Here is a 94,923-nt window from a genome sequence, read left to right as displayed (position 1 = left end):
CAAAGGGATCAGACTGTAAATCTGACGGCTCTGCCTTCGAAGGTTCGAATCCTTCTCCCTCCACCATCATTCAGAAAGCCCGGCCTTGCGCCGGGTTTTCGCTTTCTTGCCCACTAACACTTTCCGCCCTTGTCAGATTTGACAGTTGCAATTGCATCCCACCTTGCTCATCGTGGCATCATCAACATCAGAGTGTTCACATCATGTTTGAAGTCTGGGATGAGCATGGCCACGCAACAGGTCTGACACTGCAGGCACTCAAAATCAGAATCAGCAACGACTATCAGGGCGATCTGATGGTGCGCTACAGCAACAAGCTGGGACTCCCCACGACCCTCTTTCTGACCATTCATCAGGGCGTTGCCTATCAACGCTTCAAAGCGGGCTCGCCAAAACTGGATTGGGAATGGCTGGCCAGCGCAGGCAATGGCCACAGCCCCCGCAATTTTATGAGCGAACAGTTTCCCGATTTTCAACTCGCACTGGATAATTGAACATCGGCAAATATCGCTAACCCACCATCACAGATTACCCAAAAACTGATTTTCCATTCGCATGATATTCCTGCCAAATTGCATGATGACGTGGGGGCGAGTACAATCTCGCACCCCGAATATCCGGCGCATCTTCTTTCGATAACCCCGGATATGCCGTCATCGGGTCGCGCTGCATTGAGCATCCTCTCGGAGGGCATCTTGCACCGCAACTCAACCACTACGACGCCATCAGGTGGCGTTGTCCTGATTTGCAATCAGACATAAAGAGTCCGACATGTTTAAACCAGAATTGCTCTCCCCCGCAGGTTCCCTCAAGAACATGCGTTACGCCTACGCCTATGGCGCCGATGCAGTCTATGCCGGCCAGCCCCGTTACAGTCTGCGGGTACGCAACAACGAATTCGATCACGAGAACCTTCAGCTCGGCATCAACGAGGCTCATGCCCTCGGCAAGCAGTTCTATGTGGTGGCCAACATCCAGCCCCACAACTCCAAGCTCAAGACCTTTATCCGCGACATGCGTCCGGTGGTGGAGATGAAGCCGGATGCGCTGATCATGTCAGACCCCGGTCTCATCATGATGATGCGCGAAGCTTTCCCTGATATGCCCATTCACCTCTCGGTGCAGGCCAACGCGGTCAACTGGGCCACGGTGAAGTTCTGGCATCAGATGGGCTTGACTCGGGTCATCCTCTCCCGCGAACTGTCGCTGGACGAAATCGAGGAGATCCGCATGCAGGTGCCGGAGATGGAGTTGGAAGTCTTCGTTCACGGCGCTCTGTGCATGGCCTACTCCGGCCGCTGTCTGCTCTCCGGCTATATCAACAAGCGCGACCCCAACCAGGGCACCTGCACCAACTCCTGCCGCTGGGAGTACAAGGTTCACGAAGGTAAAGAAGATGACGTGGGCCAGATCGTCCACCGTCAGGAGCCCATCGCCGTGCAGAAAGTTGACCCGACGCTGGGCCTCGGCAAGCCGAGCGATGCACTGGTGCTGCTGGAGGAGTCCAACCGCCCGGGCGAGTACATGAGCGCGTTCGAGGACGAGCACGGCACCTACATCATGAACTCCAAGGATCTGCGCGCAGTCGAACATGTCGAGCGCCTGACCAAGATGGGCGTCCATTCGCTGAAAATCGAAGGGCGCACCAAGTCTTTCTATTACTGCGCCCGTACCGCCCAGGTCTATCGCAAGGCCATCGACGATGCGGTTGCAGGCCGTCCGTTCGACCGCAGCCTGATGGGCACCCTCGAAAATCTGGCCCACCGCGGCTATACCGAGGGCTTCCTGCGCCGTCACAACCACAGCGAATACCAGAACTACGACTACGGCTACTCCGTCTCCGACACCCAGCAGTTCGTCGGCGAGATCACCGGTCGCAACGGTGACATGGTCGAGGTCGAGGTAAAGAACAAGTTCCTGGTGGGCAACAGCCTGGAGCTGATGACCCCGCAGGGCAACCTCAGCTTCAATCTGGAGCAGATGCAGAACCGCAAGGGCGAGCTGATCGACACCGCACCGGGCAACGGCCACGTAGTCTATGTGCCGGTGCCGAAGGAAGTGGACGTGAACTACGGCATCCTGCTGCGCAACCTCGGTGAGCGTCAGGATACCCGTCAGCCCCACTCGGCCGCCTGAGATGGCACTGCTCATCACCGACAAGTGCATCAACTGTGACATGTGTGATCCCGAGTGTCCGAACCAGGCCATCAGCCTGGGTGAGGAGATTTACGAGATCGACCCCAGTCGCTGCACCGAGTGCGTCGGTCACTATGAGAAGCCGACCTGTATCAGTGTCTGCCCTATCGACTGCATCATCTGGGATCCCGCTCATGTGGAAACCGAAGATCAGCTGATGGAAAAGTTTGTGCGGATGCATCGGCAGTAACCTCGGTATCAGCATCAACAACTCACAGGCTGCATCCTCCGGGAGCCCGTCCATATGATGAAACCGCAGCGCTGCTGATGAAGAAGTTTGTACAGATGCACCGACAGTAAATGCAACAAGGCCGGGAAATCCCGGCCTTTTTTGATCCCGCCCTCATCTCCATGATGGCTATTTTTTGTTTACCAACCGGTGCAATTCATCCAGTTCCCGCTGCGCCGTCAGCAAGTCGGTCTGTGCCTGCTCCAATTTGCTCTGCTTGTCGGCAATCTTGTCCGGCTTGCCACTGACTCTCGCCTCCTGCAGCTCGAGCAGACGCTCGTCCACCTTGCCACGCAGCTTGTTAACCCGCTCTTTCTGCTCCTTGAGCAGACCTTCATCGGTACAATTGGCCTTGATATTGCGTGCGGCCTGTTCCAGCCCGGCAATCTGCCCGGCGTTGTTGTGTGCTTTGGCAAACACCAGCTGGTCGTTGACGGCCTGCAGACGGGCCTTGCAACCGACCGCCTCACTGCCAAAGGCCTGACCCGCCAACAGCAGCAAGCCGGCTCCCAATACTTTCCACATCTCGATTCATCCGGTCTTGTTTGCGAGCTGACCATAAAAACCTTGATCGGCAGCAGGGTCAAGCAAGCGGGAAAAAGGTGCGACAGAAGTTGTGCGACATCACGCAATTGCCACCCTGTTGGTTCTACAATAGCGCTCTTTTCAATCGGGAGTCTGTTATGAATCAACAAATTGTGGTCATTGCCAACGGTGCCCCCTATGGCAGCGAATCCCTGTTCAACGCCCTGCGTCTCGCTATCGCCCTCAACGAACAGGGGGGGGCCAACCTGAAGCTGTTCCTGATGTCCGATGCGGTGAGCGCGGCACTGGCCGGTCAGGCACCGGCCGAGGGATACAACCTGCGCCAGATGCTGGAGATCCTGCTGGCCCAGGGCGTCACCATTCGCCTGTGCAAGACCTGCACCGATGCCCGTGGCATCACAGCTCTGCCGCTGATCGAGGGCATTGAGGTCGGCACCCTGCCGATGCTGGCCCAATGGACCCTGGCTGCCGACAAGGTGCTGACCTTCTGAACCATAAGGGGCTGGCCAGCAGCGAGGTCAACCCGGTTAGCCTACCACCGACTCCTGTCGGGCACTTCGCCGACCATGATGTCGGGCGCCGGCTTCATAAAGCGCAAAAATCGCCACACAAAGCAGCGCCATCAGCACATAGAGCAACTGCCCGCTCCACTGCTCGAGGATCCAGCCTCCCAGCAGGGCGCCGGCGGCCCCTCCCAACCCGGCCAGTGCGCTGGCACCAAAGTAGCTCCCCTTGAGGTGGGTGGGGGCCATCTGGTCGATCAGCACGTTGAGCAGGGGGAAGAGGATGGTCTCGCCGATGCTGAGCAGCAGCACGGCGCCAAACCAGTGGCTGCGCACCATCGGGTCCCCCAGCGCGAAGAGCAGCTGGGCCGCCAGAAAGAGCGCCATGCCGATATGAAGCCGTACCCGCACCGGCCAGCGTGACAACAACCGCAGCAGCGGAAACTGCAGCAGCACCACGGTCAGGGCATTGGTCGCCACCAGCAGGGCAACCAGCTCGGCCACCTGCGGCATACCGGCCCGGGTCAGGTACTGCACCAGCGGCGAGTGAAACTGGGAGTAAACCAGCACCATCAGCAGATTGGCCATCACCAGCAGCAGGAAGGCGCGATCCGCCAGCAACACCTTGATGGCATCCCTCAGTCCGGGGCCAGCAGCACCCGGCTTGCCTGTGCTGCCAGCCCGGCGAAATCCCCAGCCAAAGGCCAGCGCCAACAGCAAATAGCTCACCACCAGAAACAGGAAGGTCTCCTGCTGGGCGTTGATCCCGAGGGTCACCCCGAGCAGCGGCCCCAGCGCCGCCCCCAGGTTGAGCAGAAAATAGCGCAGGTGCAGTGCCAGCTCCCGCGCCTTGGCCGAGGCCAGACTGTCGGCCATCAACGCCTTGCCGGGGGCATCGATGAGCCCCGACGAGAGGCCGCTGCCCATCACCCCGACTCCGAGCCAGAACACCTCGTGCGAAAAACCGAGCAGGCCGAAACAGATCATCGCCACCAGACAACCGGCCAGCAGTATGCTGCGCCGCCCGAAGCGATCAGAGAGCCAGCCGCCGTAAAAACTGACCAGGGTAGAGAGGGCCATCGAGCCACCCAGCAACAGGCCGATGAAGGTGGCCGAAAGGTCATACTCCCGATAGAGCAGAATGGAGAGGAAGGGCCACACCATGTAGTAGCTGGTGCGCACCATGAAGGTACCCAGAATGACGATCCAGACCAGCGGGGTAAATTGCCTGAAGGTGCTCCATGACATCGCTATGCTCCATGCCCCGCAGCTCTTACCACAAGATCCTGTCATAAACGGGGAAAGCATTCAGTTGTAACAGAGGGCCTCAATAGAAACAACCTTTGCTCACCAGCAAGGTGCAACCGGATGCAAAAAGGCCAGCCGATAGGCATCGACTGGCCTTTTTATCGCGGGATTTCCCTCTGGCTAACGCCAGGGGCCAGGCTTAGCGCCAGGGGCTCTGCTGCCACAGACGCCCCAGTCCGGCTTCCAGCGCCTGCGCGCCCTGCTGCCCCAGCTTCTGGGTCAGGCTTTTTGGCTTGCGATAGCTGATGCCGATCACCTTGTGGTGGCTGGCCTGCGCCAGCAGATAGTCATCGCTGGTGCAGAGGGTATCCACCAACCCCAGCCCCTTGGCCTGACTTGCCAGCCAGTGCTCGCCGGTCGTGACCTGATCGATATCGAGTTGCGGGCGGTGTTCGGCCACAAAAGCCTTGAAGCGCTCGTGGATCGCCGCCAGCTCCTCGCGAAACTTCTCGCGCCCCAGATCGTCGTTCTCGCCGAACATGGTGATGGTGCGCTTGTACTGACCGGCGGTGTGCATCTCGAATTCGATATCGTGCTTTTTCAACAACTTGTTGAAGTTCGGCAGCTGGGCGATCACCCCGATGGAGCCGACGATGGCAAAGGGGGCCGCCAGGATTTTGTCCGCCACGCAAGCCATCATGTAGCCGCCGCTTGCCGCCACCTTGTCGATAGCCACGGTGAGCTTGATGTCACGATCGCGCAGCCGCTGCAGCTGGGAAGCGGCCAAGCCGTAACCATGCACTACGCCGCCACCGGATTCGAGTCGCAGCAGCACCTCGTCGCCGGGCTGGGCGACGCCAATCACCGCGCTCACCTCTTCGCGCAGGGAGGCCACCTCTTTGGCATCCATGCTGCCGTTGAAATCGAGCACGAACAGGCGACTGCGCTCATCCCCCGCCTTGGCGCGTTTTTTCTGCTCCTCTTTCTGCTGCTTTTCCATCACCTTGCGCTCGGCCTTGCTGGCGAGCGCGCTCTTGAGGGCAAATTGCCCCTGCTCCAGCTCGCTCGAGAGATCGGTCACCACCAGCTCCCCCTTGCGCGCTTTCGGCTGGCGAGTGCTCACAATCATCAGGATGATGGCGCCGATGGCCAGCAGGAAGGTCACTGTCTTGGCCAAAAACAGGCCATATTCGGTCAGAAATGTCACGATGGACTCCAGAATGGATCGGTTTTCGTCACATTCTAGGGAGTTTGATGGAGGCGCGCAAAAAATCGCAGCCAGTGCCAGGAAAAACCAACCCGAGCATCACAACCTCTCTATTTTCTTCACATTTTTCTTGCCGCTGGCTGGTCAAACAGGCGCGCGGATCAGTACACTTGGCGCCGATTGCCATGCACTTATGGCCGGAATTTGTTAACAGGAGTTGTCATGCTCGATTATCAGGCGCCCCGCGATCTGCTCAAGGATAAAGTCATTCTGGTCACCGGTGCCGGCGACGGGATCGGCCGCGAAGCCGCCCTCACCTACGCCGCTCACGGTGCCACCGTGATCCTGCTCGGCCGCACCAGCGCCAAACTCGAAGCCGTGTATGACCAGATTGAAGCGGCCGGTTATCCGCTGCCCGCCATCGTGCCGGTGGATCTGAAAGGGGCCACCGCCGCCCACTACCGCGGCATGGCCGAAACCTTCGCCCAGCAGTTTGGCCGCCTCGACGGCGTGCTGTTCAACGCCGGTCTGCTTGGCACCCTCTCTCCGTTTGAACACATTCAGGAGAAGGAGTGGGACGAGGTGATGCAGGTCAACGTCAAATCGGAATTCCTGCTGACCCAGGCGCTGCTGCCGCTGCTGCGCCAGACTGCCAAGACGCAGGGCGATGCCTCCATCGTCTACACCTCCTCCAGCGTGGGGCGCAAAGGGCGCGCCTACTGGGGCACCTATGCCATCTCCAAATTCGCCATCGAGGGGATGATGGAAGTGCTGGCTGACGAGCTTGAGAACACCGGTGTGCGGGTCAATACCCTAAACCCGGGCGGTACCCGTACCAAGATGCGCGCCAGCGCCTTCCCGGCGGAAGATCCCATGAACCTCAAGACTCCGGCCGACCTGATGCCGCTCTACCTCTACCTGATGGGGTCGGACAGCCGCGGCAAAACCGGTCAGACCTTTGTGGCTCAGCCAAAATAAACAAGTTGCGTGGCCCAGCCCAAATAAATCAATAAAATACCCAGAGTGTTGTGCGGCAGGGGTTAAATTGAATAGGGGGCACAGGCTCCCTGTTCGAACCACTGACCATCCTATCTCCAATCAGGTTGAACTATGTTTCGTCCCAAGAGCACGTTTGAGCAATGGCGGATCTTTCAGGCGGTGGTCGACTGCGGCGGCTACGCCCAGGCGGCCGAGGCGCTGAACAAGAGCCAGTCCTCCCTCAATCATGCGGTTGCGAAGTTGCAGCAGAGTCTGGGGGTGCCCTTGCTGGAGGTGCGCGGCCGCAAGGCGGTGCTGACGCCGGCGGGCGAGATCTTCCTCAAGCGGGCCCGTCAGTTGAGCCAACAGGTGGAAGAGCTGGAAAATCTGGCCAACAACCTGGAGCGACAATGGGAGCCGCAGATCAACCTCTATGTCTCGGCGCTGCAGCCAAGGGATCGCCTCTATCGGGCCCTGGCCAGCTTCTATCCCCGCAGCCGGGGTTGCCGGGTCAACCTGCACGAACGCATTCACTGCCACTTCAACGCCCTGCAACCGGGGGATCTGATGCTCTCCGAGCACCTGCCCGGCGATCGCACCGGTCTGCTGCTGGACGAGGTGTGCCTGCTGCCCCTCTGCGCCGCCAGCCATCCGCTGGCGCAAGAGGAGAGGCCCATCCGCAGCGACGTATTGACCAGCCACAACCAGATCAGCCTTCATCCCCCCATTCACCGCTCGGTGGACTGGAACGATGCAGATGACACCGGCTGGAAGGCGACCCACTACCACGAAGTGCTCGCCATGCTGCGCCTCGGCCTCGGCTATGCCTGGCTGCCGCGTCATCTGGTGGAGCGGGAGCTGGCGGAAGGTTCACTCATACAGCTGGATCTGGAAAGCGGCAACGAGCGCCACCTCTACACCTACCTGCTGACCCTCTCCCCCGAATCTCTCGGCCCCGCGACCGAGCTGCTGCTGCGCTGCCTGCGCAACGAATATCAGGGCGAATCAGCGCCGCTTCCGCACGCCCAGCCCCAACACGACAAATAACAGCCAGATCCCCCGTCAGACGTTGGGCACCCGCCAGCTGGCGGCCAGTGCCACCAGTGCCAATCCCAGCGCCACCATAAAGACCCCGTGGAAACTCCACACCTCCGCCACCACACCGGCGATGGCCCCTGCCATGATGGAGCCGGTGCGGATACTGTTGGCAAACAGGGTGGTCGCCACCCCGGCCCGCCCCGGCATCAGATCCTGAAAGTAAGACATGCCGATCCCCGCCACGATACCGATGAAGATGGCGTTGAACAGCTGCAAGGCGATCAGGGCGTATTGGTCGGTGAGGGTCACCAGACCTGTGTAAAAGGCCGCACCAGCCAGCACCGCCAGCAGCATCATGGGGCGCTTGCCAAAACGGGCCGTGTAGTAACCCGCCAGCAGCATGAAGGGGATCTCCAGCGCCGCCGCCGTGCCCATCAGGATACCGGCAAGCTTCTCATCCATCCCGAGCTCGCGGGTGATGTAAAGCGGCATATTGATGAGGTACATGCTGTTGCAGGTCCACATCAGGGTGGAGGCGATAAAGAGCGCACGCACCGCCGGATCCCGCCAGCTGCTGACCCGCTCGCTCTCTTCAGCCATCTTGGGCAAAGGGAGAGAGGGCAGCCAGCGCCACACCACCAGGGCGCAGAGCAGGTAGGCCAGTGCCGAAGCCAGATACATCAGCTCGAAGCCGTAGCCGATGGCCAGCGCGAAGGCGATGGGCGGGCCTATGACCCAGGCCAGCGAAAATTGGGCTCGCATCACCGAGCTGAACATGTCAGCCCGCCGGTTGCGGCTGTCGGAGTATTCCCGCGCCAGCGCAAACAGCTGGGGACTGGCCGTGGCCGCCAGCGCCGCCAGCATGACCCCCAGACTCGCCAGCAGCCAGTAGTTGCGGTTCCAGGCAAACAGCAGGGAGAGCGCCACCCCGGCAAAACAGCAGCGCAGGATCAGTCGCTTGCGATCCCCCTTGTTGTCGGAGCGGTGGCCCAGCCACTGGCTGACCAGAATGCCCACCACCGCATTGATGGTATAGAAGAGCCCGACCAGAAAGGGGCGCACCTGCACCTCTTCGGCCAGAAACAGACTTAAGGTAGGCACCTGCAGTGCCACCGCGACGCCGGTCATAAAGGTCACGGCAAGAAATGAAAGAGAGACGGGGTCAGGGCGTTTGACCGCCGCTATCGACAAGCTCATAGGGTTACCACTGGTTGGAGGGACGATACGGGCTAACGGGCGGCAGCCGTATGAAAATTCGGCGCCTATCTTATGTCACTATCAAGAGCGGGCTCAAGGATGCATAAGCAGGCGTGCGCCTTGCGAGGGAGGCCGCGACCCCGTAGAGTGAAAGCCCATCCTGCCAGCACAAGGAATTCGCATGTTTGATTTTGATCAGGAAGTAGACCGCAGTGGCACCATGAGCCTGAAATGGGACAAGTACAAGGGTCAGGATGTGCTGCCCATGTGGGTTGCCGATACCGACTTTGTCTCCCCCCCGTCCGTGATCGAGGCGTTGACCAAACGGGTCGCCCACGGCATTTTCGGCTATTCACGCCCCTCGCCGCGCCTGATCGAACTCATTATCGAACGGATGGCGACCCGCTATGGCTGGGCCATCGAGCCCGAATGGCTGGTATTCCTGCCGGGCGTGGTGCCGGGGCTCAACCTCGCCTGCAAGGCGTGGAGCCAGCATGGCCGCGGCATCATCACCCCCAAGCCGGTCTACTACCCCTTCCTGCAGGCGCCGGGCTTCAATGATCGCCCCCTGCTCACCGTGCCGATGATTGAAGAGGCGGGTCGTTGGGTGCTGGATCTGGCAGAGCTTGAGCGTCAGGCCCCCGCCGCAGATCTACTGCTGCTCTGCAACCCCCACAACCCGGGCGGCACCATATTCACCCGTGACGAGCTGCTGGCCATCGATGTCATCGCCGCGCGCCACAATCTGGTGATCTGCTCCGATGAAATCCACTGCGATCTGCTGCTGGATAAAAACGCCCGCCACATTCCCTACGGCGCCATCAGTGCACAAGCAGCCGGGCGCTGCGCGGTGATGATGGCCCCGAGCAAGACCTTCAATATCGCCGGTCTCTGCTGCTCCTTCGCCATTATCCCCAACGCCCGTCTGCGCTTCAGGCTGCAACAGGCGATGCGCGGCATCAGCGCCGACGTCAACCTGCTGGGCTTTGTCGCCGCCGAAGCAGCCTATGAGGGTGGCGAACAGTGGCTGACCGCGCAACTCGACTATCTGGCGGCCAATCTGGCCCTGATCCAGCAGGCGGTTGCCCGCTGGCCCGGCGTCAAGCTGGCCAGTCATCAGGCGACGTATCTGGCCTGGATCGATGTGAGCGCCCTTGGCCTTGCCGATCCCATCGCCTTCTTCGAGCAGGCCGGCGTTGGTCTCTCCCCCGGCGCCCAGTTTGGCGATGGTCAGTTCGTGCGGCTCAACTTCGGCTGCACCAGGGCACGGCTGACCGACGCGCTGGCGCGGATGGAGCGGGCAATCCTCAACAACAAGCCCTGATCAGCCAGCAACGGGATGGGCAAGCCCCATCCCTTTTTCCCTGTGTCATCAGCCAGCGGTCAACTCAGTCAACGGTCAATTATGTCTCTACGGATCTTGCATCACCTTCTGCTTCCCCTCTGTGCACTCTCTGCGCTGCTCCCCTTTGGCAGCCAGGCGCTGACCATCGGAACGGGCCCGCTCAATGGGGTCTACTACCCGACCGGTGGCGCCATCTGCCGGGTGCTCAATGCCGGCCATGCCCTGCATGGGGACAGCTGCACCGTGCAGAGCACCCGTGGCTCAATGGCCAACCTCAAGGCACTCGACAAGGGGGACGTACAGCTGGCGCTGGTGCAGTCCGATGTGTTGCACCACGCCCTGCACGGCACCGGCCCCTTCAGCGGGCAGGGGGCCAACAATGAGCTACGCAGCCTGTTTCGCCTCTATCAGGAATCGTTGACCCTGCTGGCCGCCCCCAATAGCGGCATCACCACCCTGGCAGATATCGAAGGGAAGCGGGTTTATCCGGGCAACAACGGCGCCGGTGAGCAGATCACCAGCCAGGCCCTGATGGCGGCCATGGGATGGCAACCCGGGCAGTTTGCTGCCTATCAACTCAAGTCGGACAGCGAACCGCTGGAAGGGCTGTGCGATGGCTCGCTGGATGCCGCGTTTGTGGTTGCCGGTCACCCCAGTCTGGCGGTCGGCGATCTGATCAGCCGCTGCAAGGTGCGCCTCATCCCCATCGAAGGGGAGCAGATCGACAGGCTGCTCAAGCAACACCCCTACTACCAGCGCAGCCGCATCGCCGCCAACCTCTATCCGGGGCAGACCACCGCCATCAACAACATCGGGATGAGTGCCGAACTGGTGGCGCTGGCCAGCCTGCCGGGCCCCATCGTCCGAACTGTGCGCGATACCCTGCTGGCCCGGGTCAAACAGTTCAGTCGGCTGCATCCCGCCCTGAGCAAGGTGACGCCCGAGCAGTTGCAGGCGCAAACCGAGCTGCCCCTCCATGCGGGGATGTCGGATCAACCACCAGCCCCCTTGCCACTGACCCCCGAGCAGTTAACAGCGGAACAGTTGGCACCGGAGCAGTTAGCACCTGAACCATCAACCTCGGAGGCGGCACCAACAGCAGAGCAGGTGAGTGCCGCTGACGGGACGACTGCGCCCTCTGACGCGACCGCCACCAGCAGTGCCGCAGTGGCGACAGAAGCCACAGAGGTTAATCCCTTACCCGAAGAGGCGCTCGAGGTCACCCCCGAGCTCACTGCGCCAACCACCGAGGGTGGGAGCGTGGCCCCCTCTGCCGCAGCGTCAACGGCGCCAGCACCATCGGCTGCCGTTTCAACTCAGTTGCCACAGAGCGCCTCTGCGGCCACTGCGCCGCAAGAGCAGGCAACCCAGCCTGCCAGCAGCGCGGTTGCTGACGAAACCCCACCGCAGGATAAAACCGATATACTTCCCTCCCCTGCCACCAGTGCAGCCACACCGCCGCAGCACTGAGTGGTCAGCACCCACAAATACATCAGGGCAGCCTCGGCTGCCCTGATTGTTTACGCACGTTCGATAGTGACGCAATTGATGGCGGCACAGTCACCCCGATAGACCTACTCACCTTGCCGCCCCGCTACGGCTCCATCACCCGGGTCAGATAGGGGTTGGGCTTCTGGATCTCCTCCTCTACCCAGTGCAGCAACTGCTTGATGGCCCGCGACAACACCTGATTCTGGCGCACCACGTAGCCCAGACTGGTACCGGGAAAGTCGCCGAGGCTGGTGACCGGCGCGGTGAGGTTGAGGCGCGGATGCAGGGAAAAGTCCGGCACGATGGCGACACCAAAGCCCGCCTCGGCCCAATCCAGCTGGGCGTCCACGCTGCCCACCTCCATGATGCGGCAAGGGGGTAACGCCAACAGCGGCAGGGATGGGTCGATCAGCGCCCGGGTGCGGGTGTCGTGACCGAGCAAGATCAGGGTCGGCTCATCGAGGGGATCGCTCTCTCCCGCCACCGCCCGCGCCTGCCAGCGGGCAAGGCCGTGGCCCAGCGCGCACCAGGTTACCTGTTGCAGCTCGGTATAGAAGAGCGGCTCGCTGCGCTTTTGCGCCATCACGAAGCCCAGATCCGCCTTGCCCGCCTTGACCAGCTCGGCGGCCTGATCCGAAGTGGTGTTGAACAGGGTAAGGTCGATGCCGGGGAACTCCCGCTTGAAGCGCTGGAACGGCTGGATAAGCAGCAGGCGGGAGATGATGTCGCTGGCGGCGATGGCCAGCGTCCCCTGACTCAGCTGGTTGAGGGCATTGAGATCGGACTGGCAGAGCTGCAACTCGGCAATGGTGCGCTCGGCGCTTTGCAGCAGCCGCTCCCCCGCCTGCGTCAGGCGAAACGGACTGCGCTCGATCAGCCGCACCCGGGTCGCCTGCTCCAGCCGCTTGATATGCAGGCTGACATTGGGCTGGGTCATGTGCAGCTCGGTGGCGGTCTGGCCAAAATGTTGCAATCGGGCCAGGGTGACAAAGGTTTGCAGCCAGTGAATATCCAGCATAAGAGTCCCTCAACCCGCGATGTGCGGGGCTTGCCAGGCAAAATCGGACGGTTTGCCGCTTAATTGGCCATAATTATATGGTTCTCTTATCGGAATTATAAAGATAATTAATTTTTCTAATCCGCATCAGGCTCCTAGGATGAACGCCTAACGTCTTAGGAGAAAGAGTCATGTCGTCTATCGTAGTCGTAGGTGCTAACTGGGGTGATGAAGGCAAAGGCCGCATCGTGGATTATCTGGCAGGTCAAGCTGGCGCCAGCATTCGCTTCCAGGGCGGCAACAACGCTGGCCACACCGTGGTCAACGACCTTGGCACCTTCAAGCTGCACCAGGTTCCGAGTGGCGTATTCAACCCGGATTGCCTGGTTGTCCTCGGCCCGGGCATGGTGATCAGCCCCGAGAAACTGACCGTCGAGCTCGACGAAGTCAAAGCCTCCGGCGTGACTCCGAAGCTGGCCATCTCTGACCGCGCTACCCTCTGCCTGCCGCTGCACGCACTGGAAGATACCCTGGAAGAGCAACGTCTGGGTGACGGCGCCTATGGCTCCACCCGTCAGGGCATCGCTCCTGCCTACGGCGATCGCGTGATGAAGAAAGCGATCCTGGTCGGCTGGCTGAAACAGCCGGACGTGCTGGTCGAGCGCATCCAGTTCATGCTGGACTGGAAACTGCCGCAGATGAAGGCTATCTACCCCTCCTTCGAATTCACCCAGACTGCCCAGGAGATGGCTGACTGGCTGCTGGAAGTCTCTGCACCGTGGATCGACGCCGTGTGCAACGTCAGCATGCCGCTCAAAGCGCTGCAGGCCGAAGGCAAGACCCTGCTGTTCGAAGCGCAGCTGGGCGCTGGCCGTGACCTGATCTACGGCGAATACCCCTGGGTGACCTCCTCCCACGTATCTGGCGCCTACGCCGGTATCGGTGGCGGTCTGCCGGGTCTGCGTCCGGAGCGCGTCATCGCTGTGGCCAAGGCATTCAGCTCCTCTGTCGGTACCGGCACCCTGCTGACCGCCATGGAGAACCAGGACGAGTTCCGCAAGATCACCAACGAGTTCGGCGCTACCACTGGCCGTCCTCGTGATGTCGGCTACTTCGACGCTGTCGCCACCAAGAACGGTGTCGAGCTGCAAGCCGCCACCGAAGTGGCCCTGACCAAGCTGGACTGCCTGACCGGTCTGCCGGATCTGAAGATCTGCGTGGCCTACGAAGGTGCCCACACCGAGAACCCGATTTGGCCGCAAACTGCAGCCCTGAAGCCGGTTTACGAGCAGATGGAAAGCTGGAGCGAAGACATCACCGGTTGCCGCACCTTCGAAGAGCTGCCGCGCGCTGCCCAGCAGTACGTGCTGCGTATCGAAGAGCTGCTCGGCGTACCGGTTCCGATGGTTTCCGTCGGCCCGGGCCGTGACGAGATGATCCTGCGCTAAGCCGCATTTCTCATCGTCAAACAAAAAACCGGCATCCCTGATGCCGGTTTTTTTATGGCTGCCGTTTACCTTCTTGCCATAAAACCACCCAAAGGCTCAATTAACTCACCAATCGACCTCACCTTGAGTCGTTCTGCAACAAAATCCTGTCCCACCCTCGCTAAAGTGAACCCGTTACCACACGAGGAGTCACCCGATGAAATTGCTCAAACAGAGTGCCCTGTTGCCACTGCTCTGCCTGACGGCCATGCCAGCCTTTGCCATGACCCTGAAGAGCACGGACATTCACGAAGGCCAGTTGATGGACAAACAGTTCAGCTTCAACGGCTTTGGCTGCAGCGGCGACAACCACTCGCCCCAGCTGAGTTGGCAAGATCTGCCGGCAGGCACCAAGAGTGTTGCCATCACCGCCTATGACCCCGATGCCCCCACCGGCAGCGGTTGGTGGCACTGGCTGGTGGTGAACCTGCCTGCCACCCAGAGCGAGCTGGCCAGCAATGCCTCCGGCAAGCTCAAGCAGGGGTTGGAGATCCGCACCGACTTTGGCAGCCAGGGTTACGGCGGCCCCTGCCCGCCCGCTGGTCACGGCATGCACCGCTATCAGTTCACCGCCTGGGCCCTGCCCCATGATCTCGAGGTAAAGGCTGATACCCCGCCCGCTATGGTAGGCTACATGCTCAATAGCATGGCGCTCGGCAAGGCCACCCTGACCGCCACCTTCGTCACTCCCTAGGAGCCAACCGGATGAGCACACCCCTGCTGCAACAGAGCCACTATCTCGGGATCCGCCAGCAGCCCCTGCATCGGGTGCTCATCTATGCCCCAACCCTCATCTGGGTCACCCAGGGGAGCAAGCAACTATGGTGGCGCGAGCGGCGTCTGTCGTTTGACAGGGAGCGGTGGCTGCTGATCCCGGCAGGCCACCAGCTCACCTTCGTCAATCAGCCGGAGCAGGGCAAGTTTCGCTCCCACGCCATCACGCTGCTCACTCCGCCGCCACCAGAATGGCTGGCCGAGTCAGCCCCTTCCCACGCCGATCTGGAGGAACCCGCTGTCAAGGTCACCCCCGGGCTCGCCTTCTGCTTTGAGCTCATCAGCACCATGGCCGAACGGGGACTGAGCGAGGCGACCCAGGCCGAACTGCTGCGCGGCTTCTATGCCGAACTGCGGGCCGCCAACGCCCTCGGGTTACTCTTTCCCGCCAGCACCATGACCCTCGCAGAGCGGCTGGCACGCTACCTGGCGGTGGAACCCGGCATCGACCACACCCTGGAGGCGGTGGCCCCCCACTTCTCCATGAGCCGCGCCTCCATGGTGCGCAAGCTGGCCGCCGAAGGTCGCAGCTTTCGCCAGTTGCTGGCTCAGGTACGCATGAACCACGCCCTCAACCTGTTGCAGCAGGGCCTGACCCCGCTGGAGGTCGCCCTCGCCTGCGGTTATGACTCCCCAAGCCGCTTTGCCGCCCGCTTCAAACAGGAGTTCGGCCTGACGCCCCACCAATACCTGCACACCTGCCCTGCCAGATTGGCGAGCAACGAAAAGTAAAATATTACTTAAAGACCATTCTATGTAACCTGATGTAACCCGGTGATCCCGCTCACATTGCCGCCTCTTCAGAGTGTGATCTCGCGCCAGCGCTCCCTTTCCCCTTGCCATACAATGGCTACCGAACACCTTTTCACTAAAAATAAGCGTAAAAAATCTTCCTTTTAACCTACATAAACGGAATTGGAGCGAGAAATGTTTCGTAAAACTTTACTCTCGATAGCCCTAGGCACCGCCCTGTTCGGACTGACCGCCTGCAACGATAACCAGACAGAGAGCAGCACAGTCGCCAAACCGGAGCAGGCCATCCAGTACAAGGACGTGATCGACCGTCGGGGAACTCCGACCCAATTCCGCGACTTTGACAGCTACTCCAACCTCAAATACAACCCACTGCTCGATCTGGGGGCATGGCACGGTTTCCTGCTGCCTGCGAGCGACAAGGAGTGGGGGGGCTTTACCGGCCCCATGGTCATCTCCGAGGAGTACAGCCTCTTCTTTGCCAGCGAGCTGGACAAGCTCACCCTCAGCGATGCGAGCGGGCGCCCGTTCCCGCTCACCAGCGCCCGCAAGCAGGAGGTGTACGCTATTCCCGGAGCGCTGGTGCAACGCTTCGAGTTCGAGCCCTTTACGCTGGAGCTGGAGCTGCGTTATGGCGATGCCCGCACCGCCCTTATCCGCACCCGACTCATCAACCAGACCGATGCACCGCTCACCCTCAACCTCAACTGGCAGGGCGAGTTGCTCAATCAATGGGATGCCAAGGATACGATTGCCAGCAAATATCCAGGCTGGACACGCACCATCAGCGAGAGCGACAAAGGAATCGAATTCCAGTTCGGTAAACTGCGCAGCACCTGGAACATCATGCAGAGCGGCAGCGCCCGCTATCGAATCGACCGCACCCTGCCAAGTCGCACCACCCTCGACCAGAAGACACTGGGCTACCAAAGCGACGCCAGCATTACCCTGGCCGCCAAGGGGAGCGAGGATATCTACACCCTGCAGAGCTATCTCCACTCCGCAGATGACGCCAGCCGCTATCAGCAGAGCCGTCAAGCCCTGCTGGCCAACCCGGCCAGCTATTTTGCCGACTCCATCCGCCGCTGGGAGGGCTACCTTGCCAAGGGTCTCTCCAATCAGGGGATCCCCGAGTCGGAACGTCGCATCGCCGTCAAGGCGATGGAGACCCTCAATGGCAACTGGCGATCCCCGGCTGGCGCCATCCTCCACGATGGGGTAACCCCCTCCAATACCGCCCGCTGGTTCGACGGCGTCTGGGCTTGGGACAGCTGGAAGCACGCCTATGCCATGGCGCACTTCAACCCTGAGGTGGCCAAGAACAACGTGCGCGCCATGTATGACTATCAGGTGCAGCCGGATGATCCGGTACGACCGCAGGATGCGGGCATGGTGATCGACGCCGTCTTCTACAACAAGCTGGCGGATCGCGGTGGCGATGGCGGCAACTGGAACGAGCGCGACACCAAGCCGCCCCTCTCCGCCTGGGCCATCTGGGAAATCTACAGCGCCACCAAGGACAAGGCCTTTATCGCCGAGATGTATCCCAAGCTGCAGGCCTACCACGACTGGTGGTACCGCGCGCGGGACAACAACCGCAACGGCATCATCGAATATGGCGCCACCAAGCATGTGGAGCACAATGACGAGTACGGCAATATCACCTTCAAGGTGCAGTACTCCAACGGTATTCCCGCCGGGCTGGATCTCTCCAGCTGTACCAGTGAGGGGGATAGCTGGTATGCCTGCGCCGGTATGCCGCTCTATCAACAGGTGTTGAACGTGGGCGGTTACAGCGACATGGATATCGGTGCCCAGCACGGCGCCGGTTGGGAGTCCGGCATGGACAACGCCGCCCGCTTCGGCTTTATCGAACCGGGCCAGCTGCAACGTTATGCCGACAAGACCTATGGCGGAGATTTGGCCAAGGCACGTCAGGACTGGAACGTCGCCTTCTTTGAAAACCATCAGGACAATGGCGATTTGATCGGCTTCTCCATCGATCAGGAGTCGGTGGAGCTCAACGCCTTCCTCGCCAAAGAGAAACGCATTCTGGCAGACATGGCCGACCTGCTTGGCAAGCCGGACGACGCGAGCCGCTACCGCGATGGCGCGACCCAGCTGGCTGGTTACATCAACAGCTGCATGTTCGATGAGGCGTCAGGCTTCTATTACGATCGCCAGATTGGTCAGGGGGATGTTGCTGACGGCAACGGCTGCGTCGGAAAATTGCTGACCGCCCGCGGCCGTGGCCCGGAAGGGTGGAGCCCGCTCTGGGCAGAAGTCGCCGACAAGGAGAAAGCGGCACGGGTGCGCGAGGTGATGCTCAACGCCCAGGAGTTCAACACAAAGATCCCGCTGGGCACAGCCGCGCTGACCAACCCGGCCTACGACCCCAATATCTACTGGCGCGGCCGGGTATGGCTCGATCAGTTCTACTTCGGGGTGAAGGGGCTCGAAAACTACGGCTATCGCAGCGATGCCGAGGCACTGGTCAACAAGCTGTTCAACAATGCCGAAGGACTGGCGGGCAGCGGCCCCATCCGCGAAAACTACAATCCGGAGACCGGCGCCATGCAGGGGGCCAGCAACTTCAGCTGGAGCTCGGCCCACCTCTATATGCTCTATCGCAACTTCCTCAAGCCACAGGAATAAGCCTCGAGAGAGGATGCCCCCCTTCGGCTTGATGCATCAGGTGGCCTTGTAGAGTGTTGCCATACTGATTGAGCAAACTGAGCACTCGGGAAATATTGCTCAGGCGCTTGCTGCACCCCCGCAAAAAATGGTGATAGCGGGGGAATAAAAAACAACTCGGCACGAATACCGGGTTGTTTTTTTATCAGAGAGACGAACTCAGCTCTGGCCTTGCAGCGCCTGCTGCAACTCCTCTTCGCTCCAGATGGTAATGCCAAGCTCCTGTGCCTTGGCCAGCTTGGAACCGGCCGCTTCCCCCGCGACCAGCACATCGGTCTTGGCAGATACAGAGCCCGCCACCTTGGCCCCCAGCGCCTGCAATGCCGCCTTGGCGTCGTTGCGCGACAAGGTGGTCAGGGTGCCGGTCAGCACGAAGGTCTTGCCGGCAAAGGGTTGCTCCGCGGCCTCTTTCTTCTCGATGGCCGGCCAGTGGATGCCGGCAGCCAGCAAGGCTTCCAGCACCTCCACGTTGTGGGGCTGACGCAGGAAGTAGTAGACATGCTTGGCCACCACATCACCCACATCGGCCACGTCGAGCAGTTGCTCCACCGAGGCCGCGCGCAGGGCATCCAGGGTGAGGAAGTGGTTGGCAAGGTTGAGCGCAGTCGCCTCCCCCACTTCACGGATCCCCAGGGCAAACAGGAAGCGCGGCAGGGTGGTACTGCGCGCAGCATCGATAGCAGCCACCAGATTGAGGGCCGATTTTTGCCCCATCCGCTCAAGACCGGCCAGCTGGATGGCATTGAGGCTGAAGAGATCGGCGGGGGTCTTCACCAGCCCCTTGTCCACCAGCTGCTCGACAATCTTGTCGCCAAGGCCGTCCACATCCATGGCGCGACGGGCGGCGAAGTGCTTGATCGCCTCCTTGCGCTGCGCCTCGCAGAACAGGCCACCGGAGCAGCGGGCAACCGCTTCCCCTTCCAGCCGCTCCACTGCCGAACCACACACCGGGCACTCGGTCGGGAAGAGAATTTCACGCGCATCAACAGGGCGCTGTGCCTCCACCACTGCCACGATCTGCGGGATCACGTCCCCTGCCCGGCGCACGATCACGGTATCGCCGACCATCACGCCAAGGCGCTCGATCTCGTCGGCATTGTGCAAAGTGGCATTGGAGACGGTGACGCCGCCAACAAACACAGGTTTGAGCTTGGCCACCGGCGTCACGGCGCCGGTGCGACCAACCTGAAACTCGACGTTCTCAAGCTCTGTCATCTCCTCCTGCGCCGGGAACTTGTGGGCGGTCGCCCAGCGCGGGGCGCGGGCCACAAAGCCCAGCTCCTCTTGCAGAGCGATAGCATCCACCTTGTAGACCACGCCGTCGATCTCGTAAGGGAGCTCGCCACGGCGGGCCAGAATGTCGTCGTGGAACGCCTGACAACCGGCTGCCCCCTCTTTGAGCTTCACCTCGGGACTGAGCGGCAGCCCCCACTCCTTGAGCTGGGTGAGACGGCCAAAGTGGGAGTCGCCCAGTTGCTCGCCGCCAACACCGACACCGTAAGCGTAAAAGCTCAGGGGACGGCTAGCGGTGATGCGCGAGTCAAGCTGGCGCAGGCTGCCAGCGGCAGCATTGCGCGGGTTGACGAATACCTTCTCGCCCGCGGCCAGCGCCTTGGCGTTCATCGCCTCGAAACCGGCCTTGGGCATAAAGACTTCGCCACGCACCTCCAGCCGCTCGGGCCAGCCAGTGCCCCGCAGCGCGAGCGGAATGGCCTTGATGGTGCGCACGTTCTCGGTGATCTCCTCACCGGTGGCGCCATCGCCCCGGGTGGCCGCCTGCACCAGCTGGCCATCCACATAGAGCAGACTCACTGCCAGACCGTCGAGCTTGGGCTCGCAGCAGAAGGTGAAACGCACGTCACGCTTGAGGCGATCGCTCATGCGCTGTTCGAACGCCTGCAACTCTTCGCTGCTAAAGACGTTATCCAGACTGAGCATGGGGATCTCGTGACGCACCTGACTGAACGCCGTCAGCGGCTGACCGCCGACCCGCACGCTGGGTGACGCCGGTGTTTTCAGCTCGGGATTCTCGGCCTCCAGCGCAATCAGTTCGCGCATCAGGCGATCGTATTCGGCATCCGGCACTGTGGGGTTATCCAGCACATAGTACTGGTGACCATATTCGGTAAGCAGTTCACACAATTGACGGTGGCGGGAGAGGATATCGCTCATGAAAAAGTCTCGAAGTGTGATTGAACATCCGGCCGGGGTAGAAACAAAAATGCGGTACCAGGGTACCGCACTTTTTCTTCACTCGACCCGCATGGCGTATTAGTCGCGGCTGGCCTCGTAGGCAGCCAGCTCGTGACGGTAACGGGCAATGGTCTCGTCGCTCAGCGGGCTGCGATCCATATCGGTCAGCATGGCATCGAGATCGCTGGCCAGCTGATCGGCAGCCTGCAGCATATCCTCGAAGGCAAACGCGGCATTGCTGCGCAGCGGCAGTTGCATGAACAGGGAGACACCCGGCGTGGTGAACTGCTCCATCCGATAGGGATTGAAAGTACCCGGCTTGACCATGTTGATCATGGAGAAGAGCACTTCACCCTTGCCGTTGGGATCTTCGTGACGGTGGAAAATATCCATCTCGCCAAACTTGAAGCCCAGCGCCATCAGGGATGAGAGCAGGGTTGCACCTTGCAAGTCGTGACCCGGACGGCCCATCAGGTTGATGACATAGACATCCTGCCAGATCTTCTCGACCGACTGGGGGGCCATGCGCGGCTCTTCCACCACAGGAGCAGGTGCCACATAGGCCGGCTCTTCATAAACAGGCTCGGGAGCCACATGACGGGGCTGCGGCTGATATTCCGGCTCGGGAGCACGCACCGGTTCGGCACGCACTGTGTCGGCGGTACGGACTGTCTCTGCACGGGCACCAAAAGTCGGGGCGGTCGCGTAGGCGGGCTCGACCAGCGGCTCGTCGTCCAGCGACTGCATCATGGGCTCGCGCTGGGGACGGGAACGGTAGACCGGGGTACGACGATTGACCTGAGCAGGTTTGCGCACCGGCGCGGCGGGCGCCTCGTCGATCTCCTCGGGCAGCGGTTCGTCGAACGCTTCCTCCTCTTCATAGACAGGAGGCGGCGGAACCGGGCGGGCAGCAGGCTTGCGCACTACAGGCGGCGGCAGATCGTCCTCGTCATCTTCATCATCAAAGGCGGGGACGGCAGGGCGACGACCGAGTTCCGGCTGGCGGCTCTCTTCACTGCGCAGCTTGGGCTCGGCACGACGGCCACCACTGACCACACGTACCTGGCCGATGCCATCGCTGTCGAAGGCGTCGTTATCACGATCCCGCGACTTGGAGTCCATCCGTCCAATCGGTTTCTCTTTGATCGGTGCCTGACGATTCTTTTTGTTGCTCCACAACCCGTGAATGAGCAATGCCGCAATAGCAATACCGCCCAGGGCAACCAAGATGTAACGCAATTCCTGCATTAGCTGCTTCTCTTTCTAGTTTTGCTCAGCCAAAGCGACGGCTTCACCGATATCGACCGACACAATGCGAGAAACCCCGGGCTCTTGCATCGTGACGCCAACCAGCTGCTCAGCCATCTCCATGGAGACCTTATTATGACTGATGTAAACGAACTGTACTGTGCTCGACATCTCTTTGACAAGAGAACAGAAGCGACCGACGTTCACTTCATCGAGCGGTGCATCCACCTCATCCAGCAGACAAAAAGGTGCTGGGTTGAGTCTGAAGATGGCAAAAACCAACGCAAGCGCGGTTAACGCCTTCTCCCCCCCGGAAAGCAGGGCAATGGTAGCATTCTTCTTACCCGGAGGTCTCGCCATGATGCTCACTCCGGCCTCCAAAAGATCATCGGAGGTAAGCTCAAGCCAGGCACTGCCCCCACCGAACACTTTCGGAAACAGGGATTTTAAATCTTCGTTGACCTTATCGAAAGTGTCCCGGAACCGTATTTGTGTCTCTTTATCAATTCTTTTAATGGCTTGGCTCAAGGTTTCCAGCGCTTGCTCGAGATCCTGGCACTGATTTTCAAGATAGGTTGCCCGGGTTTTCGCCTCTTCGTACTCCTCCAGCGCCGCCAGGTTGATGGCGCCGAGCGCCTCCACTTGCGCCTCCAGAGTCTGGATCTCCTGCCGCAGCTTGCCACGATCAGCGGCGATCAACACCGCCTGATCGAGATCCACCAGTCGAACCCCCAGCTCTTCAAACTGCTCGTGCAGCCCCTGTCGACGGGTGAGGTTGCGTTCGCGCTCAAGACGCAGGGTTGCCAGCTTCTCTTGCAACGTCACCAACTGCTTGTGATCGGCACTTCTGGCCTGCTCCAGCTCACCGAGCTGGCGCTCCAGCTCCGCAAGCCGTTGATGGCAGGCGAGCTGCTGCGCCTCAAGATTGCGCTGCTCGGCCAGCAGGGGCGCCAGATCCGGCACTGCCTCGCTATCCGGCCCTTTCAGCCCGGCCAGCTCCAGCCCAAGCCTCGCCAACTCCTCTTCGCCCAGGGTTATGAGTTGGCGCAGATTGCCCAACTCCAGTTGCAAACGCTGGCAGGCCGCTTGTTGCTGCTCGCGGCGCGCACGGGCCTCGTCGACCGCCCGCTCGCAGCGGGTCAGCAGCTCCTGAGCGAGCTGCAACCCTTGCTTCAGCGGCTCCCCCTGCACCTGCAACTCGGCAAGGAGTGCCTCATCGAGTTCCAGTTGTTCACGGGCGCTGGCCAGTCGCTCTGCCTCTTCGGCCTGCTCCTGATCGAGCCGGATCAGCTCTTCGCCGAGCTGACCGAGCCGCTGCAACCGCTCCTGCCGCTGACCCTGTTGCAGACTCCAGGCTTCGCGCAGTTGTTGCCATTTCTGCTCTTGCTCGCGCAAGGTTCGCTGCGACAACTCCTGCGCACTGGCAAGCTGGGCACGCCGGGCATCGGCAGCCACAAGTTGCTCGCTCAGCTGTGCCAGCCCAGCGGCAACCTTCTCCTGCTCGGTATGCAACCGCTCACGCTCACCCAGCAGCGCCATGGTGCCGAGCGCCGCGCCCTGTCCCAAATCGGCCCAGTTTGGCCCCAGCCAGTCGCCAGCAGGAGTCAGTACCGACTCACCGGCCGCAAGGCTTGGCTGGCGGATCAATGCGGCCTCCCGGCTCTCCACCAGCCAGATGGCGTTGAGGAAGGCGGGAATGTGCTCGCCGCCCAGTTGCGCCGCCAGCGTACCGGCAACCGCCGGTTGCGCCGGGCCAATCCAGAGCCCCTCTTGCGCCAGATTGCACTCGTCCGCCGGCATTGCGGTGAGCCAGCGACCCAGCACCTTGTCGAGCGCCGGTGCCCACTCGGGGGCAACCTGCAACCGGTCGGCCAGGGTTGCACCCTCCATCTGCTCCCCGAGGATCTGATCCAGGGTCGCCAGCCGCGCCTCCAGCTCCCGTTGCAGGCTCAACTGCTGGCCATGCTGCTGCTTGAGTTGTTCATGGGCGTCGACCGCCTGTGCCAGCTGCTCGGTCAGCTCGCCATTGGCCGCCCGCGTCAGCTCCAGCTCACCACTCAGGGCATCGAGGGCCGGTTGCAGGTCATCGGCCTCAGCGCCGAGGGGGCCCGCGCGTTCATCTTCCAGTTTGAGGCGGGCCAGCCGGGTCTTGGCTTGCAGCTCCTGCAGGCCACCCAACCGGGTACGGGTCTGGTTCAGCTGGCCCTGCAACCCGGCCAACTGTTGTTGCCACTGCTGCTGGCGCAGGCGGGCCTGCTCCAGCTGCTCGCTGGCGTGCTGACGGGCCTCCTGCTGCTCAGCGAGCAACTGCTCACACTGCTCCAGCCGAGCGCTCTCCTGCTCGGCGCGCAATACCCCTTCGGTCAGTTGATCCTGCTGGCTGGCCAGCTGCGCCTTGCGAGTGGCGATCCGCTCGCCCAGCGCCTCTGCACGGGCCTGCCAGTCGCGCCCCAGTTCACTCTGGTGCAGTTGCTGTTGCTCGAGACGGGCGATGGCCTGCCCGCCGAGAAAAATCTGTTGCTGACGGCTCGCCTGCTCGGCTTGCGCCTCTTGTCTGGCGACCGACAGGGTGACGTGGTGCCCCTCATCGGCGGTGCGCTTTGCATCGAGCGCCGCCAGCGCCTGCTCGGCCTGCGCCAGTTCGGTTTTGGCATCGCCAAGGCGCGTCTCCAGCGCCCACAACTCGGAGCCAATCAGCTCGGCGCGAGCTGCGCGCGAACGACTCTTGAGCTGTTTGTAGCGCTCGGCCGTTTCGGCCTGGGCTTTGAGGTGGTCAAGGCGCGAACCCAGCTCGCCACGAATATCACCGAGGCGCTCCAGATTTTCCTGAGTGTGGCGAATGCGCTGCTCGGTCTCGCGGCGCCGCTCCTTGTAGCGGGAGACCCCGGCGGCCTCTTCCATAAAGAGCTTGAGATCGGCCGGACGCGACTCCACCAGTCGGCTGACGGTGCCCTGTTCGATGATGGCGTAGCTGCGGGGGCCAAGACCGGTGCCGAGGAAGAGGTCGGTCACATCCTTGCGGCGGCACTTCTGGCCGTTGATCTGATAGTGGTTGGAGCCGTCGCGCAGCACTTCGCGGCGCACCGAGATCTCGGTAAAGCGACCGAACTCGCCGGGCACCCGGTTGTGGGGATTGTCGAACACCAGCTCGACCGAGGCGCGCCCGTGCGCACTGCGATTGATAGAGCCGTTGAAGATGACATCGGTCATGTTCTCACCGCGCAGATGGCGAGCGGAACTCTCCCCCAGCACCCAGCGCACCGCGTCGATGACGTTGGATTTGCCACAGCCGTTAGGGCCCACCACGGCGGTCATGTCTGCCGACAGTTCGATGCGGGTCGGCTCGACGAACGACTTGAAGCCGGCGAGTTTGATCAGTTTCAGACGCATGGCGACCTGTATCAGTGGCTAAATAAAGAGGATGCGGGCAGGTGACTTTACCAAATCCAGACCCGGCTTTGTTTGTAATATGCAGGCATCATCCCCATTCATGCCCGATTTTTGGTCGCCACGGCACGAAATAAGGAATAGTCGGCGACTTTACCAAATCAAAGGCTTGTTTGTAATATGCTGGCAGTTCTCCCATGCATAGATGGAGCTCACATGAGCCAATCACCCCATATGGTCAAAGATTCAATCAGCGGTGCAGACTACTTTCTGCGCGGTTTTTCCCTTATTCGCCAACCGGGCATCCGCACCTTTGTGCTGATCCCCCTGCTGGTCAACTTCGTGCTGTTTGCCGGGGCCTTCTATGCCCTGTTGCTGCAACTGGACGGCCTGTTCGCATGGCTCCATCAGCAGATCCCCGCCTGGCTCGACTGGCTGGACTACCTGCTGTGGCCCATCGCCCTCATCACCATACTGGTGGTCTTCTCCTTTATCTTCAGCTCGGTTGCCAACTGGGTAGCCGCCCCCTTCAACGGCCTGCTGGCGGAGAAGGTGGAGCAGATCCTCACCGGTCAGCCCGCCAATGACAGCGGCATGCTGGATATCGTCAAGGATGTGCCACGCACCTTCGGCCGCGAATGGACCAAGCTGAAGTATTACCTGCCCAAGGCCATCGGCTGCCTGATCCTGTTCCTGATCCCTGTGGTGGGCCAGACCCTGGCGCCGGTGCTCTGGTTCCTGTTCAGCGCCTGGATGATGGCGATCCAGTATGTGGATTATCCCTTCGACAACCACAAGATCGACTTCATCACCATGCGCGATGCCTTGAAGCAGCGCCGCGGCAAGTGCCTCAGCTTCGGCGCTCTGGTGACCCTCTTCTCCGCCATTCCGGTGGTGAACCTCTTCGTGATGCCAGTCGCCATCTGTGGTGCCACCGCCATGTGGGTCGATCACTACCGGCAAGAGCAGTTGGGGCGCTAACCCTTGAACATTGATTAGAAAAAGGCACCCGAAACGGTGCCTTTTTCGCATTTAGCATGAATTAAATTAATGCATGCATTCGATAGCTTGTCCCGTATAACACGAGTTGGTAGGATTCTCGCCTTTCTCGTTCCCTGGGATATCTCATGTTACATGCACTCTTCTTGGTTGGCCTGGTGGCCGAAGGGATGACCGGCGCGCTGGCCGCGGGTCGGCGACGGATGGATCTGTTTGGTGTGGTGATCATCGCCTCGGCGACGGCCATCGGTGGTGGCACCATCCGCGATGTGCTGCTCGGCCACTATCCGCTGCTCTGGATTGAACATCCGGAATATGTGCTGCTGGTTGCGGCAGCTGCGATGGCGGGTGTGGTCTCCGCCCCCCTGATGCGCTACCTCGGCAAGCTGTTCATGGCCCTCGATGCCCTGGGACTGGTGGTCTTCTCCATCTTCGGTGCGGCCCGAGCGCTGGATATGGGCCACGGCGCCGGTATTGCCTGCATCATGGCGGTAGTGACCGGGGTCTTTGGCGGGGTGCTGCGGGATCTGCTCTGCCAGCGCATTCCACTGGTATTTCGTCGCGAGCTCTATGCAGCCATTTCGCTGATCACCGCAGCCCTCTACTGTCTGGCGCTGGATCAGGGCTTGCCGACCAACTGGGCCGCGTTCGGTTCCATCGGGATCGGCTTTGTACTGCGGCTGCTGGCGGTACGCTTCAAGTGGGGTCTGCCCACCTTCAACTACCAGTACGCGACCCACTGAGTACGCCAGCTTCTGGCGAGGCGGGTTGGATTGCGAGCAACAAAAAAGCGCCCGAGCGGCGCTTTTTTCATGGACGGTCTGCGACTCAGTTAATCCCTTCCGAGCTGAAGAAGGTCGCCTTGTCGGCGATAAAGCGGATCTTGATGTTCTTCCCTTCCCCGCCCCAGAGGCAGCTGGTAGTGCCCAAGGCATCATCACAACGCTCCGCCTTGCCCAGAATGGTGCTGGCCTCGGCGTAACTCATCCCCATCTTCAACTGGTCGTAATTTTCACGGTTGAGCTTGCTGCAACCGGTCAACAACAGGGCGATCAGGCCGCCAATCACTATCTTTTTCATCGCTATCTCCTCTCTGGTGGGAAGAGCTTGGCAGTTTGCCAACCCCTTTACCAGCTGCGCACCGGGCCGGTATCGAGGTGAACGAAGTTATCACGGGGATAGTAACCGACCCCCCCCACCTTGAGCTGGAGCGCCGCCTTGCGCAGATGGGCCAGCTGTACGCCGGGGATCCGCACATCCACCGCCTGCCCCAGGGTGTGGTAGCTGTGCTTGGCCACGCCGCGGCTCTTGTGGTGCTTTTGGCGATTTGTGGCCGGGGCGCGATAGCCGGAGATCAGCTGAATTTCGCTGCGCCGACCCAGCTTGTGCTGCAACAGAAACAGCTGATCAAACAGCTTCTTGTCGATGTTGAACACTTCGTTGCGCCGGTAATCGCGGAAGATGTGGTTGAGCTCGGCCAACCCGTCGCTCAGATAGTGACCGTTTTCCCAATAGCTGGCGCGCACCCGCTCGCCAGTATTGAGATTGAAGAAACTGAGTTCACGCCCGGTGGTACTGCGGCTGGCCAGAGCAGGGAAGGAGATCAGCGAGCTGCCCAGCAGGCAACCGGCTCCCAGCAACAGGCGACGTCGACTTATCTCTTGTTCCAGCATAAGGGGTTCGTCCATCGCAGATTCAAGCGAAAATAGTTGAATAAGATCACTGATTGAATGTGATACAGGCGCTTGAAACTACCCTCCGGCGGGGGGCCCTGTCAAACCTCAATCGCCCATAGAAAAGCCCGGCACAGGCCGGGCTTTTCACTCTGTGGCAGGGATCACAGCAGGCGGCTCTGGAAGCTGACCCGATCAAATCCGTAGATGTCGTTACGCAGTTGCTGGCGACCATTTTCGTCGATCCAGCTGCTCCAGTAGACGGTAAAGACCGGGATCGGCGTGGTGAGCGGCAACCATTTGGTCTGGCTCTCCTTGAGGATATTGGCCACCTTGTCCGGCTGATAGCGGGAATCTGCCAGCAACAGTTCGGCTAGATCGTCCGCATGTTCCACCCTGATGCAGCCCGAACTGAAGGCGCGCGCCCCCTGCTCGAACAGCGCCTTGCGCGGGGTGGAGTGCAGATAGATGGCGTCATTGTTGGGCAGGTAGAACTTGTAGCGCCCCAGGGCATTGTGATCACCCGGCTTTTGCCGCAGGCGATAGGGGAAACCGGCGGCCAGCGCCTGATGCCACCCCTCTTCGGTGAACTGGACCGGATTACCCTCGCTGTCGATCACCTCGAACTGCTCGCGACTCAGGTACGCGGGATCCCGACCCAGCTTGGGCAGGATGTCCTTGCTCAGGATCGAGCGCGGCACATGCCAGGAGGGGTTGAGCACGATGGAGCGAATTTCGCTGGCCAGAATGGGGGTGGCCCGCTGCTCCTTGCCGACGATGACCCGGCTGGTAAACACCTCGTTGCCGGACTCCACCACGCTCAGACGGTAGTCGGGAATATTGACCAGCACGTAGCGGCCACCGGCGAGCTGATCCACCAGATCGCGACGCCACAGGTTGCGCAGCAGCAGGCTGGCGCGCACTTGCGGGCCGGTATTGAGCCAGGAGCGGGTCTGACGACCGATAATGCCGTCCGCGGTGAGACCGTGACGACGCTGGAACTGTTTGATGGCCTGCTCGGTATCACCATCGTAAATCTGATCACCATGGCTCGGGGCGCTGTCGCCCAGCTCGTTGAGCATGGCGCGGATTTGGCCGAGCTCGGCGGAGCTCTCTCCGGCACGCAGGGTCGGCATATCGAGGGTCGGCCACTTGCTGGCCATCGGCATTGCCAGCAGTTTGTGCACTTTGGCCCGCACCGCCTCGTATTCCGCCACCTGAGGGCGCAGGGATTTCACCTGGGTGAGTAGGTCATCATCGCTGGGCTGGGTCACCACAGGGCGGTTCAAATCGAGCTTGAGGGTCTTCATCTGCTCGCGCGAGACCAGATCCATCCCCCGCCAGGCGTGCTGGAAACGACTCAGCTTGGTAAAAATGTCGTCATATATGGCACCACGCTTGTCTGCAGGGGCGGCCTGCAGACGCTTCCACAGCGTGAAAAAATCGGGGTGCAGCTGGGCTAGCACAGCCTCTTGCAACTGCTGCTCCAGCTCGACACGGGCCTGTTCGGCCTGACTGCCCTGATACCAGTCGTGTCCGGTTTCACTGGCCGCCACCACGACTTGTGCTTCGGTCGCATGTACCGCGCCAGCGGGCAAACATCCCAGCCACACCAGATTGGCAAGGGCCAGCCAATACTTCATCCCCATGGGTACCTCAAAACGGTTTGTTCACTCTGTCGGGCCTGACAAGCAGACCCGATGCTCAGGCCGCTCATGATGCGTGAACGGCCAATACTTTGCTAGCGCCCGGGGGCATAACGCTGCCAGATAATGTCATACGCATCTGTCTCCTTGAACCGCGCCAACGCCTGATTGAATTGTTGCAAGAACTGCGGCGAAAAGCTGCGCTTGCCCAACATAAAGAAGCTTGGCGATTCAGATACCACCATGGGGTGGCTGGTGAACAGACCGCTCATCCCCTCCTTGTTGAGGGCGCTGGGGGTAGCCAGCATGTCACCGAGAAAACCGTCGATCCGCCCGCGGGCCAGCTTCTCATAATTTTGCTGGTCGCTCACCGCACTCACCTGTTTGGCATAGCGAGCGAGCAGCGACATCACTTCATCACCATAGAAGTACTCTTTGGTAACGCCGAGGGAGTAACCACTGGCCAGCCAGCTCGTCAGATCCTGTTCGGGATAGTGGCTGCCCTTGCGGACCCACAGCAAGGTGCGACCCGGATTGTAGGAGTCGGAAAACCAGGCATAACGAGCGCGCTCATCATTGATATTCGCCTCCATCGCCATGTCTATCTCGCCATGCTCCATCTCGTGCAGTACCCGCTTCCAGGGCAGCTCCACATAGTTGACCTTGCAGTGCATGGAAGTGAGCACAGCCGTCAGCACCTCGGCGGCATAACCGCGCACCTCTTGCGGTGAGTCGGCTTCGTAATAATGGTAGGGGGGCCAGTTATCGTAACCGACCTGTATAGGCTCGGGACACAGGGCCCTGGCCAATGCCATTGGCGCCCATAATCCAAGCAGCAGACAGCAAGAGATCCACTTCATATGTCATCCTTGACGAATAAGTGAGTCATCATAAATCGCCCCCTGCAAAATGGCGATAGAGGCCAGATGACTATCGCATCCGCTAGAAAATGACGCAGCAAAGCGCTTCTATTTGCCAAATGCCCTGCCGGAGCGCCACTGGCAACCTGTGCCCCGCCAGGCCTGTTTAACCGGGAAACAGCAACGTTTGGAACAGGGGTAAAAAGGGGTTAATATGTGACCAAATATTTTTTTGTGATCCACTATGCTTTTTTTGCAATTGGATTAGCATATGCGCGACATCGGCCTACCCATTCTGTCAGGCATAGAGAGTGATATGACGTACAAAAAGTTCGGTTTTTTGACTGCCATTCTGGCGTTAAGCGGTTTTTATCTTTACACCCTCTATCTGGCTGCTCACCCCAACGTGAGCCTGGCCTACAAACTCTATTATCTGGAAGGCAAAACCCGCTTCTGGGAACACAACTCCAGCATGACCTATCAGCCGGGTAACGAGCTCAATCTGACCAAGCCGAGCCGCTTCCTCTCCAGCGAAGGCTGGGCCAAGAAGCCGAGCGATGAAGGTACCCTGCTCAGCGGTCAGGGCGGTCTCTACTTTGTGCTGCCCAAGCAGGCGGCCAATCCGGATCAGCTTACCGTACAGGCCCGCATCAACAGCCCGGAAGCCGGCGCCCTGTTGAAAGTAGCGCTGGGTCACGACTTCACTACCACTGTGAAACTGGCCAAAGCGGGCATCAACGAAATCCGCCTCAATCTGCCCGGTGACTCGCTCACGGCAGATCCCAAGCGCCCCAATTTTCTGGCGCTCTCGGCACCAACTCCCATCAATGTGCAGTCGGTACGTTTGACCGTAGCCCAGTGATCCTTGCCCCGAATACCATTTTATAAAAACAACTATCCCAAATAAGGACGTTCTTATGTCGCATCCAGATTTTCGACTCTCTCTGGTCGTTCCCGTTTACAACGAGGAAGAGAGCATCGATGCCTTCATCAACGCGATAGACAACGAACTGGCCCCGCTGAAAGACCAGCTTGAAATTGTATTCGTCAACGATGGCAGCCGTGACCGCACCCGTGAAGTGGTCGAGCAGGCCATCGCCCGTGACCCGCGCGTGACCCTGGTCAACCTGGCACGCAACTTCGGTAAAGAAGCGGCCCTGACCGCCGGTCTGCATCAGGCCAAAGGGGATGCCATCGTGCCGATGGACGTGGATCTGCAAGACCCGCCCGCCCTGATCCTGGAGTTCGTCAAACTGTGGCAGACCGGTGACTATGACACCGTCTACGGCATCCGCGTCGATCGCAGCGCCGATACCCCGATGAAGCGCCTGACTGCCGGTGGCTTCTACCGCTTCTTCAACGCCCTCTCCACCAGCACCAAGCTGCCGGAGAACGCCGGTGACTTCCGCCTGATCGACCGTCGCGTGGTCGAGGCGATCAAGCTGCTGCCGGAGCGCAACCGCTTCATGAAGGGGCTGTTTGCCTGGGCCGGTTTCCGTGCCGTTGGCGTCCCCTACGAGCGCCCGGCCCGTCACGCCGGTGAAACCAAGTTCAACTACTGGAAACTGTGGAACTTCGCCCTCGACGGTCTGCTCAGCTTCTCCAGCTGGCCGCTGCGGGTCTGGAGCTATGTGGGTGTCAGCGTCTCGCTGGTGGCCTTCCTCTATATCCTGAAAATCATCACCCAGGTGATCTTCTTCGGCATCGACGTGCCCGGTTACGCCTCCCTGATGTCCGTGGTGCTGTTCCTCGGCGGTATCCAGCTGTTGTCACTCGGCATCATCGGCGAGTACATCGGCCGCATGTTCGTGGAAGTGAAACAGCGCCCGGTCTACCTCATTGAAGGGGTCTATGGCCAGTATGCCAAGCAGGATGCGGGCAAACCGCAGAGCGCTGAGAGCAACCCGCAAGAGCAGCAGGAGCAGGCGCCTCAATGATCTCCCGCGAGGAATTCTGGCGGCTGGTACGTTTCGGTTTTGTCGGCGGGGGGGCTACTCTCGTCGACCTTGGCACCTCCATCGCACTGTTTCATACCTGGCCCACCATCTCGGAGCACCTGGTTACCACGCTGGCTTTTGCCATCGCGTTCTGGTTCTCCTTCTTTGGTCACCGCTACATTACCTTCCAGAAGCAGGGAGCCGCCAGCAAGTTTCTGCTGGTCGCCCTCTTCTCGCTGGCGGTGCGTAACCTGATCCTGAGCGGCCTGCTGTTTGCGGGGCTCTCCGGTCTGCTGCCGGTGGTCATCGCCACCCTGACCGTTACCGTCCTCACTTACGTTCTCTCTCGCGTCTGGGTTTTTGCCTGATGAATGATATGACCAATACTGCCCCGCTAACCGGGGCTGCACTCCCGTATCGCCCGTCACTGCGCATCAGCGGTCGTGACTGGCTGATGATCATCGCCGCCTTCATGCTGAGCCGGGTGGCGCTGTATGGCATGGGCTACTTCGGTGTCCAGCTCTATGGCTCCCCCGACATCGGCCCGCTGCAGGCCTATTGTCAGTTCGACTGCGTCTGGTTCCAGCGCATCATCGAAAATGGCTACGATCTCTACCCGCGCTGGCTGAGCAAGGGCAATGCGGCCAACTGGGCCTTTATGCCGCTCTATCCGATGGTCTCCGGTGCCATCTCCAACCTGTTCAATGTCGAGAGCCTGATCGGCCTCATCATTGTTACCAATATCTCCTTCTTCGCCAGCCTGCCGCTGATGCTGCTGGTGTTGCGTCAGCTCAAGCTGGGGGACGATACCGCCCGCTTCGGCGTCTGGCTGCTCGCCTTCTCCCCCTTCTCCGCCTACTTCGTCTCCGGCTATACCGAGTCGACCTTTATGGCGCTGATGCTGGGGATGTTCCTGTTCGCCTATCGGGAGCAGTGGCTGATGGTGGCCGTGCTGGGGGTCTGTATCTCCGCCACCCGCAACCTGGGGGTGATGATGGTCTTCCCGGTGCTGATCCTGGCGCTGCAAGCTTACGGCTGGCGGGAATTTTTCCGCTTTACCGAGCGCGCCTTCAAGGTGGTGTTCACCCTCTGGATGATCCCGTTTGGCCTGTTCGCCTACATGGTCTACCTCTATCATCTGACCGGCGATGCCTTTGCCTTCAAGCACATTCAGGTGGCGTGGGGTCGCTACATGGACAGCCCGCTGGACTGGTGGCTGAGCGGTTTCGAGCTGGGCGGCCGCAAGGCTTACCTCTCCATCATGGTGATCTTCGGCTGGTGCCTGAACGGTTACCTGTTCAGCCAGAAGCGCTGGGCGGAAGCGACCCTGATGTTCATCTGCTGCACCATCCCGCTGATGACCGGCCTCAACGCCATGCCACGCTACATGTTCGGGCTCTACCCGACCCTGCTGGCCATCATTCTGCTGACCCATCGCTGGCCAGCCATCCGCCCGGCGGTGCTCTGCATCAGCGGCATGGTGGCTTCCTTCATCGCGGTGGCCTTCGTCAACTTCAAGTTCTTCACCGTCTGATGTGACGACGATGCCTGACACACAAAATGCCGGTCACCTGACCGGCATTTTTTTATGGCCGCTATTTTTATCGACAGAGCGTCCCTCTCCTCTCCGTCACACTTTCCTCGGCTTGAAAACGTAACCATTTGAACTGATGTCACAAATCGGCATTTTGCCGATCCAAGGCGCGCTTTGCTGCTCCTAGAATGAGCCCTTGTCCGAACTGCCCTGCTCAAGGAATGGCTTATGCGTCGTGCTCATCACTTATCCCCTCTCTGGCTTGCCCTGCTGGCCGCCCCTCTGTTCATCCAACAGGCGATGGCCGCCCCCGAGGTTCGCCTCTATGTGGATGGTCAACCGGTCGCGACCCCGATCGCGCTGGACAAGGGCACGGTGGAGCTGACCCATCCCCTTGCCAAGGGGAGCCATCTGATCCGCATCAGCGACGCAGACAACAGTTGCGGTACCAGCTTTGGCCCGAGCGAGAACAAGCCGCTCCCCTTCGGCACCGCCCAGCCCATGGACAAATGCAGCAAGGATCAGAGCTTTACCCTGCGGGTGATGCTGGCCGGGGAGTATCAGTTCACCTTCAACCCGGATACCCCCAGCCTCAAGGTGCTGCGGGCGACCAAGAAGAGCGAGTTCAAGCGCCAGCCACCACAAGAGCCCTGCATCAGCTGGGATGGCGGCCCTATCACTGTATCCCTGAAAGGGGTCTGGCCCGACGGCACCCGACTGAGGGATGCCTACTCAAAACAGGAGGCAGTGGTCAAACAGGGCAAGCTGACCCTGACCCCGAGCAAAGAGAGCGGCGGCCTGCTGCTGCTCGAGCCGGTCAAGGCAGCCAAGCCAGCACTATTCAGCTGGGATCAGGCGAGCGTCTATTTTCTGCTGACCGATCGCTTCCACAATGGTGACCCCGCCAACGACCACAGCTTCGGCCGCCAGAAGGATGGTCAGGACGAGGTGGCCACCTGGCACGGCGGTGACTTCAAGGGGCTGACCGAGAAGCTCGACTACATCAAGAGCCTCGGCATGAACGCCATCTGGATCACCCCCATGGTGGAGCAGGTGCACGGCTTTATCGGCGGTGGCGAGCAGGGCAACTTCCCTTTCTACGCCTACCACGGCTACTGGGCGCTCGACTTCACCAAGATTGACCCCAACTACGGCGATGAAGAGAGTCTGAAAACCCTGGTGGATGAGGCCCACAAGCGCGGCATGCGGATCATCCTCGACGTGGTGATGAACCACGCCGGTTACGCCACCCTCGCCGATCTGCAGGATCTGGGTCTCACCGAGCTAACCCAAAACAGCGGCAAACTGCCGACCGTCTGGAACCAGTGGCGTCCGAACGGTGGCCTCAACTGGCATGGTTACAACCAGTTCATCGACTATCAATCACCCGCGTGGAACAAGTGGTGGAGTGGTGACTGGGTACGCGCCGGTCTGCCCGGCTACCCGCAGCCCGGCACCGACGATGTCACCGGCTCGGTGGCGGGGCTGCCGGACTTTCTGACCGAATCGGCCAAACCGGTAGGGCTGCCGCCATTGCTGGCCGCGAAAAAAGACACCCTCGCCAAGGAGCTACCCAACGCCACCGTAAGTGACTACCTGATCGCCTGGCACACCGACTGGGTGCGCCGCTTTGGCATCGACGGCTTCCGCGCCGACACCGTCAAACATCTGGAGCCCGAAGTGTGGGCCAAGCTCAAGCAGGCGGGCAGTGCAGCACTCAAGGAGTGGAAGGCTGCCAACCCGGGCAAGGCCCTCGACGATCTGCCCTTCTACATGGTGGGCGAGGTGTGGGATCACGGGGTAGCCAAGGATTTCTGGTATCAGAACGGCTTCGATTCCCTGATCAACTTCGACTATCAGCGCGAGTTCGCCCTGTCACAGGCCCAGTGCATGGCCAGTGCCGAGCCTACCTATGCCAGCTACGCCAGCCGCATCAATCAGGATCCCGAGTTCAACGTGTTGAGCTACATCAGCTCCCACGACACCAAGCTGTTCTTTGGCGACTATCAGGATGTGCCGCTACAGCGCCGGGTCGCCAACAGCTTTATGCTGCTGCCGGGCGGCATCCAGCTCTACTACGGCGACGAGTCCGGCCGCGGGCTGGCCAAGGATGGCGGGGTGTTCGATCAGGCGTTGCGCTCGGACATGAACTGGCAGGAGCTGGCCAGCGGAGACAAGGCTGAGCTGGTCAAGCACTGGCAGCAACTGGGCCAGTTCCGCGCCGCCCATCCGGCCATTGCGGCAGGCAGTCACCAGAAACTCTCGGATGCACCCTACGCCTTCGTACGGGAGAAGGGGGATGACAAGGTAGTGGTGGTCTTTGCCGGCCGGCAGAAGTAACTCTTGGGTCATATATACCAGCAGCAGAGAGGGGAGCCACTGGCTCCCCTCTCTCGTTTATCTATTTGCCACGGTTCACTGTGACTGGCGCGCTGCCACCGGCCACTGCAAGCGCGCCTTGACCAACATCTCTTGCCACAGGGGCCAGGCCAGCAGCGCCTGCTGATAGGCTCCGGCCTGACCGGGCAACAGGATGCCGTAGCTGGCCAGTCGATAGGCCATCACGGCATAGAAGGCATCGACAATGCCCGCCTCGCCAAAGTAGAAGGGGCCCTGCGCCTGCGACCAGATCTCCTGCAAACGGGCCAGCTCGCCGACCGCCTCCACCGGGGGATCGATACGGGTTGGCGCCCCAAGAAAGAATGGGAGCAGAGAACGGATCTGCCGAAATCCCGCGTGCAACTCGGCGCAGAGGCTGCGAGCCAGTGCCCGCTCGGCCAGCGAAACCGGATAGAGCTGACGGTCGGGACAGAGCTCGTGAACATATTCGGCGATGGCCAGCGAGTCGTGAACCCGCAAGCCATCGTGTTCGAGCCAGGGCACCAGACCGGCCGGTGCCAGCCGCTTGAGCCGCGCCAGCGACTTGGCATCCTCCAGATCGAACACCTGCTCCTGCCACGTCAGCCCGCTCATGGCGAGCACCAGTGCCGCTCGCATCGCCCAGGTGGAGCCGGTGCCCACCGCCAATACCAAGGATCCCATCTGTTGCCTCCTGCATGAGTTGCCTGCGACCGGCCGATCTGCCCTGATGGCAAAACATCCGATGTTCGCTTCACATTTGCGCACCGGCGGGTTTGACCCTCTTGGTGAGCGATGCTAGTTTGATTTTTCAAAACAATCAGTTAGCAACAATGTGAGCCATTAACCGAAATATGGACAGCCAATTTACCATCGTCATCGCAGATGACCACCCCCTGTTTCGGGGCGCCCTTTACCAAGCGGTGCACATGGCCATCAACGACGCTCAATTGCTGGAAGCGGACTCCATCGACAGCCTGACCAGCCTGCTCGGCGAGCACCCCGAAGTTGACCTGTTGCTGCTCGATCTCAAGATGCCGGGAGCCAATGGCTTCGAGGGGCTGGCCCACCTGCGCGGCCAGTATCCCGACCTGCCCATCGTGGTGGTCTCCGCCTCGGAAGATGCGGCCATCATCCAGCAGGTGCTGCGGCTCGGGGCGCTCGGCTTCATTCCCAAGTCGGTGCCGATGAAGGAGCTGGTCAATGCCCTCAATACGGTGATCGGGGGGGATAACTGGGTGCCGGAAGGCATCTCGCTCCATCCTGAATCGGAAGACGGCCCCGATTTCGCCAGCAAGCTGGCCAGCCTCACCCCCCAGCAGTACAAGGTGCTGATCATGCTGCGCGATGGCAGCCTGAACAAACAGATCGCCTGGGAGCTCAACGTCTCCGAGGCCACCATCAAGGCCCATATCACCGCCATCTTCAGAAAACTGGGCGTCAAGAACCGAACTCAGGCGGTTATCGCCCTGCAACAGCTCGATATCAAGGAGAGCTGAACCCCGCGCGCAGTGACACGCGCGAGACGAAATAGCCAGCCATGCTGGCTATTTGTTGCTCGACAATTAGCACGATCGTACTTTATGCTGCCAGCGCCAACGAGGAGAGTGTGATGAGCAAGGGGCGCCTGACCCGGGAAACCATTTTGCAGACTGCCTTTGAGCAGGCGAGCCAGCAAGGGCTGGAGAGCCTGACCATCGGCTCGCTGGCCAGTGCCTGCGAGATGTCCAAAAGCGGCCTGTTTGCCCACTTTCAATCCCGCGACAATCTGCAGATAGCCGTGCTGGAGTACGCCGCCGAGGTGTTCCGGCTGCGGGTGATCCAGCCGGTACGTCAGCAGGAGCACCAGTGCCAGCACGACAAGCTGATCGCCCTGCTGCGTGCCTGGCAGGCGTGGAACCACTGCTTCGCCGGACGCTGCATGTTCCTCGACGCCTGGACCTCGGTGCAGGATGGCCATGAGCAAGAGAGCCCTGTACAACAAGCCGCCCGGCAACTGGTGCGCTTCTGGCTCGACTATCTGGCCCGTCAGGTGGTGCAGGGTCAAGCCGCAGGCGAGTGGCGACGGGAGATGGATCCCTGGCGCGCCGTTTACCGCCTCTATGGCCTCTATCTGGCGGATCAGGTGTTCAACGATCTCGAACTGTGTCAGGATCCGGCCCGCCACTTCTGGCCCGAGGTGGACGCTCTGCTGAGCAGCTGGCGCTGATGTTTTGGCATCCGTTCAACACTAATTTTTAAAAATCAACAAAAAAGCACGACCGTTCGCACATAAAAACCACAGGATGACCATGAGCAGCAAGATCTACTTCAACACCAGCCGCTTCAGCCCGAGCAAATGGCTGCTGGGGATCGGCACCCGGTTACACCACAGACTCGCCCCCACCCATGCCAAGCGCACCGCCAGCAAGTTGCTGCTCACCCCCCAGCGCAATCAGCGGGATGGCCACGAACCTGCCGGTCTGGTGAAGCAGGCCGTCCATACCAGCGAAGGGGTATTGATGAGCTATCGGCTCGGTCAGGGGCCGCTGTGGCTGCTGATGCACGGCTGGTCCGGCAGCGCCAGCCAGTTCTATCCGCTGATGAGCCATATCGCCGCGCAAGGTTTCACCGCCATTGCCTACGATCATCCGGCCCACGGCCAGAGCGCAGGCAACACTGGCCACCTGCCCCGCTTCGTGCGCGCCTTCGACGAACTGGCGACCAAGCTGGCCAGCGAAGTATGCCCGCTGCACGGGGTCATCGCCCACAGCATGGGAGGCGCCGTCACCCTCTCCAGCCGTCAGGCGGGTATCGATACCCTGCCGCTGCTGTTGATTTCGCCGGTGCTCGACTATGTGCCCCAGCTCTACGGCATGGTGGCGCGCTCCGGCTACTCCATCCGGTTGTTCGATGCGGTGGTCAAGGAGATTGAGCAGGAGTACCAGCACCCCTTGAGCACGGTTGTTCCGCTGGGCCGACTCGCCAGTCGCAGCGGCGCGGCGATGATCGTGCACGACGAGGAGGACAGATTTGCCCCGCACGGCGATTCCTTGCGGGCCAGTCAGGATGGTCATACCCGGCTGGTGAGCACCCGGGGTCTGGGCCACGGTCGCATCCTCGCCAGCGCCCCGGTATTCGCCGCCTTCGATCAGCTGGCGCGGCCGGAAAATCCTCACCGCGCCCTTTGACACGGGGCCATGAAAAAAACGGGCGAGCGCCCGTTTTTATATTTGATACAGCGCCTTATAGTTAACTTGTCAGTGGGAACATTCTTGTCAGAACACGATAAGGCGCCAGCATATGGCCAGACCCAATACAGCGTTGTTGCTCACCGGTGGCGGTGCTCGCGCCGCCTATCAGGTCGGCGCCCTCAAGGCGATTGCGGAGCTCTACCCGCGCAATCTCGGCATCCCTTTTCCCATCCTTTGCGGCACCTCGGCGGGGGCTATCAATGTCACCGCGCTCGCCTGCTACGCCTCCTGCTTCCATCTGGGGGTGCGCAAGCTGGAGTGGGTCTGGCGCCGTTTCGAGACTCACCACATCTTCGATTTTCACCCGGGGCGCCTGCTGTGGCGGTTGATGTACGAAGGGTCGGCAGGGCTGATCAATCCCCACACCAACCACGCCTTTCACCTCTTTGACAACGCGCCGCTGCACCGCCTGCTGGATCAACTCATCGACTATCACCGCATCGATGACAACATCCTCTACGGCAGTCTGGAGGCGCTGGCCATCACGGCATCGGATTACGATGACGGTCTCTCCACCACCTTCTTTCAGGGGCGGGCCGACCACCATCCTTGGGAGCGGGCCAGACGGCGCGGGGTACGCACCGTGCTTACATCTGAGCATCTGCTCGCCTCCTCGGCGTTGCCCTTCGTCTTTCCGGCCACCCGGATCGGCGAGAAGTTCTACGGCGACGGTTCCATCCACCAGTTGAGCCCGCTCAGCCCCGCCATCCATCTGGGGGCGGAGCGGATCCTGCTGATCACCCTGGATCCGCCAGCCCACTCGGCACCGACCCATCATCACGGCCATCTCACCAGCTCCAATATTGCCAGCCATCTGCTCGATACGGTCTTTACCGACACCCTCAACTCCGATCTGGAGCGGCTGTGGCGCATCAACCAGACTCTGGATCTTATCCCTGAGCGGGAGCGCAATCGCCTCAAGCTGAAGCGGGTGGAGACCTGCGTGCTGAAACCGAGTCAGGATCTCGACACCATCGCACTGGCCTACCTGCGCAAACTGCCGCTAAAGTTGCGCCGCCTGTTGCGGGTGCTGGGTGTGAAGGGGGATGAGACCAGCAGTCTGGCCAGCTTTTTGATGTTCTATCCGGGTTATTGTCAGCAGCTGATCAAGCTGGGCTATCAGGACACCCTGAGGGAGCGGGAGCGGGTCGTCGCCTTCCTCGATATCGAAGGGCTACCAAAAGAGCGGGAGTAAAGGAGGCGGCCGATGAGTGCAAGGGGACTCAGCGCCCCTCCAGCAAACGCTGCTCCGCCTGCTCCATCGCCACCACGGTACCAAACAGGATCAGCCGGTCACCGGCCGCCAGCACCAGCTCGGGTCTGGGTTCCAGACTTTGATCGCCACGCTGCACCTCCTTGATCCGCACCTCATCGAGCGGCAACTCGCGCACTTCACGACCTACCGCCCACGCCTGATCGTGCAGCAACAGAGGATGGAGGCGTTCAAGCAGCTGATCTGCCTCCAGATTGCTGGCGCTCTGATCCCCCCAGTAGAAGCCGTGCAGAAAGCGATACTGGCTGCTGCGCTCCAGCTCCATCCGGCGGATCACCCGACCGATGGGGATATCGCAATTGAGCAGCAGGTGGGAGACCAGCATCAGGGCCCCCTCCTGGGATTCGGGGATCACCTCAAACGCCCCCGCCTGCTTGTACTGCTCCAGAAAACTGTCATCCCGGGTGCGCACCAGCACCTTGAGATCCCCCGCCAGTTCGCGGATCAGTGCCAGCATCGCCTCCACCCGTTTGCGATCATCGAAGGTGATGATCACCAGCCGCGCGCGCAACAACCCGGCGGCCAGCAGAATATCGCGGCGGCTGGCATCGCCGAAGGCTACCTGCTCCCCCGCCAGCTTGGCCTCGCTCACCCGCTCGGGGTCGAGGTCTAGGGCCAGAAAGGGGATCTCCTCGATCTTGAGAAAGCGGGCACAGGTCTGCCCCGCCCGGCCAAAGCCGGCGATGATGACATGCTGGTTTTTGCTCAGGCCCGACTGTGCCACCTCGGAGCGAGTCAGCAGCGCCGGATCGGTGAGGCTGCGGGCCAGCGAATGGGCCTGAGTCACCAGCCAGGGGGTCATGGCGATGGAGATGATGCCGATGCCGATCAGCAGGGAGACCAGTTGCTGATCCAGCAAGCCGTGGTGCAGCGCCAGTGCCAGCAACACGAAGCCAAACTCCCCCACCTGACTGAGCATGATGCCGGCGGCCATGCTGTCGCGCTTTCGCTCCCCCATCAGCCGCCCGGCCAGCAGCACCAGCAGGGATTTGCACAGCACCAGCAACACCACGCAGATCAGCACCTGCCACCAAGCCCGCGCCACCAGTTCCCACTCCATGGCCATGCCGATGGTGATAAAGAAGAGCCCCATCAGCACGTCGCGAAAGGGCTTGATGTCCACCTCCAGCTGATGACGGTAGTGGGACTCCCCCAGCATCATCCCCGCCAGAAACGCCCCCAGCGCCATCGACAGCCCCAGCGAATGGGTCATGTAGGCAGCCAGCAGCGCCACCAGCAGGGCACTCAGCACGAACAACTCGTCGGAGCGGGCTCGCGCCACCTCGTGAAACAACAACGGCAGCAACCACTTGCCCACCGCCAACAGGGTGAATAGAGCAAACAGCCCCTTGAGGGTGGCCCAGGCGATCTCGGCGGCCAGCGCACTCCCCTGCACTTCCGGCTGGGCGAGGATCGGGATCATCACCAGCAGGGGCACCACCGCCAGATCCTGAAACAGCAGCACGCTCACCCCCAGCTGGGCGCGGCGGGTATGGAGCTGCTTCTGCTCGCCGAGCTGCTTGATCACCACAGCCGTGGAGGAGAGCGCCAACGTCCCCGCCACCACCAGCGACTGGGCCAGACCCAGCCCCCACCACCAGCCGATGGCGAAAAAGAGCAGTGACGTGAGCAGCACCTGCAACATCCCTACCCCCAGTACCAACCGGCGCATCGCCAGTAATTTCGGCAGGGAAAACTCCAGCCCCAGCGAAAACATCAGAAAGACGATCCCGAGCTCGGCAATGGTCTGCATGATCGACTGACCGGTGATCACCGCCAGCCCGTGGGGGCCGAGCAAGACGCCGGCAATCAGGTAGGCAAGGATGACCGGCAAGCCGAGGCGCCGGAAAGTTGCCACCAGCAGGACGGCGGCGAACAGCAGGATCAACAGGTCGGTGTACAAATTTTCCTCTCCTTTTATCGACTTAAGCTTAGTCAGCCGATCTGGCGGGCAGGAAAGATATATTGGGCATGCCAATTGCAGGTAGGAGACAGTAGTCAGGTGTTACAGGTGGAAGACCATGGAAAATACGTCGTCACTTAATGGCTTTAGCCATGGCATCGAGCAGTGGGTTCGCCAGATGGAGCGGCTCACGCCGTTGCCCAGCGTTGAACGCAACCAGTTGCTCGAGCAGTTGTTGGGGCAGAGCGATCTCGGCGGTCTGCTGACAACTTTTGCCGATCGTGCGGCAAGAATTGTCAGGATCCACAGTCTCTACCTCGATTGTGGCCAGCCCCATGTGCTGATCCAGCACCCGCCGCTGGCCACCCTCAACCTGCACAACTATCCGTTCGAACTGCGCGGCCAGCACGGCCAGCTGCTCGGCCAGCTCTACTACGAGCTGGAACATCCGCTGAGCGGCAGCCAGCAACGGGTACTGATGCAATACCATCAGCTGCTCTGCCTGCTGCTGCCCCTCTATCTGCGGCTGGAAAAACTGGATCAGCTGGTCCGGCTCGATCACCTGACCGGCCTTGGCAACCGCTCCTACTTTGACGAGGCCATCGGTCGCGCCATCGAACAGCACAGCCGCGAGCCCCACGGTCTGGTGCTGGTGCTGCTGGATCTCGATCGCTTCAAGCAGATCAATGATACCTGGGGTCATCCGGTGGGGGATCTGGTGCTGAGTCGCTTCGCCCAGCTGCTCAAGGGGTGCATTCGCAGCACGGATCAAGCCTTCCGGCTCGGGGGAGATGAATTTGCCCTGCTGCTGCAACCGGCCGAACCCGAGGCGTGGCGCCCGGTCTGGCTGCGACTGCAGCACATGCTGATGACCAACAAGGAGCTCAGCACCTTCTCGGTCGGATGCAGCCTTGGCGCCGCCAGCTGGCAATCCGGGGTCGATGTGCCGAGCCTCTACGAGGCGGCCGACAGTCACCTCTACGCCCGCAAGAAAGCAGGCAAGGCCAGCCCTAACGAATAATCCCGAACTCTTCTTTGCTCCGGCACATGCGCGCCATGTGACCGGAGCTTCTTTTTTTGGGCTAAGCCTCCCTCACACCGAGATCACCTCAGGCAAGATCCTGCTCGGGCAGGATGGGGGCGGCACCGTTTCCCTGCCAGTGGCAAACCAGCCCGGCACTCTGTGCCATATAACCGTCGCAGACAAAGAGCCCCACCACCGCCGCCACCTGCTCGCCATAGTAGAGGATGGGAATGCGCCCTCGCTGCCACGAAGGCACGCCATACTCCTGCAGCAGCTTCTTCATCCGCCGACTGCCGCTTCGCCCCACCGGTTTGAGGGGGATCCCGGGCGCCACCTGAAAACGCACCGAGAGAGGCTCATCCGCTCGGGGGGAACGCAGCAGATCCTCGCCGTGCTCCGCCATGCGTACCACCAGCTCACCCAACCCGTCCGGCAGGGTCAGCGGCTCACCCACTGTGACCGGCAACACCTGATGGCAAGGTTGCAGATCAGGGCTCACCAGATAGAGTCGCTCCTGAAAACGGCGGCAGCTCTGGCGCCCCCAGTTGAGCTGGGGATTGGCATCGCCGCGCGCCAGCGCTACCTCCTGCCAGAGCCGGGCAAGCTGCTCACGGGATGGCATCTCCCCCCCCTGACGGCGGATCCAGTAGCGCAGCAGGTTGTTGCGCCGGGTGGGTGAAAGGGCGTGCAGCGGGCCGATATGGAGCGCCTCCTCCTCGCCCGCCAGCTGCCAGTCACTCTCTGCCAGTTCGTCCAGCAGCGCCTCCTGCTCGGCGCACAGGGCCATGCTGCGCGCCGCGGTCTGGGCCATGGCGGGCCAACGCGCCTTGAGCTGGGGGATAAGCGTCTGGCGTAAAAAGTTGCGGTCATAGCTCACATCCTGATTGCTCTCATCCTCCACCCAGCCAAAGGGGAGGCTCGCCGCCGCCTCGGCCAGCTCGGCGCGACTCATATCGAGCAGCGGACGCAGCAACAGGCCACCGGCAAAGGGCTGGCTTGGCAGGATCCCCGCCAGTCCACGCAGACCAGCGCCGCGCTTGAGGGCCAGCAGCAGGGTCTCCAGCTGATCGTCCTGATGGTGGGCGGTGAGCAGCCACTCCCCCTCCCGCATCCGGGCGGTCAACCGCTGGTAACGGGCGGTGCGGGCCTGCGCCTCCAGACTCTCGCCATTGCCACGGGCCAGAGTCACCCGCTCGACCAGCAGCTCCACCGCCAATTGCTGACACACAGCTTCACAATGAGCGACCCACTCATCGGCATGGGGACTGAGGCCGTGGTGCACGTGCAGGGCGCGAAGCGGCAGGCTGTGCTCGCGGGCATACTGCGCCGCCAGCACCAGCAGCAGGGTGGAGTCGAGGCCGCCACTGAAGGCCACCAGCAGACCGGTGGAACCTTCCGGCGCTGGCATAGTCAGACAAAAGCGAGAATAAAGATGAGAAATCATAGGCTTCCCCAAAACGGACCGGCCGATCTTAGCAGAGTCGGGCTTATCAAGCTGCAACCCTGCTGCTAGAGTGAGGCTCGCCCGCCCTCTCCACCAGGCAGGCCGCAAGGCGGTCGCACAACCGGTTGGAGCAAGGAAGATGGGCAGGGAAGCAAACAATCCGAATTGGAATCAAACAAGATGAACAATAAGAAAAGCTTACTGGCCGGCCTGATTGGACTGGCCCTGCTGGCTGGCTGCAGTCAGGCACCGCAAGACTCCCCCAAACACTCCGGGCTGGCGCTGGCCAATATGGACACCCAGGTCAAACCCGGCGATGACTTCTTCCGTTACGTCAATGGCAAGTGGCTCGCCACCGCCAAGATCCCCGACGATCGCCCCGCCGATGGCGCCTTCTACATGCTGCGGGACAAATCCCTCGCCGATGTGCGGGTGCTGGTCGAGGGGCTGGCCAAGCAGGAGGCCGCCACCGGCACGCCGACCCAGCAGATCCGCGATCTCTACGCCAGCTATCTGGATCAGGCAGGCCGTGACGCCAAGGGGCTCACCCCGCTGGCACCGGCGCTGGCCGACATCGATCGGATCGGTGATCAGGCCGCGCTGGCCCGTGCCTTTGCCCAGTCGGGCCGCATGGGCGGCGGCGCGCCGTTTGGCATCTGGATCGACGCCGATGCCAAGTCCCCCGACCGCTATGCGGTTTACCTCTATCAAGGTGGACTGGGGCTGCCGGATCGGGACTACTACCTCAAGCAGGATCCCGAGAGTCAGGCCCTGCGCCAGAAGTACCAACAGCATATCGCCGCCATGCTGAGCCGCCTCGGTGAGTCTGACCCGAGCGGCAAAGCCAAACGGATTCTGGCCCTCGAAACCCGGCTCGCCACCATCCAGTGGGACAACGTCGCCCTGCGGGATCGGGAGAAGAACTACAACAAGCGCCCCGCCAGCGAACTGGCACGGCTCGCCCCCCATCTCGACTGGCAGGCTTATCTCAATGCCGCGGGCATTGCTGGTCAGCCGGAACTCATCATCGGTCAGCCGACCTATCTGAGCGCGCTGGATCAGGTGATGGCCCAGACCCCCATCGCCGACTGGCAGGCCTACCTCAAGTGGCAACTGCTGACCGACTACGCCCCCTATCTCGACAGCGAGACCGACCGCGCCAACTTTGCCTTCTACGGCACCACGTTGAGCGGCACGCCCAAACAGCGCGCCAGCTGGGAGCGTGGACTGGGGGTGTTGAACGATCATCTGGGTGAAGCGGTCGGCCAGCTCTATGTGGCCCGCTACTTCCCGCCAGCAGCCAAGGAGCGGATGGAGCAGCTTGTGGAGAACCTGCGCACCGCCTACGGCCAGAGCATCAAGGAGCTCGACTGGATGTCGCCCGAGACCAAGGCGCAGGCACTCGAGAAGCTGGCCAAGTTCCGCCCCAAGATCGGCTACCCCGACAAGTGGAAGGATTACAGCGCCATCGCCATCAAACCGGATGATCTGGTGGGCAACCTGCAACGCTCGCAAACCTTTGAATACGCAGACAGTCTGGCGCGCCTCGGCAAGCCGGTCGACCGGGACGAGTGGCACATGTCGCCGCAAACGGTGAACGCCTACTACAACCCGAGCAACAACGAGATCGTCTTCCCGGCGGCCATTTTGCAGCCCCCCTTCTTCGACATGACGGCGGATGATGCGGTCAACTACGGCGCCATCGGCGGGGTCATTGGCCACGAGATGGGCCACGGTTTTGATGATCAGGGGGCCAAATCCGACGGTGACGGCATGATGCGCGACTGGTGGACGCCGCAGGATCTCAAGGAGTTCCGCTTCCGCACCAGCCGTCTGGTGGCCCAGTACAACCGCTTCGAGCCCATCAACGGCCAGTTCGTCAACGGCCAGTTCACCCTGGGGGAGAACATCGGCGATCTGGGCGGTCTCACCATCGCCCACAAAGCCTATGAGCTGTCACTGGATGGCAAGGAGGCGCCGGTGCTGGATGGCTTCACCGGCGAACAGCGCTTCTTCCTCGGCTGGGCGCAGGTGTGGAAGGGGATGTATCGCCCCGAGCTGATGCAGATGCTGCTGCGCTCCGACCCCCACTCGCCGCCCGAGTACCGGGTCAACGGCGTGGTGCCGAACATTCCCGCCTTCTACGAGGCATTCAACATCCAGCCGGGGGACAAGCTCTATCTGCCACCCCAGAAGCGGGTGAAGATCTGGTAACAGCATCAGGGCGGGCTCCCCGGGAGCCCGCACTCAAGAGACAGCAAGAGGTTGCAAGATGAACAGAGCATTGATGATGGCAGGGCTGCTGACCCTGCCGCTGGCGGCACAAGCACAAGCCGAAGAGGGATTTAGCAAGCAACTGACCCTCCCCTCCGGGCAGGTGATCCGGGTAGCGCAGGGGGTCGGTGAACCCGCCTCCATCGGCAGCTATGACGTGCGACTCTATTCGGGTCAGAACGCCCAATTTCCACTGGATGAGTTTCAGGATGGCAAGGTGATGGCCCGTAACGGCTTTATCCGGGAGCTGAAACTGGTCGATTTGAATGGCGACAAGCAGCCCGAGCTGGTGGTCATCATCGAGAGCGCCGGCAGCGGCAGCTATCAGGATGCCGATGCCTACACCGTCAGCCCGCAAGGGGAGCTGGAGATCTTCAATCAGGTCAAGGAGCTGGAGCCCAAAGAGGATGTGGTCAAGGCGCTCAAAAGCCCGCAGGACTAAGCCCTCTCCCCGAATCTGAAATATAAAAAGCCCTGATGATCAGGGCTTTGTTGTTTCTGCTGTTGACGCAAATAGCCTAGAGGCGGGTCGCCCGAATGGAGACCTGCGGCAGCGCCATCTCGTGCTGGGCCGCCACCAGTTGCAGCTCGTAGGCCCCCGCCAGCCAGGTACGAGCCAGCACCGCATCCACGCTGGCGTTGGTAAGTTCGAACGCCGCTACCGGGGTACAACCGGCCAGCAGATTGGCCAGCATGGTGGCGCTCAGCAGATCCCCCACCCCGATGGGGTGGCGAGCAAAAGGGTAGAGCGGGCGGGATAGATGAAAATCCCCCTCCTCGCACACCAGCAGCATTTCGAAGCGGTCCATGGCAAAGCCGGCCTTGCCCAGATGTTTGACCATCACCAGCTTGACCCCTTGCGCGCGCAACTGCTGGCACGCCTCGATGGCCTCCGGCACATTGCGGATATCGCGGCCGGTGAGCTGTTCCAGCTCCAGCAGATTGGGGGCCAGCATATCGGCACAGGCCAGTGCCCGGTTTTTCAGAAAATCGGCGACGCCGGGTGCCACTATGCACCCCTTGTCGGGATGACCCATCACGGGGTCACAAAAGTAGAGGGCGGCCGGATTGAGCGCCTTGAGCCGGGCCACAGCAGCCAGGATCTCCTCCCCCTGTTCGGCCGAGCCGAGGTAGCCGCTCAGCAGCGCATCGCACTCGGCCAGCACGCCGATCTCCGCCAGGCCGTTTACCAGCTGACGGATATGACCGCCGGGCATCACCATCCCCTGCCAGCCTTCGCGGTATTGGGTGTGGTTGGAGAACTGCACCGTGTTCATCGGCCACACCTCGATCCCGAGGCGACGCATGGGAAAAACGGCGGCGCTGTTGCCGGCACAGCCAAAGACTACGTGGGATTGAATGGAGAGCACTCGCTTCATGGTTGGCGACTCACGCAATAAGAACAGGAATTCCGGAGGGAAAAACGGGCCTTGCGGCCCGTTGTTGTCACTTTCGACTGTTGTCACTGTCGATTAACGCAGCACCTTGACGGTGTAGCTGCCATCGGCCTGACGATAGAGGCCGTGGATGTCGGTCTCGAAGCCCGGGTAGTGGGCACCGATCTCGCACAGCATCTCGAGGAACTCGAGCACCGGCAGAGAATCCTGGGTCACCATCTCGCCCGGTAGTACCAACGGAACTCCCGGCGGGTACGGCAGGATCATGTTGGCGCTGATGCGGTCAACCATGTCACGCAACGGCACCTCTTCCAGATTGCCCGCCAGCTCTTGCTGCCATGCAGCATGCGGGGTCATCTTCATCTCCGGCAGCACATCGAACGCCTTGAACATCAGCTCCGGCAGACGGTACTTGCAGGTCAGATCGTGGATGCTCTGGGCCAACTCCTGAATGCGCATCCCTTCGTAGAAGCTCGGGTCTTCACGATAGAGGCTCGGCAGGATGTTCTTGATGGTCAGGTTAAGGTCATAACCACGCTTGAACTCGGTCAGGGCGCGCAGCAGTTGCATCGCCTTGGACTGATCGATACCGATGGAGAAGAGGAACAGCATGTTGTAAGGGCCGGTCTTCTCGACCACGATGCCGCGCTCGTCCAGGAACTTGGAGACCAGAGAGGCAGGGATGCCCTTCTCCAGCAGCTGGCCATCACGACCCATACCCGGAGTCAGCAGGGTAACCTTGATCGGATCCAGGTACATGTGGTTGTCATCGATGTCCTTGAAGCCGTGCCAGTCATCTTTCGGATCCAGCTTCCAGCACTCGACGGTGTCGATGTTGTCCGGCTGCCATACGTCGAAGAACCAGCCTTCGCTCTGATCACGCAGACGCTTGATCTCTTTGCGGAAGGAGATGGCGCGATCGATGGAGTCCTTGATCAGACGCTTGCCGGTGTTGCCACGCATCATGGCAGCAGAGATCTCGGTAGAGGCCACGATGCCGTACTGCGGCGAGGTGGAGGTGTGCATCATGAAGGCTTCGTTGAAGGTCTCTTCCTCCACGTCACCCTTGATGTGGATCATCGAGGCCTGGGAGAAGGCCGCCAGCAGCTTGTGGGTGGACTGGGTTTCGTAGAACACCTTGCCCGGCATGGCTTCGCCGCTCATGCCGCACTTGCCTTCATAGATCGGGCTGAAGTTGGTGTAAGGCACCCAGGCACTGTCGAAATGGATGTACGGAGTATCCAGCGCTTCCTTGATGAAGCCGGTGTTGTAGAGCAGGCCATCATAGGTGGAGTTGGTGACCACGGCGTAACGGGGAGCCTGAGCACCCGGTGTCGCGGCAACCTTGGCAGCGATGGTATCACGGCTGAATTCGCTCTGCGGGATACCACCCAGAATGCCGTAGGCGTTGCGGGTCGGACGGAAGTAGATCGGCGTCACGTCGTTCATCATCATCAGGTGAGTGAGCGACTTGTGGCAGTTGCGGTCAACCAGCACAGTGCTGCCGGCCGGCGCTGAGTACATGCCGACGATCTTGTTGGCAGTGGAGGTGCCGTTGGTAACGATGTAGGAGCGATCGGCGTTGAAGGTACGGGCGATGTACTCTTCGGCTTCCTTGTGCGGACCTGAGTGATCCAGCAGGGAGCCCAGCTCCGGCATGGAGATGGATACGTCAGCCTTGAACGCGTTCGGGCCGTAGAAGTCATAGAAGATGCTGCCGGCCGGGCTCATCTGGAAGGCGGTACCGCCCATGTGACCCGGAGTACAGAAGGTGTATTTACCCTCTTCTACATACTTGAACAGTGCCTTGGTGAACGGCGGCAGGATGGCGTCCTGATACTCCTGAGTGGCCTGACCCATCTTGAGGGCGATGTCATCGGCCATGCCAAGACGGTACTCGAAGAAGTGCACGTTCAGACGCAGGTCGGTCAGGTGAATGTCCAGAGTGGACTGGTCGTTGGCAAAGGCGAAGATCGGCAGCTTCTCGTTGCGATCGTGGATCTCCTTGCACAGGCCCAGAGAGTATTTGTCCCAATCGAAGATGGCGCCGCAAACGCGGGGGTTCTTCTCGATCAGTTTCAGCAGGTCGGCCACATCGACCGGATAAACAACCTCGAAACCCTTGCGCTCGAGGGAGGCTTGCAGCTGGCGAATGGGTTCTTCTTTAAAGAAAACGCCCAGGTGGTTGAGGATGGCAATGATATTCATCGTAATGCTCCACACGTAAAGGGGCGCTCTCCATCAGGGATGGTGAGTGAAGAGCGCTCGGAAGATAAAAGGGGGAATTAGTTGCTGGGCTGTTCGCTCAGCAGGGCGTCGTGCTGACGCAGACCCTGTTTTTTGGCGTAGAACATCAGGATGATGAGCGACACCACGAAGGTAGCGGTAAGGTTGGAACCCTTGGCACCCATCAGGGCCACCAGACAGAAGACACAGGCCACACCGGAGAAGATCATGGCGCCGATGCTGCGGGAGGTCATGCCCTCAAAGCGGATCAGGTTAATGCTGGAGTAGAAGTAGGGCAGCATGGTCAGCAGCACCGCATCTGTGGTCAGCACGTTGAAGAGATCGGCAGCGTGGGCGGACTGGGATGTGAAGGCGGTCAGGCCAACCATCAGGGCAGTCATCTTGAGGGAGCCCAGGATCAGACCCTTCTTGGCCACGCCGTTCTTGTCCACTTCACCGTAGATTTTCGGGAAGTTGCCGTCGTTGGCGGCACGCTTGCCCGCCTCGCCCACCAGCATCATCCAGGAACCGAGCGAGGTGAAGCAGGCCAGGGCGGTGAAGGCAGAGACGAATGGTGCAGACCAGCTACCGAAGATGGCGGAAGAGGCCATGGCAAACGGGGCGCCGGAAGCAGCCACTTCACCGGCCGGGAACATGCCGCTGATCACCTGGGTAGAGAGGATGTAGATAACACCCGCGATACCGGTACCCAGCATGGTAGCGAGCGGTACGGTGCGCTTGGGGTTCTTCACCATGCCGGAAGAGACGGCGGCAGATTCAACACCGACGAAGGACCAGAGGCAGATCAGCACGGCGCTGATGACCGCATGCAGATCGCTGCCGCTGGTGGTATTCCAGTTCTGGCTGTAGACAGTGGCATCAAAATGACCCCAGCCCATCACCGCAGTACCGACAACCGGCAGCAGGATCAGCACCAGACCCAGGGTACAGAGTCGGCTCACCCAGCTACCGCCAAGCAGGTTGACGAAGGTGAAGATCCAGACGGCAGCGATGGTGGCTGCGGCGGCCGGAATTGGGCTATTGAGAATGGGGAAGAAGACCGAGAGGTAGGAGACGCCGGTAATGGCGATTGCCAGGTTACCGATCCAGTTGGCGTGGTAATAAAGCACACCGGTCTGGAAACCGAACACCGGAGAGATCTCGCCAGCGTAAGCAATGGGGCCACCCTCTTGCGGGTTCTTGGTAGCAAGGCGGGCGAAGACGAAGGCGAGGCCCATGGCGCCTACCAGACAGATTGCCCAGCTAAAGACAGAGATGGAGCCGATGGTGGCCAGTGCCGAAGGCAGCAGCGCGATGCCACTCCCCATCATGTTGCCGGCCACCACACCTGTACAGGCGATAAGGCCAATCTTCTTGCTCGTATCGAGGGACATAAGATCTCCGGTTCTATAAAAGGTCGGGTCGTCACATACACATTTGGCGGAACGCCCCGCCAAAGAATGGGCACAGACTAGGCCTCTCATCCCCGGAAAACATAAAGACCAGCTAACGGATAAAAATATGAGACAACTTTTTTCGCCGCCTCGTCACTTTTGATAAAAACCATTTAAAAACAGTACATTGACATCACATTACACAGCCGTCTTGATAAAACCTTGATATCCTTCTGCCCCATTCTTGCCCCTTGATAACCCCCTTATCTCGCCGTCTTGATATTTTTGGCCAGATAAACCCGGGATAAAGCAGCTCCCATTGCGCCCCCTCCCCTTGTAACCATCCGAACGCCCAGCTGACCATCACCCTGAGTGGCCGCTCACCTCCTGCTTTCCCCTTCGCTCGGCTCATCACAATCCAAACTCAGAGGTAAAGCACAACGGCGATAACCGGTCAGCAATGAGAAATGGGTCGTGACGGACAGCTTATCCCGCCGCCAACCATGAGCAGATGTCACAAGCTGTGTGCGCGGCGTGAAGCCGAACAAACGCGAGTGCCGCGAATGCCGCGGGCAAGACAAAGGCAAGTGGGGAGCTGCGGGGGATAAATCGGGCCGCACCAGAGCGACTATCCCCAGTGGCAAAGAAGCAGGATTGAGACAAGCAGAAACCGCACAGGCCGCCCGAAGGCAGCCTGTGGATGAGGTCGGCAACCGCGCCGACCGGGGGAAAACCAACACTGCGGTGTTAGAAGAGCTTCACCTTGCTCTGGCCCAGCGCATTGAACAGAGCCGGAGTGAGGCTCTCCATATTGCTGTAGAAACCGAGCTGCTGGCAGAGCAGATAGGTCTGCTCGGTCGCCTCCATCAGGAAGGCCTGACTGTAGGCATCCCCCGCCGCCTCGGGACGACCGTCCAGCTCCGCCAGCTTGCCCTGCAGTATGTAATAGAGCACCGAGCGGCCGCGACTCGCCGCCTTCTCCAGCAGATAGTTGGCCTGCTGTTGCTGGCCGTTGAGGATCGCCTGCAGGGTCAACGCCTCCCACACCCGGGCTGGCAGGGCGCCGCTGTTTTGCACCACGCTGGCGAGATGGGTGCCAATCCCCTGCAACCGCTCGCTCTCGGATTTGCCCGCCAGGGTGGCCAGCGCCTCGCCCGCCAGATAGCGCTCCGCCAACAGCAGCGGCTGATCCGGATGGGCAATCAGCGCCTGCTCCAGTAGATCGATGCCGCGCTTGAGGGCGACCGGATCCCGGCTGTTGATGTAGTACTGCGCCTCCATCATCGCCATCAGGGAGGCATCATCGGTCGGCCAGCCCATCCCCGGCTCGGCATCGGGTTGGTCGAGGGCGCGCAGCAGATCCTGGCTGCTCGCCTGCAACACGCCGTGCACACTGTGGCGACTGAGCTGGTACTGATGGCTGAACAGCACCCGGTTGGTGTTGATATTGCGATACTCCAGATCGAGATAGGTGCCGCGCGGCTGGCGGGTGACCCGCACACTCAGCTCCTTGCCAGGCATGATGCCCCCCATCAGAGTGGTGGCACCGTACTGCACCCGCAGCGGCGTAGCCACCGCCACCTCCCCCATCAGGGCTCGGGTAATGCCATCGGCGAGGCGCACGTTCTCGTTGTTGTCATCCATGCCGGAGTGGAAGCGGAACACCAGCAGATTGGGATCCAGCATGGCATGCACCTGGGGACTGGTGTGCTGGTAGCTGAGCATGCTGACAATAGCGATCAGCACGATGGCAACGAAGATATCGAAACTCACCATCTTCCAGCGGCTGCGAGCATCCTTGGCATGGGTGGAGATGGCGCGGGTCAGGGGCCCGGCGGGAAAAGGGGCGACATTGGGCTGTGCATCATCATCTTGATCAGCCGCGGGCGGGCTCAGATCGGAGAGCGTCGGGTTGTCGGAGAGAGCGGTATTGACCGCGGGCACGGGTTGCTCGTCCGCCATCACCACGGAAACCACCTGCAGCGGCCGCACCGGTGCCACCAGCTTGTAGCCGCGCTTGGGTACGGTGACGATATAGTCGGTCGCATCGGTGCGACCATCTTTGAGGATCTTGCGCAGTTCGAAGATGGACTGGGTCACAACCTGATCGGTCACCTCGGCGCCATCCCACACCTCGTTGATCAGGGCATCGCGGCCAAACACGGTGCCGGCATTATGGGCAAGAAACCGCAACAGATTGACCAGTCTGGGTTCGAGGTAGACCTCGCGGTCGGGGCGACACAACATGTTGTCGTCAACGCTCAGGGTCCAGTCGTGGATCTCAAAAACCGATTCGCTCATGATTCACTCGCTGCAGATGGTGACAATGCACGATGAGAGAGACGCAAAACCCGGGCTGACTGAACGGAACAAGGCGCTATCACCACAGGTGACAGATAAAAAGAGAACCGAAGCAATCACATCTCTGAGAGTCAGTCTGGCCAGGCCATCCTGTTTACGTCTGAAGGGCATCCTTGCGGGCATTCCGACCACCGGGATCGGAAGGGATCACTTTAAGCAAAACGGGAGCTGGATCCCACTTTTTTTGGCTATAAATCGCCGTTGAGTTGATCCGACACCGCACTTTTCAGCAAATAGCGTGCCAACTGGTATTCATATGAACATCCCATATGCCGCAATCAAAAAGCCCTGAACATCAGGGCTTTCTCATTTCTTCGACCATCGGGGAGACGTTACTTCGCCAGCGGGAGCGCATCCTGCTGACGACTGCGGCGCAGATGACGCCGCCACAACGAGAAGCCGCCGTAGCCAAGACTCAGCACCACCGCATAGAGCACCTGAGTGGCGAGCGCCACCAGCACCAGAGCACAGAGCAGCACGCTCACCCCCGCCAGCCCCTTGCCCACCCCGCCAAGCAGACGCCAGCCCGCCGCCATGCAGAGCAGGTAGACCAGCACGAAGTTGCCGTTGGCGTAGCGGATCAGCTCATCGAGCGGCAGTCGCAACCAGATGATGAGGGTGATGCAGAGCAGGCAGATGGCAAGCACCAGACCGAGCGCCCGCAGCGGCGCGCCGCGCGCGGTGAGCACGGCCAGCGAGGGGGGCAACTTGCCTTCCCGCGCCATGCTCCAGATCAGCCGGGCAAAACCCTGAATGTAGATGTTGATGCTGGCAAAACAGGAGAGGTAGCCGAGCACCGCCACCAGCCACTTGGCGGTGGGGCCGAACAGCAGCGCCAGCAGGGAGGGGATGGCGGTGGCGTTTTTCGCCTCATCGCCGTAGAGGCCATATTTGAGCACCACCAGCGAGTGCACCCAGTAGATAAGCCCCGCCAGCAGCACCCCGCCGAGCAGGGCGATGGGGTAGTCCCGCTCCGGCCGCTTGAACTCCTCACCCATATGGGCGAAGGCTTCCAGCCCGACGAAACACCAGAACATCACCGCCAGCGCAGTGGCCATAGGAGGCCACTCATCCGCGCTCGGCAGCGGCCGTGCCGCATCGCGCCAGCTCACCTCCCCCTTGAACCAGATCAGCAGGGTGAGCCCCAAAATGGCGAGCGCAATCAGCAGTTGCAGATTGCCGGAGGAGCGCGCCCCGCGCAGCCCCAGCAGGAATACCCCGAGCAGGGTCAGCAGCTGGATGGCCCAGAGGGTCCACTCCCCCATCTCGAACAGGGCGTGCCAGAAGCCGGCGGCAATCATCAGGGCGGCAGGCAGCCCCACCGGCAGCACCGCCAGAAACAGGAAGGCGGAGAAGCGCTCGGCGCCGTTGCCAAAGGCGAGGCCAATCAGGTGCGGCGCGCCGCCCGCATGGGGATAGCGACGGCCGAGGCGAGCGAAGGTAAAGGCGATGGGCAGCACCAGCGCAATCAGCAGCAACCAGGCCCAGAGCGAGGCCCCGCCCGCCAGCGAGGCGGCAGTCGCCGGTACCACGAAGATCCCGGTGCCGAGCAGCGAGGTGGCGAGCAGCCCCATCCCCTGCCAGAGCCCGAGATCCTTTTTCAACCCAGACATATCCTTTTGTCCCGACTAGAAAAACATCCCGCCATGTTAGGCCTGCTCCGCCCCTTTGTTAAGCACGATGGTTAAGCGTGGCGGCGAAAATATGCAGCCTTTTATTCAGGCTCGGACTCAGCTTGCAGAGATTCGGCCAGAAAATCCCCCAGCAGGGTGATCTTGAGCACCTGCCGCCGCGCCGCCGGATAGATGAAGTAGAGGGTCTTGGCCGGGCTCTGATAGCGACCAAGCAGCGGCAGCAGACGCCCCGCAGCGATATGCTCACGCACCTGTTCGGCGGGCTGCAAGGTGATGCCAGCCCCCGAGAGCGCAGCCGTCAACAAGGCTGGCCAGTGATTGATGCGCAGGCGCGAGGCTACCCGCACCTCCTCGCTCTGACCATCGCCCCCGACAAACTGCCAGCGCTCGTGCTCCCCCCAGTTGCCGTGCAGGCACTGGTGGCGAGCGAGATCGGCCGGATGACGGGGTACGCCGTGGCGATTGAGGTAGTCGGGGGCCGCGCAGAGACGGTAGTGCTGGGTCAGCAGCGGACGGGCAATGAATGCCTCATCCTGCGGGCGCAGGGTGCGAATGGCGGCATCGAATCCCTCCTCCACCAGATCGACCCAGCGGGGGGTGAGCTGCAGATCCAGATCCAGCTTGGGGTAGCGGTCGAGAAAAGCGGGCAGCAGCGGCACCAGCCGGTGGTGGCCAAAGCTGAGGGGAGCGGCGATGCGCAGCCGTCCGGCCGGCTCGGCCAGCAGGTTCTGGGTGAGCGACTCGGTCAGTGCCAGCTCCTCCAGTACCCGCTGGCAGCGAGCGAGAAAAAGCTGGCCCAGCTCTGTCAGGGTCTGCTGGCGGGTGGTCTTGTGAAACAGCTTGCCCCCCAGCCACTGCTCCAGTCCCAGCACATGCTTGCCCACCATCTGGGCGCTGATCCCCTCTTCGCTCGCCACCGCGCTGTAGGAGCCGAGATCCACCACCCGGATGAAGATACGCATGCTGGTCAATCGGTCCACAACCCCTCCTTTTTGCCCGTTTCAAGGCCGTTTGGCCCGCGACCAGGGCCCTGATTCACAACCAAAAGTTTAGTAAGAAATGGATTTTAGCCAATTTATTCAACTTTTAGTTACCAATACAGTGATGCCATCCCTCCCCCACAGGATAAATTCCCATGAAAAGCACCTATCTGGCCGCCCTGCTGGTCGGTCTACTGGCGAGCGGCGCCAGTCAGGCTGCCGAGAGCAGCTTTATCAGCAACCACGACCATGCCCCTGCCTCAGCAACTCAAGCCCGGCCCGATATCTTTCGGGTCAGCCTGCTCGGCACCGGCACTCCGGTGCCCCAGATCAGCCGGGGCGGCTACAGCACTCTGGTCGAGGCGGGCAACCAGAAGCTGGTGTTCGATTTTGGCCGCAACTCCGCCACTCGCCTGTGGCAGCTGCATATCCCCATCGGCCGGGTCAACGCCTTCTTCCTTACCCACTTTCACTCAGACCACACCAACGGGCTGGCGGATCTCTGGCTGACCGGCTGGCTACAACCGGCCTATGGCCAGCGCCACGCGCCGATGGAACTCTACGGCCCCAAAGGCACCACAGCTCTCGCCCGTGGCTTGCAGCAGGCCTACGCCACCGACATCGCGACCCGGGTCAAGGATGAGGGAACGCCTCTGGACGGGGTGGAGATCAACAGCCACGAGGTCACCGCCGGGGTGGTCTACAACCATGACGGGGTCAAGGTAACCGCCTTTGACAACGACCACGGGGTCAACATCAAGCCGTCATTCGGCTATCGCATCGACTATCACGGCCACAGCGTGGTGCTCTCCGGCGATACCCGCTACAGCCCCGAAGTGGTGAAGCAGGCCAAAGGGGCCGATCTGCTGGTGCACTGCGTCTCCATGACCTCTGCCGAGCAGATGAAGGCCAACCCCGGCTACAAGGCGATCGCCGGTCACCTCGCCTCCCCCGAGCAGGCGGCCCGGGTAATGAACGAAGCCAAACCGGCGCTGACCGTGTTCAGCCATATCGGCCTCAACGGCAAGATCAGGGTCAAAGATCTGGCGCAGGATCTGCGTGCCCGCTACTCGGGCCCCTTTGTCATCGGCAACGACCTGATGCAGATTGATCTGCCCACCACGGCCTCCGGCAAGGGCTACGCCCTCTGGCAGTCGGAGAATATCGACAATGCCCAATCCTGAATCCCGGCCATAAAAAAGCCGCCTCTTGCGAGGCGGCTTCTTCATTCAACTTGGTAACCGACGTTATCAGGCAATCAGCTTGTAGATGATACCGGACATGGCGATCAGGCCGATGATGGTCACGAAACCGTTGCTGATGTTGCCAGCGTATTTGCGCATGGCCGGAACCTTGGTGATGGCGTACATCGGCATCAGGAACAGCAGCATTGCGATGATCGGGCCGCCCAGGTCTTCAATCATGCCGAGGATGCTCGGGTTGATGGTGGCGATGGCCCAGGTAGTCAGGATCATGAACACGGCAGTGACTTTGTTCAGTTGCTTGGTGTCAACGTTCTTGCCCTTCTCGCGCAGCGCCTTGGCCATCAGGCCGTTCATGCCCTCTTGCGCACCCAGGTAGTGACCCAGGAAGGATTTGCTGATGGCAACCATGGCGATCAGCGGAGCCACAGTACCGATAACCGGGTTATCGAAGTGGTTGGCCAGGTAGGACAGGATGGAGATGTTCTGTTCTTTGGCAGCAGCCAGGTCAGCCGGGGAGAGGCTCAGTACGCAGCTGAATACGAAGAACATAACGGTCATCACCATCATGACGTGGGCGCCCAGCAGGATGTTGCTGCACTTCTTCTCGGCACCTTCACCGTAACGACCTTTGTTGTCCACCGCGAAGGAGGAGATGATCGGGGAGTGGTTGAAGGAGAACACCATTACCGGGATAGCCAGCCACAGGGTCTTGATGAAATCACCGTTGAAGGCGTCGGACAGGGCCGGAGCTTCAGTGATGATGGCACCGTTCCAGTGCGGGATCAGGTAGAACGCCAGACCCATCAGGGTGAGCACGAACGGGAATACCAGCACGCTCATCGCTTTGACGATAACCTGGCCGCCCAGACGAACAACCGCCATCAGACCGAGGATCAGGGCCAGTGACAGAACGGCACGGGGAGGTGCAGACATGCCCAGCTGGTGAACAATCACGCTCTCGACGGTGTTGGTAATGGCGACTGAATACATCAGCACGATCGGGTAGATGGCAAAGAAGTAGAGCAGGGTGATGAATTTGCCTGCGGTCTTGCCGAAGTGCTCTTCTACTACTTCAGTGATGTCGCCATCACGAGTAGAGCCGGACAGCACGAAGCGGGTCAGACCACGGTGAGCAAAGAAAGTCAGCGGCAGCGCCAGGATCAACATGGCAACCAGCGGCCACAGACCACCTACACCGGCGTTGATTGGCAGGAAGAGCACACCGGCACCGATCGCGGTACCGTACAGACCCAGCATCCAGACCACATCGGCCTTGTTGACGCCGCGGGAGGTGTTGCTGGCTAAACGACCATCAGCTGCAATATTCATGTCAGACATACGTTGTTCCTGTCATCTAGGAAAATGGGATTCTTGTTTGGTCGGGCCTTGGCCCGGTTCCATCTCCCTGGAACGCCTGCTGTCCGTCCTTGATATTAACCTCTCGCCCCCCGGCAACCTGGCCATCACTCCTTGTGACAACAGGATTGCAACAAACAACAGTGCGAGATTTTGACCCTGAGGGTCGGCGCCCGTCTCACTTAACAACCGATTAACGTGCGCCACTCTTGATGGGCTGACTTTAATTAAATGCCCTTATTAATCACAGCGTTTTTTTGAATTAATCAACCAAAGTTTGATTTTGGTCGCCTTTCGGACGACCAAGATCACACTCAAAGCGCCTTATTGTGAGTTTTTTTTAACAATTCAACTTAGTTTCACTGGAATCAATGGCCTGCGAGCAGCTACATATTTGCAACAAGCCACCCGTTTAGCGCGGATTGTGTGCAGCACGGCCTTGGCGTACCCTTGTGACTCACGCCTTTTTGTTGATTGATGATGACCATTACCCGTACCGATCTCGCCGAACTGGCGGTATTTGCCGCCGTCGCCCGTCACCGCAGTTTCAGCAAGGCCGCCCTCGAACTCGGGGTCTCCGCCTCCGCCCTCAGCCATAGCCTGAAGGGGCTGGAAGCCCGTCTGGGGGTGCGGCTGCTCAACCGCAGCACCCGCGCCGTGGTACCGACCGAAGCGGGCCAGCGGCTGCTCAAGCAGCTGCTCCCCACCCTCAATACTCTTGAAGAGGCGCTTTGCGAGCTAGCCCGCAACAGCGATGAACCGGTGGGTCGACTCAAACTCTGCGCCCCCCGCGGCGCCATCGACAGCCTGCTGGCACCTGTGCTGATCGACTATCTGGCCCGTTATCCGCGGATGCAGGTGGAGGTGGTGGAGCAGGAGCTGATGCCCCGGCTGATTGAAGATGGTTACGATGCCGCGCTCTTTTATGGCGATCTGCTGCCCAAGGAGATGATCGGCATCCCCCTCGGCCCGCCCCAGCGTTATCTGGTGGTGGGCTCCCCGGCCTATCTGGCGGAGCACGGTACGCCGGAGCACCCGAGCGAGCTGAGCCGCCACGCCTGCATCGGCTATCGCCTCACTCCGCACCATCACTATCGCTGGGCCTTTGCCGCCGACGGCACCATGCTGGAGATCGAAGTAACCGGGCCGCTCACCACCAGCACCCCGGCCCTCTATCTGGGCGCCGCCGAGGCTGGGTTGGGGCTCGCCTACTGTCTGGAAGAGGAGGTGAGCCAAAAAGTCGCGGAAGGGAAACTGCTCACCGTGCTGGAGCCCTGGTGCCCCACCTTTGCCGGCTTCTACCTCTTCTATCCCAGTCGGCATCAACTGGGCAGCGGCCTGCGCATCCTGATCGACATGCTCAAGGCCCACTACCAAAACCCCGGATTAATGAGTAATACTCAGCAATTCATCAAGTGAAACCCTGATTATCACCAAATAAGTATTAATCTAGACTAGCTGTTCGATAATCGAACTCCCCGAGAGAACAGATATGTCTGCCTATTTAACACTGCGGCAACGGGCCATGACCCGTCGCTTCTGGGCTTACGCCCTCCCCTCCATTCTTGCCATGCTGGTCTCGGGGGCCTACTACCTCATCGACGGCATCTTCGTCGGCCACTATGTCGGTGCCGCTGGCCTCGCCGGGATCAACCTGGTCTATCCGGTCATCATGGTGCTGATTGGTCTGGCCGCCATGATCAGCATGGGGGCCGCCACTGCCATCTCCTTCCAGCAAGGGGCGAAAAACGACAAGCTGGCCCGTCAGGCGCTGGTCAACGCCCTCTGGCTGCTGGCCGGACTCGGGGGCGTTGCGCCGGTGCTGCTCTATTACACCCACACCGATATCCTGCTGGGGCTGGGGATTGAACAGGGCACCGAGACCTGGAAACAGGCAAGCGACTACCTAACCTGGATTGGCGGCGGTACCCTGCTGCTGGCCAGCAATCTGGCGGTGCCCTATCTGCTGCGCAACGATGGCCGCCCGAAACTGGCCATGGTGCTGGTGAGCAGCGGCGCCGTGCTCAATATCATCCTCAACTACATCATGGTGGGTCGGCTGGGGCTGGGATTGATCGGGACTGCGCAAGCCACCCTGATGGCAGAGGGTGCGGTGAGCCTGATCGGCCTTGGCTACTTCTTTACCCCCTGGGCGCGGCTGCGCCTCAGCTGGCGGGATCTGGTGCCCAACCTCCCCGCCATGCCGCACCTGCTCTTTACCGGCCTGCCGAGCCTGATTGCCCAGTTCAACCTCGGCCTGCTGCTGATGCTGCACAACAGCCAGCTGATGGTGTATGGCAATGTGAAGGATCTGGCGGGTTTTACCGTTGCCGGTTACACCGAGGCGGTCTTTATCGTCATCCTGCAGGGGCTGGCGTTCGGCATTCAGCCGCTCATCAGCAAAGCGGCGGGGGCCAAGCGCCACCGCAACCTCAAGTACCTCATGGAGATGGGGCTCAAGTTCACCTTTATCTACGGCATGCTGGTGTGGCTCACCATCCAGCTGCTGCCGGGGCAGGTCGCCATGCTCTATACCGGCGACAAGGATCCCGAACTGCTGGCCGCTGCCATCAGCAGCCTGACCCTCAACCTCGGCGCCATTCCGCTGGAGGGGATCATCATGTTCGGCATAGTGCTGCTGCAATCCATGGCGCGTACCCGTCAGGCGCTGGTCATCTCCATCGCCAAAACCGTGTTGCTGCTGCCGCTCATCTTCCTGCTGCCACAACTGTGGGGTCGTGATGGGGTGCTGATGGCCCAGCCCGCGACCGTGCTGCTGCTCACCCTGCCGCTCTGCTGGCTGCTGTGGCGCGAGTGGCTGCGCCTGAAGATGGCCTGCGCGCCAAAAAACAAGCGTCGCCCGCAACCGGCCCGCGCACGCGCCGCCGTCCAGCTGGCCCGTTAAGACCACCCATCCCGCAAAACAATAAAAAACCGGCATCCCCTGATGCCGGTTTCTGCTATATGGGCGGGTCTGCCTGCCCTTACTCGAGGATTCAGGCCAGCACTGCTGCCCACACTATGCCAATACTTCTGGCCTGAGCTGGGCCATCAGCCCCGGGTTGTCGGAGTAATCCACCGGAATGGCCACCACAGCAGGCCCCTCCACCGCCAGCGCGGCCCGCAGGGTGGCGCGCAGCTCGTCGGCCGAGCGCACCGCAAACCCGGCCGCCCCGAACGATTCGGCATAGCGTTTGAAGTCGATGGGGCCAAAAGAGACGCCAGAGGTGCGACAATACTTCTGCTGCTCCTGCATCGCCACCATGTTGTAGCCGTTATCGACCCAGATGATGTGGACGATATTGCTCTTGAGCCGCACCGCCGTCTCCAGCTCCATGCTCGACTGCATAAAGCTGCCATCCCCCGATACCGAGATCACCCTCTCACCCGGCCTTACCAGCGCCGCGCCGATGGCCCACGGCAGTGCCACCCCCATGGTCTGCTGACCGTTGGAGATCAGCACCTGACGGGCGCGGAAGCTGTAGAGGTAGCGGGCAATCCAGATATGGAAGCTGCCCATGTCGACGCAGAGGGTCATGTCGTCGCGCACCAGATCCTGCAGCTCGCGCACGATACGCAAGGGGTGAACCGGATTGCCGTGCATATCATCGGCCCGCATCGCCAGTCGCAGCCGCTGCTGACGTACCCCTTGCAGCAGCCGATCCACCTCGGGGGGGCGGATTTTCGGATTGCCCATGATGCGGGTCAGCTGCAACAGGTTGGCGCGGATCGACCCCACCAGCTCGGCGGTCGGGCAGTAGCTGCTGTCGATATCGGCAGGCAGCACGTCGATATGGAGGATGCGCCGCTCCCGGTCGCCATTCCACAGCACGGGGTCGTACTCGATGGGGCTGTAGCCGATGCAGATCACCAGGTCGGCCCCTGCCAGCAGTTGATCCCCCGGCTGGTTGTTGAAGAGCCCCACCCGTCCGGCAAAGTCATCGAAGTGGCAGCTGTCCACCACCCCGGCAGCCTGATAGGTACCGGTCACCGGCAGCCGCACCTTGTCGAGGAAGGCGCGCACTGCCTCGGCATTCTCCGGCCGACTCGCCATCAGGCCGAGCAGCACCACTGGATTCTGGGCGTTGCGCAGCAGGGTCAATGCCTGCTCCATATTCTGTTCATCGGCACAGCCCGGCTCCGGCACTTCCCGAGGCACCAGCACATTGCCCTTCACCGGCTTGTTGATGATATCCATCGGCAGGCTGACAAACGCCGCCCCCGGCCGTCCCAGCTCGGCGGCGCGAAAAGCGTTGGCCATCACTTCCGAGATCGCCGCCCCGCTGTTGACCTGGGCGCTGAACTTGGTGACCGGACGGCAGAGGTTGACCGTATCCATGCTCTGATGAGTGAGCTTGAGGCCATCGGCACGGCGCACTGCACCGCCCAGCGCCACCATGGGGTCTCCCTCCGAGGTGGCAGTCGCCAACCCGGTAATGAGGTTGGAGCAGCCGGGGCCCGAGGTGACCAGCGCCACCCCCGCCTTGCCGGTCAGGCGCCCCACGGCGGCCGCCATAAAGGCGGCATTCGCCTCGTGGCGCACCACTATGGTCTCGATGGGGGAATCCTCCAGCGCATCGAACACCCGGTCAATCTTGGCACCAGGAATACCGAACACCTGCTTGACCCCTTGCGCCTCCAGATGACGAACCACCAGCTCGGCACCGCACTTCCACTGTCTGTTTTCCATGTTATTGCTCCTTGTCTATTAGCCTTCGGCGGCTTGAATGGCGCGATCGAGATCGGCGGGGGTGAGGTCGGCCTGCCGGAAAGCGGGATCCGATGGCAGGGCCAGATTGAGGTGACGCACCACCGAAAGTCGCAGGGTGCCGTGGGCCATGGTGTAGTCGAGCAGATGGCCGCCCCCCTTGCGATCGGCGGTGATCATGTGTTCGTGAAAGCCCGCCACATTGACCCCCTGCACGAACGGCGGGCAGCGAAAGCCCACCAGAGTCCCCGCTACCGCGGCAAAGCGGAACAGCGGCTGCTGCTCGATGGCCTCCAGCATGGGGCGATAGGGGGGCTCCTGACGCGGCACGGTACGAACCTTGGCCGTTTCAAACTGGCCGTCGAGGCGCAGGGCGACGAAGACGTTGTCGGAGCCCACCAGCCGATCCACCCACTGGTGGATCTCGTCACGGCTCAGGGGGTGATCGAAACGACGCTCCAGACAGGGGCGAAAATGGGTCATCACCGCAAAGGGGGTCTTCTGATCGGCGCGGGCGGGCCGAGCCGAGCCATCGGAGCGCAACTGGTGGATCTGGCGCTCGAAGGCGATCAGCTCGCCATCGAGGTGATTGAAGGTGCCGAGGCCAAAGTCGCCGTGGCGCAGCAGCTCGCTCATGGTGGTCTCCCCTTCGTAGACCCCCGCCAGCAGGGCGCTCATCAGGGAACTCTGGTAGATCTCGCCACCGTCATGCTGCCTGCGCCAGCGAGAAAACTGCTGGCTCACTTCGAGGGCACAGCTGCACCCGGCACTGTCAGATGTTGCAATATGTTCCATTCGGGTTTCACCTCCACCGTGAATCCTGTTAGCGTTCGGATCCAATGGTGACTTGGTTCACATTTCAACACCAATACGCTGATCCCATGACTTTGAGACTCAATCGATATGGAACTTCGTACGCTCCGCTACTTCATGGCCGTTGTTGAAAAGCAGAATTTCACCCGCGCAGCCGAATCACTCAACATGGCCCAGCCGCCCCTGAGCCAGCAGATCCGCAAGCTGGAGGAGACCTTGGGCACCCCGCTGCTGCGCCGTTTGACCCGCAGTGTCGAGCTGACCGAGGCGGGCGAGAGCCTCTATCGGGATGCGGCGCAGATCCTGGCGCTGGCCGATGCGGCAAAACTGAAGGTAAAGCGGATTGCCCGGGGCGAGCAGGGGGCACTGCGGATCGGCTTTGCCGGTTCCACCGTGCTCCATCCCGCGGTGCTGACCCTGCTGCACGACTATCGGGAGCGCTACCCCGAGGTGGCCCTCAGCCCGCAGGAGGGCACCATGCCGGCACTGGTGGAGGCGCTACGCAACGATCGGCTGGACGCCGCCATCTTGCGGCTGCCCTGCCGGGGTAGCGAGGGCTTTGCCCATCACCTTATCGAGCAGGAGCCGCTGCTGATCGCCCTGCCCACCAGCCACCCCAAAGCCAAGCCTGGCCCCTTGCCACTGGCCAGCCTGAAGGACGAGAGTTTTATTCTGTTTCCCCACGCCATCGGGCCCGGGCTCTATGACGGCATCGTAGGTCTCTGCCGGGAGGCGGGCTTCGAGCCGATACTGGGGCCCGAATGCCCGCAGGTGATCTCCACCGTCGGCATGGTGCAGGCGGGCTTTGGCGTAACTCTGGTGCCCAGCTCGGTGGCGGCGCTGCGCCCGCTCGGGGTCAGTTATCACCCCATTGAGGGCAACGGCATGATGACCAGCATCAGTCTGGCGACACGGCCTCACCCAGGTAGTGCCGTGCTGCGGCACTTTATCGCCCAGATCCGTGCTGCCCAGATACGACAAGGCCTCCCGAAGGAGGCCCTGTTGAACAAGCTTGAACCGGTTTGATGACCAGCTTGCCTGATGCGACGGCTTATTTGACGGTGCTGCTTATTTGACAGTCACCCGGGCAAACTTGCGCTTGCCGACCTGATAGACGGCGGTACCGGCACCGATGAGTGCCTTGCCATCTTCCAGCTTCTCGCCATCCACCTTGACCGCCCCCTGCTTGATCATCCGCAGCGCTTCGGAGGTGGTGGCCACCAGATCGGCCTCTTTCAGCAGGTTGGCAATGGCCAGACCTTCACCTTCCAGTGCCAGCTCGATTTCCGGCATCTCGTCCGGAATGGCGTTCTTGGAGAAACGCTGGGTGAAATCTTCGTGGGCAGCTTCGGCCGCCGCTTCATCGTGATAACGGGCGATGATCTCTTTGGCCAGCCAGATCTTCACGTCGCGCGGGTTGAGAGTACCGGCAGCGATGCCTGCCTTGAACTCTTCGATTTCAGCCAGCGGACGGAAGGAGAGCAGCTCGTAGTAGTTCCACATCAGATCGTCGGTGATGGACATGATCTTGCCGAACATCTCGCCCGGAGCGTCGTGAACGCCGATGTAGTTGCCTGCGGATTTGGACATCTTCTTGACGCCATCCAGACCCACCAGCAGCGGCATCATCAGCACGCACTGGGTCGCCATGCCGGCATCTTTTTGCAGCTCGCGGCCCATCAGCAGGTTGAACTTCTGGTCGGTACCGCCGAGCTCAACGTCCGCCTTCAGCGCGACCGAGTCATAGCCTTGCAGCAGCGGATAGAGGAATTCGTGAATCGCGATGGATTGGCCGCCGGTGTAGCGCTTTTTGAAGTCGTCGCGCTCCATCATGCGTGCCACGGTCTGCTTGGCCGCCAGCTTGATCATGCCGGTCGCACCCAGCTCGCTCAGCCAGGTCGAGTTGTACTCGATGCGAGTCTTGGCCGGGTCGAGGATCTTGAACGCCTGCTCGGCATAGGTGAGGGCGTTGTGCTTGATGGCCTCTTCGGAGAGCGGCGGACGGGTGGCGTTCTTGCCGGAGGGGTCACCCACCATGGCAGTGAAGTCACCGATCAGCAGGATCACTTCATGGCCCAGATCCTGGAAGGTCTTCAGCTTGTTGAGGATCACGGTATGACCCAGGTGAATGTCAGGGGCAGTCGGGTCCATACCCAACTTGATGCGCAGCGGGCGCCCTTCCTTCAACTTGGCGACAAGTTCTTCTTCAACCAGAATTTCTTCCGCTCCGCGCTTGATCTCGGCTAGCGCCACCTCGAGCTGGGACATTTTTTGACTCTCCATCACGATTCCACAGGGCCAAACATATTACTGGAATGGCGGGCCAATTGGAAAGGCTGTAAAATCCGTCCATTCTGCCCGACTTCATCTGCTTCTCATGGTTATTTGGCACGCCTTCAACGCACTCCCCCACTGGCACCGCAAGATGGTGCTGATCTTGAGCATCATGATCATGATGCTGGCGGCCTGGCCCAGCGAACAGGCAGTAGCAACACGGGTCGATGAAAACGGCAACGAAATTGCCCTGCGGGAACCGGCCAACGACAACGCGCTAAACAACGAGCTGCCAGCCGAGGCCGCCCAGCCCGTTACCCCGCCCAAGCCGCGCTATATCACCAAGCAGGTGAAGGTGCGCCGTGGCGACAACATGGGGGTGATCTTCCAGCGCATTGGCCTGAGCACCACGGATCTGCACCTGATCGACCAGCTCGAGGGCAGCGATCCCCTGCGGATGCTGCAACCGGGGCAGGAGCTCACCTTCACGCTCACCGAGAACGGCGAGCTGCACAGCCTCTATTACCCCCACAGTCTGGAGCAGGCGCTCAAGGTGAGCCGCAAGGAGGAGACCTTTGTCGCCCGCAACGTCAAGATCGCCCTCGACACCCGCGAACAGGTGAGCAAGGGGGAGATCCGCTCCAGCTTCTGGGGCGCGGCGGTGGATGCGGGGATGACCGAAGATCAGATCATGGACTTGGCCGCCATCTTCGGCTGGGACATCGACTTTGCCCAGGACTTGCAGCCGGGGGACAGCTTCCGGGTGGTCTATGAAGACAAGTTCCGCGACGACGAGCGGGTCGCCTCCGGCGATATTCTGGCCGCCGAGTTCGTCAACCAGGGCACTGCCTACCGCGCCGTGCTCAATGAAGATGGCAACTACTACACCCCGGAAGGCAAAGCCATGCGCAAGAGCTTCCTGCGTGCGCCGGTCAACTTCAAATACATCAGCTCCAACTTCAACCCGCGCCGCCTCCATCCGGTGACCGGCAAGATCCGCCCCCACAACGGCATCGACTATGTGGCGCCGGTGGGCACCCCCATCATGGCGGCGGGCTCCGGCAACGTGGTGGCGGCGGGCTACAACCAGTTCAACGGCAACTACGTCTTTATCAAGCATGCCGGCAACTATGTGACCAAGTACCTGCACCTCTCCAAACGCACCGTCAACAAGGGACAGCGGGTGAAGCAGGGGCAGACCATCGGCACTCTGGGTGGCACCGGCCGCGTCACCGGCCCGCACCTGCACTACGAATTCGTGGTGGGCGGCATTCACAAGAACCCGCGCACCCTCACCCTGCCGCAGGCAGAGACCCTGAGCGGACGCGAGCTGGCCAACTTCAAAAAGCTGGCGATGCCGCAACTGGCCAAGCTCGACAGCCCCGAGCTGCAGCTGGCCCAGAACAAGCGGGATAGCCGCGGCAACTAAGCCATCAGGGCTGGCGGGGTAGCAGCCCCGTCAGCCCTTTTTATTTTGCCTGCGCATGGCTCGGCGCCATGCTGCATCGGTGTCGGGAAGCGGACTATCCCGACCAGCGAGTGAGGAGAGCCAATGGCTGAACGCTATATCGGATTGATGTCAGGCACCAGCATGGACGGTATTGACGCCGTGCTGGTGGTGATCGACGGGGATCAACTGCGGGTCGAGGCGGCCCTCAGCCACCCCTGGCCCACCGCCCACGAGCTGCATGAGCTCTGTACCCCTAGCGACAACGAGATCGATCGCATGGGGGTGGCCGACAATCTGGTGGCGCGCGAATTTGCCGCCGCCACCCACGCCCTGCTGGCCAAGACGGGCCTCACGCCCGCCGATATTCGCGCCATCGGCAGCCACGGCCAGACCATCCGCCACCGCCCCCAGCTTGGCTTCACCCTGCAGATCGGCAACGCCGCCCTGCTAGCGGCGCTAACCGGCATCGACGTTATCGCCGATTTTCGCACCATGGATATGGCCCTCGGTGGTCAGGGGGCGCCGCTGGTGCCCGCCTTCCATCAGGCGCTGTTTGCCAAACCCGGCGCCCTGCGAGTGGTACTGAACCTCGGCGGCATCGCCAATATCTCGGTGCTGCCGGGCAATCCGGGCGGGGTATATGGTTTTGATACCGGCCCGGCCAACACCCTGCTCGATGGCTGGTATCGCCGCCATCAGCCCCACGGCGGCAACTATGACGCCGGTGGCAAATGGGCCGCCAGCGGCAAGCCCATCCCTGCCCTGCTGGAGAAACTGCTGGCTCACCCCTACTTTGCCGCCCCCTCCCCCAAGAGCACCGGACGGGAGATGTTTACCCTCGATTGGCTCGATGGGGAGCTGGCAGGCACTTCATACGCCCCCGTGGATGTGCAGCGCACCCTGCAGGCGCTCACCTGCCACAGCATCGCCCGCCAACTGCCCGCCCGGCCCGAATCAGTCGGTGCCAGCCAGCCGAAAGCCGAGCTGTTTGTCTGCGGCGGCGGTGCCCATAACGCCCCCTTGCTGAAGGAGTTGGCCAGCCTGCTGCCTGCATGGCGCATCGCCAGCACCGCCGAACTGGGCATTGCGCCCGACTGGATGGAAGGCGCAGCCTTTGCCTGGCTGGCGGAGCGCTTTATCAAGCACAAACCCGGCAACCTGCCCGCCGTCACCGGCGCCAGCCGTCCGGCTGTGTTGGGTGCTCTCTACCCCGCACCCTAGATATCCCCCAGATATGCAAATGACGACAGCCCCGATATGGGGCTGTCGTCATGTCACATCATGAACAGTGGCACTTTGGCCAACACCCGTTGTTACATGGCATTGGTGGACTCAAAAATTTTGTCGGCCGAGGCCTCGACGAAGCCCGGATAGAGCACGCCATCGGCCTGCGGATAGCGCAGGGCAAACTCGTAGAAGCAGCTCGGGATGGTACGTACCCCATCGCTGAACGGCACCTCGGCTTTGTCAGCCATGGTGGAGGATTGCTCCAGCATCACCTGCGGATCCCCTTTCACCTCGCCACCCACGCTGTTGAGCACAAAACCCGCCGCCTTGAGCGCAGCATTGACCTGATGGATGGTGTCGAAATCCTTCAACTTGTTGATATTGACCGTGAAGTGGTTGGCACGATAGCCCCATGCTGCCATCCATGCCGCGTACTCGCTCTCCGCCAGCAGAGTCTGATAATCGGCATAGGAGACCTGCCAGGGGGCGCCGGTGTAGAGAAATGCCGGGGTATCGGTCAGATGATCGGGCACCTGATCCGCCAGCTTGTGGATGATGGCCTGGGCAGCTGGAGAGAGCTCTTCGACCTTCAGCTCGCTGATAAACACCTTGGGAGCGTCCGGATCTGTATGCTCGAAGTGCTTGGCGTAGAGCTTCTTGGCCTTGAAGACATACTCGCCCTTCTGCTCGTAACCGAGCGCCAGAAAGTGGGCTGCCAGCTTCTCCAGCCCCAGCTTGGGCAGGTTGTAGGTACGAAACGCCACGTGATCGTTGACGATGGGCTCGCCGCCACCCAGCAGGGTGTGCACCTTGAGGGCGCTCGGGGTCACCTTGATGTAGTTGTCCCACAGATGGCTGAACAGGGTGTCGATATCCTTTTGCATCTCTCTTTCCTTTGATTGCGGGTACAGATGGGGGCACCGCTGGATGCCCCGTGTCGTTATCAGAAGTGCAGGCCGGGCGACAGTTGATCCGGCATGGCGGCTTTGCTGTCTTCGACGGAGGCAACCGGATACGCACAGTAATCAGCCGCGTAGTAGGCGCTTGCTCTGTGGTTGCCGGAAGCGCCGATGCCACCAAACGGCGCGGCACTGGAGGCGCCGGTGATGGGTTTGTTCCAGTTGACGATGCCGGCGCGGATCCGCTTGAAGAAGTGGTGCCAGTCCGCCTCCTTGTCCCCCAGCAGACCGGCCGAGAGACCGTAGCGGGTGGCGTTGCCCTGATCGATGGCAGCATCGAAATCATCGTAACGAATGAGTTGCAGCAGCGGGCCGAAGTACTCTTCGTCCGGTAGCGCCTTGACTGCCGTCACGTCGATAATGCCCGGGGAGACGAAGCCGGTACCCGCCTCCAGGTGCTTGAGGGTAAGCAGGCTCTCGCCACCGAGGCGCTGCAGGTTGGCTTGCGCCTCGACCATGCCAATCGCAGCCTTCTCGCTAATCATCGAACCCATGAAAGGCTGCTCGGCGGCGTCATAGAGGCCGACCTTGATCTGGCTGACCACCTCGATCAGTCGATTGACCAGCGCATCGCCCCGCTCGCCACGCTCGACAAACAGGCGGCGCGAGCAAGTACAGCGCTGACCGGAAGTGATGAACGCCGACTGGACGATGGCATGGACGGCGCCGTCGATGTCGCTCACGTCTTTCACGATTAGCGGGTTGTTGCCGCCCATCTCCAGCGCCAAAATTTTGCCCGGCTGACCGGCAAACTGCTGATGGAGGAAATGACCGGTGCGGGATGAACCAGTGAAGAAGAGGCCGTCAATGTCGGGATTGCCAGCCAGCGCCTTGCCAGTCTCTACCTCCCCTTGCACCAGATTGAGCACCCCCTTGGGCAATCCTGCCTCCTGCCATACCTTGACCATGGCCTCGGCCACCATGGGGGTCAGCTCGGAGGGTTTGAACACCACAGCATTACCCGCAATCAGCGCCGGGACTATATGGCCGTTGGGCAGATGGCCCGGGAAGTTGTAGGGGCCGAACACCGCCACCACACCGTGGGGCTTGTGACGGACAAACGCCTTGGCGCCCGGCATGGCATTTTCAACGGTGCCGGTACGCTCGTCGTGCGCACGGATGGAGATGGCAATCTTGCCCTGCATGGCGGCCACTTCGGTGCGGGTCTCCCACAGCGGTTTGCCGGTTTCGCGGGCGATTGTCAGGGCCAGCGCCTCTTTCTGCTCGCCGAGCAGGTCGGCATAACGGCGCACTATGGCCAGACGATCCTCAAGGCTCATATCCGCCCAGTGGTAGAAGGCGGCACGGGCGGCCTTGACGGCGGCATCGACCTGCGCCGCACTGGCGGCAGCCCCCTGCCAGATCACCTCGTTCTTGGCCGGATCCCGTGACTCGAACGGCTTGCCTTCACCGGCAAGCCACTGACCGTCGATAAATTGCACTAACTGGCTCATCCATTCACTCCCTGTCGCTGACAGGCAGCCTCGGCTGCCTGTCTGATAATCGGTTTGCTTGTCCTGTTTGCCTCAGTCGAGGTCAACCACCCGCACCATGTCGCCATCCTGCACCTTGAGTGCCGCCGCCATCTTGGGCGGGATAATGGCTTCGTGCTTGTCGAGATCGACCCGGATATTGCCGTAGCAGGCGCGGTAATGTTCGAAACGGCTGTTGCAGATAAGGTGGGTCTTGCCACCGATAGGCTCGCCCACCAGCACCCGCAGTTTCTTGCTGCGGCGCACGCTGCGGATATTCTTCACGTCGCACTCGACGGTGGGGCCCGCATCGAAAATATCGACGTAGCCACGGTTCACGAAGCCCTCGTCCTGCAGCATCTTGATGGCGGGACGGGTCTTCTCGTGGGTCTGGCCGATAACGGCCCGCGCCTCTTTGCTCAGCAAATTGACGTAGATGGGGTACTTGGGCATCAGTTCGGCGATAAAACGCTTCTTGCCGATGCCGGTCAGATAGTCGACGGTGGGAAAATCCATCGAGAAGAAGTGGGTTTGCAGCCACTCGTAGAAGGGGCTGTGACCGTTGGCATCGGAGACGCCGCGCATTTCGGCGAAGACGGTCTCGTCAAACAGCTCGGGGTGCTCGGCCATAAACAGAAAGCGGTGCTTGGAGAGCAGGCGGCCGTTGAGCCCTTCGCGGGCACATTCGCGCAAGAACAGGGTGCAGAGCTCGGAGTTGCCGGTGTAGTCGTTGGAGAGAGTCAGGGTTTCAACGACGTTGTAGATGCCGAGCTTGGGAGAAGAGTGCACCACTTTGCCGATGTGGTAGTTGTAAAACGGCTGGGAGAGGCCAACCGCGGCATCGATGGCACAGGTGCCGACCATCTCGCCGGTCTCCAGATCCTCAGCCACGAAGAAGTAGAGGCAGTCCCCCTTGCCGGCGGGCTTGTCGGAAAAAGTCTGGGTAGAAGCATCGATCTTGCGCTGCAGCAACTCATCGTTGACGGGCAACGAGGTCATGCCGGTGCCGGACTCGATGGCGCAGGTCTTGAGCCCGGCAAAATCTTTTTGCTCGATGGGACGGATAACCAACATAAATGACAACTCCCTTTCATTGACGACAGGTGGGGGCCCGGCTCCTGCCGGGAGAGCTCCCCACCTCAATTTGGAATCAGGCGTTGACCACCTGGGCAACCGCCTTCTCGAAGCGGGCCAACCCTTCCTTGATGTCCGCTTCCGGGATCACCAGTGAAGGGGCAAAACGAACCACGTTGGTACCGGCAACCAGTGCCATCAGCCCCTGATCGATGGAGGCCAGCAGGAAGTCGCGGGAACGCCCCTTGTAGGCATCGCTCAGGGCAGCGCCCAGCAGCAGCCCCTTGCCGCGGATCTCGCTGAAGCAGTGGTATTTGGCATTGATGGCTTCAAGGCCATCGCGGAACAGCTGTTCGCGCTGCTTGATGCCAGCCTGCACCTCCGGGGTATTGATCACATCGATCACTGCCTCGGCGACCGCACAGGCCAGCGGGTTACCGCCGTAGGTAGAGCCGTGAGTGCCCACTTTCAGATAAGAAGCGATTTCGTCGGTGGTCAGCATGGCGCCGATGGGGAAACCGCCCCCCAGCGCCTTGGCGCTGGTGAGGATGTCCGGCGTGACGCCGAGCCCCATATAGGCATAGAGATCACCGGTCCGGCCGACCCCTGACTGCACTTCGTCATACACCAGCAGGGCATTGTGTTTGTCGCACAGCTCGCGCACCCCTTTGGCAAACTCGTCGGTAGGACGAATGATGCCACCCTCCCCTTGCAGCGGCTCCATCACCACGGCGCAGGTGTTGTCGGAGATCACCTCGGCTAGTGCCGCCAGATCGTTGTAGGGAACATGGGTAATGTCACCGGGCTTGGGACCGAAGCCATCGGAGTAGGCAGCCTGGCCACCGACGCTGACGGTAAAGAAGGTACGACCGTGGAAGCCCTGATTGAAGGCGATGATCTGGGTCTTCTGCTCGCCAAACTTCTCGATGGCGTAGCGGCGAGCCAACTTGAGGGCAGCTTCATTCGCTTCGGCGCCGGAGTTGCAAAAGTAGACCTTGTCGGCAAAGGTGGCCGCGACCAGCTTCTTGGCCAGACGCAGGGCCGGTTCGTTGGTCATGACATTGGAGAGGTGCCACAGCTTCTCGCCCTGGGTTTTCAGAGCCTCGACCAGCTTGGGATGACAGTGACCCAGGCCGTTAACGGCGATACCACCGGCGAAGTCGACATACTCGCGCCCCTCCTGATCCCAGACACGTGACCCTTCACCACGCACCGGGATGATCTTGGCTGGCGCATAGTTGGGAACCATCACTTCATCAAACACTTCACGTGTCACTGCCAACAACTCTGACATATAGCTCTCCTTCAGATTCGGCGGCAGAATAATCCACCGCCTAAAAGTTAAATCCGTGTAAACGTGACGGGATTATCACAGAAATAAAGTAAAAAGTCTGTAACAAGACGACCTATGAGGAACAATGTTCGATTGACCTTGAGATTTTAGGCAACCGCATTGCATAACGACTCAGGGGGGCTTGGCAAGAGATAATTTGGGCTGGAAGGGGGCTGAATAAAGTGTCAGAGAAATATTTTTTACCTTCTTTCAAACTTGAGAAGGTGATCACAAATTTTTATGAACAGGACAGAAAATTGGCCAGCAGCAAATGGCCCTGTTCGCTCAAAATACTCTCCGGATGGAACTGAACACCCTCGACAGGAAGTGTCTTATGGCGTAATCCCATGATTTCGTCAAACGAGCCATCGGCATGCTCGCTCCAGGCGGTGACCTCGAAGCAGTCGGGCAGCGTGTCGCGCTCCACCACCAGTGAGTGATAACGGGTCACCCGCAAGGGATCCTTTAGACCGTAGAATACCCCTTCGCCGCGATGGCGAATCAGGGAGGTCTTGCCATGCATCACCTGACGCGCGCGAACCACGCGGGCACCAAACGCCTGCGCCAGCGACTGGTGGCCAAGGCAGACGCCAAGAATGGGTAGCTTGCCGGCGAAGTGGCTGATGGCATCGAGAGAGATCCCCGCCTCATTGGGTGTACAAGGACCGGGAGAGATCACCAGAAAACGGGGGGAGAGCTGCGCTATGGCATCAAGCGTCAGTTCATCATTGCGCTTGACCACAACCTCTTGTCCCAGGGCGCCGAAATATTGCACCAGATTCCAGGTAAAAGAGTCGTAGTTATCGATCAACAACAGCATGAGATAACCAACAGTGGAGAATTAACGATCGAGATAACGACCCTGTTCCATTTCCCGTTCACGCTGACACTCAGCCAGATAGATGGCTGCAGCGATGGCAGCAGTCTTGTGATGTTTATCGATGGCATTGGAGACCATCAATTGCAGGGTATTGAGGTTTTTCGCCTTGCGGAACTTGCGCAGCCAGTGACCTTTATCACTCAGCTCTTCAATCGAAATATTTGGTTGAACAGACATGCGTACTCTTGGGGATATAACCCGGGTTGAAATAAAGAATTAAACAAAATACAACGTGGGAAAATAAAGAAAGCCAGGCAAATACCCAGCTCTCTTCTACTACACCTTCCCAGTATGTCAGGCTCGAGGAACGAAGCCGACTACATCATATACGCTGGTCAGGGTTTTTTCAGCTCTTTCACGCGCCTTTTGTGCCCCTTCGGCAAGAATCGCAATCAGATGGGCCTCATCCTGACGCAACTCGTGGAAACGAGCCTGGATCGGTTCCAGCAGCGCAACCACGGCTTCGGCGGTCTCGGTCTTGAGGTGACCATACATCTTGCCTTCGAAGTGCTGCTCCAGCTCGGGGATGGAGCGGCCAGTCACGCCGGACATCAGGGTCAGCAGGTTGGAGACACCCGGTTTGTTTTCCGGGTCGAAACGCACCACCGCCGGCTCGTCGGAGTCAGTCACCGCACGCTTGATCTTCTTGACGATCTGCTTGGGATCTTCCAGCAGGCCGATGAAGTTGGCCTCGTTGTCATCCGACTTGGACATCTTCTTGGTCGGATCCTGCAGGCTCATCACCCGCGCCCCTTCGGTCGGAATGAAGGGCTCCGGCATGGTGAACACTTCACCATAGAGGTTGTTGAAACGGGTACAGATGTCGCGGGTCAGCTCCAGATGCTGCTTCTGGTCGTTGCCGACCGGCACCTGATTGGCCTGATAGAGCAGGATATCGGCTGCCATCAGCACCGGATAACCGAACAGGCCGACGTTGACGTTGTTCTCGAAACGGGCGGACTTGTCCTTGAACTGGGTCATGCGCGACAACTCACCCATCTGGGTATAGCAGTTGAGGATCCAGCCCAGCTCGGCGTGCTGCGGCACGTGAGACTGGATGAAGACAGTGCTCTTCTTGGGATCGATACCGACCGCTAGATAGAGGGCGGCTGCGTCCAGACAAGCCTTGCGCAGGGCAGCCGGGTCCTGACGAGTGGTGATGGCGTGCAGGTCGACGATGCAGTAGAGGCAGTCGAACTCATCCTGCATGTTGACCCACTGACGCAGGGCCCCCATGTAGTTGCCGATGGTCAGTTGACCGGAGGGTTGCGCCCCGCTCAATACGATTGGTTTAGTCATGAGAGTGTTAATCCTTGTTATTCAGCCAGCCCAGCTGCGCTATTAGACCAAAAGTGCATCGAGCTGGGCAAACTGCTCGAATACCCAGTCTGGATGGGAGTCGGCAATGGGGCGGCCATAGTTGTAACCGTAGGTCAGGCCCACCACCTTCATGCCGGCCGCCTTGGCCGCCAGCACGTCATTTTCGGAGTCGCCCACCATTAGAGTGCGAGCCGGGCTCACCCCCAACTCCTGGCAAGCGTGCAGCAATGGCTCCGGGCTCGGCTTCTTGACTGGCACGCAGTTGCCGCCAAGCCAAAGTTCGAAACAATCGCTGATGCCAAGGGCATCGAGGATGGGTGCCACGAAATCACTCGGCTTGTTGGTGACGATCGCCTGCTTGTAACCCAGGGTTTGCAGGCGACGCAGACTCTGGGCAACCCCGTCATACATAGCCAGCCCTTGCAGCAGGCAGGCGTTGTAGTGCTGGAAAAAGATCGGTCTGGCCTTGGCAAACAGCTCGGGGTCAGCCTCGCGATAGGCGAGCGCCCGCTGGATCAGCTTGTCGGCACCATTGCCGACCCAGGTACGGATCACAACTTCATCAGCCTGTGCCAGACCGAGGTCTGCCAGAGTCAGATTGACTGCCAGCGCCAGCTGGGCGGCACTGTCAATCAGGGTGCCGTCCAGATCGAACAGCACCAAATCAAATGCGCGCTCAGCGTGTGACATGAGCCAGCTCCGCACGCATCTTGTCGATCACCGCCTTGTAGTCTGGCTGGCTGAAAATGGCAGAGCCGGCGACAAACATGTCGGCGCCCGCTTCGGCGATTTCACGGATATTGTCGACCTTCACCCCGCCATCGATCTCGAGGCGGATATCGCGGCCGCTCTCGTCGATCAGACGACGCACCTGACGCAGCTTGTCGAGGGTGCCGGGGATAAAGCTCTGGCCACCGAAGCCCGGGTTGACCGACATCAGCAGGATCACATCCAGCTTGTCCATCACATACTCGAGGCAGGAGAGCGAGGTAGCAGGATTCAGCACCAGACCCGCCTGGCAGCCCATCTCCTTGATCAGGCCCAAAGAGCGATCAACGTGATCGGACGCTTCCGGATGGAAGGTGATGAGGGAAGCACCGGCCTTGGCAAAATCGGGAATGATGCGATCCACCGGCTTGACCATCAGGTGCACGTCGATGGGGGCCTCGATACCGTAGTCACGCAGCGCCTGACAGACCATGGGGCCAATGGTCAGGTTGGGGACATAGTGGTTGTCCATCACGTCGAAGTGAACCACGTCGGCACCTGCAGCCAGTACCTTGGCTACATCGTCACCCAGACGGGCAAAATCGGCAGAGAGGATCGAGGGGGCAATCAGAAAGTCTTTCATCAGCATCATCCATTGGCAGCCAGGGAGAAAAAGCGGCGCAATTTTAACGTAAAAGGCGGGCGAAAACGACTCGAATGCGGGGTAAATGGGGCAATCGCCTCCCCTCCCCCAGCCACCTAGGTTTTGGGGCATCGGCACGGGCCTAGGCGCGCCCATAAAAAAACGGCGCCCCTGGGCGCCGCATGGTCTGTTACGTCAGCGGCAGCAGTTCACTGTCGCTGGGATAGTAACCCTGCTCAGGTTCGATTCCGGGGGGATAGAGCGCCAGCAACTCGGCCACCTTGTTGCGGGTGCCGCCGTTGCGACTGATGGTGCGCTTGACCAGGATCTCGTCGAGGCGGGCACCGCGATAAAGCTCACGAGTCAGCTCGATATCATGGTTGCTGATCAGCACCGGCACCCCTTTGTGAGCGGCTGTGTGACGGGCCAGTCGCGCCAGGATCGCCTGATCATCCAGGGTAAACCCGCCGGAGGCATAGGTGGTGAAGCTCGCCGTAGTGGAGAGCGGCGCATAGGGTGGATCACAATAGATAACCCAATCCTCTTCGGCACGCTTGATGGCGTCGGCGTAGCTCTCGCAGATAAAGGTCGCCTTCTGCGCCTTTTCGGCAAAGGCCCACAGCTCTTTTTCCGGGAAATAGGGCTTCTTGTAGGAACCGAACGGCACGTTGAAGCCGCCCTTCTTGTTGTAGCGGCACAGTCCGTTGAAACCGTGACGGTTGAGAAACAGGAACAAGAGTGCCCGCTCGAAGGTGGTCTCGGTCTGATTGAACTGGGTACGCAGCCGATAATAGGCCGCCTTGTGGTTGTGCTCTGCCACAAACAGCTTGCGCGCCTCGGCAATGAAACTGTCCGGCGTCAGCTTGAGGTGGTTGTACAGGCAGATCAGATCCGGATTGATGTCGTTGAGCACATACGCGTCGTAGTCGGTGTTGAGAAACACAGACCCGGCCCCGACGAAGGGCTCCAGCAACACACGCCCGGCCGGCAGGCGCTCGGCAATCTCTTCAACCAGGGAGTATTTTCCCCCGGCCCATTTTAAAAAAGCGCGTGTTTTTTTCATGGAAATCCGGTGTGTAAGAAGGCAAGACCCAAAAAGGGGGACGATTCTACCCCCTTATCCGGTATCAAGGCTATTGCTTCAGCTCTTTTTGTACCTGTGCAAACGACTTGGGCCAGGGCTGGCCTTTCAGCAAGGCTGGCGGAAGCTTGCGAATGGCACTCTTGGCCTGGGTCAGACCGGCATAATCTCCTTGCAGCACCACATACCAGGGACTGCCACGGAATTTGGTCTGATAGACCCATACCTTGCCCGCCAGACTATGCTCGGCGACAAATTGATCCACCGCCTTGGTGTTGCTCGCCCCCATCAGCTGAACGCTGTAGTGGTTGCGCGGCTTCTTGTTCAAGGTGGCGACCGGTGTCAGGGCCACTTTGGGTGCTGGCGCGGCAACCGGCTCGTTGCTGGCTGTTTTGGTGGTAGCAGCAGGCGTTGCGGTTGTCGCCGGATTCAGTACTTTGGAGGTACTGGCTGGCACCGTGGTTGCGATTGCACCACTGGGGGCTGTGCCACTCGGGTTCTTGCCGGTCAGCTCGTCCACCACGTCAGTAGGCAGAGCGCCGCTCACCTTGGGTTCGGTCATCAGCTTTTGCACGACCTCGTCAGAGATCACCACCCGACGCCCTTCGTAATTGGTTGATTCGGTGGTCACGGTTTCGCTCTCCACCGATTTGGGAAGCACTTTCGCCTCCGGCTGCCAATCTTTCACTACCCCGTTGGGATTGTTGGCTGCATCGCGGTTTTGCGCGCCTTGTGCAGCGGCATCGGTATTCGAACCGCCTGCGGTGAGGGGATCGCCTCCCGCTACCGGGATCGGCAATGCCGTGTTCTGCGCCGGATCCTGCAGCGCCGGTTTGCTTTCATTGTCAAAAAGCGCAGGCAGCAGGTAGCTCAACGCCAGCAGGCCGCCAGCGACCAGCGCGATAGCGGTGGCAATCTTCTTGACGGGCAACTCCGCCTGACGCTTCTTGGGCCTTCTGTCGGTCATGATATCCTCCAGTAACTGCATGATGGTGGACGGATGTCCGTTCGCCGTTTTCAGGATCTCCTCCACTTGCGGCTTGGGCAAGAGGGTCGCCGGGATCTTGAGCTCTTTGGCTTTTTCATACAAGAAGATGCGCTGCTCCGGCGGGCTCAGTGGCGGCACTTCCAGCTCAAGGGCTGGCATGGCTCGCCCTTTGAGCTGCGGCCGTTGGGTACGACACCAGACGTCACTGCCCGAGACGATAATGGCCAGCTGATGGGGCGCCGCCAGGGTATCGTTATGACGGATGATCGCCCACAACTCTCCCAGCAGGTCGGCCGGCAACTGGTCGGCCCGCTCTATCAGTAGCAACAGGGTGGCAGGCTTGCTCCCCTCCAGCATGCGAAAGAAGCTCTCCGCCAGCGCATCCTGTGGATTGAACAGCGGGCGCGCCACCACCTGTGGCAGCAACAGCTGGCGCACATCCACCATCTTCATGGCAGGCGTACCAATCAGGCTTACCACCCGCACTTTTTCCGGCAACACGCCGAGCAGGGATTCGCACAGGGTACCGCGACCACAACCGGGTTTACCGGAGAGAAAAATGAAAGGGTGATTGAATTCAATCAGATGCAGCAGCCGGTCAACCAGCTGCCGCTGGGAAGGAAGTTTTAGCAGTTTATTCGTCACGACCAGACTCGATCACCGCCAGCAACTCGGCATCGGACACATCCCCCACCACCTGCGCATGGCCGATGCCAACCGGCAACACCAGACGCAGCTTGCCTTCCAGCACCTTCTTGTCACGGCGCATATGGCGAATAAAGGCGGCGAAATCCATCTCGGCAGGCGCATGAATGGGCAGATTGGCGGCCAGCAGCAGGGCGCGCACTCGCGCAACGTCCGCTTCGCTCATATCGCCACGTGCCTGCGCAGTCCAGGCAGCCAGCATGGTGCCGGCGGACACTGCTTCACCGTGCAGCCAGTTGCCATACCCCTGCTCGGCCTCGATGGCATGACCAAAGGTGTGGCCCAGATTGAGCAGCGCACGGACGCCGTGCTCGGTCTCATCCTGACCGACCACATCGGCTTTGATCTCGCAGCAGCGTTTGATGGCGTAGGCCAGCGCGGCAGGTTCCAGCTGTTGCAGACGCACCATGTTCTGCTCCAGCCAACTGAAGAAATCAGCATCCCAAATGATGCCGTACTTGATCACCTCGGCCATCCCTGCGGCAAATTCGCGGGCTGGCAAGGTACTCAGACATTCGGTATCGATAACAACTTGTTTGGGCTGATAAAAAGCCCCAATCATGTTCTTGCCGAGGAGGTGGTTGACCGCGGTTTTACCGCCAACAGAGGAGTCAACCTGGGAGAGCAGAGTGGTCGGGATCTGGATAAAAGGAATGCCACGTTGATAGCTTGCTGCCGCAAAGCCCACCACATCCCCGATCACGCCGCCCCCCAGAGCGATCAGTGTCGTATCGCGCCCATGGTTGGTTTCAAGCAGAGCAGACATGATCTGCTCAAAGGTCGCCAGGTTCTTGTACGCCTCGCCGTCGGGCAGAACAAGGTGTTCCACCTGAAAATCCGCCAGCAGGGAAGTCACTTTCTCAAGATAGAGCGGGGCGACGACCGTATTGGTCACTATCATCACCCGCCTGCCCTTGATGCTTGCTGCCAGCACCTCGGAGTGCTGTAGCAAACCGGCAGCTATCTCGATGGGATAGCTGCGCTCACCCAGTTCAACCTTCAACCGTTCCATGGACGTCCTCTTGATTACATACCGATCAGCTTCACAATCTGATTGGCAACGATCTTTGCGCTTTGATCATCTGTCTGGATAACAAAGTCAGCCACTTCTTCATACAGGGCGTTGCGCTCTTGTGCCAGACGCTCAAGCACCTCACGCGGCGGCTCTTCAGTCTGTAGCAGAGGACGGCGTTTGTCTCGCTGTGTACGCGCCAACTGCTTTTCAATGGTGGTTTCGAGGTAGACCACGATGCCACGAGCAGACAACTTGTTGCGGGTTTCCCGGCTCTTGATGGCTCCACCACCGGTTGCCAGCACGATACCCTGCTGCTCAGACAATTCGCTGATCACCTTCTCTTCGCGAATACGGAAACCCTCTTCGCCTTCAACATCAAACACCCAGCCGATATCAGCACCACTGCGGCGCTCAATCTCATGATCTGAGTCGAAAAACTCCATATGCAGTTGTTCTGCCAGATGTCTACCTATGGTGCTCTTGCCCGCACCCATGGGACCTATCAGGAAAATATTGCGTTTCTCAGCCATGTTTTTTCGTTAGTAATTACAAACTGTACGACCCCGATAAATACTGGATCGGGGTACCTATGAACCTTATCTTGCGATGGATCAGGAGGGGGATTATCTCAATAGATATCGGGACTGGCAACCGCAGCCCTTACGCCCCAGCCTCATTGGGGCGTAAGGTTATATGTGTTTTACCTTCACATGTAAAGCCTTCAGAAGGCGTCGGTGACTATCTTGGGGGTCACGAAAATAAGCAGTTCACGCTTTTTGTTCTCGCTGGTGGTCTTGCGGAACAGGGCGCCCAATCCGGGGATATCACCCAGCAAGGGCACCTTGGTCACATCGCTTTTGATAGTCTGCTGATAGATGCCGCCCAGCACCAGTGTCTCGCCATTGTTAACCAGTACCTGCGTCGTGATGGACTGGGCGTTGATGGAGACTGCATCACCGGTACCGGTCGGTACGGTTTCGCCCTTGGTATCCTGGGTCACGGTCAGGTCGAGGATCACCCGGTTGTCAGGGGTGATCTGCGGCGTGACTTTCAAGCTCAGTACCGCCTTCTTGAAGGTGACCGAGGTTGCACCACTGGAAGAGGACTCCACATAGGGGATCTCGGTACCCTGTTCGATCAACGCCGGTTTCTGGTTCGCAGTGGTCACCCGCGGACTGGCGATAATCTCGGCCTTGCTCTCTTTTTCCAGCGCAGACAATTCAAGGTCAAGCAGGGTTCCATCGGCCAGACGGGCAACCTGGAATGCCAAGGTACCGGCAGCATTGGTCACCGGCAGATTGACGTTCATCCGATTATCGACCGAGGGTCTGGTAATCGTTGAACTACCGTCGTTATTACCGGACGAATCATTCCCTTCAATAGAGCCTGAAGTGCTGTTGCCGTGACCATCGTTCTTGGTCACTCCCCAACGTACCCCGAGCGCTTCATCGAAACCGTCATCGATGGTCACCATACGCGCTTCGATCACCACCTGCTTGACCGGGATATCCAGAATATCCAGCATCCGCTTGATACTGCTGATAACCTCAGCCGTATCCTTCACAACCAGCACGTTGGTCCGTTCATCCACACTCACCGCGCCACGTGGCGATAGCAACTTGGTACTCTCGGATGAGAGCAGAGCAGCCACTTCGGATGCTTTTGCATAGTTGATCTGCATATATTCGGTATATAACTGGGCCAAATCAGCCACCTGATTCCGGCTCTCCAACTGCTGTTTCTCCCGTGCTGCAATCTCTTCAGCCGGAGCAACCAGCAGGATGTTGTTATCTAGCCGCTTATCCAGACCGCGCACTTTTAAAATGATGTCGAGCGCCTGCTCCCAGGGCACGCCATCCAGACGTAGTGTCAGATTGCCTGCCACAGAATCGGTAGTAACCAGATTGAGGTTGTTGAAGTCAGCGATAAGCTGCAACACGGTTCTAACCGGGATATCCTGGAAGTTCAATGAGATGGGCTTGCCCTGATACTGCTTTGAAGACGCAGATGCCGCCGTGCGTTTTTTCACTTCGATAATGAAAAGTTTATTAGCCTGATCGTAACGGTAATCAAACTGGCCATTAACCGACAGCTCAAACAGGGTATCGTTGCCCTGCCGGGACACCTCAACCTGAGAGACCGGTGTCGCAAAATCCTGTACATTGATCAGATTAAGCAAACCATCAGGCACGCGAGTACCATGAAACTTGGCCAGCACAGTTTGACCGCGGCTGCTCACATCGACGGCAGCGGAGCTGTTGTCAAGTGTGACCAGAAACTCCCCCTGACCATCCTTGCCACGACGAAAATCCACCCCGGTCACCGAGTTGAAATAGGCTCCACCGCCACTGTTCTGATAGCTGCCGAGCAGTGGTTTGCTGGCAGCAGGCGTCGCAACAGGAGGGGTTACCGGTGCAACAGGCATTGACTTGGCAACAACCTGAGAATTGAGCAGTGCCGAAGGAGCTGGAGTGGCCACCATGGCTGAGGAAGCCGTTGCGGCAGGTGCAATCAGGGCGCTTTCGCCATTAATCAGAGCTGATGAGGTCCCTTCACCAAGGGAAACCAGCAATTTATTACCCTGTTGCTGCACCTGATAGGGAGCCAGCTGATCGAGAGCGATCTTGATATCAAGGCCTGCCCCCTTCCCTTCCACCTTGATGTTGTCTACTCCCTGACGCTGAATAGGCAGCGGGTTCACCTTGAGTGCGCCCACAGCACCGGGGACATGCAACAGGAGCTGGTTAGGTTGATAGGAGAGACGATCGGTAAAGCCACTCACAGGCTCGCTGAAGCTGAGCTCCAGTTGCAACTGGTCTGCCAGCAATGGATTAACTTTTATCTCTTGCAAGGTTGCCACTGCCCACGCCTGACCAAAGGCACTGGCGCAAAACAGCAAAGCCACTTTTGTTACACTGTCTATGGTTGTTCTCATTGCTGTTCGTCCCTGATTATTGTTTTTCTTGCATATTGGCCATCGCCAACTGGGTTTCTCTTGTTACCCAGCACCCCTTCCCGTCCGGAATGGTTTCCAGTAAATCCACTGCCGTAGGAGTAATCTTGATGACTCTACCCTGATCGAGCCCCATATACTGGTTGAGCCCGACCCGTATTGATTTTCCATCAGGTGTGCTGATCAGGGCCCACAACTGCCCGGCCTTTCCCAAGGAGCCGTGCATTGACAAGCTGGCGAGAGAGTAGTTTTCCAATACCTCTTTTTCTCTGTCCATCATAACCTGTGCGCAATCAGGCTTCACCTGGGCACTATTCGCGCGCCCGACACTTGCTTCTGGTTGCGGCATCATGAAGGGACTACGCAGATCGCGTTGTTGATAGTGCATGGGGGAAAACGGCTTCAACTGGGGTAAGGGTTCAATAGGTACAGGGGGTCTTGCCTTTGTTTCGGCAATATAGGAATCCATCTCCTCCTGACCACCACAGGCCGTCAGCAAGAGGGCAGGTAACAACCAGCAGATGCGTCTCATTGTTTCTGCTCCACTGTTTTACCGTTGTACTTGTAGGTTTTGGCCAGCATCGACATAGCAATCAGGTCTCCCTCATCCTTGCTCTGACTCAAGGTAAAGGAGTCGAGTATGACGATACGAGGCAGGGCTGCCATATCTGCCGTAAACTTGCCGATCTGATGATAATTACCTACTACCTCGATCCGCATGGGCAATTCGGTAGAAAACTCGTGCTTGACCTCCGGTTCCCAGTTGATGCGATTGAGTTTCAAGCCATTATCGGTGGCAATAAAACTGATATCGTCCAGCAAACCGGCGACCTCATGGGTATTGGGCAACTGCTTGAGCTGGGTATCGACCAGTTGCTCGAGCTGGATCATTTGTGCCTTGTAGGCGCCCAAATTGGCTGCCAGCATCGCCTTGCTTTCAAACTGGCCTTTCAGCTCCGTCTCTCTGGCGCTCTCTTTGGTCAGATTGCCTAAGGAATTGGCAATCACGTAGTAATAAATAGCGCCACCAGTCAACACACAGCACAGCAGGATAAAGACAGCTTTCGCCCATTTTGGCCAGCTCGCGATGTCATTCAGATCAAGCTCGTTGAGTTGCTGAAGGTTCATTTGCTCTCCTTGGCCATATCCCCGGCAGCCGCGGTATTATTGGCAATCAGGAACATCATCGAGAATTGACTCAACGATACCGGCGCGACCTCCGCTGCAAAAATGGTGCTTATTTTCGACTGTCCCAGCCAGCCGGAACCATCGATTCGACGCATCATGCTGGCCACTCGACCATAAGCTTCTGTCTTGCCGTTGACATCGATAATATTGTTCTGCAACGAGAGGGTATTGAGGTAAACCCCATTGGGTACCAGAGAGGGCAACTGGTTGAAAAGACGAACGGGCACATTTCGACGCATTTGAAGATGTTCGATGAGTTGCATCCGATCGATCAGCTCCTTGCGACGTTCTTTAAGCAGGCGGATTTCTCCCAGTTGTGCATCCAGGATGGTCATCTCCTGAACCAGACGCTGATTACGCTGCTGCTGGGCGGCAATCTGACGCTCGACCAGCCAGTTGGCAAAGAGGCTCAGTGCGACAGTGACCAACACGAAAAGCCCGAGCAGGGCACCAAACTGTTTCTTTTGCCGCTGAGCACGAGCCTCGCGCCAGGGGAGAAGGTTTATATTTGACATGGTGTAAAACTCCTCAGAGCCAACCCGAATGCCGTCATATATTTAGCGCCATGTACCAGATCAACCTCTCCTTTCGGTTTGCCAAACAGGGCGAACAAATCCGGATGAAACACCTCGCAATTGGCTTCCTCTTTTACCTGTACCAACAAGCCAGGTAGCAAGCTGCCTCCCCCGGTCAACACCAGTTTGGCTATATCACGATAACCTGACGAGCTGCAAAACAGCTGGATATTGCGCCGCACCTGTTGCAACAGCGAGTTGATATGTGGCATCAACACGTCCAACTCATGGTCAACAGGCAAGGTGCCTTTGGTCTTGGCTTGCTCAGCTTCATCGAGGGTCATGCCATAAAAAGAGGAGAGCGCCTGGCTATATTGATCACCGCCGAAATTCTGCAAGCGCGAGTAGATCACCTCTCCCTTGACCAAGGCTGCGAAGGTCATGGCACTGGCGCCAATGTCGATCACCCCGATCGGTCGCTCACTCTCCTGCAACTCGGGCAAACAGGCCACAACGGCCCGCCCCAAGGCATGGGCTCCCACATCCACTACCTTGACGGCAATGCCAGCCTCAGCGAGAGCGCTGACCCGGCCATTGACGCTCTCAGTACGGGCTGCGCTCAACAGGACATCCTGACGATCTTCACTGGCGCTGGTGTCCAGCACCTCAAAATCGAGGCTGACTTCATCGAGGGGAAAGGGAATTATCTGTTCGGCCTCCAGCTGCACCTGACTCTCCAGCTCCTTGTCACCAAGGCGAGCATCAATCTGGATGACCTTGGTGATCACATTGGAACCAGTCACCGCTGTCGCGGCATAATCGCTGTGGCCAGAGATAAGGCGCTTGAGGGTTTTCAAAGATGGGCTGACCCGCTCGATATCCTGTAGCTGGTAATCAACCAGCGTACCTTTCGGGGTGGCGACCTCGGCAACAGATTCAATATGCAGCTTGCCGGGACGACCAGTGAGGGTAACGGCCTTGATGGTCTGGCTACCGAAATCAATGCCCACCAGGGGGAGGAGGGATCCCTTATTAAATAGCCCAAACATATACACATCCATGCGTTATTGGGTTTTATACCTGAATTGAGTGTAGGACACTCTAATCAGATGAGAGCTTGATCCATCCTAAATGCTCTAACTATCAATGTCATAAAGTTTATACCGAAAAGTGACCCACCTCGCTTTCTTGAGATAAAGGGAGGCACCTTGGTTATTGCTCACTGTAGTGCTAACCTCTCGCATCCTGTCGATGGGTGACTTGCCACAGGAAAACCTCGAATTCCAGATGGCAAAAGGGCTATACTCTGCGCCCGTTGGCTAAATTTAAGACGATTGGTAGTTCTTCCATGCTGAAATGGCTCGTTCGCCTGTTTATTGTCATGATGCTGGGTGCTGTGCTGGGTGTTGCCAGCCTCATCGGTATCTACTTCTATATCAAACCCCAACTGCCCGATGTCACCGCACTGCGTGATGTCAAACTGGCAACCCCGATGAGGGTCTACAGCCGAGATGGGGAATTGATCGCCCAATATGGCGAAATCCGTCGCATTCCGTTGCGCTTGGATGAAATCCCCCAACCAATGATCGATGCCGTACTGGCAACCGAAGATGCCCGCTTCTACGAGCACCCCGGCATTGACCCCATCGGCATCATTCGCGCCGCCTCCGTCTGGGCCGTATCAGGTCATGCCCGTCAGGGTGCCAGCACCATTACCCAGCAGGTTGCACGCAACTTCTTCCTGAGCAATGAGAAAACCATCATCCGCAAGATAAAGGAGGTCTTCCTGGCCTGGCGGATCGAGCAGAATCTCTCAAAAGACGAGATCCTCGAACTGTACCTCAACAAGATCCCTCTCGGTTATCGCTCCTTCGGGATCGGTGCTGCGGCTCAGGTTTATTTTGGTAAAGAGGTCAAGGATCTGGGGCTGGACGAGATCGCCATCATTGCCGGTCTGCCCAAAGCCCCCTCCATGCTCAACCCCATCCGATCCCCCGAGCGCGCCTTTGCGCGCCGCAACGTTGTGCTTGGTCGGATGCTGGAGACCGGCAAGATCACCCAGGCCCAGTTTGACGAAGCGTCCAAGATGCCGATCAAGGCCCGTTTTCACGGCGCCGAAGTGACCCTGCACGCTCCCTATCTGGGTGAAATGGTACGCCAGAAGATGGTAGAGCAGTTTGGTGAAGATGCCTACACCATGGGCCTGCACGTCTACACTACCGTCTCTGCCGAACGCCAAAGGGCCGCCAGACAGGCTCTGCTGGATGGCGTCTTTGCCTACGATATGCGTCACGGCTATCGTGGCCCGACGGCCCAGTTGTGGAAGGCAGGCGAAACAGCTTGGGATTACGAGCAGATCGTGGCCCACCTTGGCAAGCAACCCACTTATGATCCGCTGATGGCGGCAGTCGTGACCAAGCTCGGTGACCGTAGCGCCACACTGGTACTTAAAAATGGCAAGGAAGCAGAGCTGGGCTGGAACGGCATTAAATGGGCTCGCTCCTTTATTACCGACGACCGCCAAAGCTATGCCCCGAAATCGGCAAGCGATGTACTGAAAGTCGGCGCCCAGATCTGGGTGCGGGAAGAGGGCGAAGAATTGCTGCTGGCCCAAATCCCGGACGTCAACGCCGCGCTGGTTGCCATGAACCCGAAAAATGGCGCGCTGGAAGCAGTAGTTGGCGGCTTCAGCTTCGAACTATCCAAATTCAACCGGGTCGATCAGGCGCGTCGCCAGATCGGTTCAAATATCAAACCTTTCCTCTATGCGACCGCGCTGGAGCACGGCTATACCCTGGCGTCGCTCATCAACGATGCGCCAATCAACCAGTGGGATCCGTCAAAAGGGCCCATGTGGCAGCCCAAGAACTCCCCGGCCGTTTATGATGGCCCCACCCCGCTGCGTCTGGGTTTGGCCAAGTCCAAGAACGTGATGTCGGTTCGACTGATGCGCGCCATCGGTCTGGATACCTATATCGACGGTCTGACACGCTTTGGCTTCCCCCGCGACTTCATCTCGCCCCATGAGTCACTGGCGCTGGGCGCAGCCGAATTTACCCCCCTCGAGGTGGTGCGTGGTTACTCGGTACTGGCCAACGGTGGCTTCCTGGTGACCCCATACTTCATCGACAAAGTCACCGACAGCCTGGAGAACACCCTCTATCAGGCCAATCCTGCCATTGCCTGCAACAATTGCGAACAGCAGACGGCGTCCGAGCAGAGCACACTGCCGGAGCCAACTGTTGATGGCGCAGCACAAGATGGCACGCAGACCCCTCTCGCGCCAACCATCGCCCCGCATACCATCAGTGCCCAGAGCGCGTTCCTGATCACCGACACCTTGAGCACAGCCATCTGGGGTGGCAACGGCTGGCGTGGTACCGGCTGGCGTGCAGCCCGTGACCTGAAACGTCACGATATCTCCGGCAAAACCGGTACCACCAACGAATCGCGGGATGCCTGGTTCTCCGGCTATACCCCGGACATCGTAGCTACTTCCTGGATCGGTTTTGACAACCACCAGCGTGGCCTTGGCCGTGCCGAGTTTGGTGGTGGCGCTGCACAGCCTATCTGGATCGACTTCATGAAAGTCGCCCTCAAAAAGCTGCCGGAGCACAAGATGCCGGTTCCCGAAGGGATCATGACGGTGAAGATTGACAGCGAAACCGGACTGCTGGCGACCAGTGGCGGAACCGACGAATACTTCAAGGAAGGGACCGAGCCGACCCGTTACGCCGCGCCCAGTTCGGACGGCAATCAGGTCTATGGTGGTGACAACCCCGATGTGGAAGGGCCTGTCTCAACCGACGATATCTTCTAAGCTGCTCTCGCGGCAGAAGCAAAACCGGCAGCCTTGGCTGCCGGTTTTTTTATTGGGCCAACTGCTTGCTCATCAGCGTGGCAATCGAGGCGGCCAGCTCGTTGAAACAGGGGCGACGTACCGAGTAGTGGCGATAGAGCAGCGAGATGGTACGACCCGGCACAGGGTCAACCACAGGACGATAGCTCACACCTCCCTCATCATGATCGGCGGGTACGGCCAGCTTTGGCACCAGGGTCATGCCGCTACCGGCGGCCACCATGTTGCGCAGCGTCTCGAGACTGGTCCCCTTGAAGCGTTGATCCTCACCTATCCCGCCGGCGAAACAGAATCCCATCGCCTGCTCCCGCAAACAGTGGCCATCGGCCAGCATCAGCAATTTCTTGCCCTTGAGATTGCCGAGTGGCACCTGTCTGGCCTGTGCTTCGGGGTGATGGCAAGGCACAGCCAACCACATCGGCTCGTGGTAGAGCTGGATTGAACCAAACCCCTCCATCCCCGGCATCTCGGCCAGAATGACGCAATCCAGCTCCCCCTCTTCCAGCCGTTTGAGCAGGGTTTGGGTCTGCTCCTCATAGAGATAGAACTCCAGCTGGGGAAAATGCTCACGCAGGGTCTGGATAATGCGGGGCAACAGGTAGGGGCCCACGGTCGGAATAAAACCGATATGGATCTCCCCGGACATCGGCTCGGAGAAGTGCTGACCGATGCTCTTGAGCTCGCGCACCTCCTTGAGCACCCGACGAGCCTGATGGGCCATGGCATCGCCAGCCGGGGTAAACAGCACCTTGCGCGAGGTACGTTCGATCAAAATGACCCCGAGTTCATCCTCCAGCTTGCGCAGCTGGCCGCTCAGGGTGGGTTGACTGACAAAGCAGCGTTCAGCGGCTTTGCGAAAATGTTTTTCCTCATCCAGCGCCACCAGATATTCGAGATCGCGAAGATTCATACAGCAAGAGTCCTGCCTGGAAAATGGGCCATCAGCATGCACAATATCACCCGGCGGAACAAGTCATCGGCTCGCTCTGGCCCTCGGAAATAACACAGCCCGATCACCTCGCGGCAATCGGGCTGTTTGACTCGACAAGGGATTACACCCTGAAACGGCGCACCATATCCTGCAACTGGCTGGCCAGATGGTTCAACTCATTGCAAGCTTGAGCCATCTGGGTGGCACCGGCAGCCACCTCTTCGGAGGCGTGGCTGATATTGACCACGTTGCGGTTGAGCTCCTCACTCACCGCCCCCTGCTCTTCGGTGGCTGTCGCAATCTGGATGTTCATGTGGGAGATGCTGCTGACCGAGCCACTGATCTGGGAAATGGACTCGCCCGCTTCCCGAGCGGTAGCTACCGTGGTGTTCATCAGCTCCTGACTCTGTTGCATGGTACTGCCCGCCTGTTCGGCACGCTGCTGCAACTCGGCAATGATGGTATTGATCTGGGAGGTGGAGTCCTGGGTTCGTTTGGCCAGAGTACGCACCTCATCAGCCACCACCGCAAAACCCCGTCCCTGCTCACCGGCCCGGGCCGCTTCAATCGCCGCGTTCAATGCCAGCAGATTGGTCTGTTCGGCAATGCCGCGGATCACCTCCAGCACCATGCCGATATTGCGGCTATCATCGCCCAGTTGGCGGATCACCACTGCAGTGCTCTCGATGGCCCCCGCTACCCGCTCGATGCGCAAAATAGAGTCATTAACAGTCTTGGCCCCAATCTCTGCGGTTTCGCTGGCCGAGGTGGCGGCACTGGCGGCATCGCTAGTGTTGCGAGAAACCTCCTGAACCGTAGCCTGCATCTCGTTCATCGCGGTTGCCAGCTGATTAAGTTCATGCTGCTGGGCACTCATGTTGGCCGCTGACTGCCTTGCTACCGAGCTCATCTCTTCGGTGGCCGAACTCAGTTGCACCACTGAGCCCGAGACTTCACTGACCAGGGTACGCAAATTGGTCTGCATCTCGCCAAACCCTTTGGCAAGAGTCCCCAGTTCATCATTGTTGAACTGTTGCATATCGATGCGGGAGGTAAGATCACCGGAGGAGACACGGCGGGTCTGCTCCAGCAGGGCCATCACCGGATTGCGGATCTGGGCGGTCAACAGCCAGGCAATCACCACCACAAAAGCCAGCGTCACCAGGCTGACAATAATGCTCATGGTTCTGGCATTGCTATACATGGCCGCAATGTCTTTCACCATCTCATCGGCAATCTCGTTATTGATCTCCCGCAAACGATATGACTTGGCACCAACCTCTTCCAATGCGGCACGAGTCTCGTTTTTGCGCAGACTTCTGACTTTATCCAGATCGCCAGCAGCAAAGGCATTTAACAGCTGGTCATGTACCGAAAAATACTTGGCCCCCGCCGCAACCACCTGCTCATAAACCTGCTTCTCTTCACCAGTAGTGAAAGGTAAAGCACCATATTTTTGGGCTGCTTGCTCAAATTCCTGCTTGGCCTTATTGAAGGTCAGGGTGCGATCGCTTACCTCTTGCTCATCCTTGTTCAGGCCACCGATGACCTGGGCCAACTCTGAACGACGCGCATCCAGCACGGCAACATGCATCTGGCTCGCCAGACGAGTAGAAGGCAGTAAATTACCCGTGATGGTTTCGGTATCACCATAGAGCTTTGCCAGCTGGCTGATTGAAAACCAGGCCAAGCCCAGTACCAACAAGGCCAGGATGGCAAATCCGGCACTCAGTTTCTGGCCGATGGACATGTTTTTGAACATATAAGGGCTTCCTTGAAATGAGTCTTCACTCCCGCAACATCCACCGGGAATGGTCATATAGAGCATAGCCTGCACCCGGAAAACAGAAGGATTTCATACCGTTTCTGTGATTGTTTGCCTATCGGCCTTGGACACCTTTCCTGAATCGGTCTCGTGTTCAAATAACAGCCATCATGTCATTAGAGCCAGCAGATGCGTGCTCAGAGCATCCGGCTCCCCCAGAAAATCGGCAACCCGTACAGGTGTGACCCGCCCCTTGTGCATCAGCCCAAGGGTGGGATAACCCTGACCACCCAGCCGTTTCATCCAGCCCTGGCTATCTGCCAGATGTTGCAGCAATGGGGCCTGCAGATAGGCTTGCTGGAACGCGTCTTCACTGACCCCCTGCTCTGCCGCCAGCGTGGCGAGAAATGCCGGCTCACCAATCCAGATCCCGTCCCGATAGTGGGATTGCTGGATCCGGTGCAACATGGCCAACCCATCCCCCCCCAAGGCCGTGACGGCCAAAACCGCACGGATCGGCGGCTCGGAGTCCAGCAGACACCCTTCGCGCAGCAGCAGTTCGTTAAAGTAGCGCTCGCCAAAATGCTGGCCGGTCAGCGCCTCGATCCGCTGATCATGGGGGCGCACATAATCACGCAATGCCTCGCCCATAGGCTGACGGCGACTACCCAGCCAGAGACCGCCCGCATGCAGCTCGATCTTGAGCCCAGCAATGGTGGCTGCCGCCTGCAACAGGGGGGCGGCACCGTAGCACCAGCCACAGAGCGGGTCATAGACATAATGGAGGGTGGTTTGTTGTTCGCTCATCTTCATTCTCACTTCAATCTCGGATAAAAAACC

General features: G+C 60.0%; 79 protein-coding genes. 33 read left to right on the top strand and 46 right to left on the bottom strand.

Annotated elements, in window-relative coordinates; genetic code table 11:
- The first annotated feature begins 203 nt into the window (after positions 1 to 203).
- The 3 genes from G5332_RS07400 (at position 204) to G5332_RS07390 (ending at position 2,386) form a co-directional block, all read left to right on the top strand.
- Positions 204 to 494, top strand: coding sequence for a hypothetical protein (locus G5332_RS07400; protein WP_227342151.1), 291 nt, complete (start codon positions 204 to 206; stop codon positions 492 to 494).
- A gap of 277 nt (positions 495 to 771) precedes the next feature.
- Positions 772 to 2,136, top strand: a complete 1,365-nt coding sequence (yegQ, locus tag G5332_RS07395) for a tRNA 5-hydroxyuridine modification protein YegQ (RefSeq protein WP_216953099.1) — start codon at positions 772 to 774, stop codon at positions 2,134 to 2,136.
- A 1-nt stretch (position 2,137) separates the two neighbouring features.
- Positions 2,138 to 2,386: a YfhL family 4Fe-4S dicluster ferredoxin gene (locus G5332_RS07390; protein WP_005334896.1), complete on the top strand. Its 249-nt coding sequence runs from the start codon at positions 2,138 to 2,140 to the stop codon at positions 2,384 to 2,386.
- A 168-nt stretch (positions 2,387 to 2,554) separates the two neighbouring features.
- On the opposite strand, the gene G5332_RS07385 is transcribed toward G5332_RS07390, so the two are convergent.
- Positions 2,555 to 2,950: a DUF1090 domain-containing protein gene (locus G5332_RS07385; protein ID WP_421208760.1), complete on the bottom strand. Its 396-nt coding sequence runs from the start codon at positions 2,948 to 2,950 to the stop codon at positions 2,555 to 2,557.
- A 158-nt stretch (positions 2,951 to 3,108) separates the two neighbouring features.
- Here G5332_RS07385 and G5332_RS07380 point away from each other — a divergent pair, with 158 nt between their 5' ends.
- Complete coding sequence (locus G5332_RS07380; RefSeq protein WP_346201495.1) at positions 3,109 to 3,462, top strand: DsrE/DsrF/TusD sulfur relay family protein; 354 nt, start codon at positions 3,109 to 3,111, stop codon at positions 3,460 to 3,462.
- Positions 3,463 to 3,498: 36 nt separating this feature from the next.
- Here G5332_RS07380 and G5332_RS07375 read toward each other — a convergent pair whose 3' ends face one another.
- Positions 3,499 to 4,722 carry an MFS transporter gene (locus G5332_RS07375; RefSeq protein ID WP_058055676.1) on the bottom strand — a complete coding sequence of 408 codons (1,224 nt, stop codon included), beginning with the start codon at positions 4,720 to 4,722 and terminating at the stop codon, positions 3,499 to 3,501.
- Between the two features lie 199 nt (positions 4,723 to 4,921).
- Positions 4,922 to 5,929, bottom strand: coding sequence for a protease SohB (sohB, locus tag G5332_RS07370; protein WP_005353858.1), 1,008 nt, complete (start codon positions 5,927 to 5,929; stop codon positions 4,922 to 4,924).
- 222 nt (positions 5,930 to 6,151) lie between these two features.
- Here sohB and G5332_RS07365 point away from each other — a divergent pair, with 222 nt between their 5' ends.
- Positions 6,152 to 6,907 carry a YciK family oxidoreductase gene (locus G5332_RS07365; protein WP_040069067.1) on the top strand — a complete coding sequence of 252 codons (756 nt, stop codon included), beginning with the start codon at positions 6,152 to 6,154 and terminating at the stop codon, positions 6,905 to 6,907.
- Between the two features lie 132 nt (positions 6,908 to 7,039).
- Positions 7,040 to 7,954 carry a LysR family transcriptional regulator gene (locus G5332_RS07360; protein WP_421172063.1) on the top strand — a complete coding sequence of 305 codons (915 nt, stop codon included), beginning with the start codon at positions 7,040 to 7,042 and terminating at the stop codon, positions 7,952 to 7,954.
- 15 nt (positions 7,955 to 7,969) lie between these two features.
- On the opposite strand, the gene G5332_RS07355 is transcribed toward G5332_RS07360, so the two are convergent.
- A complete protein-coding gene (locus tag G5332_RS07355) occupies positions 7,970 to 9,142 on the bottom strand; it encodes an MFS transporter (RefSeq protein ID WP_005362183.1) in 1,173 nt (390 codons plus the stop codon).
- 181 nt (positions 9,143 to 9,323) lie between these two features.
- Here G5332_RS07355 and G5332_RS07350 point away from each other — a divergent pair, with 181 nt between their 5' ends.
- Together G5332_RS07350 and G5332_RS07345 are read left to right on the top strand one after the other, a co-directional pair.
- Positions 9,324 to 10,466 (top strand): MalY/PatB family protein, encoded by a 1,143-nt coding sequence (locus tag G5332_RS07350; RefSeq protein ID WP_421259228.1) that lies wholly within the window; start codon positions 9,324 to 9,326, stop codon positions 10,464 to 10,466.
- Positions 10,467 to 10,547: 81 nt separating this feature from the next.
- Positions 10,548 to 11,957 (top strand): TAXI family TRAP transporter solute-binding subunit, encoded by a 1,410-nt coding sequence (locus G5332_RS07345; protein ID WP_421259229.1) that lies wholly within the window; start codon positions 10,548 to 10,550, stop codon positions 11,955 to 11,957.
- A gap of 124 nt (positions 11,958 to 12,081) precedes the next feature.
- Here G5332_RS07345 and G5332_RS07340 read toward each other — a convergent pair whose 3' ends face one another.
- On the bottom strand, positions 12,082 to 12,996 hold the full coding sequence (locus G5332_RS07340; RefSeq protein ID WP_005353868.1) for a LysR family transcriptional regulator: 915 nt from the start codon (positions 12,994 to 12,996) through the stop codon (positions 12,082 to 12,084).
- A gap of 170 nt (positions 12,997 to 13,166) precedes the next feature.
- Here G5332_RS07340 and G5332_RS07335 point away from each other — a divergent pair, with 170 nt between their 5' ends.
- The 4 genes from G5332_RS07335 to ygjK all read left to right on the top strand — a co-directional run bounded on the left by G5332_RS07335 (position 13,167) and on the right by ygjK (position 18,644).
- On the top strand, positions 13,167 to 14,423 hold the full coding sequence (locus G5332_RS07335) for an adenylosuccinate synthetase (RefSeq protein ID WP_005353870.1): 1,257 nt from the start codon (positions 13,167 to 13,169) through the stop codon (positions 14,421 to 14,423).
- Between the two features lie 196 nt (positions 14,424 to 14,619).
- A complete protein-coding gene (locus tag G5332_RS07330) occupies positions 14,620 to 15,156 on the top strand; it encodes a YbhB/YbcL family Raf kinase inhibitor-like protein (RefSeq protein ID WP_005353872.1) in 537 nt (178 codons plus the stop codon).
- An 11-nt stretch (positions 15,157 to 15,167) separates the two neighbouring features.
- On the top strand, positions 15,168 to 15,968 hold the full coding sequence (locus G5332_RS07325) for a helix-turn-helix transcriptional regulator (protein ID WP_421205224.1): 801 nt from the start codon (positions 15,168 to 15,170) through the stop codon (positions 15,966 to 15,968).
- Between the two features lie 195 nt (positions 15,969 to 16,163).
- Entirely contained in the window at positions 16,164 to 18,644 is a 2,481-nt protein-coding gene (gene ygjK, locus G5332_RS07320) for an alpha-glucosidase (protein ID WP_421311200.1), read from the top strand.
- A 198-nt stretch (positions 18,645 to 18,842) separates the two neighbouring features.
- Here the strand turns inward: ygjK and ligA are convergent, their stop codons facing one another.
- The 3 genes from ligA to G5332_RS07305 all read right to left on the bottom strand — a co-directional run bounded on the left by ligA (position 18,843) and on the right by G5332_RS07305 (position 25,514).
- Positions 18,843 to 20,855: an NAD-dependent DNA ligase LigA gene (ligA, locus tag G5332_RS07315; RefSeq protein WP_421172069.1), complete on the bottom strand. Its 2,013-nt coding sequence runs from the start codon at positions 20,853 to 20,855 to the stop codon at positions 18,843 to 18,845.
- A gap of 99 nt (positions 20,856 to 20,954) precedes the next feature.
- Positions 20,955 to 22,124 carry a cell division protein ZipA gene (zipA, locus tag G5332_RS07310; protein WP_421251854.1) on the bottom strand — a complete coding sequence of 390 codons (1,170 nt, stop codon included), beginning with the start codon at positions 22,122 to 22,124 and terminating at the stop codon, positions 20,955 to 20,957.
- A 15-nt stretch (positions 22,125 to 22,139) separates the two neighbouring features.
- Entirely contained in the window at positions 22,140 to 25,514 is a 3,375-nt protein-coding gene (locus G5332_RS07305; RefSeq protein ID WP_227342136.1) for an AAA family ATPase, read from the bottom strand.
- A 213-nt stretch (positions 25,515 to 25,727) separates the two neighbouring features.
- On the opposite strand from G5332_RS07305, the gene cysZ reads away from it, so the two are divergent.
- Both cysZ and G5332_RS07295 read left to right on the top strand, forming a co-directional pair.
- The gene (gene cysZ / locus G5332_RS07300) at positions 25,728 to 26,492 is read left to right on the top strand and encodes a sulfate transporter CysZ (RefSeq protein ID WP_005338455.1); all 765 of its coding nucleotides are present in this window, start codon (positions 25,728 to 25,730) and stop codon (positions 26,490 to 26,492) included.
- A 146-nt stretch (positions 26,493 to 26,638) separates the two neighbouring features.
- Positions 26,639 to 27,253, top strand: coding sequence for a trimeric intracellular cation channel family protein (locus G5332_RS07295; RefSeq protein WP_005338456.1), 615 nt, complete (start codon positions 26,639 to 26,641; stop codon positions 27,251 to 27,253).
- 85 nt (positions 27,254 to 27,338) lie between these two features.
- Here G5332_RS07295 and G5332_RS07290 read toward each other — a convergent pair whose 3' ends face one another.
- From G5332_RS07290 to G5332_RS07275, 4 genes are all read right to left on the bottom strand, one after another.
- Positions 27,339 to 27,590, bottom strand: coding sequence for a lipoprotein (locus G5332_RS07290; protein WP_005338457.1), 252 nt, complete (start codon positions 27,588 to 27,590; stop codon positions 27,339 to 27,341).
- A gap of 47 nt (positions 27,591 to 27,637) precedes the next feature.
- Positions 27,638 to 28,183, bottom strand: coding sequence for a DUF882 domain-containing protein (locus G5332_RS07285; protein ID WP_421249426.1), 546 nt, complete (start codon positions 28,181 to 28,183; stop codon positions 27,638 to 27,640).
- 164 nt (positions 28,184 to 28,347) lie between these two features.
- Complete coding sequence (locus G5332_RS07280; RefSeq protein ID WP_005349849.1) at positions 28,348 to 29,832, bottom strand: L,D-transpeptidase family protein; 1,485 nt, start codon at positions 29,830 to 29,832, stop codon at positions 28,348 to 28,350.
- A gap of 92 nt (positions 29,833 to 29,924) precedes the next feature.
- Entirely contained in the window at positions 29,925 to 30,689 is a 765-nt protein-coding gene (locus G5332_RS07275; protein WP_421249419.1) for a substrate-binding periplasmic protein, read from the bottom strand.
- A gap of 316 nt (positions 30,690 to 31,005) precedes the next feature.
- Between G5332_RS07275 and G5332_RS07270 the strand changes: the two genes are divergently transcribed.
- From G5332_RS07270 to G5332_RS07250, 5 genes are all read left to right on the top strand, one after another.
- Positions 31,006 to 31,551 carry a hypothetical protein gene (locus G5332_RS07270; RefSeq protein WP_159163101.1) on the top strand — a complete coding sequence of 182 codons (546 nt, stop codon included), beginning with the start codon at positions 31,006 to 31,008 and terminating at the stop codon, positions 31,549 to 31,551.
- A 55-nt stretch (positions 31,552 to 31,606) separates the two neighbouring features.
- A complete protein-coding gene (locus G5332_RS07265; protein WP_421172073.1) occupies positions 31,607 to 32,626 on the top strand; it encodes a glycosyltransferase family 2 protein in 1,020 nt (339 codons plus the stop codon).
- Positions 32,623 to 32,994 (top strand): GtrA family protein, encoded by a 372-nt coding sequence (locus G5332_RS07260; RefSeq protein ID WP_005338463.1) that lies wholly within the window; start codon positions 32,623 to 32,625, stop codon positions 32,992 to 32,994. The genes G5332_RS07265 and G5332_RS07260 overlap by 4 nt, the downstream gene beginning before the upstream one ends.
- Positions 32,994 to 34,160, top strand: a complete 1,167-nt coding sequence (locus G5332_RS07255; RefSeq protein ID WP_005338464.1) for a hypothetical protein — start codon at positions 32,994 to 32,996, stop codon at positions 34,158 to 34,160. Before G5332_RS07260 ends, G5332_RS07255 begins: the two co-directional genes overlap by 1 nt.
- A 228-nt stretch (positions 34,161 to 34,388) precedes the next feature.
- Positions 34,389 to 36,500, top strand: coding sequence for an alpha-amylase (locus tag G5332_RS07250; RefSeq protein ID WP_421172074.1), 2,112 nt, complete (start codon positions 34,389 to 34,391; stop codon positions 36,498 to 36,500).
- A 75-nt stretch (positions 36,501 to 36,575) separates the two neighbouring features.
- Here G5332_RS07250 and G5332_RS07245 read toward each other — a convergent pair whose 3' ends face one another.
- Positions 36,576 to 37,202 (bottom strand): glutathione S-transferase, encoded by a 627-nt coding sequence (locus G5332_RS07245; RefSeq protein WP_421172075.1) that lies wholly within the window; start codon positions 37,200 to 37,202, stop codon positions 36,576 to 36,578.
- A gap of 170 nt (positions 37,203 to 37,372) precedes the next feature.
- On the opposite strand from G5332_RS07245, the gene G5332_RS07240 reads away from it, so the two are divergent.
- The 4 genes from G5332_RS07240 to G5332_RS07225 all read left to right on the top strand — a co-directional run bounded on the left by G5332_RS07240 (position 37,373) and on the right by G5332_RS07225 (position 40,946).
- A complete protein-coding gene (locus tag G5332_RS07240) occupies positions 37,373 to 38,017 on the top strand; it encodes a response regulator (protein ID WP_005338467.1) in 645 nt (214 codons plus the stop codon).
- Positions 38,018 to 38,130: 113 nt separating this feature from the next.
- On the top strand, positions 38,131 to 38,727 hold the full coding sequence (locus tag G5332_RS07235) for a TetR/AcrR family transcriptional regulator (RefSeq protein WP_421172076.1): 597 nt from the start codon (positions 38,131 to 38,133) through the stop codon (positions 38,725 to 38,727).
- A gap of 82 nt (positions 38,728 to 38,809) precedes the next feature.
- A complete protein-coding gene (locus G5332_RS07230; protein WP_421311199.1) occupies positions 38,810 to 39,688 on the top strand; it encodes an alpha/beta hydrolase in 879 nt (292 codons plus the stop codon).
- A 112-nt stretch (positions 39,689 to 39,800) separates the two neighbouring features.
- Positions 39,801 to 40,946 carry a patatin-like phospholipase family protein gene (locus tag G5332_RS07225; protein ID WP_005347843.1) on the top strand — a complete coding sequence of 382 codons (1,146 nt, stop codon included), beginning with the start codon at positions 39,801 to 39,803 and terminating at the stop codon, positions 40,944 to 40,946.
- A 28-nt stretch (positions 40,947 to 40,974) separates the two neighbouring features.
- Here the strand turns inward: G5332_RS07225 and G5332_RS07220 are convergent, their stop codons facing one another.
- Complete coding sequence (locus G5332_RS07220; protein WP_005338473.1) at positions 40,975 to 42,927, bottom strand: monovalent cation:proton antiporter family protein; 1,953 nt, start codon at positions 42,925 to 42,927, stop codon at positions 40,975 to 40,977.
- 118 nt (positions 42,928 to 43,045) lie between these two features.
- Here G5332_RS07220 and G5332_RS07215 point away from each other — a divergent pair, with 118 nt between their 5' ends.
- Positions 43,046 to 43,948, top strand: a complete 903-nt coding sequence (locus tag G5332_RS07215) for a GGDEF domain-containing protein (RefSeq protein ID WP_421172077.1) — start codon at positions 43,046 to 43,048, stop codon at positions 43,946 to 43,948.
- 88 nt (positions 43,949 to 44,036) lie between these two features.
- Here the strand turns inward: G5332_RS07215 and tilS are convergent, their stop codons facing one another.
- A complete protein-coding gene (gene tilS / locus G5332_RS07210; RefSeq protein WP_421311198.1) occupies positions 44,037 to 45,395 on the bottom strand; it encodes a tRNA lysidine(34) synthetase TilS in 1,359 nt (452 codons plus the stop codon).
- Positions 45,396 to 45,575: 180 nt separating this feature from the next.
- Here tilS and G5332_RS07205 point away from each other — a divergent pair, with 180 nt between their 5' ends.
- A complete protein-coding gene (locus tag G5332_RS07205; RefSeq protein ID WP_421311197.1) occupies positions 45,576 to 47,609 on the top strand; it encodes a M13 family metallopeptidase in 2,034 nt (677 codons plus the stop codon).
- A gap of 58 nt (positions 47,610 to 47,667) precedes the next feature.
- A complete protein-coding gene (locus tag G5332_RS07200; protein ID WP_101530656.1) occupies positions 47,668 to 48,111 on the top strand; it encodes a PliI family lysozyme inhibitor of I-type lysozyme in 444 nt (147 codons plus the stop codon).
- Between the two features lie 76 nt (positions 48,112 to 48,187).
- Here the strand turns inward: G5332_RS07200 and pdxY are convergent, their stop codons facing one another.
- The 6 genes from pdxY to G5332_RS07170 form a co-directional block, all read right to left on the bottom strand.
- The gene (pdxY, locus tag G5332_RS07195; protein ID WP_421311196.1) at positions 48,188 to 49,048 is read right to left on the bottom strand and encodes a pyridoxal kinase PdxY; all 861 of its coding nucleotides are present in this window, start codon (positions 49,046 to 49,048) and stop codon (positions 48,188 to 48,190) included.
- A gap of 93 nt (positions 49,049 to 49,141) precedes the next feature.
- Positions 49,142 to 51,274: a lysine decarboxylase CadA gene (locus G5332_RS07190; protein WP_236347354.1), complete on the bottom strand. Its 2,133-nt coding sequence runs from the start codon at positions 51,272 to 51,274 to the stop codon at positions 49,142 to 49,144.
- 77 nt (positions 51,275 to 51,351) lie between these two features.
- Positions 51,352 to 52,686: a cadaverine/lysine antiporter gene (gene cadB / locus G5332_RS07185; protein ID WP_005338486.1), complete on the bottom strand. Its 1,335-nt coding sequence runs from the start codon at positions 52,684 to 52,686 to the stop codon at positions 51,352 to 51,354.
- A gap of 747 nt (positions 52,687 to 53,433) precedes the next feature.
- Complete coding sequence (gene cadC / locus G5332_RS07180; protein WP_158111218.1) at positions 53,434 to 54,987, bottom strand: lysine decarboxylation/transport transcriptional activator CadC; 1,554 nt, start codon at positions 54,985 to 54,987, stop codon at positions 53,434 to 53,436.
- 392 nt (positions 54,988 to 55,379) lie between these two features.
- Positions 55,380 to 56,660 (bottom strand): L-methionine/branched-chain amino acid transporter, encoded by a 1,281-nt coding sequence (gene yjeH, locus G5332_RS07175; protein ID WP_158111217.1) that lies wholly within the window; start codon positions 56,658 to 56,660, stop codon positions 55,380 to 55,382.
- Positions 56,661 to 56,761: 101 nt separating this feature from the next.
- On the bottom strand, positions 56,762 to 57,661 hold the full coding sequence (locus G5332_RS07170) for a LysR family transcriptional regulator (protein ID WP_227342119.1): 900 nt from the start codon (positions 57,659 to 57,661) through the stop codon (positions 56,762 to 56,764).
- Positions 57,662 to 57,816: 155 nt separating this feature from the next.
- On the opposite strand from G5332_RS07170, the gene G5332_RS07165 reads away from it, so the two are divergent.
- Complete coding sequence (locus G5332_RS07165) at positions 57,817 to 58,845, top strand: MBL fold metallo-hydrolase (RefSeq protein WP_216949498.1); 1,029 nt, start codon at positions 57,817 to 57,819, stop codon at positions 58,843 to 58,845.
- A gap of 66 nt (positions 58,846 to 58,911) precedes the next feature.
- Here G5332_RS07165 and G5332_RS07160 read toward each other — a convergent pair whose 3' ends face one another.
- Entirely contained in the window at positions 58,912 to 60,204 is a 1,293-nt protein-coding gene (locus tag G5332_RS07160; RefSeq protein ID WP_005338498.1) for an HAAAP family serine/threonine permease, read from the bottom strand.
- Positions 60,205 to 60,702: 498 nt separating this feature from the next.
- Here G5332_RS07160 and G5332_RS07155 point away from each other — a divergent pair, with 498 nt between their 5' ends.
- Together G5332_RS07155 and G5332_RS07150 are read left to right on the top strand one after the other, a co-directional pair.
- A complete protein-coding gene (locus G5332_RS07155; RefSeq protein WP_064338523.1) occupies positions 60,703 to 61,641 on the top strand; it encodes a LysR family transcriptional regulator in 939 nt (312 codons plus the stop codon).
- Positions 61,642 to 61,714: 73 nt separating this feature from the next.
- Positions 61,715 to 63,127, top strand: a complete 1,413-nt coding sequence (locus G5332_RS07150; RefSeq protein WP_076492884.1) for an MATE family efflux transporter — start codon at positions 61,715 to 61,717, stop codon at positions 63,125 to 63,127.
- A gap of 114 nt (positions 63,128 to 63,241) precedes the next feature.
- On the opposite strand, the gene alsS is transcribed toward G5332_RS07150, so the two are convergent.
- Both alsS and budA read right to left on the bottom strand, forming a co-directional pair.
- Positions 63,242 to 64,912, bottom strand: coding sequence for an acetolactate synthase AlsS (gene alsS, locus G5332_RS07145; RefSeq protein WP_227342117.1), 1,671 nt, complete (start codon positions 64,910 to 64,912; stop codon positions 63,242 to 63,244).
- An 18-nt stretch (positions 64,913 to 64,930) separates the two neighbouring features.
- Entirely contained in the window at positions 64,931 to 65,725 is a 795-nt protein-coding gene (gene budA / locus G5332_RS07140; RefSeq protein WP_227342115.1) for an acetolactate decarboxylase, read from the bottom strand.
- A gap of 108 nt (positions 65,726 to 65,833) precedes the next feature.
- Here budA and G5332_RS07135 point away from each other — a divergent pair, with 108 nt between their 5' ends.
- Positions 65,834 to 66,769 carry a LysR family transcriptional regulator gene (locus G5332_RS07135; protein WP_124929994.1) on the top strand — a complete coding sequence of 312 codons (936 nt, stop codon included), beginning with the start codon at positions 65,834 to 65,836 and terminating at the stop codon, positions 66,767 to 66,769.
- 42 nt (positions 66,770 to 66,811) lie between these two features.
- On the opposite strand, the gene tyrS is transcribed toward G5332_RS07135, so the two are convergent.
- Positions 66,812 to 68,011, bottom strand: coding sequence for a tyrosine--tRNA ligase (tyrS, locus tag G5332_RS07130; protein WP_005347884.1), 1,200 nt, complete (start codon positions 68,009 to 68,011; stop codon positions 66,812 to 66,814).
- A 109-nt stretch (positions 68,012 to 68,120) separates the two neighbouring features.
- On the opposite strand from tyrS, the gene G5332_RS07125 reads away from it, so the two are divergent.
- Both G5332_RS07125 and G5332_RS07120 read left to right on the top strand, forming a co-directional pair.
- Entirely contained in the window at positions 68,121 to 69,446 is a 1,326-nt protein-coding gene (locus tag G5332_RS07125) for a peptidoglycan DD-metalloendopeptidase family protein (protein WP_157161227.1), read from the top strand.
- A 123-nt stretch (positions 69,447 to 69,569) separates the two neighbouring features.
- Positions 69,570 to 70,688: an anhydro-N-acetylmuramic acid kinase gene (locus G5332_RS07120; protein WP_227342114.1), complete on the top strand. Its 1,119-nt coding sequence runs from the start codon at positions 69,570 to 69,572 to the stop codon at positions 70,686 to 70,688.
- A gap of 92 nt (positions 70,689 to 70,780) precedes the next feature.
- On the opposite strand, the gene G5332_RS07115 is transcribed toward G5332_RS07120, so the two are convergent.
- The 18 genes from G5332_RS07115 to tapM all read right to left on the bottom strand — a co-directional run bounded on the left by G5332_RS07115 (position 70,781) and on the right by tapM (position 88,577).
- A complete protein-coding gene (locus tag G5332_RS07115) occupies positions 70,781 to 71,578 on the bottom strand; it encodes a DUF1338 domain-containing protein (protein WP_058055651.1) in 798 nt (265 codons plus the stop codon).
- 59 nt (positions 71,579 to 71,637) lie between these two features.
- On the bottom strand, positions 71,638 to 73,107 hold the full coding sequence (gene astD, locus G5332_RS07110; protein WP_058059213.1) for a succinylglutamate-semialdehyde dehydrogenase: 1,470 nt from the start codon (positions 73,105 to 73,107) through the stop codon (positions 71,638 to 71,640).
- Between the two features lie 72 nt (positions 73,108 to 73,179).
- Complete coding sequence (astA, locus tag G5332_RS07105; protein WP_005334994.1) at positions 73,180 to 74,199, bottom strand: arginine N-succinyltransferase; 1,020 nt, start codon at positions 74,197 to 74,199, stop codon at positions 73,180 to 73,182.
- Positions 74,200 to 74,275: 76 nt separating this feature from the next.
- Positions 74,276 to 75,493, bottom strand: a complete 1,218-nt coding sequence (locus tag G5332_RS07100) for an aspartate aminotransferase family protein (protein ID WP_421311195.1) — start codon at positions 75,491 to 75,493, stop codon at positions 74,276 to 74,278.
- Positions 75,494 to 75,770: 277 nt separating this feature from the next.
- Positions 75,771 to 76,352: an aminodeoxychorismate synthase component II gene (locus G5332_RS07095; RefSeq protein ID WP_216953065.1), complete on the bottom strand. Its 582-nt coding sequence runs from the start codon at positions 76,350 to 76,352 to the stop codon at positions 75,771 to 75,773.
- 21 nt (positions 76,353 to 76,373) lie between these two features.
- Complete coding sequence (locus tag G5332_RS07090) at positions 76,374 to 76,589, bottom strand: hypothetical protein (protein WP_216953064.1); 216 nt, start codon at positions 76,587 to 76,589, stop codon at positions 76,374 to 76,376.
- 117 nt (positions 76,590 to 76,706) lie between these two features.
- Entirely contained in the window at positions 76,707 to 77,711 is a 1,005-nt protein-coding gene (gene trpS, locus G5332_RS07085; RefSeq protein WP_005362251.1) for a tryptophan--tRNA ligase, read from the bottom strand.
- A 42-nt stretch (positions 77,712 to 77,753) separates the two neighbouring features.
- Entirely contained in the window at positions 77,754 to 78,422 is a 669-nt protein-coding gene (locus G5332_RS07080; protein WP_227342109.1) for a phosphoglycolate phosphatase, read from the bottom strand.
- Positions 78,409 to 79,083 carry a ribulose-phosphate 3-epimerase gene (gene rpe / locus G5332_RS07075; RefSeq protein WP_005335006.1) on the bottom strand — a complete coding sequence of 225 codons (675 nt, stop codon included), beginning with the start codon at positions 79,081 to 79,083 and terminating at the stop codon, positions 78,409 to 78,411. Before rpe ends, G5332_RS07080 begins: the two co-directional genes overlap by 14 nt.
- 190 nt (positions 79,084 to 79,273) lie before the next feature.
- Positions 79,274 to 80,146 carry a Dam family site-specific DNA-(adenine-N6)-methyltransferase gene (locus tag G5332_RS07070; RefSeq protein ID WP_005335008.1) on the bottom strand — a complete coding sequence of 291 codons (873 nt, stop codon included), beginning with the start codon at positions 80,144 to 80,146 and terminating at the stop codon, positions 79,274 to 79,276.
- A gap of 70 nt (positions 80,147 to 80,216) precedes the next feature.
- Entirely contained in the window at positions 80,217 to 81,797 is a 1,581-nt protein-coding gene (locus G5332_RS07065) for an SPOR domain-containing protein (RefSeq protein WP_421172090.1), read from the bottom strand.
- Positions 81,787 to 82,869: a 3-dehydroquinate synthase gene (gene aroB, locus G5332_RS07060; RefSeq protein WP_227342105.1), complete on the bottom strand. Its 1,083-nt coding sequence runs from the start codon at positions 82,867 to 82,869 to the stop codon at positions 81,787 to 81,789. The genes G5332_RS07065 and aroB overlap by 11 nt, the downstream gene beginning before the upstream one ends.
- Before the next feature lie 14 nt (positions 82,870 to 82,883).
- Positions 82,884 to 83,402 carry a shikimate kinase AroK gene (gene aroK / locus G5332_RS07055; RefSeq protein WP_005347909.1) on the bottom strand — a complete coding sequence of 173 codons (519 nt, stop codon included), beginning with the start codon at positions 83,400 to 83,402 and terminating at the stop codon, positions 82,884 to 82,886.
- Between the two features lie 191 nt (positions 83,403 to 83,593).
- Positions 83,594 to 85,807: a type IV pilus secretin PilQ gene (locus tag G5332_RS07050; RefSeq protein ID WP_216953061.1), complete on the bottom strand. Its 2,214-nt coding sequence runs from the start codon at positions 85,805 to 85,807 to the stop codon at positions 83,594 to 83,596.
- Between the two features lie 16 nt (positions 85,808 to 85,823).
- Positions 85,824 to 86,357 carry a pilus assembly protein PilP gene (locus tag G5332_RS07045; protein ID WP_216953060.1) on the bottom strand — a complete coding sequence of 178 codons (534 nt, stop codon included), beginning with the start codon at positions 86,355 to 86,357 and terminating at the stop codon, positions 85,824 to 85,826.
- Positions 86,354 to 86,953, bottom strand: a complete 600-nt coding sequence (tapO, locus tag G5332_RS07040) for a PilO family type IV pilus biogenesis protein TapO (protein WP_216953059.1) — start codon at positions 86,951 to 86,953, stop codon at positions 86,354 to 86,356. Before tapO ends, G5332_RS07045 begins: the two co-directional genes overlap by 4 nt.
- Positions 86,950 to 87,528: a PilN family type IV pilus biogenesis protein TapN gene (gene tapN, locus G5332_RS07035; RefSeq protein WP_216953058.1), complete on the bottom strand. Its 579-nt coding sequence runs from the start codon at positions 87,526 to 87,528 to the stop codon at positions 86,950 to 86,952. Before tapN ends, tapO begins: the two co-directional genes overlap by 4 nt.
- Positions 87,516 to 88,577, bottom strand: a complete 1,062-nt coding sequence (gene tapM, locus G5332_RS07030; protein WP_302055918.1) for a PilM family type IVa pilus assembly protein TapM — start codon at positions 88,575 to 88,577, stop codon at positions 87,516 to 87,518. Before tapM ends, tapN begins: the two co-directional genes overlap by 13 nt.
- Positions 88,578 to 88,876: 299 nt before the next feature.
- Between tapM and G5332_RS07025 the strand changes: the two genes are divergently transcribed.
- The gene (locus tag G5332_RS07025; RefSeq protein ID WP_421259233.1) at positions 88,877 to 91,348 is read left to right on the top strand and encodes a penicillin-binding protein 1A; all 2,472 of its coding nucleotides are present in this window, start codon (positions 88,877 to 88,879) and stop codon (positions 91,346 to 91,348) included.
- Positions 91,349 to 91,397: 49 nt separating this feature from the next.
- On the opposite strand, the gene oxyR is transcribed toward G5332_RS07025, so the two are convergent.
- The 3 genes from oxyR to G5332_RS07010 form a co-directional block, all read right to left on the bottom strand.
- Positions 91,398 to 92,297, bottom strand: a complete 900-nt coding sequence (gene oxyR, locus G5332_RS07020) for a DNA-binding transcriptional regulator OxyR (RefSeq protein ID WP_216953055.1) — start codon at positions 92,295 to 92,297, stop codon at positions 91,398 to 91,400.
- Positions 92,298 to 92,439: 142 nt separating this feature from the next.
- Entirely contained in the window at positions 92,440 to 94,080 is a 1,641-nt protein-coding gene (locus G5332_RS07015; RefSeq protein ID WP_216978208.1) for a methyl-accepting chemotaxis protein, read from the bottom strand.
- Between the two features lie 171 nt (positions 94,081 to 94,251).
- Positions 94,252 to 94,896 (bottom strand): DsbA family protein, encoded by a 645-nt coding sequence (locus G5332_RS07010; RefSeq protein ID WP_216953053.1) that lies wholly within the window; start codon positions 94,894 to 94,896, stop codon positions 94,252 to 94,254.
- Positions 94,897 to 94,923: the final 27 nt, after the last annotated feature.

It is taken from the genome of Aeromonas sp. 603757 (assembly GCF_049171255.1).
Taxonomy (GTDB): domain Bacteria; phylum Pseudomonadota; class Gammaproteobacteria; order Enterobacterales; family Aeromonadaceae; genus Aeromonas; species Aeromonas veronii_A.
This window is presented reverse-complemented; position numbering and strand designations above follow the sequence as displayed.

Coding starts and splice junctions, on each gene's coding strand:
- G5332_RS07400 (WP_227342151.1), top strand. CDS start 204: ATGTTTGAAGTCTGGGATGAGCATGGCCACGCAACAGGTCTGACACTG.
- yegQ (WP_216953099.1), top strand. CDS start 772: ATGTTTAAACCAGAATTGCTCTCCCCCGCAGGTTCCCTCAAGAACATG.
- G5332_RS07390 (WP_005334896.1), top strand. CDS start 2,138: ATGGCACTGCTCATCACCGACAAGTGCATCAACTGTGACATGTGTGAT.
- G5332_RS07385 (WP_421208760.1), bottom strand. CDS start 2,950: ATGTGGAAAGTATTGGGAGCCGGCTTGCTGCTGTTGGCGGGTCAGGCC.
- G5332_RS07380 (WP_346201495.1), top strand. CDS start 3,109: ATGAATCAACAAATTGTGGTCATTGCCAACGGTGCCCCCTATGGCAGC.
- G5332_RS07375 (WP_058055676.1), bottom strand. CDS start 4,722: ATGTCATGGAGCACCTTCAGGCAATTTACCCCGCTGGTCTGGATCGTC.
- G5332_RS07365 (WP_040069067.1), top strand. CDS start 6,152: ATGCTCGATTATCAGGCGCCCCGCGATCTGCTCAAGGATAAAGTCATT.
- G5332_RS07360 (WP_421172063.1), top strand. CDS start 7,040: ATGTTTCGTCCCAAGAGCACGTTTGAGCAATGGCGGATCTTTCAGGCG.
- G5332_RS07355 (WP_005362183.1), bottom strand. CDS start 9,142: ATGAGCTTGTCGATAGCGGCGGTCAAACGCCCTGACCCCGTCTCTCTT.
- G5332_RS07350 (WP_421259228.1), top strand. CDS start 9,324: ATGTTTGATTTTGATCAGGAAGTAGACCGCAGTGGCACCATGAGCCTG.
- G5332_RS07345 (WP_421259229.1), top strand. CDS start 10,548: ATGTCTCTACGGATCTTGCATCACCTTCTGCTTCCCCTCTGTGCACTC.
- G5332_RS07340 (WP_005353868.1), bottom strand. CDS start 12,996: ATGCTGGATATTCACTGGCTGCAAACCTTTGTCACCCTGGCCCGATTG.
- G5332_RS07335 (WP_005353870.1), top strand. CDS start 13,167: ATGTCGTCTATCGTAGTCGTAGGTGCTAACTGGGGTGATGAAGGCAAA.
- G5332_RS07330 (WP_005353872.1), top strand. CDS start 14,620: ATGAAATTGCTCAAACAGAGTGCCCTGTTGCCACTGCTCTGCCTGACG.
- G5332_RS07325 (WP_421205224.1), top strand. CDS start 15,168: ATGAGCACACCCCTGCTGCAACAGAGCCACTATCTCGGGATCCGCCAG.
- ygjK (WP_421311200.1), top strand. CDS start 16,164: ATGTTTCGTAAAACTTTACTCTCGATAGCCCTAGGCACCGCCCTGTTC.
- ligA (WP_421172069.1), bottom strand. CDS start 20,855: ATGAGCGATATCCTCTCCCGCCACCGTCAATTGTGTGAACTGCTTACC.
- zipA (WP_421251854.1), bottom strand. CDS start 22,124: ATGCAGGAATTGCGTTACATCTTGGTTGCCCTGGGCGGTATTGCTATT.
- G5332_RS07305 (WP_227342136.1), bottom strand. CDS start 25,514: ATGCGTCTGAAACTGATCAAACTCGCCGGCTTCAAGTCGTTCGTCGAG.
- cysZ (WP_005338455.1), top strand. CDS start 25,728: ATGAGCCAATCACCCCATATGGTCAAAGATTCAATCAGCGGTGCAGAC.
- G5332_RS07295 (WP_005338456.1), top strand. CDS start 26,639: ATGTTACATGCACTCTTCTTGGTTGGCCTGGTGGCCGAAGGGATGACC.
- G5332_RS07290 (WP_005338457.1), bottom strand. CDS start 27,590: ATGAAAAAGATAGTGATTGGCGGCCTGATCGCCCTGTTGTTGACCGGT.
- G5332_RS07285 (WP_421249426.1), bottom strand. CDS start 28,183: ATGCTGGAACAAGAGATAAGTCGACGTCGCCTGTTGCTGGGAGCCGGT.
- G5332_RS07280 (WP_005349849.1), bottom strand. CDS start 29,832: ATGGGGATGAAGTATTGGCTGGCCCTTGCCAATCTGGTGTGGCTGGGA.
- G5332_RS07275 (WP_421249419.1), bottom strand. CDS start 30,689: ATGAAGTGGATCTCTTGCTGTCTGCTGCTTGGATTATGGGCGCCAATG.
- G5332_RS07270 (WP_159163101.1), top strand. CDS start 31,006: ATGACGTACAAAAAGTTCGGTTTTTTGACTGCCATTCTGGCGTTAAGC.
- G5332_RS07265 (WP_421172073.1), top strand. CDS start 31,607: ATGTCGCATCCAGATTTTCGACTCTCTCTGGTCGTTCCCGTTTACAAC.
- G5332_RS07260 (WP_005338463.1), top strand. CDS start 32,623: ATGATCTCCCGCGAGGAATTCTGGCGGCTGGTACGTTTCGGTTTTGTC.
- G5332_RS07255 (WP_005338464.1), top strand. CDS start 32,994: ATGAATGATATGACCAATACTGCCCCGCTAACCGGGGCTGCACTCCCG.
- G5332_RS07250 (WP_421172074.1), top strand. CDS start 34,389: ATGCGTCGTGCTCATCACTTATCCCCTCTCTGGCTTGCCCTGCTGGCC.
- G5332_RS07245 (WP_421172075.1), bottom strand. CDS start 37,202: ATGGGATCCTTGGTATTGGCGGTGGGCACCGGCTCCACCTGGGCGATG.
- G5332_RS07240 (WP_005338467.1), top strand. CDS start 37,373: ATGGACAGCCAATTTACCATCGTCATCGCAGATGACCACCCCCTGTTT.
- G5332_RS07235 (WP_421172076.1), top strand. CDS start 38,131: ATGAGCAAGGGGCGCCTGACCCGGGAAACCATTTTGCAGACTGCCTTT.
- G5332_RS07230 (WP_421311199.1), top strand. CDS start 38,810: ATGAGCAGCAAGATCTACTTCAACACCAGCCGCTTCAGCCCGAGCAAA.
- G5332_RS07225 (WP_005347843.1), top strand. CDS start 39,801: ATGGCCAGACCCAATACAGCGTTGTTGCTCACCGGTGGCGGTGCTCGC.
- G5332_RS07215 (WP_421172077.1), top strand. CDS start 43,046: ATGGAAAATACGTCGTCACTTAATGGCTTTAGCCATGGCATCGAGCAG.
- tilS (WP_421311198.1), bottom strand. CDS start 45,395: ATGATTTCTCATCTTTATTCTCGCTTTTGTCTGACTATGCCAGCGCCG.
- G5332_RS07205 (WP_421311197.1), top strand. CDS start 45,576: ATGAACAATAAGAAAAGCTTACTGGCCGGCCTGATTGGACTGGCCCTG.
- G5332_RS07200 (WP_101530656.1), top strand. CDS start 47,668: ATGAACAGAGCATTGATGATGGCAGGGCTGCTGACCCTGCCGCTGGCG.
- pdxY (WP_421311196.1), bottom strand. CDS start 49,048: ATGAAGCGAGTGCTCTCCATTCAATCCCACGTAGTCTTTGGCTGTGCC.
- G5332_RS07190 (WP_236347354.1), bottom strand. CDS start 51,274: ATGAATATCATTGCCATCCTCAACCACCTGGGCGTTTTCTTTAAAGAA.
- cadB (WP_005338486.1), bottom strand. CDS start 52,686: ATGTCCCTCGATACGAGCAAGAAGATTGGCCTTATCGCCTGTACAGGT.
- cadC (WP_158111218.1), bottom strand. CDS start 54,987: ATGAGCGAATCGGTTTTTGAGATCCACGACTGGACCCTGAGCGTTGAC.
- yjeH (WP_158111217.1), bottom strand. CDS start 56,660: ATGTCTGGGTTGAAAAAGGATCTCGGGCTCTGGCAGGGGATGGGGCTG.
- G5332_RS07165 (WP_216949498.1), top strand. CDS start 57,817: ATGAAAAGCACCTATCTGGCCGCCCTGCTGGTCGGTCTACTGGCGAGC.
- G5332_RS07160 (WP_005338498.1), bottom strand. CDS start 60,204: ATGTCTGACATGAATATTGCAGCTGATGGTCGTTTAGCCAGCAACACC.
- G5332_RS07155 (WP_064338523.1), top strand. CDS start 60,703: ATGACCATTACCCGTACCGATCTCGCCGAACTGGCGGTATTTGCCGCC.
- G5332_RS07150 (WP_076492884.1), top strand. CDS start 61,715: ATGTCTGCCTATTTAACACTGCGGCAACGGGCCATGACCCGTCGCTTC.
- alsS (WP_227342117.1), bottom strand. CDS start 64,912: ATGGAAAACAGACAGTGGAAGTGCGGTGCCGAGCTGGTGGTTCGTCAT.
- budA (WP_227342115.1), bottom strand. CDS start 65,725: ATGGAACATATTGCAACATCTGACAGTGCCGGGTGCAGCTGTGCCCTC.
- G5332_RS07135 (WP_124929994.1), top strand. CDS start 65,834: ATGGAACTTCGTACGCTCCGCTACTTCATGGCCGTTGTTGAAAAGCAG.
- tyrS (WP_005347884.1), bottom strand. CDS start 68,011: ATGTCCCAGCTCGAGGTGGCGCTAGCCGAGATCAAGCGCGGAGCGGAA.
- G5332_RS07125 (WP_157161227.1), top strand. CDS start 68,121: ATGGTTATTTGGCACGCCTTCAACGCACTCCCCCACTGGCACCGCAAG.
- G5332_RS07120 (WP_227342114.1), top strand. CDS start 69,570: ATGGCTGAACGCTATATCGGATTGATGTCAGGCACCAGCATGGACGGT.
- G5332_RS07115 (WP_058055651.1), bottom strand. CDS start 71,578: ATGCAAAAGGATATCGACACCCTGTTCAGCCATCTGTGGGACAACTAC.
- astD (WP_058059213.1), bottom strand. CDS start 73,107: ATGAGCCAGTTAGTGCAATTTATCGACGGTCAGTGGCTTGCCGGTGAA.
- astA (WP_005334994.1), bottom strand. CDS start 74,199: ATGTTGGTTATCCGTCCCATCGAGCAAAAAGATTTTGCCGGGCTCAAG.
- G5332_RS07100 (WP_421311195.1), bottom strand. CDS start 75,493: ATGTCAGAGTTGTTGGCAGTGACACGTGAAGTGTTTGATGAAGTGATG.
- G5332_RS07095 (WP_216953065.1), bottom strand. CDS start 76,352: ATGCTGTTGTTGATCGATAACTACGACTCTTTTACCTGGAATCTGGTG.
- G5332_RS07090 (WP_216953064.1), bottom strand. CDS start 76,589: ATGTCTGTTCAACCAAATATTTCGATTGAAGAGCTGAGTGATAAAGGT.
- trpS (WP_005362251.1), bottom strand. CDS start 77,711: ATGACTAAACCAATCGTATTGAGCGGGGCGCAACCCTCCGGTCAACTG.
- G5332_RS07080 (WP_227342109.1), bottom strand. CDS start 78,422: ATGTCACACGCTGAGCGCGCATTTGATTTGGTGCTGTTCGATCTGGAC.
- rpe (WP_005335006.1), bottom strand. CDS start 79,083: ATGAAAGACTTTCTGATTGCCCCCTCGATCCTCTCTGCCGATTTTGCC.
- G5332_RS07070 (WP_005335008.1), bottom strand. CDS start 80,146: ATGAAAAAAACACGCGCTTTTTTAAAATGGGCCGGGGGAAAATACTCC.
- aroB (WP_227342105.1), bottom strand. CDS start 82,869: ATGGAACGGTTGAAGGTTGAACTGGGTGAGCGCAGCTATCCCATCGAG.
- aroK (WP_005347909.1), bottom strand. CDS start 83,402: ATGGCTGAGAAACGCAATATTTTCCTGATAGGTCCCATGGGTGCGGGC.
- G5332_RS07050 (WP_216953061.1), bottom strand. CDS start 85,807: ATGAGAACAACCATAGACAGTGTAACAAAAGTGGCTTTGCTGTTTTGC.
- G5332_RS07045 (WP_216953060.1), bottom strand. CDS start 86,357: ATGAGACGCATCTGCTGGTTGTTACCTGCCCTCTTGCTGACGGCCTGT.
- tapO (WP_216953059.1), bottom strand. CDS start 86,953: ATGAACCTTCAGCAACTCAACGAGCTTGATCTGAATGACATCGCGAGC.
- tapN (WP_216953058.1), bottom strand. CDS start 87,528: ATGTCAAATATAAACCTTCTCCCCTGGCGCGAGGCTCGTGCTCAGCGG.
- tapM (WP_302055918.1), bottom strand. CDS start 88,577: ATGTTTGGGCTATTTAATAAGGGATCCCTCCTCCCCCTGGTGGGCATT.
- G5332_RS07025 (WP_421259233.1), top strand. CDS start 88,877: ATGCTGAAATGGCTCGTTCGCCTGTTTATTGTCATGATGCTGGGTGCT.
- oxyR (WP_216953055.1), bottom strand. CDS start 92,297: ATGAATCTTCGCGATCTCGAATATCTGGTGGCGCTGGATGAGGAAAAA.
- G5332_RS07015 (WP_216978208.1), bottom strand. CDS start 94,080: ATGTTCAAAAACATGTCCATCGGCCAGAAACTGAGTGCCGGATTTGCC.
- G5332_RS07010 (WP_216953053.1), bottom strand. CDS start 94,896: ATGAAGATGAGCGAACAACAAACCACCCTCCATTATGTCTATGACCCG.